The organism is Rhodovulum viride, assembly GCF_003265965.1.
Lineage (GTDB): Bacteria > Pseudomonadota > Alphaproteobacteria > Rhodobacterales > Rhodobacteraceae > Rhodovulum > Rhodovulum kholense.
Window position 1 is genome coordinate 1 of record NZ_MUAV01000014.1, and the last position, 112,087, is coordinate 112,087.

Genomic DNA, 112,087 nt, shown 5'->3' on the forward strand with positions numbered 1-112,087 from the left:
AGTGTGTCCGGGGAAAGGGGAACTGCGGTCGTCAGCTGATTTGCGCAACAGCGCCCGAACAGACAGGCCGGGACTGGAAGTCCCTTTCCGCAATTTATCGCAGCGCGATGAAGCGCGAATTCGATGCGATGTCGGAAGCCTATGGAACAGCGCAAATCAGGGCGATCAGACCGAAACACATCGAAGCCGATCTGGCCAAACTGTAAGACGGAAAAGCAAACACGCGATTGAAGGCATGGCGGCGCGTGATGGCCGGGGCCAAGAGGCGCGGCGAAATCGAAGCCGACCCATCCATTCAGGTCAAGCGCCGCACTGTGAAATCCGAGGGCTTTCCCGCCTGGAGCGCAGCCGAAATTGCTGTCTACCGGGAGCGCTGACCAATTGGGACGACCGCCCGCGCAGCCTTTGAGTTGGTGTTCTGGACAGCCGCCAGGACGATTGACGCAGCAGCGCTTGGGCCTCGCAACATCGACCATGATGGCGTTCTGATTTACCGGCAAAGCAAGGTGGGCAAGCCCGCACACGTTCCATGGAATAGCGCCCTTCCGGCGGTCGCACGTGGATGGGCTTTGGAACTGCGGCAAGTGAAAGACGCCCTGCAGGTCACATCTGGCGGGTTCACCTTTCTTGAGGCAAACGGCAAGGTCCGGTCCGTGAAGGGGCTTGGCAACCTTATTGCGGAATCAGCTCGGACCGCCGGCATCGGCAAGTCTGCACATGGTCTTCGAAAATCACGACTGACAGCCATCGCTGAAGCGGGCGGCTCCGCGCATGCGATTATGGCATGGGGTGGTCACCAGACCCTTCAGGAAGCCGACGGTACACGCGTGCAGCGCAGCTGAAAAAACTGGTTATGGGCAATGAACATACCGGGAACAGTGTATCACCTACGATTCCTGATACAAAAACCGCGAAAACGTGAGTGATTTCAACGCTGCTTTTATGGAATGGCAGCCCGTAGGGGAATCGAACCCCTCTTTCCAGGTTGAAAACCTGGCGTCCTAACCGATAGACGAACGGGCCAGCGTTGTGCGTGGCGCGGTAAGTAGGCAAATCCTCGGGGGGGCGCAAGAGGTTTTTTCGACCCGTGACACAGATTTTTCATGTGCCGCGGCGCGGGGCTCAACCCGCCCGCGCGGCGTCCTCCAGCCGAAGCTGAACCGACTGCCGGCCGTTCCAGACATTGACCTCGAGCCGCCCCGCCAGATGCACGCGGGCGCCGCCATGGCCTTCGAGAAACGGACCGAGCGGGCCGTCGAAGGCTCCGAAGGCAATGGCATCGATGCGGGCGCCCAGCCCGTCGCCGAAGCTGATCTTCAGATGCGACTCGCCCACGCGGCGGACATGCTGGATGGCGCAGTCGGCAAAGGCGAAGCGGGGGGCAGGGGCCCCGGCTCCGAAGGGGCCCGCGCGCTCGATCTCGTCGATCAGCTCGACCGTGGCGGCGCCCGGCATCAGCAAGGCGTCAAGCCGCAGGTCGGCCGGCCCCATCGTTCCCGCGCCCTGCCGGGCCAAAAGCTCGCCAAGCCGCGCCATGGCGGGCTCCAGCCGGTCGCGTGTGACCGTCAGCCCCGCCGCCATCCGGTGGCCGCCGCCCTTGACGAGCAGCCCCTCGGCCGCAAGCCGGTGGATCGCGGCGCCCAGATCGACGCCGGAAACCGACCGGCCCGACCCCTTGCCCTCGTCGCCATCGAAGCCGATCACCACGGCGGGGCGGTTGGTGGCCTCTTTCAGGCGGCTCGCGACGATGCCGACGACACCCGGATGCCAGCCCTCGCCCGCGGCCCAGACCAGAGGGCCCTCGGTGCCGCGCGCCTCGGCCTGGTCGAGGGCCGCGGCCCGCACCGCGGCCTCGATCTCGCGCCGCTCGGTGTTGAGCTGGTCGAGCCGTTCGGCCAGCGCCGCGGCCTCGTCGGGGTCGGCGGTCGCCAGCAGTCGCGCGCCCAGATCGGCCTGACCGATCCGGCCGCCGGCATTGACCCGGGGGCCGAGCAGGAAGCCCAGATGATAGGGCGTGGGGGCGCTGTTCATGCGCGCCACGTCGGACAGCGCCACCAGACCGGGGCGCTGGCGCCGTGCCATGATCTTCAACCCCTGGCGCACCAGCGCGCGGTTGACCCCGGTCAGCGGCGCGACGTCGGCCACGGTCGCCAGCGCCACCAGATCCAGCGATTGCAGCAGGTCGGGGCCGCGCAGCCCGCGCTCGCGCATCTGCCGGTTCACCTCGACCAGCAGCAGGAACACGACGCCCGCGGCGCAAAGATGGCCAAGGCTGCCATCCTCGTCCTGCCGGTTGGGGTTCACCACGGCCAGCGCGGGGGGCAGCGTCTCGGCGCCGAGGTGGTGATCCAGCACCACGACATCGGTGCCGCTGGCTGCGGCGATGGGCTCGTGGCTGAGCGTGCCGCAATCGACGCAGACGATCAGATCGTGATCGCGCGCCAGCGCCTGCATCGCGGGCACGTTGGGGCCATAGCCCTCGTCGATCCGGTCGGGGATATACAGCGTGGCGCCGTGGCCCATGGCGCGCAGCCAGGTCAGCAGCAGCGCGGCCGAGGCGCCGCCATCCACGTCGTAATCGGCAAAGACCGCGATCCGCTGGCGTCCGGTCAGCGCCTCCAGCAGCCGCGCGGCGGCCCGGCCCATGTCGCGCAGCGACAGAGGGTCGGGCAGCAGGTCCTTGAGGGTCGGGTCGAGGAAGGCGGGCACCGCCTCGGCCGCCACCCCGCGCCGGGCCAGCACGGCCGCGACGGCAGGGGGCAGCAGGGCGGTCTGCGCCAGAGCCTCGGCCTGGCGCGCCTCTTCCTCCGACGGGCCGACCCAGCGCCGCCCGGTGGCCGATGACTCGACCCCCAGATACGCGCGCGTCATGCCTTACTTGGTGGGGTTGCGGTAGAACATCCGCCGCACCGACCCGGTCTTCGACCGCATCAGCAGGGTTTCGGAGGTCAGATACCCCACCTCGCGCTTGATCCCCGGCAGAAGCGAGCCGTCGGTGACGCCGGTGGCGGCGAAGATCACATCGGCCTGCACCAGGTCGTCGCGGGCATAGATCCGGTCCAGATCGGAGATCCCGGCCTTGGCCGCGCGGCCACGTTCGTCGTCGTTGCGGAACAGGAGCTTGCCCCACATCTGCCCGCCCATGCATTTCAGCGCGGCGGCGGCCAGCACGCCCTCGGGGGCGCCGCCCGAACCCATGTACATGTCGATGCCGGTGCGGCCGCGATCGGCGCAATGCATGATGCCCGCGACGTCGCCGTCGGTGATCAGCCGGATCGCCGCGCCGGTCGAGCGGACCTCGGCGATCAGGTCCTCATGCCGGGGGCGTTCGAGGATGCAGACGGTGATGTCTTCGGTACGCCCGCCCTTGGCCTTGGCCAGCACCTTGACCCGTTCCGAGGGCGACATGTCGAGCGTGACCAGGTCCGTGGGATAGCCCGGCCCGATGGCCAGCTTTTCCATGTAGACGTCGGGGGCATGCAGCATGGTGCCGCGCGGGCCCATGGCGATCACCGCCAGCGCGTTCGGCATGTCCTTGGCGGTCAGCGTGGTGCCTTCCAGCGGATCGAGCGCGATGTCGACCGCCGGGCCTTCGCCGGTGCCGACCTCTTCGCCGATGAAGAGCATGGGGGCCTCGTCGCGCTCTCCCTCGCCGATGACCACGACGCCCTTGATGTCGAGTTCGTTCAGACGCCGGCGCATCGCGTCCACCGCCGCCTGGTCGGCCGCCTTCTCGTCGCCGTGGCCGATCAGCTTGGCCGAGGCCATGGCCGCCGCTTCGGAGACCCGAGCCAGCCCGAGGGACAGCATCCGGTCGTTGAAATCGACAGGGGGGTTCTTGGTCATGGGAATGCCTTTTGGGACAGGAAATTTCTGTTGCGCCCATCTAGCCCCCCGCTCCCTGCAAGGGCAAGGGGGCGCGCCGACGCGGTCGGCTGGGTTGCGCCGGGCGCGCGGCCGTTGACAGCCAGCCCGCGTCGCGCCTTCCATGGCGCATGTGCGGACGCTTCGCGATCACGATGCCGACAGAGGCGATGGCCGAGCTCTTCGGGGCGGTGCCCGGCAACGATCTGCCCGGCGGACCCGACTACAACATCTGCCCCACCGACACGGTGACAGCCGTGACCTCGGCCGAGGGGCTTCGGCGGCTGCGCCCGATGCGCTGGGGGTTCCTGCCGCACTGGTACAAGACCCCGGCCGACGGGCCGCTTCTGATCAACGCCCGCGCCGATACCGTGGCGCAGAAGCCCGCCTTTGCCGCCGCCGCGCGCCAGCGGCGCTGCCTGATCCCGGCTTCGGGCTTCTACGAATGGCAGAAAGGCCCGCAGGACGCGCGGCTGCCCTGGTACATCGCCCGCAGCGACGGCGCACCCCTGGCCTTCGCCGCGATCTGGCAGGATTGGGAGCGTGACGGCCACAGCCTGACGACCTGCGCCATCGTCACCACCGAGGCCAACCGGGCGATGCAGCCGGTCCATCACCGGATGCCTGTGATCCTCGACCCCGACGACTGGCCGCTCTGGCTGGGCGAGGCGGGGCATGGCGCGGCGGCGCTGATGCGCCCGGCCAGGGACGGGGTGTTATCGCTGCACCGGGTCGGGACGGCGGTGAACTCGAACCGCGCCGAAGGCCCCGAACTGATCGAACCGCTCGAGACGTGATGCCTCAGCCGGTCTCGCCGGGCCAGGTCCAGCGGCGGTCCATCTCGTCGAAAAGCGCCTTGAGGGCCTTCAGCTGGGGCGCCGGTCCGCGCGCGGCCATCTCGGCGACCAACTTCGGCAGCAGCCCGCAAAGGTCGGTATAGCGGATCAGCTCAAGCGCGCGGTCGTGCCGGTCGAATTCGCTGGTGCGGGGCGCGACCAGTTCCTCCAGAGACCGCGCGGCCCGCTTGGGCCAGACCGGGACGGCCACGGCCACCGGCTCGAAACAGGCGGCGGCACGGGTGCGGGGCAGCCGGTTCAGAAGCGCGGCGGCCAGGGCGCGGTGCAGTTCGGGCGTCTGGCCGCGTGCGATCAGACGCAGCACGGGGGCGGGGACAGGCCCGTCCAGCCGGACCAGCGCCCGGATCTCGGTATCGCCCGGCGCGAAGGCGGCGCCCGCGAAGATGCGCTCGGCCTCGGTCTCGACCCGGCCGGGATCGGCGGCCAGCGCCTCGGCCAGGGCTGCGAAATCGGGCTTGCCGGGATGGCCCTCGACCAGCCCGCTGACAAGCCGCGGGACGTCGCTGGGCCGGGCGAGCCAGTCCAGCAGATCGCGTGCCAGAAGCGGCAGATGCGCAGGCACCGCGAAAAAGCTCTTGTCGGTCCGCGTCGCGGCCCGCAGCACGGCGCGCCCCAGCGTCGAGCCGGTCAGCCGCCGCACCAGCCGCAGCCCGGAGGGCGATTGCAGCATCGGAGATGTCTCGACTTCGGGCAGGCCAGGCGGCCGGTCCTGGCAAAGCGCGTCGAAATCGTAGAACGCTGCGCCAAGATCCACGCCCTCGGCGGCGATAAGCTTGGCATCCACCTCGCCCGAGGCGATCAGGCCGAACGGCCCGATCTCGCGCCAGCCGGAGGGCGGCGGCATGATCATGCCGACAAGGGTCAGCCGCCAGAGCCAGTGATCCTGCCAGGGCGTCTCGACCGGCAGCGGCCGGGTCAGGTCGGGCCATTGCCCGATCCGGGACAGCGCGTCCCAGCCCATCGCCGAGACCTGTTCGAAATCGGCCTCGTCGAAGGCCAGTTCCATCGCATCCTGCAGGCGGCGGTCGTTCAGCACCGCGCCGCCGTCGCTGCCGGGCTCGATCCAGTCGGCGAGGCGGGGCAGGGGATCGGATGCGGCCACCTCGTCTTCGGGCGGGAAAAGGTTCTGCATCGGCGGGTGCCGAATGTCGCGGGGGCGGAAGACCACCTGGAATGCGGAGGCTTCGGGCGTCTCCGGCGGCCCGGCCGCACGGGGCGGGGGCGCGGCGCGGGCGCCGGTCTGGCGCATGCTGCGTAGGTCCTCGGCCTCGCGGGCCTCGCGGGCCAGGTCGGGCGGCAGCGCGTCGATCTCGGTACGCGACAGGGCCCCGGCCTGGGGGGCGAAATGCTTCAGGATCGCGCGGACGGGCAGGCGCATCACCTCGAGATCCTCGCCCGCCAGCGACAGCACCGCGCCCGCGCGCTCGGGATGGGCGCGCAGCCAGTCGGTCTCGCCCTTCAACGCCTGCAGATAGGCGGCCTCGTCGGGCAGGCCGTCGGCCTCATGGCGGGCGATGGCCGCGTCCAGCACCCGCAGATGGGCGGGCTCGGGCCGGGTCAGCATCATCGGCAGCATCACCCGGCGCACGTCGCGGCGGTGGCGAATGCGGGTACCGCCCGGTTCGGTGCTGACCAGCCAGACCTGTTCGCCCAGCGCCTTGAAGGCGGCGGCTGCGTGGCCCGGCGGGCTCAGGTCGACCCCGACCGCGGGCGCGATCACCTCGGCCAGCAGCGGCTCGGTCACCTCGCGCAGCAAAAGCCCCGGATGGGCCAGCGCCTTGATCGCGTCGCGGTCAAGCCCCTCGGGCAGGCCGCGCACCCTGAGCCGGTCGAGAAACCGGCTGTAAAGCGTCCGCAGGACGGTTTCGGCCGGCATCCCGGCCAGACCCTCGCGCCCGAGATCGTCGATCACCCGGGCGCGGTCCTTCGCAGCCAGCCCGTCCAGATGGCGCCCGGTCAGCAACAGGTGCAGCGGATGCCCGCCCACCGCCGCGACCAGCGCCGCCCGGGCCGGTTCGGGCAGCTCGGGGCAGCGGAGTGCCAGAAGCTCGCGCGCGTCTTCGGCCGCAAGCGCGGCCAGATCCAGCCAGGCATCGAACCAGAGCGCGCGCAGGCGATCGTCGACCGGTGGTGCGGTGCGCCCCGAGGCGATGGCCGTGATCGCGCCCGGGCCTTCGGGGGCCAGCATCGCCAGCCGGTCGAGCCAGGCCAGCAGCCGGTAGAACAGCGTGAAGGTCGGGCTTTCGGCAAAGGCGTCGCGCATGTCCTGCGCGGTGATTTCCTCGATGGTGTCCAGCACCACGGCGAAGGGCCGGGGCCCGGCCTCGGTCAGGATCGCGCGGGCATCTTCCAGCAGCAGGTCGGCTGCGCTGATAGTAGCCTCGCCGGTCATCGACTGGCGTTCCAGCGCGCGGGCGCTGCGGGCGGCCGAAAGCGGCCCGTCCAGCTCGGGCGCCTGCATGCCGATCTGGCGAGTGACCTCCTCGGTCCAGGCGACCGGGCCGCCATGGGCCAGCGTCGTCTGGTCGAAATCGAAGCTTATGACCCAGCGCGGCGGCACCAGCCCGCCAAGCCGGGGCGTCAGATCGGCCAGAAAGGCCGATTTTCCCATCCCGGGCGAGCCGGTGATCAGCATCACCCGCGCGAGCCGTCCCGGATCGCCCGCCAGCGTTTCGGCCGGGGCCGGGGCCGTGCCGCCGGTCATGAAGGCCAGCGCCGCCGTCCGTTCCGCGCCGCGCCCGGACAGCGCGCGCGGCAGCACCAGCTTGCGTCGCGCCGCCTCGGCCAACTCGACCGAGCGTCTATAAAGCTCCATTTCGAAGGCGCGCACGGCCGCGCGGCGGTCGGCCGGGACCAGCGCCTGGGCCAGGATCGCTGCGCTGATCGCGGCGCGCAGCCGGGGCTGGCGGTCGTCGCCCTCGGGGCAAAGCGCGTCGGCATCGAGCGGCCCGGTGCCGGTCAGGCAGGCTTTCAGCGCGCGGCCGAAGGCGTCGTCCTTCAGGGGCGGGCGCTTGCGCCAGAGCCGGGCCAGCAGGTCGGGCTGGCGGACCAGCGCCTTCAGGGTCTGGGTCCGTTCGGCGGTGTGCATGGTCCAGAGGATGTCCCCGCCGCGCACCACCTCGTGGCACAGGGCCGCCAGCTGGCCCAGCGCCTCGGCCCGGCTGGCAGCGTCGGTCGCGGCATAAAGAAACCGCGCCGGGGCGAAGGGCCCGGACAGCGCCGCATGGGCGATGGCACGGCGGGTGGTGGGATCCGTCATGGCGCGCCGCCCGCGCCCAGAAACGCCTTTTGCGCATGGCGGGTCAGCAACCTTGCCAGCGCCTCGGTCGGGCAGCCGGGCGGCGCCGTGTCATCCTCGGTTGCTAGGCCGGACCGGGCCAGGTCGCGCAAGAGCGCCGCGAGGCGCGGCGGGAATTCGTCGGGCGGCATGTCGCGGGTCAGAAAGCCCTCGATCCAGGCCTTCAGCTCGGCCGGGCCGGGCGGCGCAGCCAGATATTCGACCAGCGTCGCGTCCTGCAGATCGCCGAGTCCCTCCAGCCGCTTGGGCAGCCCGGCCAGCACGATCCGCAGCCGCGGCTCGCTGGCCACGCGGCGGTAAAGCGCGACCAGATAGCTTGATGCGCCCCATTGGGTGCCGATCGGGTCGGCGTCGATATCGTCGATCATCAGCCAGACCGTCTTGCCCGGTGCGGCCGCCAGCAAAGCCTGCACCGTGCGGTCGACCAGCACCCCGGTCGCGTCGGCGTCGAGCGTGGTCTCGCCCGTGGCGCCGGGCAGGTCGACCCGGGCCTCTGGCCCCATCAGCCCGACGATCCGGCGCGCGGTGACGAAGGGGTCCGGGTCGATCTGCGAGGTTTCGATCAGCAGGACATGGTGGCGGTCCGGCGGCAGGCAGGCGGACAGCACCCGGTGGGTGAAGCTGCGCCCGATCCGGGGCCGCCGCGCGCCGGTCTCGTCGGGGGCGGTCAGCACCGCGATGATGCGCGCCCGCCCGTCGATCGCGCGGTGAATGTGCTCCTGCAGCTGGGTCCGCCCCAGGATCGGAAGCGCGCGGCCCGGGCTCCAGTACAGCCGGGGCGGAACCCGGGCCAGTTCCGACGCCAGCGCCGCCCCGGCATCGCGTGCGATCAGCGCCAGCGGGATCGCCCGGTTCACCCGGTCGCCGCCCTGCGCGCCCGCCTCGAACCCGGCATCGTGCATCGCCACCGGCCGCTTGTCGCCGTCCAGCACCAGCCCGCCCGACGATCCGTGCAGCGCGTTCATCAGGTAATGGATGCGGGGCGGCAGCGGGTCGGCGTCGATCGCCAGTCCATGCGGTGCGGGCGCGCGGACATTGCCCACCACCTTCATCGGCTGGCCGCGCGGAAACTGCCACAGCTCGAGGCCGACGCCCACCGCAGGCGGCGCGGGTGCGGCGGCGATGTCGTAATGGCCTCGGGCATGGCCCGGCCGCCCGTCGAGCCTGAGGATCGCATAGTCGAGATGGTCCGCCAGCGCGGCGGCGGTTTCGGCCCTGGCGCCCGGCACGCTGGGGCTGGCGGCGAAAAGCCAGTCGGGACTGCCCCGGATCTCGACCGGCGGCACCAGTTCGCGCTGACCCATGTGATAGTCGAACCGGACCAGCGGGGCCGCGTCCGGCTTCGGCGTCCCGGTGGCCGGGTCGAGCAGCCCGGCCACGACATGGTGGTTGGTCAGCACCAGATGCGGCCCGATCAGAAAGCCCGATCCCAGCTCTTCGGCAATGGTTTTGCCGGGCGCGTTCGGGTCGGGCTTTTCGCAGAGGATCAGGCAGCAGCGCCGCAGCGCGTTCATGGTGCCGGTCGTGACATCCAGCGCGGCCGCGAAATGCTGGCTGGCATTGGCGATGCTCTGCAGCTCGGGCCGGGCGTCCTCGTTGACCCCGGCCGAAAGGTCGGCGAATTTCTGGAACACGAATTCGACCAGCCAGCCATCGGCATTGGCCCGCTCCATCGCCGCGGCGAAATCCATCCGGTCGCGTTCGGCCCCGGCGGGCAGCGGGTCGATCTGGTTGCGGGTCTCGGCCAGTTCCATGAAACTCGGGGCCTGGTGCCTGACACCGATCTCGTCGAAGGCGGTCTCGAACACGCTGCGCGAGACCCGCAGGCCCCGCGCAAGGCGCATGATTGCCGCCGTCGGAATGGCCTCAGGCATTGCGGTCAGATCCAGGCGGCGCCGGGGATCGGCCCAAGATGGCTCTGGTCCACCCGCCCCAGCGCATGGGCCTTGTTGGCGGTCAGCGGCGCGCCGCTGAAATGCAGCCCCGCGACCGAGGGCGTCGCGGTGAACTGCACCAGCACCGAGCCCGAATTGCCGCCGAGCGTGGTGCAGTCATGGCTGGCGGCCCAGCCCTCGCTGTCGCCCGGCAGCATGCCCGGCCCCTGGATGATCCGGCCCGGAGCCACGTATTTGCGGCCGTAATCGGTGCCGAAGATCTCGCGCAGCCGATTGCCGATCTCGCGGCTGACCGCGCCGGTCGCAGGGTCCACAAAGGCCGACCGGCCCGGCCGGGCGGGATAGCCGATCACCACCATGTCGGCCGCCTCGTCCATCTGCCGCGCCAGCGGCAGCGCGCGCGGCAGGCCCGGGGCGGTCGCGTCGAGGCTCAGCAGCGCCATGTCCAGATGGCTCAGCCGCTCGACCCCGTTGATCGGGTCGGGCCCGGCCATGACGACGCCCGTCAGGGCATGGCGCTGGCTGCCATCTGCGGTTTCTGAAAAGTCGATGGTGACCGCCCCGCGGCCCATCCGCCAGAGGCTGCCGCCGGGACCTGCCAGTTCGTCGGCGCAGGCTTCCAGCACATGGCGGTTGGTCATCACCCGGCCGCCGCCGATCAGGAAGCCGGTGCCGATATGGGTGCCGTCGAGGTCGATCCGCCCGACCGACCGGGTCCAGTCCGGCAGGTTGACCACCAGCCCCAGGAAGGGCGCCCAGTCGCCCGCCAGCGGATCGTCGGTATCGACGCTGCCGTCGATCACCCGGAAGGCGGGGCGGTCCTGGATCCGCACAAGCGCCTCGAGCGTGATGCGGCCGGGCAGGTCCAGCTCGTCCAGCCGGTCCTCGGCGGCCATGCGGATCACCTCTTCGGCGCCTTCCAGCATCCGGGCCTGCGCGTCGCGGTCGCCAAGCCCGGTGGCCTGCAGCCGGTCGAGGCTGGCGCGGGTGCGCGCCATCAGCCGCCCCGCGCCCTCGCCCGCAAGGCGCGCCCGGGCCTCGGGTTCGGTCAGGTTCGCGCTCGATTCCGCGGTGCCGGGCTGGCCTGCCGCCAGCAGCTTCGCGTATTGCGCCGAGGGGCCGGTGGCCGCGATCAGCGGCGGGGTGAAGGCGCCCGCATCGGACCGCGCGGCCAGCCCGCGCATCACCGGCTCGGGCATGTGGCGCACAAGCCCGGCGCTGGGGCGCGGGCTCGCCGTGGTCTCGACCGCGACGCCCGCCGCCCGGTTCTCGCGCAGCCAGGCATCGTTCAGCAGATAGACCGCCTCGGTGCCGACCCGGGGCCAGTCGCCGTCGCCCATCTCGATGGCGTCAAAGCTGTCCTCCAGCGCGGCGAGGATAGCATCGTCGTCGGGCGGGGGCGCGGATTCGGGCGCCGCGAGCGGGCTGATGCGCGACAGGTCGAGCCGCAGAAGCGCGTCGGCATCGACGATCCCCGCCCCCATGCCTTGCGGCCAGTTCGCGGGCCGCCGCGCCGTTGCCTTCAGCGCGGTGCGGAAGAGGTCGGTGACGGTGATGCCCACCCGCGCGGCCTCGTCCCTGACCTTCTGGCGCCCCAGATGCTGGACCCAGAGCGCGGCCACGCCCGCCGTCAGCGCGGTCGCAAACGAGGTGCCCTGACTGGGCTCGGTCGTGCCCTGGCCGTTGTCGCCGGGCTTGCGGCGCGCGACGCGGACATTCTCGGCCGGGGCGGCGGCGGCCACCTGGCGGCCGCGGCTGGTGCCCTTCCAGGGCCTGTCCAGATGGTTGGTCCCGGCCATGCCCACCACGTTCGGGTCGCGCGCGGGATAGACCACGATCGGCTGCACGCAATTGCCTGCCGCCGAGACGATCACGATCCCGGCCTGCGCGGCCGTCCGCAGAGCCGCCGCCATCGCCGGGGAATAAAGCGCGCCGCCCAGCGACATCGAGATCACGTCGGCGCCCGCATGCACCGCATGCAGGATCGCCTTCGCGACCGGCGTCGGGTCGAGCCCCAGAACCACCGCGTCGAGACAGCGGATCGGCGCCACCTTCGCCCCCGGCGCGGCGCCGAAGACCCGGCCCGGCGCGCGGCTGGCCACGGTCGAGGAGGTCGCGGTGCCATGGCCCGGATTGCCCATGCTGGTCGACAGCGGATCGGTCGGATCGGCGGTGCCGGTCAGCGTGTTCCAGGCGCGGCTTAGATCCAGCGCCCCCGCCAGTTCGGGATGGTCGGCGACCCCGGTATCGGGCTGGGCCACCAGCATGCCCTGCCCGGTGATGCCACGCGCCCAGACCGGCTTGACGTTGATCGCGCTTACCGCCCAGTCGTCGGGCAGCGCCTCGTCCTTCGCCACCCAGCAGGTGAGGGTGAGAAAGGCATCGGCCACGCTTTCGACCCGCTCGGGGTCCTCGGGCGCCCCGACGAAGCTGGCGCGGATGTCGGGCACCGCCGAAACCAGCTGCATCTCTTCGACCAGCGTGTCGGCCGCGTCGAACAGCGCCTCGGGCGAGACCCGCCGCCGGACACCGGGAAACTGCAGCACCAGAAACTGCGGCAGCAGCGGGTCGAGCGGCTCCAGGCTGAAGCGATCGCCGCCAAGCATCCCCGCGAGGCGCGCGCGCTGGGCCTCGCAATCGGGCGCCGCGGCGTATTCCAGGGTGAACCTTAGCCGGTCCGGCGGCAGGCCGGGCTCGGCCTCGGGTGCCGCGACCGATTGTGCGGCAACAAGCAATTCAAGCGTCATCAAAAAATCCCCCCTAAAATCCCCTTCGGAAAGTATGCGCGCGAACGCCTCAAAAACCAAGACTGGCCTCGGGCGGCGGGTGCCGCCCCTTGCGCCGCCGCGCGGTTTCCGCTAGCTCGGCAGGCTTCTTGCGTCAGGGAGTCCCGCCATGTCCGCCCCGCTTGCCCCCGCCCCGCTTGCCATCGACTTCGGAACCTCGAACTCGGCCGCGGCGATGCTGGCCGGGGGCAAGGTGCAGAGGCTGGCCATCGAGCCCGGTGCCGAGACCCTGCCCACCGCCGTCTTCTTCCCCGAGGACCGGTCGTCGATGCGGATCGGTTCGGCCGCCGCCGAGGCGCTGATCGCGGGCGACGAAGGCCGCTATATGCGCGCGCTGAAAAGCGTTCTGGGCACGCCGCTTTTCCACGAGGCGCGCCCGATCGGCGGCAAGCGGCGGACGCTGGCCGAGATCGTCACCGCCTTTCTGGCCGAACTGAAGACCCGCGCCGAGGCCGATGCGGGCACCCGCTTCGACCGGGTCCTGTCGGGCCGCCCGGTGCATTTCCACAGCGCCGATCCGGTCCGCGACGCCGCCGCCGAGGCAGATCTGCGCGGTTGTTACGAGGCGGCGGGCTTTCGCGAGGTGGGCTTCCGCTTCGAGCCCGAGGCTGCCGCGCTGGCCGCCAGCGCCGATGCCCGGGCTGACGCGCTGGGGCTGATCGTCGATATCGGCGGCGGCACCTCGGATTTCTCAGTCTTCCGCGCCGCCCCGGGCGGCATCGAGATCCTGGCCAGCCACGGTATCCGGCTGGGCGGCACCGATTTCGACCATGCCGTGTCGATGGCCCATGCGATGCCGCTGCTGGGGCTTGGCGGCGAGCTGCGCCGCAGTCTCGGCGAGGGGCTGTTGCCGGTGCCGAAGGCGATCTATGTCGAACTGTCGACCTGGGCGATGATCCCCTTCCTGTACACGCGCGAGACCGAACGGGCGGTGGCCGACATGGAACGCCACGCGGTCGACGCGCCAGCGATGGGGCGGCTTGGCCATGTGATCGGCGCGCGGCTGGGTCACGAACTGGCCTTCGCGGTCGAGGCGGGCAAGATCGCGGCCAATGGCGGCGGCGCGGCGGCGCGGATCGAGATGGACCGGATCGAACGCGGCCTTGGCGCCCCGATCACGGCGGGCTCGCTGAACGCGGCGCTCGCGCCGTACCGCGAGCCGCTCAGGATGGCGATCTATGAAACCCTGATGCTGGCCCAGGCCCGCCCGGACCAGATCGGCGCGGTGGTGCTGGTCGGGGGCTCGAGCCTGATGGGCCTGATCGAGGCCGAGGCCCGCGCGGTCTGTCCCGGCGCCGCGCTGCGCCGGTCCGAGGCCTTTACCGCTGTCGTCGACGGGCTGGCCCTGGCCACCGCCGATATCTGACGCGGCGGCGTTTTCGCCGGGCGTTAACCTTCTCATTCCCGTCATGTGGCGCTGCTAGGGCTGGCCACGGCTCCGCAAAGGGGGCGCGCAGGGGGCCGCGGGGGGCGGTCCTCGCAACGGGGAGAATTCACCATGCCTGAACTCGCATCGACCGGGTCCGGTCTTGTGCTGACCGCCATCGTCGACGGCCCGCTGAGCGGCGGGCTTCCCAAGGCCATCGAGCTTTATGCCCTTGAAGACATTGCCGACCTGTCGGTCTACGGGCTTGGCTCGGCCAATAATGGCGGCGGTACGGACGGGCAGGAATTCGGGTTTCCCCCCGTTTCGGTGCAGGCGGGCAGCTATCTTTACCTGGCCACCGAATCGACCGGCTTCGCGGCCTTCTTCGGCTTTGCCCCGGACTTCGTCTCGGCCACCGCGGCCTCGATCAACGGCGACGATGCGATCGAGCTGTTCCTGAACGGCACCGTGGTCGATACCTTCGGCACGCCCGACGCCTCGGGCTCCGGCACCGTCTGGGACTATCGCGACGGCTGGGCCGCGCGCAATCCGGGCACCGGCCCGAGCCCGGTCTTCGACCCCGCCGACTGGACCTATTCGGGCGCCGACGCGCTGGACGACGCGACCGCCAATGCCTCCGCCGCCGCGCCGGTGCCGCTGGCCGGTTACGGCGCCGGCGCGCAGGCGCTGGTGATCAACGAGGTGCTGGGCAGCACCACCGGCACCGATGTCGAATATGTCGAGCTTTACGGTACGCCCGGCCAGTCGCTGGCGGGGCTGAGCCTGATCGTGGTCGAAAGCGACGCTCAGTCTGATAACGGCCATATCGACGCCCGGATCGACTTTGACGCGGGGGACACGCTGGGCACCAACGGGTTCTTCCTGGTCGGCACCGCGTCGGTCGCGCAGGTCTATGGCGTGACGCCCGATCTGGTGATCGCGACCAACACCATCGAAAACTCCAGCTACACTCTGGCCCTGGTCGAGACCGCCTCGCTGTCGGGCACCAGCGTCACCGGCACGGAAACCGTGATCGACAGCCTCGGCGTGACCGATGGCGAGGGCGCGGGGTCCTTTGCCTTCGGCGCGCCGGTCGTCGGACCCGATGGCAGCTTCCTGCCCGCGGGCGCGCGCCGCGCCGAGGATGGCGTCGATACCGACAGCGCGGCCGATTTCGTGCTGGCCGATTTCAACCTTGGCCCGGCCAACACCCCCACCGCCGCCACGCGCGAGGTCGGCGGGGACTATGACGATGTCTTCATCCACGACATTCAGGGCGAAACCGACCTGGCCGACGGCACGCTGGTGGGCGTCGCCGGAGCCGCCGACGAAAGCCCGATGTTGGGCGCGGCGGTCCGGGTGCAGGCGGTCGTGACCCAGGTCGTGCCGGGGCTCGGCGGCTTCTATATCCAGGAAGAGGACAGCGATGCCGATGGCAATGCGAAGACCTCGGAAGGGATCTTCGTCGCCTCGACGCTGGCGGTTGCGCCGGGCGATCTGGTGACGGTCGAGGGCATCGTCGCCGAAACCGGCGGCGAGACCCGGATCAATGCCGACACTGTAGCGGTCGACGGCACGGCCGCGCTGCCCGAGGCCACGGTCATCGCGTTCCCCACCGCGACGGTGCTGGTCGATGCCGATGGCGACTATGTCGCCAATCTCGAGGCCTACGAGGGCATGCTGGTCACCATTCCCGAAGAGATGAGCGTGACCGAGATGTTCCAGCTGGACCGGTTCGGCACGATCCGGATCAGCTCGGACGGCCAGTTGGTCACCTATACCGAGATCTTCGAGCCCGGCGTCGAGGGTTATGCCGCCTATCTGAAGGAGGTGGCGGCGCGGTCGCTGGTGCTGGATGACGGGTCCGACGCGCAGAACCCGGCCGAGATCCTGGTGCCCTTCCTCGGCGAGGATGGCACGCTGGATGGCGGCGACGTGATCCGGATGGGCGATGTCTATACCGGGCTGACCGGGGTTCTCAGCTATTCCGAGGACAGCGCCTCGAGTTCGGAAGAGCCCGAATACCGCATCCACCTGCCGCAGGCGGGCGAATTGACCGCCACCAATCCGCGGAGCGATGCCCCCGAGGATGTGGGCGGCAGCCTGACCGTCGCGTCCTTCAACGTGCTGAACTATTTCACCACCATCGACACCAATCCCGGCAGCTACAACGGCCCTTACAATACCGGGCCTGGGGGGGATGAAGAGCCGCGCGGCGCGAATGCGTTCTCCTATGACGGGCTGACCGAGTTCGACCGCCAGGAGGCCAAGCTGGTGGCCGCGATCAAGGCGGTGGCGGCCGATGTGGTGGGCCTGATCGAGATCGAGAACGACCCGCTGGGCTCGACCTCGCTGGCCGCGCTGGTGGCGGCGCTGAATGCCGAGGGCTGCAGCTATGCCTATGTCGATACCGGCCCGATCGAGGGCGCGATGGGCGGCCCGGTCGAGGGCGACGCGATCAAGGTGGGCTTCCTCTACAACACCGAGACCGTGTCGCTGACCGGCGATTTCGCGATCCTCGACGAAACCGTCGACAGCCGCTTTGCGACCGAGGGCGTACAGCGCCCGGCGCTGGCCCAGACCTTCACCGAAACCGCCAGCGGCGAAAGCTTCACCGCCGTCGTGACCCATCTGAAATCCAAGGGCTCGGTTCTGCCGGGCGACGAGGATATTGGCGATGGGCAGGGTGCCAATAACGCAACCCGGACCGAGGCCGCCAAGGCGCTGGCCGACTGGCTGGCCTCTGATCCGACCGGCTCGGGCGACCCGGATGTCCTGATCATCGGCGATCTGAACGCCTACACGAAAGAAGACCCGGTCAAGGCCATCGAGGCGGGCGCCGATGACATCGCGGGCACCGCGGACGACTTTGTCAACGTCGTCACGCAATACGATCCCGACGGCTATTCCTATGTCTTCGACGGCATGACCGGCTCGCTCGATCATGCGCTGGCCAGCGGCAGCCTTGCGGACCAGGTGACCGGCGCCACGATCTGGAACATCAATGCCGACGAGGCCGACGCGCTCGACTACAACCTCGATTACGGCCGCGACGGGTCGCTTTACACCGCCGATCCCTACCGCGCCTCGGATCACGATCCGGTGGTGGTCGGGCTCGATCTGCAAAGCGCGCCCCGCATCTTCACGCTGGAAATCCTGCATGTCTCGGACCAGGAGGGCAGCGCCTCGTCCGTGAAGGCGGCGCCGAACCTCTCGGCGGTGATGAACGCGCTTGAGGCGCAGGATCTGGGCAATGACGGGCTTGCCGACAACACCATCCGGCTGAGCTCCGGCGACGCCTTCATCCCGGGCGTCTTCTTCGAAGCCTCGGCCTCGGTCTTCGGGTCGGGCGGGATCGCCGATATCCAGATCCAGAACGAGCTGGGCTTCGACGCCATCGCGTTGGGCAACCACGAATTCGACAAGGGCACGGCGGTGCTGGCCGGTCTGATCTCGGGCGATGCGGCGGGCGATTTCTCGGCGCTGACGGGGTCCGCGCTGGCCGGGCAGGACTTCACCGGCACCCTCTTCCCCTATCTCTCGGCCAATCTCGACGTCTCGACCGATGCGAACCTCGCCCCGCTTGCGGCGGCGGGCGGGCAGGCGCCGCAGGGCAATTCGATCACCTCGTCGACCGTTCTCGACGTCAATGGCGACCTGATCGGGATCGTGGGCGCGACCACGCCGACGCTGGGCCGGATCTCGAGCCCGGGCGGCGTGACGATCTCGCCCGACTGGGAGGGCACGCAACCGACCGAGGCCGAGCTTGACGCGCTGGCCGCGGTCATTCAGGCCGAGGTCGATGCGGTGCTGGCCGCCCATCCGGGGATGAACAAGGTCATCCTGATGGCGCATATGCAGATCCTCGGGATCGAGCTGGCGCTGGCCTCGCGGCTGTCGGATGTCGATGTGATCCTGGCGGGCGGGTCGAACACGCTGCTGGCGGACGAGACCGACCGGCTGCGCGATGACGACGCGGCGCAGGGCACCTATCCGCAATTCGTCACCGACGCCGATGGCAACACCGTCGCGGTGGTCAACACGGACGGGTCCTACAAATATGTCGGCCGGCTGGTGATCGACTTCGACGAGGACGGGCACATCCTGGCCGACAGCTACGATGCCGAGGTCTCGGGTGCCTATGCGACCGACGATCAGGGCGTGGCGGATCTGGGCGCCGAAGACCTCGTCGATCCCGAGATCCAGGCGATTGCCGATGCCATCGGCGCGCAGATCGTGGCGACCGAGGGCAATGTCTTCGGCATCTCCGAGGTGTTCCTGAACGGCAACCGGTCGGGCACCGGCGCGGTGGGCGACACTGACGGGGTCCGCATCCAGGAAACCAATCTGGGCGACCTGACCGCCGATGCCAACCTGGCGGCGGCCCGGGCGGTGGACGACACGGTGCTGGTCTCGATCAAGAACGGCGGCGGCATCCGCGCCTCGATCGGCGAGACCGTGGTGCCCGCGGGCGGCACAGACTACGTGCGTCAGGCCAATGGCGAGATCGTCGATGCCGACGGCGAAATCGTCAAACCCGAGGGCGGCATCAGCGAGACCGACATCAAGGCGACGCTGGCCTTCAACAACGCGCTGTCGCTGGTCACGGTCACCCGGGCCGATCTGGTCGCGATCCTCGAACACGGGGTCGCGGCGGCGCCCTCGGCGGCGGGCCAGTTCCCGCAGGTCTCGGGCGTGCAGTTCAGCTTCGACCCCGACCTGCCCGCGGGGGCGCGGATCGTCTCGGCCGCGATCACCGATGCCGATGGCAACGACCTCGACGTGCTGGTGCGCGACGGCCAACTGGTGGGCGATGCCGACGGGCTGGTCCGGGTTGTCACGCTGAACTTCATGGCCGATGGCGGCGACGGCTATCCCTTCCCGCAAGGCGCGGCTTATACCGACCGGGTCGATCTGGCCGATCTCGACGGCGACGGCAGCGCGGACGGCACCCTGTCGGGCGTGGCGACCTTCGCCGCCGACGGCACCGAACAGGATGCGCTGGCCGAATATCTGGCCGCGCATTTCGGCGATGCCGACAGCGCCTTCGATCTGGCCGATACCGGGGCCGAGGGCGACGAGCGGATCCAGAACCTCAACTACCGCGACGACACGGTAATCGACGCCCCGGCGCTGACGCTGGTGATGGGCACGGCTGGGAACGACCGCCTGACGGGCACCGATGGCGACGATCTGGTGGTCTCGGGCGCGGGTTTCTACGAAACCATGCTGGGCGGGGCCGGGGCCGATCTGTTCTACTTCGGCGACGAGGCGCTGAACGGCAGCCGCGAGCGCGACTTCGTGCTGGACTACGAGGTCGGGGTCGACCGGATCGCGCTGGGCCAGGGGGTCGAGATCGGCGGGATCGTCCAGTCCGGAACCAGCGTGGTGGTCTATCTCGACGACCCGCTGGGGCAGGACGACGCCATCTATGTCCGGGGCAGCGGCGTGACGGCGGCGAATATCGACTTCGTGCACGACTACACGTTCATGGGCGCCTGAACCTTGCCCGGGCCGGGGGAAACTCCTCCGGCCCGGGTCTTTTCGGCAGGCCGCGCCGCGCGGCCCGGGGGTGGGCCGCAGGACCGGCGGACGCTGCCGAAGTGCGCGGCTCAGGCCGCGGCGGCCTGAACGATCTCGGCCAGGGCGGCGGTCAGGCGATCGACCTCGGCCAGCGTGTTGTAATGCACCATCGAGACCCGCAGCACGCCGCCTTCGCCGGATTCGCCCAGATCCTCGACCAGCCGCCGGGCATGGAAGTCGCCATGCCGGATGGCGATGCCGTAGCCGTCCATCGCCCGCGTCACCGCCGCTGAATCGAGCCCGTCGAAGCGGAAGGCCACGGTCGGAACCCGGGCCTCGTCGCCCGTCCGGGCGGGGCCGATCACGCGGCAGTCGTTGCGTGCGTTCAGCCAAGACAGCAGCCGGTCGGTCAGCAGCGCCTCGTGCCGCTCGATTGCCGCGAACCCGGCGGCCACCCGGTCGCGCAGGCCGGCATCGGCGGCCGCCCCGGCGCGCGTGCCCAGCGCCGCCAGATATTCGACCACCCCTTCGGTGCTGTAGGCGAGTTCGTAATTCGGGTTGCCGGGTTCGAGTTTGCCCGGGACTTTGTCCTTGCCGTAGAAGTAGTGGTAAAGCCCGTCGAGCCGCAGCAGCAGGTCGTACTTGCCATACATGATCGCGGTATGCGGCCCGTAGGTCTTGTACAGGCTGAAGACGTAGTAATCGACATCCCAGCCCTGCACGTCGATCAGCCGGTGCGGCGCGTAGGCGACGGCATCGACCACGATCTGCGCGCCATGGTCGTGGACGAACCGGGCGATGCTGGCCACCGGGTTGATATGGCCGAGAATGTTCGAGACATGGGTGACGCAGACCAGCCGCGTCCGGTCGGACATCAGTGGCGCGAGATCCTCGAGGTTCAACTCGTAGGTCTCGGGGGCGAGCGGCCAGACCCTGACCTCGACCCCGAATTCGCGCAGCCGCATCCAGGGGCCAATATTGCTTTCGTGGTCGGCCATGGTCACCACGATCTCGTCGCCGGGCCGGAACTGGCTGCGCATCGCGGCGGCGAGGGTCTGCATCAGCACCGTGGTCGAGGGGCCGAAGACGATCTCTTCGGGGCGCGCGGCATTGACCAGCGTCGCCGCCGCCCGGCGCCCGCGCATCAGCGCCTCGGCCGCGTCGAGCGAGACCTGATAGCTGCCGCCGATCTGCACGTTGCGATGGGTCAGGAACTCGGTCACCCGGTCGATGGCCCCGCGCACGGTCTGCGCGCCCCCGGCATTGTCGAAGAACACCCAGTCGTCGCGCAGGCCGGGAAACTGGCTTTGCACGAACGCCATGTCGAGCGGGTCGGTCGGTTCGGTCATCGTCTGTCCTTGTCGGTAGAAGATCGCGTCAGTGGTTCAGCACCGCGCTGAGGAAATTCCGGGTCCGGGGCTCTTGCGGCGCGCCCAGCACCTGATCGGGCGGCCCGACCTCAAGCACGCGGCCGCCATCCATGAAGATCACCCGGTCGGCGACTTGCGAGGCAAAGCCCATCTCGTGGGTCACGATCACCATGGTCACGCCGGTCCCGGCCAGCGCGCGCATCACGTCCAGCACCTCGCCCACCATCTCGGGGTCGAGCGCCGAGGTGGGTTCGTCGAACAACAGCACCTGCGGCTCCATCGCCAGCGCGCGGGCGATGGCCACGCGCTGCTGCTGGCCGCCCGACAGAAGCTCGGGATATTTGTCGGCCTGCTCGGCGATGCCGACCCGGGCCAGCAGGCGGTCGGCCTGCGCCCGGGCGGCGGCGCGGGGGGTGCGGCGCACCCGGCGGGGCGCCAGCATGACGTTCTCGCGCACGGTCAGATGCGGAAAGAGGTTGAAGGACTGGAACACCATCCCGACCTCGGCCCGGACCCGGGCGAGCGACCGGCCGGGCGTCACATGGATCCCGTCCACAAGGATCGCGCTGTCCTCGGAAAAGTCCTCCAGCCGGTTGATGCAGCGGATCAGGGTCGACTTGCCGGACCCCGAGGGGCCGATCACGCAGACGACCTCGCCCTTCTCGATTTCCAGATCGATGCCCTTCAGCACCTCGAAATCGCCGTAGAACTTGCGCAGGTTGCGGATGCTCACAAAGCCGGACATCTCAGCGCCTCCTCGCGCCGAAGCGGCGCTCCATCCGGGTGACCAGCGCGACCAGCGGCCAGAGGAAGGCCAGATAGATCAGCGCGGCGCCGATCAGCGGGGTCGGGTTCGCGGCCAGCGCCTGGGCCTGGGTCGCCTGTTTCAGCAGGTCGGGCATCGCCACCACCGAGGCCAGGGCGGTGTCCTTGACGACGTTGATCGAGTTGTTGGTCAGGGGCGGGATCACCACCCGGATCGCCTGTGGCAGGATCACGTCGATCATGGTCTGGCGCGCGGTCAGACCCAGCGCGGCCGAGGCCTCGAACTGGCCGCGCGGGATCGCCTCGATCCCGGCCCGAAAGATCTCGGCGGTATAGGCACCCGAGACCAGCGACAGTGCGGTCATGGCCGACACGAAGGGCGACAGCCGGATGCCGACGAAGGGCAGCGCGTAATAGACGACGATCAACAGCACCAGCACCGGGATCGAGCGGAAGACGTCGATATAGATCCGGGCCAGAAACCGCAGCGGCCACGGCGCGTAAAGCCGGACCATCGACAGGCCGAGGCCCAGAACCAGCCCGGCAAGGATGCTCGACGCGCCGAGCTGTAGCGTCACCCAGAGTCCCTTGACCAGCAGCGGCCAGGTCCGGACGAACACCTCGGCGTTCAGGAAGGTCTCGACGATTCCCATGGGGGCCTTTCCCTGGAAGGGGGCCGCGCGGCGGTGGCGCGGCCCCGGTCTCCGGTCAGTCGAGCGACGGCATCGGCAGGACGCGCACGGTCGAGGTGGTGTCCTCCGGCGCCTTGCCGAACCATTTCTCGTGCAGCGCGGCGATGGCGCCCTCGTCCTTCAGCGCGGTGATCGCATCGTTCACGGTCTGCGCCAGCGGCGCGTCCTTGGCGAACATCATCGAGTATTTCTCGCCGGTCTCGATGCGCTGGACGACCTCGAGGTTGGGCTTGTCCTTGACGTAGTAAAGCAGCGCCGGAATGTCCGAGATATAGCCGTCGATCCGGCCCGCGGTCAGGTCCAGCATGGCGGGCGCAAGGCCTTCATAGCGGCGGATGTCGCCAAATCCGTATTCGGCGCTGTGTTCGGTCGCCCACATGTCGCCGGTCGAGCCGGTATCGACGCCGACGGTCTTGCCCGACATCTCGTCCAGCGAGGCCGGGCCGCCCGCGACGACGGTCAGCGACTGGTCGCTGTCGTAATAGGGCTGGGCGAAGGTGACCGATTCCAGCCGCTCGTCGGTGATGGTGATCGAGGACATGGCAATGTCGATCCGGCCCGACTGCACCGCCGAGAAGAGCCCGTTGAACGGGATGTTCACGATCTCGACCTCGTCGCCCAGCTTTTCGGCGACGGCATTCACCAGGTCGACCTCGAAGCCCACGAAGGCGCCGGTCTCGTCCTGAAACTCCCACGGCACGTTGCCGATATTGGCGCCGACGGTCAGCGTGTCCTGCGCCGCCGCGGGCACAGCCCCGCCCGCCAGCACCGCCAGCCCGAGCGCGGCGGCGGTCATCCCTGTCTTGGTCATTGTCGATCCCCGTTGGTTATGATTCTGGATTGACCGGACAAACCGGTCTGACCAGTATGGGACCATGAGGCCGGTCCGAATGCAAGAGCCCAAGTTGCGGACCTTGCGGCGCGGGCGATAGGATGGCCGGACGGGAGGATGCGATGATTTCCCATGACGACAAGGTGCCGGTCGCGCAGGCCACGGCGCGGCATCTGCAAGAGATGATCCGGTCGGGCGAGTTGAAGCACGGCGAGAAGATGCCCTCGCAGCGGGTGTTGTCCGAGCGGCTGAGGGTGTCGCGCCCGACGCTGCGCGAGGCGCTTCTGACGCTCGAGACGCTGGGTCTGGTGCGTACGCTGCCCGCGCGCGGCACCTTCGTGGTCGATCCCGAGGACGACGAGCGCCTGCCCGCGCCCTGGCGCTATGACGGCGCGTTCAGCATCGGCGACGTGTTCCAGTCGCGCCTGCTGATCGAGACCGAGCTGTGTCGGCTGGCGGCCGGGCATTTGGGCGCGGCCGATCTCGACGCGCTGGAGCATGCCAACGCGACCTTCGAACGCGCCTGGAGCCAGGGCGATCTGGTGGCCCATGTCGAAGCCGACCTGCGGCTGCACGAAACCATCGCCCGGGCCTGCCCGAACCGGATGCTGTGGCGGCTGTACCAGTCGGTGCAGAGCCTCCTGACCGAAAGCCAGCGCCAGCCGATTCCCAACACCGCCCGCGACCGCATGGCGCAGTCGATCGCCGAACACCGCCAGATCATCGCCGCGCTGCGGGCGGGCGACGGGGCGGGCAGCGCGGCGGCGATGGGCGCCCATATCCGCAACACCGCCAGCAGCGCCGGGATCGTTCTGGCCTGAGGTCTGGCCTGAGCCTGCGCGCGCCGCTCAGAACCGGGCGGGCAGGGTGAACCGCGCCTCGAACCCGTCGCTTTTGCCGGGGCGGGGCGATATGAGTTCGATCCGCCCCGCGGCGCGGTCGGCGATGGTGCGCACGATGGCAAGCCCCAGCCCCGCGCCCTCGGCCCCGCCATTCGAGCGGGCAAAGCGCGCGGTCAGCCGCGCCAGATCCTCGGGCGGGACCGGCGCGCCGCCATTGGCGACCGACAGCACGCCGCCCGGGCTCAGCGCGACCTCGACCGGCTCGTCCGCGGCGCCGTGTTTCAGCGCGTTCTCGATCAGGTTGCGGCAGAGGATGCCGAAGGCGTCGGGGTCGAGGTCGGACAGCACCGGCGTCTCGGGCATCGTCAGGGCGATGCGCCCGGCCGAGCCCAGCCGTTCGAGATCGCCCGCCACGATCCTAAGCACCGCGCGCAGGTCCGAGGGTTCGGCCACCCGCAGCCGCGCGCCCTCGGCGCGGGCCAGCTGCATCAGCTTTTCCGACAGGCTGTTCAGCCGCTTCAGGGTGGTCTCGATCTCGGCCGCGCGGGCCGCGGCGCTTCGGTCGGCGGTCTCGGCGCGCAGCCGCTGGGCCTGGGCTATGGCCCCCGCGACCGGCGTGCGCAGCTCGTGCGCGGCATTGGCGGCAAAGCTGCGTTCGGCCTCGAAGGCGGCGCGCAGGCGGGACAGCAGGTCGTTGATGCTGCCGACAATGGGGCGCAGCTCGGTCGGCAGGCCGCCATCGCCCAGCGCCGAGAGATTGCGCGAGCCGCGTTCCGCCAGCTGCTGGCGAAGGCTGCGCACCGGGCGCAGGCTGGTGCCCACCGCAATCACGATGGCCAGCAGGCTGAGCGGGATCACCACCGCCAGCGGCATGGCGAGGTTCGTTGCCATCTCGCGCGCCATGTGCCTGCGGCGCGACAGGGGTTCCGCCACGGCGATGGTCACGTCCTCGTCGCGCGCGGATTCGTAGAACAGACGATGGGTCGCGGTGCGGCTGAAGCCCTCGCGCCGGAACGGCGGAAAGTCCTCCGGTTCGGCATCCTCGGAGATCAGCAGGATCGAGCCGTCGCCGTCGCGCACGACATAACTCAGATCCTCGACATCGCCGTTGAACTGCCGGATGCGTTCGGACCATTCCTCGGCATGCCGGTTGCGGCGGCCCTCGTGCCGGTCGTCGTCATCGTCATCCTTGCGGCGATGTCCGTCCCGCTCGCCCCGGACCAGCGGCCCCAGCGCCAGCCCCCGGTCGCGCCCCTCATGGGCGCGCACCGCCAGCGGCAGCAGCCGGTGCGCCGCATCGCGCAGGGCGCCGTCGAAGACCTCGTCCATCTCGTGGCTCAGCTCGCGCAGCGTGGCGCCCGCCGCGGCGATCCACAGCACGGTCACCGCCAGCCCCACCGCCAGCGCCAGCCGTCCCTGCAGCGAACGCGGTCCCCTCACGGGCTGCCCAGCCGGTAGCCGAGCCCGCGTTCGGTGTCGATCACGGCCCGGCCGAGCTTCTTGCGCAGGCGGCTGACATGCACCTCGATGGTGTTGCTCTCGATGCTGTCATCGAAGGAATAGAGCCGCTCCTCGAGCTGCGCCTTGGACAGCAGCCGCCCCGGCGCCTGCACGAAGGCCTCGAACAGCGCCCATTCGCGATGGGTCAGCGTCACCGGGCGGCCGTCGCGGCGCACCGCCTTGGCGGCCAGGTCGATTTCCAGCGGCCCCAGATGGATCAGCGGATTGGGGTTGCCCGCATAGCGCCGGGCGACCGACCCGATCCGGGCCGAAAGCTCGTCCAGATCGAAGGGTTTCACCATGTAGTCGTCGGCGCCCGCGTTCAGCCCCTCGATCCGGTCCGACACCTGGTCGAGCGCGGTCAGGATGATGACCGGCGTCGCGTCGCCGCGCGCACGCATCCGGCGCAGGAAGGGAATGCCGCGCCCGTCGGGCAGCATCAGGTCCAGCAGCACCAGATCGAACGCGCCGACCGCCAGCGTGTCGTCGGCTGCATCGAGCCGCTTGGCCCAGTCGGCGGAATGGCCGTCGGCCCGCAGCTGGTCGGCCACCGCGGCCCCCAGCACCGTATCGTCCTCGATCAGCAGGATGCGCATCGGTTCGTCCTTCGTGCTGGGGCCAGTCTATAGCCCCCCCTCCCTGACGGGAAGCTGAAGAGGAAACTGCACGGGCGTCAGGCACGGATCAGGCGCCGGGCGGAAAACGGTCCCATCGAAGGGTTCACCTGAAAGGGACAAAGCCATGACACCGACCCTCAAATCCGCCCCGCTGCTGGCCGCGATTCTCGCCCTCGGGATGACCGGGACCGCACTCGCCCAGGCCGATGGCGGCACCCAGATCCGTCCGCGCCCGGCCGCGCCGATGGCGCAGCAGGACGGTAGCGGTCAGGCCTACTGGGGTACCGGCCGCAGCGACCGGCACCAGGGCCGCTGGGCCGATGACGACGATGACGACGACGACGATCGGGGCTGGTTCGGTTTCGGCCGCGACGATGACGACCGCGGCCGCCGCGACCGGTCGCACGCGACGCGCCGCTCGGGCGATTGCGACTCGCGCGGGGGCCGATCCCGCGCCCAGGCTCAGCCCGCGCCGGGGTCCGTCGCACCGCCCGCCAACGGCTTGTTCAACAACGGCGCCGCGCCGCGCGCGCAGTCCAACTGATCCCGGCACGCCCGGCCAAAGGAGATCCGACCATGAAGACCCTGCTTTCCGTCCTCGCCCTGACCACGGCGCTGACCGCGCCCGGTCTGGCCTTTGCCAAGGAGGTGACCTTCACCACCCAGATGGCCAATTACGGCGGCGACGGTGCCTATCTGGCCTATTACGTCACCGATGCCTCCGGCGCCTATGTGGGCTCGCTCTGGATGGCGGGGGCCAAGGCCAAATACTACAAGAGCCTCTCGGACTGGTACCGCGCCACCGGCGGCAATGCCGCCGAGGTGGCGGGGATCACCGGCGCCAGCGTCGGCGCCGGACGGACGCTGACCGTCAGTTTCGATCTGGCCGACGCACTTTTCGACGCGGGCTATCAGCTGCATGTGGACGCGGCGGTCGAGGACATGCGCGACAGCCCCTCCGAGATCGTGGTGCCCCTGACCACCGAGGGCGCGGGCCAGCCGGTCGCGGGCCGCGGCTATATCGCCAGCTTCGCCTACGAGATGTGAGGAGACCCCGATGATCCGTCCGCTGCATCGCTGGGCCGGGCTTGGCGCGGCCCTCATCCTGTCCGTGACCGCGCTCAGCGGGGCGGCATTGTCGCTTTATCCCGCGGCGGGGGCGCTGAGTGCCGTGCCCCTGCCCGACATATCCGCCGGTCAGCTGGCCGCGACCCTGCAGGACAGCGTGCCGGGGCTTGAAGAGATCCGGGTCTCGGCCGCGGGTGGAATCACCGCCTATGCCTTTCAGGATGGCGCGGCCCTGCGCTGGACGGTCGATGGCGCGACCGGCGAGATCCTCGCGCCCGCCGAGCGGTCGGCCCTGCAGCTCTGGCTGACCAACCTGCACCGGTCGCTGTTTCTGGGCGATGCCGGGCGGCTGGTGGTGGTGGCGGCAAGCCTTGCCATGCTGGCGCTGACGCTGTCGGGGCTGGCGCTGACCGCGCGGCGTCTGGGCGGCTGGTCGCGGCTGCTGGCGCCCGCGCGCGGGCCCCTGTCGCGGCGGCTGCATCTCGATCTGGCGCGGCTGGGGGGCGCGGCGCTGGCGCTGTCCGCGCTGACCGGGATCTGGTTGGCGGCAGGCACCTTCGGGCTTTTGCCGGAAACCGGGATGCCCGGCTTTGTTGCGGGCGGAGCCCCGGCGATGTCGCCGGCCGCGATGACGGCGCTGGGCGATCTGCCCCTGGCCGATCTGCGGCAACTGACCTTTCCGCGCCCGGGAAGTGCGGGCGACGTCTTCACGCTGAGGACCGTGGCCGGGACCGGCTATGTCGATCCGGCCAGCGGCCAGATGCTGGCCTGGACCGCGCGCGGCTGGGCCGACCGGCTGGGCGATCTGGCGATGATGCTCCATACCGGGCGGGGCGCCGCGGTACTGGGGCTTCTGCTGGGGCTGGCCGCGCTGACCGTGCCGGCGCTGGGGCTGACCGGGCTTGCGCAGCAGGCGGGTCGTCGCCCTGCCGGGGCCGCCGGGCGGCGGGTTCGCGCGGTGGCGCCCGAGGCGGCCGACACGATCCTTCTGGTCGGCTCCGAGGGTGGCACCACCTGGGGCTTTGCCGAGCGTCTGCGCGCCGCGTTGACCCGCGCCGGAAGCAGCGTCCATGTCGGGCCGATGTCCGGCTTCGCGCCCGGGCGCTATGTGCGCGCGCAGCGGGTCCTCATCCTCGCCGCGACCTCGGGCGACGGCGACGCGCCGGGATCGGCGCAGGGCTTCCTTGACCGGGTTTGCGCGCTGGGCAAGGCGCCCGCGGCCCCCTTTGCTGTGCTGGGCTTCGGCGACAGCGCCTTTCCCGCGTTCTGCGGCTATGCCGAAAAGGTGCGCGCGGCCGCCCGCGCGGCGGGCTGGGCCGAACTGATGGCGCCTGCCCGCGTCGACCGCCAGTCGCCGCAGGATTTCGCCCGCTGGGTGCGGGCGCTGGCCGACCGGCTGGGCATCGCGCTGGATCTTCTGCCCGCCAGCGCCGGTCCCGAACCGGTGCGGCTCCGGCTGGTCTCGCGCCGCGATTACGGCGCCGAGGTGCAGGCGCCGACTGCGATCCTGCGCTTTGCCCTGCCGCGCCGGAGCCTCTGGCAGCGTCTGGCTGGCGGCGGCTTTGGCCCGTTCCTCGCGGGCGATCTGCTGGCCGTGCTGCCCGAGGGCGACAGCCGTCCGCGGTACTATTCGCTGGCGTCGGGGTCGTCCGACGGGTTCGCCGAGATCTGTGTGCGCAAGCATCCGGGCGGGCTGTGCTCGGGGCAGCTGATGGATCTGGAGCTCGGCGACAGCGTGGCGGCGGTGCTGCGGCCGAACCCGGCCTTCCATGCCGGGAAGGACGAGGCGCCGCTGATCCTGATCGGGGCCGGAACCGGCATCGGACCGCTTGCGGGCTTTGCCCGGGGCAACCGGGCGCGGCGGCCGCTGCACCTCTATTTCGGGGCACGTGCGCCGGAAAGCGATCTTCTGTTCGGCGAGGATCTGGTGCAGTGGCAGAAGGACGGGCGTCTTGCCACGGTCGCGACGGCGTTCTCGCGCACCGCCGACCGGGCCTATGTGCAGGATCTGCTGCGCCGCGATGCCGACCGGGTGGCCGCGCTGGTGTCCCAGGGCGCGCGGATCATGGTCTGCGGCGGCCGAGACATGGCAAGGGGCGTGGCCGAGGCGCTGGAGGATATCCTCGATCCGGTCGGGGCGACGTTGGTGCGGCTGAAGGCGGAGGGGCGCTATGTCGAAGACGTCTACTGATCCCGATGGCCTGTCCCGGCTGGCCCTGAACGGGCCGGCCATGGGCGCGCGCTGGTCGGCCGTGCTGCATGTCGGGACGGGGGTCGATCCCGCCCCCCTGCTTGCGGCCCTTGCCGCGGCGGTGGCCGAGGTCGAGGCGCAGATGACCACCCGCCGCGCCGACAGCGACCTGATGCGGCTGAACCGCGCCGAGCCGGATCGCTGGATCGACCTGCCCGCGGGTTTGGTCGAGGTGCTGGCGGCGGGGCTGGCCATCGGCCGGGCCTCGGGCGGCGCCTTCGAGATCGGGTTGGGAGATGCGGTCGCGGCCTGGGGCTTTTCCGGCGACGCGGCCGATCCGGGACGCATTCGTGCGGCCCTCAAGGAGCCGCGTCGGCCTGCCTGCGAGGTACTGGAACTCGATTGCGCCAACCGGCGGGCGCGCAAGCACGGGGCCCTGGCGCTCGATCTTTGCGGCATCGCCAAGGGTTACGGGGTGGACCGGCTGGCCGAGACCGCGCGGGACTTCGGCATCGAAAGCGCGCTGCTGTCGATCGATGGCGAACTGCGCGCGCTGGGGCCGCAGCCCGGCGGTCAGCCCTGGGCGGTCGCTGTCGAACGCCCCGATCCCGGAAAGCGGGCGGCGCATGCGGTTCTGGCACTCGAGTCCGGGGCGGTGGCCACCTCGGGCGATTACCGGCACTGGGTGGATCTGGGCGGGCGGCGGCTGTCGCATACCATGGACCCGCGGCGGGGCGCGCCGCTCGCGGCCTCTCCGGCCTCGGTCACGGTGCTGGGGGCGCGCTGCATGGAGGCCGATGCCTGGGCGACCGCGCTGATGGTGCTGGGCCGCGAAGAGGGCGCGGCGCTGGCGCGGCGGCTTGGGCTTTCCGCACTTTTTCTGGAACGCGATGGCGCCGGTCTGGTCGAGACAGCCATCGGGCCGGGCTTTGCCGCCTGATCCCCGGACCCCTCGAAACGAAAACGCCTGCCCAGGACGGGCAGGCGTTTCGCTGTCGGCATCGGTCTGGGCGGGATCAGCGGGCGCCGCCGATCAGCGCGCCGGCAAGATCCATCGTCGAGCGGCCCGAGGCGTTGGCGATGTCGGCCAGCGGCTGGTCGGGGCCGCCGACGGTATAGCCCGCGGCCGTCAGCCGCGCGATCAGCGCATCGGGCGTGGTGCCCAGCGCCGGGGCGACCTCGGTCGCCGAATGCGCCATCACCTGCATCGCCAGTCCGAAGACCGGGGGCCGGCCACCCTCGCCGCTGCCCGGCAGGAAGAAGACCGCCGAAAGCAGCACGGACACCAGCAGCGACACCGCCAGCGGCTTGCCCTTCATATAGGACAGCATCGGGCGCCAGTTGCGCCAGACATGCAGCGCGAAGCCGAGGATCAGCACCATGCTGAGCCATTCGTGGATGCCATGAAAGGCCGACGGGCCGACATGGAAGAAAAGTGCGATCCCGGTGACCAGCGACACCAGAAAGAGGCCGATGATCGAGGGGGTGGCGTAGCGCATGAGAAGGCTGCGCATGGTCGTTCTCCTTTGTAGTCCTGCTGCGGCTCCGACCGCCGGTTGTGGGGCCGGGCCGCTGGGTGCATCTGCCGCCATGCGCCTGACGGCAGGCTGAAGCGGTCATTGAAAACCGACGGGAAAGACGCATCTTTTCATGGACGGCGCCCGGGCGGCGCGGGGAATCGCTATCCGCCGCCGGTTTGTCGCCCTGCGACCGATTCGGTGTCGAAATGCCGCGTTTCGCCCGGCAGGATCCGGCGCGAACCTGATCGGACCGGGCCGAAACCCGGCGCCGGGTCGTCCTCTCCGGGCTGACAAGGGGGTTCGCCCGCGTATCAGAGTCGCAGGCGACGACAAAAGGCTGCCATCCCGTGCGCTGTTGGGTATGGTCCTGCGTGGCGGCCAAGGGACGCCGGTATGCCTTTTGCGGGCGGTCCGGCGGGTCTTCTGGCCGATGCGGGAGGCATCAGGGGCTCCCGTCGGAACCCGCAGGAGGACGTCCTGCCGCGGAGGGGGTGGTCCCAGCCGTGAGCAGCGGAACGAAAAAAGGATGAACCATGTCCAATAATTCGCAGAACCTGATCCGGCTGATTGTCGCCGCGCCGGCGCTTGGCATCGCGATCGCCGCCGTCAGCTTCAGCGGCGGCAAGGAACCCAAGACCGAGCCCGCGATCGAGACGCCGGTCGCCGAAGCTCCCGCCGCCGAAGCCACCGAAGCGGCAGCGCCCGAAGCCACCGCAGAAGAGGCGGTGACCGAGGAAGCCACCGCAGAAGCGACTGAAGAAGCTGCGGCCGAAGCGCCCGCCGCTGACGTTGCCGACGCCACCGAAGCTGCCGCCGAACCGGCTGCCGAGGAAGCTGCTGCCACGGAAGAACCGGCCGCCGAGGAACCCGCCGCCGAGGCCGAAGCCGCTGCCGAAGAGCCGGCCGCCGAAGCGCCCGCCGCCGAGGAACCCGCCGCCGCTGCCGAGGAACCGGCCGCCGAAGCCCCGGCCGAGGAAGCCGCCGCCGCGGAAGAACCCGCCGCCGAGGCCGAAGCCGTCGAAGCGCCTGCGGTCGATACCCCCGAGGCCGTCGCCTCAGCACTGACCCTGGCTGACCAGGCGGCTGCTCTTGCTGCCGAATATGCCGATCTCGCCGAGCGTGCCGCTGCATTGGCTGGCAAGTCCGCGGCCCTGACCGCTGCCGCCGAAGAGCCTGCCGAAGCTGCGGCCGAAGCGCCCTCGACCGTTGAGGAAGCCTTCGACGCCATCGCCGCCGCCGGGGAAGAAGCCGCTGCCGAACCGGCTGCCGAAGAACCCGCCGCCGAAGAACCCGCCGCCGAAGAACCCGCTGCGGCTGAAGAGCCCGCGGCCGAGGAAGCTGCCGCTTCGGAAGAACCGGCCGCTGCCGAAGAACCCGCTGCCGAAGAACCCAGCGTCGTCGATCAGGCGACCGAAGCCGCGTCCGACGTGGCCGATAACGCCGAAGCCGCTGCCGAGACCGTCGGCGATGCCGTGGCCGATGCGGTCGATACCGCCGAAGCCGCTGCCGACAGCGCGGGCGAAGCCGTGACCGGAGCCGTGCAGGACACCCGTGAAGCCCTGACCGGCAGCGAAGAGCCCCTGATCGGCGGCGACGCGACCGAAGACGCCGCTGCCGAACCGGCCGCCGAAGCGCCCGCTGCGGAAGAACCGGCTGCGGAAGAACCCGCTGCCGAGGAAGCCGCCGCGACCGAAGAACCCGCCGCTGCGGAAGAGCCCGCGACTGACGAAGCCGCTGCCGGAGCTGTTGTTGCTGCCGCCCCGGCGATCACCGGCGATCCCGCCAAGGGCGAAAAGGCCTTCATCCAGTGCGCCACCTGCCACAGCGTCGTCAGCCCCTCGGGCGAGATGCTGGCCGGTCGCGGCCTGAAGGTCGGTCCGAACCTCTATGGCATGCCGGGCCGCCATGCGGGCATCGTCGAGGGCTTCCGCTACTCGAAATCCATGACCGCCGCCGGTGAAGCCGGGCTGGTCTGGGACGAGGACAAGGTGTCGGTCTACGCTCAGGACCCGACCGCCTTCCTGCGCGAGTACCTCGGCGATCCCAAGGCGCGCGGTCTGATGACCTACAACGCCAAGGACCCGCAAGAGGTCAAGGACGTCTACGCCTATATCGCGAAGCTGTCCGAAGAATGAAGCCGCACCGGGCCTGACGCCCGGCGCCGACCGAAAAAGCCCCGTCCCGGCCGCGCTGCCGGGGCGGGGTTTTCTTTTTTCAGTCAGAAGGCTAGCGGGTCAGGCCCGCGTAAAGCTGGGGCAGGCGTTCGGGCAGGCGTTCGACATTTTCCAGCACCAGGAAGTTCCGCTGTCCGAAGATCTGCGCGACATACTGATCGGCGCGCGGGTCGAGCGTCAGGCAGAAGGGAATGACGCCGGTCCTGGCGACCTCCTGCACGGCGGCGCGGGCATCCTGGCGCAGGTATTGCGGGTCGCGTTCGTCGATATCGGACGGCGCGCCGTCGGTGATGACCAGCATCAGCTTCTTGGCGGCGGCGACCTGGCCCAGATGCGCGCCCGCGTGGCGGATCGCGGCCCCCATGCGGGTGGACAGATGCCCCTCCATCCCCGCCAGCCGCGCCTTCGGGATCTCGCCCCAGGGCTGGTCGAAATCCTTGTAGCGCGCATAGAAGACGTTGTGCCGCCCGTCCGAACAGAAGCCGTGCAGCGCGAAGGCATCGCCCACCTTGGCGATGGCCTCGGCCAACAGCACGGTCGCCGTCCGGGTCAGGTCCAGCACCGTCTGATCCTGCCCCGTTACCGGGTCGTTCGTCGATTCCGACAGGTCCAGAAGCGCCATCACGGCAATGTCTCGGGTCTTGCGGACCGAGCGCATCATCACCCGCGGGTCGGGTTGCAACCCCATGCGGATGTCGATCAAGGCCTGGGTCGCGGCGTTCAGGTCGATCTCGTCTCCGTCCTCGAGCTTGCGGATGCGCTGGACCCCCTGCGGCTGCATCGCGTCCAGAAGATGGCGCATGCGCTGGGTCAGCTTGCGGTTCCGGGTCAGGATCGCGTCGATCTCGGCCGGATCGCCCAGGCGCGGGCGCTTTTCCTGCACCGTGGCCCAGGCCGGGCGGTGCATCTGGATCTTGTAATCGAACTCGTCATAGGGGACCGGGGGCGCGGTGGGCTCCTTGCCCTCCTTCTCGTTGAACGAGACGCCATCGTCGTCGAACAGCTCGGTCTCGGCGACCCAGATCTCCTGCGCGTCCTCGCCGGCGGTTTCGACCTCGACCTCGTTCACCATTTCCGAGACCGAGACATATTTGCGAACCTGCTGGTCGGGGGCCATGCCCTTCTCCCAGTCGACCGACTCCTCGAATTCCCAGATATAGCGGTTGTCGTCGCGATAGGGCGCGGCCTGCCCGTCGCGCCAGGCGGAATAGGGCTCGTTGCGCAGACGATGCGCCAGTTGCAGGCCCAGATCGAAGGCGCTTTGCGCTGTGCCCAGATCGGCCCCGGCAAAGGCCGCCCGCACCCAGTCCGCGGTCTCGTCGCCGGTGGGGGCATCGGGGTCCAGCAGCGCCAGCGCGATCCGGCCGAAGCGGGCGGTCATCGAGCCGTCTTGCGCGGGCAGGTGGAATTGCCGCCACAAATCGCGCAGGCGCGGGAAGCGGGCGATGGCCAGCGCCTCGACGCGGGCATCCTCGATCAGGCCGATGCAGGCGCGTTGCAGCGCATTCAGCTCGTCGCCCTTCAGTGGTGCGGTCGTGGCCACCACATGGGCGGCGGCATGGGCGGCGGCGGCGCGGTAAAGGTCGAGCCCCGGCACCCCCTCCCAGTCGTCATAGGCATCGGGCAGGTGCAGGAAAAAATCCGCGATATGGGGGCGGATGCCCTCGCGGGCCTCGAAATCGCCGGCCGTCGGGCGCATCAGGAAATCGCGGCCCCAGAGCGCGCGCAGATACATCCCGATCCGGCGGTGGATGTCGACGAACAGCGTGCCCTTGCGTTCGCGTTGCAGGATCGCCTGCGATTCCGCGCTTTCAAGGCCGAAATAGCGGGACAGTTCCTCGTAATCGGTGCGATGCGCCTCGGCTCCCCAACTGGCCCAGCGGCGCAGGCCGCCGAGCGTCAGCACGCCCAGCAGGTCCTCCAGATGCTCCAGCATCGGGCGCAGCCCGCGCGGCGCCTGGGCCAGAAGCTGGTTCAGAAGCTGCAGATAGGCGCGGAACAGGTCCGGGTCCGAGAGGCGGCGCGAGGCGATGGGGGCGGTCGCCAGAACCCGCTCGATCACTGCGCCCGAGGTGCGCGAGGCGAAGCCCAGACAGGCCTGCGCGAGGTCGGGGATGATGTCCTCGCCCAGATCGCGTGCGACGGTCGGCACGGTCTCGATCCAGGTTCGGACGATATGGTCGCCGCGCCCCATATGCGACAGCGCCGCGGTGCCCTTCAGCCAGTTGTCGAGCCCGCGCGGGCTGAGCTGGCGCACCGCCTCGGGCCAGACGGACTCGAGCTTTTCGCGCTGGGGCGCGTCGAGATCGGCCAGAAGCTCTGCATAGTCCTCGAGCGTCGCCATGGCGGTCAGAAATAGGTGGCGACGGCGGCGTCGAGCGCGTCGCGCATGTCGGGATCGTCGGTGATCGGGCGCACCAGCGCCATGCGGCAGGCGGCGGGGGCCTCGATCCCGCGGGCCATCAGGCTTCCTGCATGGATCAGCATCCGGGTGGAAATCCCTTCGTCCAGCCCGTGGCCCTTGAGGTTGCGGGCGCGTTCGGCGATCGAGACCAGCTTGCCCGCCTCCGTCGCATCGATGCCCGCCTCATGGGTGACGATCTCGACCTCGGTCGCATGCTCGGGATAGCTGAAATCGAGCGCGCCGAAGCGCTGCTTGGTGGACTGTTTCAGGTCCTTCATCAGGCTCTGATAGCCGGGGTTATACGAGATCACGAGGTGGAAATCCTCATGCGCGCGCAAGATTTCCCCTTTCTTTTCAAGGGGCAGGACGCGACGGTTGTCGGTCAGCGGGTGGATGACGACGGTCGTGTCCTGACGCGCCTCGACGATCTCGTCGAGATAGCAGATCGCGCCATGCCGCGCGGCGAAGGCCAGCGGGCCGTCCTGCCAGCGCGTGCCCTCGGCATCCAGCAGGAACCGGCCGACGATGTCCGACGCGGTCATGTCCTCGTTGCAGGCGACCGTGACCAGCGGCTTGCCCAGCCGCCAGGCCATGTGCTCGACAAAGCGGGTCTTGCCGCAGCCGGTCGGGCCTTTCAGCATCACCGGCATCTTGGCGGCATAGGCGGCCTCGTAAAGCGCCAGCTCGTCGGCGACGGGCCGGTAATAGGGTTCCTCCGCGACGCGGTACTGGTCGAGTGTGTCCTTCATGGTCCGTCCTCCCCGGGCGTGCGTTCGCAGGTTCGGACCGCGCCCCTCGGGGCACGGCCTTTCGGTCTTGGGTCAGGCGTCCGGTCAGACCGGGGTGCCGCGATAGACCACCATGTTGGCGCCCTGGCTCTGGGTGTAGTTGTTGTAGCCGATCAGGCGGACATGGTTGTCGGGGTTCGCCTCGTGGCAAGCCTTCAGCTCGGCCAGGATCGCGTCGACATCGGTTTCCCCGAACATCGGCAGCTTCCACATGTACCAGTAGTTCGACTTGGCGAATTGCGGCTCGGTATGTTCGATGGCCGGGTTCCAGCCATGCTTCACGATCCATTCCACCTGCTTGCGGATCTGCGCGTCATCCATCTCGGGCAGATACGAAAAGGTGCCCATCCGGCGGCTCGCGGGGTCCGACAGCCGCGAGGTGTAGTCCTGAACCTTGCTCATTCTCTCTCTCTCCCTCCGGGCGCTCAGCGGTGCTGGGTGTCGAGCTTGTCGACGGTGTCGAATTCGAACTTGATCTCTTTCCAGGTCTCCATCGCGACCTTCAGCTCGGGGCTGTGTTTCGCGGCATTCTGAAGGATCTCCTTGCCCTCCTTCTCCAGCTCGCGGCCCTCGTTGCGGGCCTGAACGCAGGCCTCGAGCGCCACCCGGTTCGCCGCAGCACCGGCCGCGTTGCCCCAGGGGTGGCCGAGCGTCCCGCCGCCGAACTGCAGCACCGAGTCATTGCCGAAGATCGAGACCAGCGCCGGCATGTGCCAGACATGGATGCCGCCCGAGGCGACCGGGAAGACCCCCGGCATCGCGCCCCAGTCTTGATCGAAGAAGATCCCGCGCGAGCGGTCCTCCTTGATATGGCGGTCGCGCAGAAGGTCGATCCAGCCCAGCGTCGCCTCGCGGTCGCCTTCCAGCTTGCCCACGACAGTGCCCGAATGCAGGTGGTCGCCGCCGAGCAACCTCAAGAGCTTGGCCAGGACCCGGAAGTTGATGCCGTGATTGGGGTTGCGGTCCAGCACCGCGTGCATGGCGCGGTGGACGTGCAGCAGAAGCCCGTTGTCCCGGCACCATTTCGACAGCGAGTTATGCGCGGCCCAGCCCAGCGTCAGGTAGTCCGACATGATGATCGGGGTCTTCAGCTCCTTGGCGAATTCGGCGCGCTTGTAGACCTCTTCCATGGTGGGCGCGGTCACGTTCATGTAGTGACCCTTGCGCTCGCCCGTCTCGGCCTCGGCCTTGTCGATGGCCTCCTGGCAGAACAGGAACCGGTCGCGCCAGCGCATGAAGGGCTGGCTGTTGACGTTCTCGTCGTCCTTGGTGAAGTCCAAGCCGCCCCGCAGGCATTCATAGACCGCGCGGCCGTAATTCTTGGCCGAGAGCCCCAGCTTGGGCTTGATGGTGCAGCCCAGAAGGGGGCGGCCATATTTGTCCATCTTGTCGCGTTCGACCTGGATGCCGTGGGGCGGGCCAAAGCAGGTGGCGACGAACCACAGCGGAAAGCGCACGTCCTCCAGCCGCAGCGAGCGCACCGCCTTGAAGCCGAAGACGTTGCCCACGATCGAGGTGAAGACGTTGACGACCGAGCCTTCCTCGAACAGGTCCATCGGGTAGGCGATGAAGGCATAGAAGGCCTCGTCGCTGCCCGGCACGTCCTCGATCGCGTAGGCGCGGCCCTTGTAATAGTCGAGATCGGTCAGAAGATCGGTCCAGACCGTGGTCCAGGTCCCGGTCGAGCTTTCGGCGGCGACGGCGGCCGCGGCCTCTTCGCGCGACACGCCGGGCTGCGGGATCACCTTGAAGACAGCGAGGATGTCGCTGTCCTTCAGCGTGTAGTCGGGTTCCCAATAGGTCGACCGGTATTCCTTGACACCGGCGTCATAGGTCTTGGCCATCTGTCCTCCTCCGCGGTTCATGGCGGGCCGTTTTCGGCTCGGGGGGACTATGAGCGCTTGAATGCCTCTATAAAACTGAATAGTTTTTAGGTTGATAATAGGGAATTGCCTAGTATGCGGATCAGCCTGCGGCAATTGTCGGTGTTCCTGTCGGTGGCCCGGCACCAAAGCTATACCCGCGCGGCCGAAGAGCTGAACCTGACCCAGCCCGCGGTCTTTACCCAGGTCAAGCAGCTGGAAGACAGCCTGGGCGTCACGCTTCTGGACCGAATCGGCAAGCGGATGCAGCCGACAGATGCGGGGCGCGTGGTGGTCGAGGGCGCGCGCGAGACGCTGGATGCGGTCGGGCGGATGGAGATGCGGCTGGCCGACATGCGCGGCCTGCGCGAGGGGCGGCTGACGCTGGCCATCGTCTCGACCGCGCAATATTTCCTGCCGCGCCTGCTGGGCCAGTTCTGCGATGCCAATCCCGGCATCGAGGTGGCGCTGACGGTCACCAACCGGCAGGCGGTGCTGGCCCGGCTCGCCGCCAGCGAGGACGATCTGTGCATTCTCGGCACGCCGCCCGAGGGGCTCGACGTGGTGGCCCGGGCCATTGCCGACAACCCGCTGGTGCTGATCGCGCGACCCGATCATCCCTTGGTCGCCGAGGTCAACATCCCGCCCGAACGGGTCGCGCGCGAGCCGTTCCTGTTGCGCGAACGCGGGTCGGGCACGCGGCTGACGGTCGAGCGCTTCTTCCGGGCGCGGGGGCTGACGCTGCCGATGCGGATGGAACTGGGGTCCAACGAGGCGATCAAGCAGGCGGTGATCGGCGGCTTGGGCCTCGGCGCCCTGTCGCGCGACACGCTGGCGCTGGAAGGCACGACCGGGGCGCTGAAGGTGCTGGATGTCGCGGGCTTTCCGCTTTTGCGGCAATGGCAGGTCGCCTATCCGCGCGGCAAGCATCTGTCGGTGGTGGCGCAGGCGTTTCTCGACCATCTGGTCGCCCATGCCCGGCAGGCGGTCGAGGCGGGGCCGACCATAGCGCGCATTGCGAAAGAGGCCGCACAGGAGTAACCCTTCGCAAAAGGCCGGGGCGGGGGGCCGGCCGCAAGGGAAAGGATGTCAGGGATGATGCAGGTCTTCGCCTTGTATCTTGGCTTTTCGCTGGTGGTGCTGCTGGGCGCCGCAGAGCTTGAACGCCGCGCCATCGTCGCCCGGAGGCTGGGTCCGAACGGCCGGGCGATGCTGATCGCGCTGGTGGTCTCGGCCGTGTCGGCGCTGTTCGTCGTGGTCGCCGCCGTGTTTTCGGGTGGCTGGATCTTCATGCTGCACGTGCTGGGCGGCGCGATCCTTTATCACGCGCTGATGGGCATTTTCCTCGTTCACGGGCTGCAGGAGGTCTCGGCCCGGGTCGCGGGCCACAGCATGTCCTGAGCCGGGCCGGGCGGTCGTCAGGCGACCGGCTCGACCTCGGGCAGTTTCAGGGCGGCCATCAGGTCGCGCAGCTCCTGCCGGGCGGCCACGTTCGAGATGTTCAGCGTGGTGACCCCGGTATCCTTGAGATCGAGCAGCGTCAGCCCGTTCGGGAAAAGCTCGCGGAAGATCACCCGTTCGGAAAAGCCCGGCGCCACGCGGAACCCGATCCGGCGCGAAAGATTGTCGAGCGCCTTGCCCATCTTGCGCTTGTTGTGCATCTGCTGGGCGCCCAGCCGGTTGCGCAGCACCACCCAGTCGATGGGTTTCAGCCCGGCCTGCGCGCGCATCTGCCGCGCATTCCACACCATTTCCGAATAGATCGACGGGCCGAGGATCTTGCCGGTCGCGCCGTCGTGGCGCGCCAGCAGGTCGAAGTCGATGAAGCTGTCATTGAGCGGCGTGATCAGCGTGTCGGCCAGCGTATGCGCGACCTGACTCAGCCGGGTATGCGAGCCGGGACAGTCGATCAGGATGAAGTCCTTTTCGCGTTCCAGCTCGGCGATGGCGGTCGAAAGCCGCCGGTCGTGGACGTTTTCGCTTTCGTCCAGGGTCGCCGCGTCGATCTCGGGCAGCTCGCGGAAATCGGGCGAGGGCAGATCGACGCCGTTCTGGGCCAGATAGGCGCTGCGGTTGTCGAAGAAGCGGCCCAGCGAGCGCTGCCGCACGTCGAGATCGAGCGCGCCGACCCGGAAGCCCTGGCGCGCCAGGGCCGTCGCCACATGCATCGACACGGTGGATTTTCCCGCGCCGCCCTTTTCGTTGCCGACGACGATGATATGCGCCACTGCCAACCTCGCTTCCTGACCGGTCCCTCCCCGGAAAGACCTTTGCTCACTTTAGGGTGAGGGGGGAGGGATTGGAAGCGGCTGCGGGTCCGTTCCGGGCCGTCGTCAGGCGGCGTTGCGGCGAAACGACTCGGTCAGGATCTCGTCCTGCCAGGCCGCGATCTCGGCGTTCATCCGGTCGGAAATGTCGCGCAGCTCGACGCCCAGAACCCGCTCGGCCGATCCGATCCGGCGTTCGTTCACCAGCTGCAGGATGCGGGCGGCGCAGGCGTGGAACGCGGAATGGGTCCGGGTGATCTCTTGCACGCGCGGCGTGGCGCGCATGGCCGGGTCGAGCCCGGGGCCTGCCAGCAGCCGGGCCAGGTCGCAGCCGGTATCGCAGGCGATCTCCTGCGGCGTGGTCCAGGCATGGCCGGTCAGAACCGCGTGGCGCAGGCGCCCCTTGAGCAAAAGATGGGATTGAATGGCGTTGTCGAGGAAACCGACCATCGAGCGCGAAATGGGCATGACGGGAACCTTATCAATGTGAATAAACTTTTACGGGTACAATCAGCACCGCAAAAATGGCGCAAATGCGGCGGTTCTGGGGCAAAAGACGGGAATCTGGCCTTGCTGTGGCGCTGGCAAGGCAGAGCTATAATTAATCAAAAGCGAAGAGTGGCTTGTTGGTCGCCAAACGAAAACGCCGCCCCGAAGGGCGGCGCTTGGCATCGTGCGAAGGGGCAGGGCTCAGAAGCCGAGGCCTTCGTATTTCTTCTTGAACTTCGACACGCGGCCGCCGGTATCCATCAGACGCGAGCTGCCGCCGGTCCAGGCCGGGTGCACGCTGGGGTCGATGTCGAGCGACAGGGTGTCGCCTTCCTTGCCGTAGGTCGATTTCATCTGGACCACGGTGCCGTCGGTCAGCTTGACGTCGATGGCATGGTAATCGGGGTGGATGTCCTTGCGCATGGGCCTGTTCCTTATTCCGCGGACTTGGGCTTGTAGTTCGAGACCTCGGCGATCCGGGCCGATTTGCCCCGACGCGAGCGCAGGTAGTAAAGCTTGGCCCGGCGGACGCGGCCGCGGCGAACGACCTCGATCGAGTCGATATTGGTCGAGAAGAGGGGGAACACCCGTTCCACGCCCTCGCCGAAGGAGATCTTGCGCACGGTGAACGATCCGGCAATGCCCTTGCCGTTCTTGCGCGAGATGCAGACGCCTTCGTAGTTCTGCACACGGGTGCGGGTGCCCTCGGTCACCTTGTAGCCCACCCGGATGGTGTCGCCCGGCTTGAAGTCGGGAATGGTCTTGCCGAGCGCGGCGATCTGCTCGGCCTCCAGTTGCGCGATCAGGTCCATCGCATGTCTCCGGTTTCGCTCGCGGTTTTGGTCCGCGAAGTTTTCTTGCCGCCTCAGAGCTCTGTGCCTTCGTCCGGGTCCGCCTTCGTCCCATTCGGGGGCGCCCGCCAGAGTTTCAGGTTGCGTTTCCTGTTCGATGATCCTTTCCCCGGCCCGGGCCGTGCCGAAGAAGCACGAGGCCAAAAAGAAAGGGTCCGGCCGACTCGCGAAAGCCCCGGACGGGCGGTGTATAGACAAGGCGGGGGCTGCAATCAAGCCGTTTGGCGCCTTGTTCTCAAGGCGCGCGCGGTCTAGTCGGGCTTGCGGCGATAGGCCGCCCAAAGGTCGGGGCGCCGGGCTTCGGTCAGCCGCTCGGCCATGTCGCGGCGCCAGCGCTCGACCGCGCCGTGATTGCCCGACAGCAGCACCTCGGGAATGGGCCGGCCGCGCCACTCGGCGGGGCGGGTATAGTGCGGATGTTCCAGAAGCCCGGCCGAATGGCTTTCCTCCTCGGTCGAGGCGGCATTGCCCAGCACGCCCGGCAAAAGGCGCACGGTCGCGTCGATCAGCGCCTCGGCCGCGATCTCGCCCCCCGTGAGGACGAAATCGCCCAGCGAGACCTCTTCGACCGCGTATTCCTCCAGCACCCGCTCGTCGACGCCCTCGAACCGGCCGCAAAGAAGGGTCAGGCCCTCGGCCGCGGCGAAACGGCGGGCGGTGGCCTGCGTGAAGGGCGCGCCCCGGGGCGACAGATAGACGACCGGCCAGCGGGCGCGGTCGGGAGGCGTGCCGATGGCCGCCTGATCGAGCGCCTTCGCCACCACGTCGGCGCGCAGCACCATCCCGGCGCCGCCGCCCGCGGGCGTGTCGTCGACATTGCGGTGCCTGCCCTCGCCGAAGGGGCGCAGGTCGATGGGCTCGAGCGCCCAGAGCCCCTGATCGAGCGCCTTGCCGGTCAGCGAAAGGCCGAGAATGCCGGGAAAGGCCTCGGGGAAAAGCGTGATGACCCGCGCGGTCCAGGCGCCCCTGAGCCGCGGGCGTTCGGCCATCAGGTCGCGGGGCTTGAGGCTGGCCGACACCGACAGCCGCCCATGGGATCTGGCATTCTCCGTCATGGGCGGGTCTCTAGCGGGTTTTCCGGGGCGGCGGAAGGCTCAGCCTTTGGCGCCGGGTTTCATGCCCACGGCCAGCGCACCGGCGCAGCCGATGCCCGAGACGATCACGGGCACCAGAAGGGGCAGGGCAAGGATGCTGCCGCCGAAGGGCCAGGCCAGGCCGAGGCCGATCAGGAAGGCGAGGTTCGCCCAGATCACCTGGTTGACGACGATCATCGGCAGCGCCTTGGTCAGGGTCTTGCCCTCGGCGGCGCGTTTGGCCTTGGCGGCCGGGTCGAAGACGGTCGCGACGACCGCGAAGGCGGCGATCACGAGGATGACCCAGGCATCGATCCCGGCAGTGCCGCCGAGAAAGGCGCCGAACAGGATCACGGCGTAGAAGATCTGGGGCAGGTTCATGGGCTTGACGCTCCTTGTGGTCGGATATGGGTCGCGGGCAGGGGAACACCCGATCGGGCGGATCCGCAATGAGGCGCCCCGCCGCAATTCGCGCGGCGTGCGCCGGTCACCGCCTCAGACCTCGAAGAGCCCGTCGGGCGGGTCGACCACCATGCGCCCGGCCTCGAGATCGACGGTCGGGACGATAGCGTAGGTGAAGGGCACCAGAACCGTCGCCTTGAGGCCCGGGCCGCGCACCTCGATCAGGTCGCCCGCGCCATGGTCGAAGACCGCATGGACAGTGCCCAGCACCTTGCCGCCGGGATCGACCACGGTCAGCCCGATCAGGTCGGCATGATAGAATTCGTCGTCGGGCAGCGAGGGCAGCCGGTCGCGGTCGGCGTAAAGCCGCAGGCCCTTCAGCGCATCGGCCTCTTCCTTGGTGGCGACACCCGTCAGGCGGGCGGCGAAGCCCTCCTTCACCGCGCGGGTGATTTCCAGATCGAAGCTTTTCGCGCCGTCCTCGGAATAGAGCGGCGCGTAATCGGCAATGGCGGCGGGATCGGCGCAGAAGCTTTTCAGCCGCACCTCGCCCCGGACCCCGAAGGACCCGGAAATCGCCCCGACGCAGACCCTGTCGGTCATGTCCTAACGCTCCTCGACGATCAGGCCGGCGGCACGGCTTTCCCAGCCGACCTCTTCCAGCTCGGGGCTGTCGCGTTCGACCTCGGGCCAGCCGAGGCAAAGGTAGGCCACGAGGCTCCAGCCCTCGGGCGCGCCCAGATCGCGGGCCAGCCGGTCGGGGTCAAGCACCGACACCCAGCCAAGCCCCAGCCCCTCGGCCCGGACGGCAAGCCAGAACATGGAAATCGCGGCGACCACCGAATAGCGCCGCATTTCGGGCATGGTGGCCGCGCCAAGGCCTGCGCCCTGCGCGGTTTCCTCGTCGCAGAAGACCGCAAGCTGCACCGGCGCGCGGTCCATGCCCGACAGTTTCAGCCGCGGGTAAAGCGCGGCCTTCTCGCCCTCATAGCCCTTGAGGGCCGCGGCATTGGCGTCCTCGAAATTGGCCCGCGCGGCGGCGCGGGCGGCCGGGCTTTCGACCCGGATCAGCCGCCAGGGCTCCGACAGGCCCACAGAGGGGGCCAGCCGGAACGCCGAAAGGCAGCGGTCGAGCAGCTCGGGCGCGACCGGATCGGTGCGGAAATGGCGCACGTCGCGCCGCCACCGCATCAGCTCGAAAAGCTCGTCGCGGAAGGCAGGCGCGAACCGGTCGGCCCGGGCTGTCCCGGAGGCCATGACTTATTCGGCCTCGGCGGCGGCAGCGGCCTTGGCGGCCTTCTCTTCGGCGCGTTTCTTCGCCTTGTCGCCGGGCTCGCCCTTCTTGGGGTTGCTGCGTTCGGTCTTGGCCAGAACGCCCGCGGCTTCCAGCATCCGGGCGACACGGTCGGTCGGCTGGGCGCCCTGGCCGAGCCAGTACTGGGCGCGCTCGGTGTCCATCTTCACGCGCTCTTCGCTGTCCTTGGCCAGCAGCGGGTTGTAGATGCCCAGCTTCTCGATGAAGCGGCCGTCGCGGGGCATGCGGCTGTCGGTGACGACGATACGGTAGAAGGGACGCTTTTTCGAGCCGCCGCGGGCGAGACGAAGTTTCAGAGCCATGTCAGTTTCTCCTGTTCGTTGGCTTGGGGGCAGGGGTCTGCCTATTTCTGGTGTTCGAAGTGGTGACGGATCACTTCCTGAATGATGAAGTTCAGGAATTTCTTGGCGAATTCCGGATCGAGATCGGCCTGGTGGGCCAGATCCTCGAGCCGCGCGATTTGCTGGTCCTCGCGCGCCGGGTCCGAGGGCGGCAACCCGTGCGCGGCCTTCAGCCGGCCGACCGCCTGGGTGTGCTTGAACCGCTCGCCCAGCGTGTAGACGAGGATGGCGTCGAGCCGGTCGATGCTGGCGCGGTGCTCCTTCAGAAGCTCGGCGGCGCGGCGGACGTCGTCAGTCAAGGGGCACTCCTTTCGGCTTGCACGAGGGGTCGATATGGTCGGCCAGTTCGGCCGCGATCCGGGCCGCGAGCGGCGTCGCCGCCAGCGCGGCGGGCGCGGGATGGCGATAGACGATGTCATGGCTGTCGACGGTGCGGGCATCCTCGTCGAGCGTCGCGCCCAGCCGTTCGCAGAGCCGCACCGAACTGGCATTCTTCGGATCGACATAGGTGACGGCGGTGGTCCAGCCGAGCCGGTCATAGCACCAGCCGCGCGCGGCATGGACCGCTTCCAGCGCGATGCCCCGGCCCTCGACCCGCGGCCAGATCACCCAGGCGATCTCGCGCTCGGGCCAGCCCTTGGGATACCAGCCGCCCGCCATGCCCAGCGTGGCGTCGGTCTCGCGGTCATGGATCATCCACATGCCGAAGCCGTGGATTTGCCAATGCCCGATCTCGGCGGCATACAGCATCCAGGATTCGTATTCGCTGAGCGGCCCGCCCATGAAGCGGGCGCGGTAGCTGGTGAAGGTCGCCTCGAAATTCGGATAGTCCTCGGGCGCCGGGCCCTTCAGCACCAGCCGCTCGGTTTCCAGCACGGGGATCGCGGAACGGGCCATCAGCGGCAGGCCTCCGGGGCCGGATGGCGGTAGACGCCGATGCTGCCATAGGTCTCGTGGGTGACCTCGCCCTCGTAGACCGCGCCCAGCCGTTCGGCGACCCGGGCCGAGGCGGTGTTGGCGCGGTTGACGAGGCTGATCGCCGTGGGCCAGCCCAGCGCACCATAGGCGTGGTCGCGGGCGGCGCGGGCGGCCTCGGTGGCATAGCCCTTGCCTTCGAACCCCTCGAACAGGTCCCAGGCGACCTCGGGTTCGGGCCAGCCCTCGGGGTTCCAGAGCCCGACCATGCCGACAGTGTGGCCGGTTTCGCGCTCGGTCACGATCCAGCGCCCGTAGCCGCGCAGCGCCCAGTGGCCGATTTCGGTCGCAAGCTGGCGCCAGGCACCCTCGGGGCTTTTCGGGCCGCCGACAAAGCTCGACCGGTCCGAGGCGTAGAAGGCGCGCAGCACCGGAAAGTCGCGCGGTTCGGGGCCGCGCAACGTCAGCCGGGCTGTGGTCAGCACGGGAAGGACGGGCAGAAAGGTCATGCGGCGGCCTCCGGTCCGGGATGGCGGTAGACCACGCAATCCTCGTCGAAGGGATAGGGCACCGACGGATCGAGGCGGCAGCCCAGCCGTTCGGCCAGCACCCGCGAGCGGTCGTTCCGGACATCGACATAGCTGATGGCGGTGGTCCAGCCGAGCGTGTCGTAGGCAAAGTGGCGGCAGGCGAGCGCAGCCTCGCGCGCCAGGCCCTGCCCCTCGGCCTCGGGATAGAGGATCCAGCCCAGTTCCGGTTCCGCCCAGCCTTCCGGGAAATGCGGGCCGATCACGCCGATGGCCTCGTCCGAGCCCTTCCGGGTGACGGTGAACATGCCGTAGCCATTGAGCGCCCAATGGCCCCAGCGCGAGGCAAAGCCGCGCCAGGCATCGCGCCGCGAGAACGGTCCGCCGACATAGCGGGCGCGTTCGGACCCGGCGAAGGCGGCATGCGCCTCCCAGTCGCCCGCCTTGGGGCCGCGCAGGATCAGCCGGTCGGTCTCGATCTCGGGGCAGTCGATCTCGATCCTCATGGCCGCGTCTCCACGCCCGCGCAGACGCCATCAACCCGGTGCGGGCGCGGCCATGGCCACGCGGTCGTTATGACGGTCGCGCGTGCCATTACTTCTTCTTGCCGAATCCGCCCAGACCGCCGAGCCCCGGCGGCAGGCCCATGCCGCCGCCCAACCCACCGGGGCCGCCGATGCCCGGCGGCAGGCCGCCCGGCATGCCTGCCCCCATCTTGCGCGCGGCCTCTTCCAGCTGGGCCTGATCCATGTTGGCCATGTCGGGCATGCCGCCCTTGCCGAACATGCCGCCCAGCGCCTTCTTCAGCATGGCGCGGCCGCCCTTCTGGCCCAGCTTCTTCATCATGTCCGACATCTGCCGGTGCATCTTGAGAAGCTTGTTGAGTTCCGGCACTTCAAGGCCCGCGCCCGCCGCGATCCGCTTCTTGCGGCTGGCCTGCAAGAGCTGCGGGTTGGCGCGTTCCTTCTTGGTCATCGAGTTGATCAGCGCGATCTGGCGGCGCAGGATCGAGTCGTCAAAGCCAGCATCGGCCATCTGCTTGGACATCTTGCCCATGCCGGGCATCATCCCCATGATGCCTTCCATCCCGCCCATCTTCAGCATCTGTTCCAGCTGCATCTTCAGGTCGTTCATGTTGAACTGACCCTTCTGCATGCGCTTCATCATCCGCTCGGCCTGTTCGGCCTCGATGGTCGCCTGCGCCTTTTCCACCAGCGAAACGATGTCGCCCATGCCGAGGATACGGCCCGCGATCCGTTCGGGGTGGAATTCCTCGATCGCGTCGAGCTTTTCGCCCAGACCCACATACTTGATCGGCTTGCCGGTGACCGCGCGCATCGACAGCGCCGCGCCGCCGCGGCCGTCGCCGTCCATCCGGGTCAGGATCACGCCGGTGATGCCGATCCGTTCGTCGAAATTCTCGGCGGTGTGGACGGCATCCTGACCGGTCAGGCCGTCGACCACCAGCAGCGTCTCGCGGGGCGTGGCGACGTCGCGGACGGCCTCGACCTCGGCCATCAGCTCTTCGTCGATGGACAGGCGCCCGGCGGTGTCCAGCATGTAGACGTCATAGCCGCCCATCGCCGCCTGCTGCTTGGCGCGCTTGGCGATGTCGACGGGTTTCTGCCCCTTGACGATGGGCAGGGTGTCGACGCCGATCTGCACGCCCAGGATCGCCAGCTGTTCCATCGCCGCCGGGCGGTTCACGTCGAGCGAGGCCATCAGCACGCGCTTGCCGTTGATCTCTTTCAGGCGCCGCGCCAGCTTGGCGGTCGTCGTGGTCTTGCCGCCGCCCTGCAGGCCGACCATCAGGATCGGCGCGGGCGGGTTGTCGATCTTGAGATAGCCGGGTTCGCCCTCGCCGGTCAGCACATCGACCAGCGCGTCATGGACGATCTTGACGACCTGCTGGCCCGGGGTGACCGACTTGGTCACCTCCTGGCCGGTGGCCTTGTCCTGCACCGACTTGACGAAATCGCGGGCGACCGGCAGCGACACGTCGGCTTCCAGAAGCGCGACGCGAACCTCGCGCAGCGCGGTCGCGACATCCTCCTCGGTCAGCGCCCCTTGCCGGGTCAGCCGGTCGAATACGCCGGAAAGGCGGTCGGAAAGACTTTCGAACATGGCCCTGGCCCTCCTTCGACCGTTGCACCTGTCCCCGCAATGTGGGCGGGAACGACCGGTTTGTCAGCGCGTCGCGATGCGCAAAACGCGATTTGCCCCCGTGGGCGAAACCTCGCTGACGGGGGGCGATCCCGGACAGGGGCCGGGACCGGAAGGGTTCGCACCATTCCGGAATGGCTGGGCTTAAGCCACGAAATGCCGCCCGAGTCAAGCTGGCCCGGGTTGGCGGCCCTGCCCGGCGGGGCCAACAGCGCCGCCGACGGAGGGAACGCGAAACAACATCGCCCTTGCCTTGGCGAACGCAATTGACCAGCATCGCCGCGAATTGTGACTTTTTGCACAGGTGGCGCCGAATGGATATCGACAACTGGGATGAGATCCGCACCGCCTATCATGTCGCGCGGCTGGGCACGGTCAGCGGCGCCGCCGATGCGCTGGGGGTGCACCATGCCACGGTGATCCGCCATGTCGACGCGCTCGAGGACCGGCTGGGCGTCAAGCTTTTCCAGCGCCATGCCCGCGGCTACACCCCGACCGAGGCGGGCGAGGAGCTTTTGCGCGTGGCGCAGGTCACCGCCGACCAGTTCAGCCAGCTCGCCGGGCGCCTGCGCGGGCGCGGCGCGGCGATGACCGGCGACCTGACGGTGACCACGGTCGACAGCCTGACGCCGCTGCTGGTGCCGGTGCTGTCCGGGTTCCAGGCCGAACATCCCGAACTGACCCTGCGGCTGATGGCCGATTCCCGGCTGTACCGGCTGGAATATGGCGAGGCCCATGTCGCGGTGCGCGCCGGATCGCAGCCCGACGAGCCCGACAACATTGTGCAACGGCTCTACACGCTGCGCTATGCGCTTTATGCCAGCAGCGGCTATGTCGCCGCGCATGGCCGGCTGGGCGAGGACATGTCCGCGCATTTCTACGTGGGGCCCTCGGACGAGGAGCACCGGGCGCCGTTCAACCGCTGGCTCAAGGCCAGGGCCCCCTCGGACCGGGTGGGCTTTCGCGCCTCGGACGCGCGGGCGCAGGTCGAGGCGGTGGTCGCGGGCGCGGGCATCGGCTTCGTGCCGGTCTGGTGGGCCGAGCGGCTGCCCGGGCTTGAACAGATGCGTCCGCCGCAGGCCGAATGGGATGTGCCGCTCTGGCTGGTGACTCATGTCGACCTGCACCGCACCGCCAAGGTGCAGGCCCTGACCACGCGGCTGAAGGATGCGGCGAAGGAATGGCCCTGAGCCCGGCGGCCGTCCCGCGCCGCGAGGGGCTGCGCGGCCATCTCGCGATGCTGAGCTTCTCCGCGCTGGTGGCGGGGTCGTTCAGCTTTGGCAGCCTGATCGCCAACGACATCGACCCGGTCGCGCTGAACGCCCTGCGCTTCCTGCTTGCCGGGGTGCTGATCGGGGCGGCCGCGGCGCTGGGGCCGGGGCTGAGGCGCCGGCAGTTCCGCGCGCCCTGGCGCTTTCTGCTGCTGGGCACGGTCTTTGCGCTGTATTTCGTCTTGATGTTCGAGGGGTTGAAGACGGCCGCGCCGGTGCCGACGGCGGCGGTCTTCACCCTGACGCCGGTCATGTCGGCGGGCTTCGGCTGGCTGTTCCTGCGCCAGAGGGCGACGCCCCGGGTTGCGGCGGCGCTGGCGATCGGCGGGGCGGGGGCGCTTTGGGTGATCTTCCGGGCCGATCTCGGGGCGCTTCTGCGGTTCGACCTGGGGCGGGGCGAGGCGGTCTTCTTCATCGGCTGCGTCGCCCATGCGGCCTACACGCCGCTGGTGCGCAAGCTGAACCGGGGCGAGCCCGCGCTGGTCTTCACCTTCGGGATGATGCTGGCGGCGCTTCTGGTGCTAACGCTTTACGGCGCGCCCGCGCTGGTCGCGACCGACTGGGCCGCGCTGCCGCCGCTGGTCTGGGCGGTGCTGGCCTATCTGGCGGTCTGCGCCAGCGCGATGACCTTCGTGCTGCTGCAATACGCGGCGCTGAGGCTGCCCGCGGCCAAGGTGATGGCCTATACCTACCTGACGCCGTCCTGGGTGATCCTGTGGGAAATCGCGCTGGGCCACGGGGCGCCGCGCGCGTTGGTTCTGGGCGGGGTCGCGCTGACCGTGCTGGCGCTGGCCCTGTTGTTGAAGGACGACTAGGCTGCCCGACCTCAGCCGTTCAGTTCCGCCGCGAGGAAGCGCTCGAAGGCGTCGAGGTTCACCGCCTCGAACTGGCCGAAGCTCTGCATCCAGATCGAGGCGTCCTTCAGCGCGTCGGGTTCGAGCTTGCACCATTTCACCCGCCCGCGCTTTTCCTGGCTGATCAGACCCGCCCGGGTCAGGATCGCCAGATGTTTGGAAACGGCAGCCAGAGACATCTGAAACGGTTCGGCCACATCGGTCACCGCCATGTCGTCTTCCAGCAGCATGGCGAGGATCGCCCGGCGGGTGGGGTCGGCGAGCGCCGCAAAGACGATGTCGAGCCGGTCTTCCATCGCCGCAGGATGCGCCTGTCCCTGAGCGATCGTCAACCGTCCGGTTGAATATGGCAAAGCTGTGCTGGGTGCGGGTTCCGGGCGGCAGCATCCGCCAAAAACGTGTCTTTTCAATGACTTGAAGAGGGCGCAATCCGCTTGACTCATTTCCCCCCGCTGACTAGCTTCGCCGCGACTGTCCGAGGGGGACGTTCGCATGATGGACCCGGCCGAAAAGGAACGGCTCGCCCGGCTCGATGCCCGGCTGGCCGAGCTAAAGAAGGCCAAGGCCGAACCTGCGCCCTCTCACATGGACTCGCATTACACCCAGGCGCAGTTGGCCTGGCGAATGGTGATAGAGCTGGTCTCCGGTCTGGGGATCGGCTTCGGCATCGGGTTCGGCATCGACTCCTGGCTGGGGACAAAGCCGATCTTTCTGGTGCTGTTCATATTGTTGGGCCTTGCGGCGGGCATCCGGGTGATGCTGCGCACCGCGCAGGAGGTCCAGGGCCAACAGGCGGCGGCCGCCGCTGAGGACGAGAAGAGGGATTGAACGTGGCGAGCGAAGACGCGACCGGCGGAGTGAACATCGATACCATGCACCAGTTCATGGTGCGCCCGCTCTTCGGCGAGGGGGCGGTTCACTGGTACACCCCCACCAACGTGACCCTCTGGATGGGCATCGCGGTGGTTTGCACGGTGCTGCTTCTGGTGATGGGCACCCGGGGCCGCGCGATCGTGCCCTCGCGGATCCAGTCGGTGGCCGAACTGGCCTACGGCTTCGTCTACAAGATGGTCGAGGACGTGTCGGGCCGCGACGGCCTGAAATACTTCCCCTACATCATGTCGCTCTTCATCTTCATCGTCTTCGCGAACTTCCTCGGCCTGATCCCCGGCGCCTTCACCACCACCTCGCATCTCGCGGTCACTGCGACCATGGCGCTGGCGGTGTTCATCGGCGTCACGGTTCTGGGCTTCGTCAAGCATGGCGCGAGCTTCCTCAGCCTGTTCTGGATCACCGCCGCTCCGCTGGCGCTGCGCCCGATCCTGGCGGTCATCGAGGTGATTTCCTACTTCGTCCGCCCCGTCAGCCACTCGATCCGGCTTATGGGCAACATGATGGCCGGCCACGCGGTGATGAAGGTGTTCGCGGGCTTCGCGGGCGTTCTGGGCGTGGGCGCGGTGTTCCCGGTCGTGGCGATCGGGGCGATCTACGCGCTCGAATTCCTGGTGGCTTTCATCCAGGCCTATGTCTTCGCGATCCTCACCTGCGTCTACCTGCGCGATGCGCTGCATCCGCACCACTGACGCCGGTCTGAGTATCACACACTGAATCTGCCAATTCCAACGTAAGGAGAAATCGACATGGAAGGCGATATCGTTCAAATGGGTGCCTACATCGGTGCTGGTCTGGCCTGTACCGGTATGGGCGGCGCCTCCGTCGGCATCGGCCACGTCGTCGGCAACTACATCTCCGGCGCGCTGCGCAACCCCTCGGCGGCTGCGTCGCAAACCGCCACCATGTTCATCGGTATCGCGTTCGCCGAAGCGCTGGGGATCTTCTCGTTCCTCGTCGCGCTTCTGCTGATGTTCGCCGTCTGATCTCCGACTGAACCGATCCTTACGGCCGGGTGGGGCGTGACAAGACGCACCCACCCGGTGTGATCCGGGGTTCCAGGGGGACGACATGGCAACAGAACTAGAGACCGCCGAAGCTGCCGGTCACGCCGCCGAAGCCGTCGGCATGCCGCAGCTCGACTTCTCGACCTATCCCAACCAGATCTTCTGGCTGGTCGTCACGCTGTTCGCGATCTACTTCGTGCTGTCGCGCATCGCGCTGCCGCGGATCGGAGCGGTTCTGGCCGAGCGCCAGGGCACGATCTCGAACGACATCGCCGCCGCCGAAGAATTGAAGCTGCGGGCCCAGGAGGCCGAGCGCGCCTATGAGAAGGCGCTGGCCGATGCGCGCGCCGAGGCGCAGCGGATCGTCGCCGAGACCAAGGCCGAGATCAAGGCCGACCTCGACGCCGCCACCGCCAAGGCCGATGCGGAAATCGCGGCGCGGTCCGCCGAGGCCGAAAAGCAGATCGCCGAGATCCGCGCGGGCGCGCTGGAAAGCGTCAGCGAGGTCGCCCGGGCGACCGCGGCCGACGTGATCGCCGCGATGGGCTTCCGGGCCGAGTCGGGGGCTGTCGAGGCCGCCGTCGACGGCAAGCTGAAAGGGTGATCCGATGAAGAAACTCGCAGTCGCTCTGATGCTGTCGGCGACGCCGGCGCTGGCGGCGGAAGGCCCGTTCTTCTCGCTGAACAACGCCGAATTCGTCGTCACCATCAGCTTCGTCGCCTTCCTCGCCCTGCTGGTCTATCTTCGGGTTCCGGGCAAGCTGATGGCGATGCTCGACAAGCGCGCGGCCGAGATCAAGTCCGATCTCGACGAGGCGCGGGCCCTGCGCGAAGAGGCGCAGACCGTGCTGGCGTCCTACGAGCGCAAGCAGAAGGAAGTGCAGGCCCAGGCCGAGCGGATCGTCGAGACCGCGCGGACTGAAGCCGAAGCCGCCGCCGCCAAGGCCAAGGACGACCTGAAGGTCGCCATTGCCCGCCGTCTGGCCGCCGCCGACGAGCAGATCGAGTCGGCCAAGGCCGGCGCGGTCAAGGAAGTGCGCGACCGGGCCATCGCCGTGGCCGTTTCCGCCGCGCGCGAGGTGATCGTGCGCCAGATGACCGAACAGACCAGCGACAAGCTGGTTCAGGAGGCCATCGGCGAGGTTCGCGGCAAGCTGCACCTGCACTGACCCGAACCGGCCGGGTCCGCGTGCCCGGCCACAGGTCCTGACAGAACCCCGGCCCTTGGGCCGGGGTTCTGCCGTTTCAGGAGGTGTGCCGAAGCCCGCGCACACGCCGGGCGGGCAATCGGTGCAAATGTTCGCTTTCTTCGCGATTTGTCCGGCCCGGGGCATGACCCTGCCACATTCGCGGTTTCTACTGGATTCTGCGCGGGGACTCGCCCCGGCGCAGTTTCGCAGGGAGTCCCGTGATGACCGCCGTCCTCATCCTCGCCCCAACACCCCTCGCGCTGTTCGTCGGGTTGCTCGCCCTGACGCCCTTCCTGTCCCTCGGAGGGGGCTCGCGCCGGTCGCTGCGGGTTCCGGTGCGGGCGGCGGTCCGCGGGCGCCGATCGGGGTAGCGCCCGCTTTTTCCATTTTACCGGTTCCGGAGCCTCCCATGTCCAGCCTGACCCAAACCCCGCCCCGCCCCGCCGCCCTCTCGGCGCGGCGTCCGCGTGTGGGCTTTGGCGCGACAGCCGTCCCGCCGTCCAAGGCGGCTTCTGGGCGCAACCTGTTCCGGCCCGGCACCTTCTCGGCGATCCTGCTGGGGCTGGGCCTTTGCGCCCTGCTGGCGCTTTACGGCGTCGGCCCAGCGCAGCGCTTTCTGGAAGATCGCAGCAGCGGCGCCCGTGCCGCCCAGCATGCGGTGGCGATCGAGGCGGTGATGGCCACCGACCCGATCCATCAGCGCCGCCAGGACATGACCGAACGCGCGCGCCGCTTTGCCGGGGCCAAGGTCGATGCGGGGTTCTTCATCCGTACGCCCACGCCCGAAAAGCTGGCCTGCATCACCTTCCGGGGTGGCGACATGCATGCGCCCGAACCCTATCTGGTGCGGATGAACCTCGATTCGCTGCGGCGGATGCTGGCGGTTCAGGACGAGATGGACTTCGCGACCTACTGGGCGCTGTACAAACGCTGTCGGATTCACGCGAACATGGCGACCAGCGTCAACTGACGGCGCCCGCGGCTCGCGGTCAGCCCTTGCCCAGCGCCTGTTCCAGCCGCTGCCGGGCGACTTCCTCGTTGCGGGCGACGGCCTGATCGGCACGCAGCGCCTCGGCCACAAAGTCCAGATGCCGTTCGACCGCGGCGCGCGCGGCGACGCCGTCGCGGGCCTGTAGTGCTGTGTTGATTGCCCGGTGCTGGTCCAGCAGGCTCGTCCGCGTGGTCCGCTGGCGAAACATGATCTGACGGTTGTAAAAGACCCCTTCGCGCAGAAGGTCGAACATCGCCCGCATCATGTGGGTCATCACCACATTATGGCTGGCCTCGATGATCGACAGGTGGAATTCGGCATCGAGCCGCGCCTCGTCGGCCGGGTTGCGCTTGGCATGGGCGGCTTCCATCCGCGCGAACAGCGTGTCGACGACCTTGAGGTCGGTGTCTGATGCGGTGCGGGCGGCGCGGTCGGCAGCCAGCCCTTCGAGGTCGCGGCGGAAGGCGATATAGTCGAACAGCGCCTCGTCATGGCTGGCGAACAGGCGCACCAGCGCATCGGAAAAGGCCGCGCCCAGCACCTCGGCCACAAAGATCCCGGCGCCGGCCTTGCGCACCAGAAGCCCGCGCGCCTCGAGCGCCTCGATGGCCTCGCGCAGCGAGGGGCGCGACACGCCAAGCCGGTCCGAAAGGTCGCGTTCGGCCGGAAGCCGTTCGCCGGGCCGCAATACGCCGCGCAGGATCAAAAGCTCGATCTGGCGCACCACCGCCTCCGACAGCTTTTCGGGCAGGACTTTCTGAAAGGGCATGGGGCCGCGCGGTCTCCGTTGAACCGGTCAGAAGATATGACCGCGGAGGCCCGCCGGCAATGGCCGCGACCCCGGGCCGGACCCGGGGTCGCGTATCGCATCAGGACATCGGGCGAATGACGATTTCGACCCGGCGGTTCTGTGCGCGGCCTTCGGGCGACAGGTTCGAGGCAATGGGCTGTTCCTCGCCCCGGCCATAGGCGCGGAGGCGGCCGGAATTCACGCCCGCGCCGGTCAGGATCGACGCCACCGCGGTGGCGCGGCGGGTCGACAGTTGCTGGTTGTAGCTGGCCGAGCCGGTATTGTCGGTATGCCCGATGATATCGACGGTGGTGTTGGGATAGTCGTTCAGGCTGTAGGCCAGCGTCTGCAGGTCGGCGCGCAGGCCGGACCGGACCGCGGCGCTGTCGGTGTCGAAGAGGATATCCTGCGGCATGGTCACGATCAGCGCGTTGCCGGTATTGACGACACCGATCTGGTTGTTGTCGAAGCTCTGGCGCAGCTCGGCAGCCTGCTTGTCGAGGTTGTTGCCGATGGCCGCGCCCGCCGCGGCGCCGACAGCCGCACCGATCAGCGCGCTCTTGGCGTCGTTGCCGCCTCGGTTCGAGGCAATGAGCCCGGTCACGGCGCCGAGGCCCGCGCCGATGGCCGCCCCTTCCTTGGTGCGCTGCCGGGCGTCGCCGGTCTGGACCGAGGGATCGGTGCAGGCGCCGAGCGCAAGCGCCCCGGCAATGGTCAGAAGGATAGGTTTGCTGGCACGGATCATGACTGCCTCTCTGCTTGAGTCCCGTTCGGGGACCGTTGCCCGCGAATATAGTCGGCCAGGCGCGGTCTTCGAGGGGGATCGTAAGGCCGGGGGGCGGATCTGGCGGCAAACGGCCGATGGGCGAGGGCGGTCAGGGGCCGTTCGCCCCGGCCTCGGCCCCGGCCTCGGCCCGGGCCGATTCCCAGGCCAGAAGGGCGCGCTTGACGGGCAGGCCCCAGTGATAGCCGCCCAGCGCCCCGGTCTTGCGCAAGGCCCGGTGGCAGGGGATCAGATAGCTGATCGGGTTGCGCCCGACCGCCGTGCCGACCGCGCGCACCGCGCCCGGATGGCCGATGGCGCGGGCGATTTCCGAGTAGGTCGTGACCTGGCCCGAGGGCACGGCCAGCAAGGCCTCCCAGACCTTGATCTGGAACGGCGCCCCGATCAGGTGAAGCCGCGCCTCGCCTCCCGTCTGCCCGAAGGCGGCCTCGGCCCAGGGGGCCAGCGCCATCGGGTCCTCGACGAAACTGGCGTGCGGCCAGCGCGATTTCAGGTCGGCCATCGCGGGCTCGGGCCCGGTCTCGGCGGCAAAGCCGATGCCGCAGATCCCGCGGTCGGTCGCCATCACCAGCGCCGGGCCGAAGGGGCTGTCGACCCAGCCCCAGCGGATCTCGAGCCCGGCGCCGCCCGTGGCATAATCGCCCGGGCTCATCGCTTCCCAGCGCAGGAAAAGATCGTGCAGCCGCCCGGCACCCGAAAGCCCCAGCGCATCGGCGGTCTCGAGCGTGGTGAACCGCTCGCGCATCAGCGCGCGGGCATGGCCGAGGGTCAGGTATTGCTGATAGCGCTTGGGCGAGACGCCGACCCAGCGCGAGAAGACGCGCTGGAAATGCGCGGGGCTCATGTTCATCTCGGCCGCCAGGGCCTCAAGCGGCAGGCTCTCGCCGCCGGCCGCGTCGATCCGGTCGATGGCCCGCCGGATTACCGAGAAATGATAGGCTTGGCTGTCGTCCCGGTCCGTGTCCTTGGGCATGGTCCTTCCTTTCGGGTGCTCGTCCTCAGGATAGGCCGGGTCGTTCTCCCGCGCGACCCGGAAGCTGCGCCAAAAGGCGGCCCCGCTGCGGCCTTGCCTCTGCCCTGTGGTGCGGGCATAGGAAGGCCGATGGCCCAGGCGCTGCCCTATCATACGATCCGCGAGATCTTCGCCCGCTTTCAGGCGGCCGAGCCCGAACCCAGGGGCGAGCTCGAGCATGTCAACGCCTATACCCTGCTGGTCGCGGTGGCGCTGTCGGCGCAGGCGACCGATGCCGGGGTGAACCGGGCGACGCGGGCGCTGTTCGCCCGGGTCGACACGCCCGAAAAGATGCTGGCTTTGGGCGAGGAGGGGCTGGTCGAGCATATCCGCACGATCGGGCTTTACCGCAACAAGGCGAAGAACGTCATCAAGCTGAGCCGGATCCTCGTCGAAGACTATGGCGGCGAGGTGCCCTCCTCGCGCGCGGCGCTGCAGGCGCTGCCCGGGGTCGGGCGCAAGACCGCGAATGTGGTTCTGAACATGTGGTGGGGGCTGCCCGCCCAGGCGGTCGACACCCATATCTTTCGGGTCGGCAACCGCACCCTGATCGCGCCGGGCAAGACCGTCGAGGCGGTTGAGCGCGCCATCGAGGACAATGTGCCGGCCGAATTTCAACGCCATGCGCATCACTGGCTGATCCTGCACGGCCGTTACCTGTGCAAGGCACGCAAGCCGATGTGCGGGACCTGCCCGATCCGGGATCTCTGCCCATACGAGGACAAGACCTTATGACCAAGACCTATCACGTCGTCGGCATCGGCAATGCGCTGGTCGACGTTCTGGCCCATGCCGGAGACGATTTCCTGACCACGCATGGCGTCGAGAAGGGCATCATGCAGCTCATCGACACCGACCGTGCCGTCGAGCTTTACGGCCGGATCGGCCCGGCGCAGGAGATCTCGGGCGGGTCGGCCGCGAACACCATCGCGGGCATCGCGCATCTGGGCGGGCGCACCGCCTATGTCGGCAAGGTCAAGGACGACCAGCTGGGTGCGATCTTCGCCCATGACCTGCGCGCGCAGGGTGCCGATTTCGCGACGCCCATGGCGCCGGAAGCAGAGCCGGGCGAGACCGGGCGCTGCATCATTCTGGTCACGCCCGATGGCGAACGGTCGATGAACACCTATCTGGGGCTGTCCGAGCGGTTGTCGGCGGCCGATATCGACGAGGCGCAGATCGCCGATGCCGAGTGGATCTATCTGGAAGGCTACCGCTTTGACGGGGCCGAGAGCCACGCGGCCTTCGCCAAGGCCATCTCGGCCGCGAAGGCTGCGGGCGGCAAGGTGGCGCTGACCCTGTCCGACCCGTTCTGCGTGGATCGCCACCGTGACGCCTTCCGCCGGATGATCCGCGACGATGTGGACCTGCTGTTCGCGAACCGGGCCGAGATCCTGTCGATGTACCAGACCGAGGTCTTCGACGACGCGCTGGCCCAGGCCGCGGCCGAGATCGGGCTGGTGGCCTGCACCGACAGCGCCGATGGTGCGCATATCCTGTCGGGGACCGGGCGCTGGCATGCACCGGCGCTGAACACCCGGGTGGTCGACGCGACCGGCGCGGGCGATCTGTTCGCCGGGGCGTTTCTGTGGGGGCTGACGCAGGGCCACGATCTGGAAAGCTGCGGCCGCATGGGCTGCGTGGCGGCCAGCGAGATCATCAGCCATATCGGCGCCCGCGCCGAGGCCGATCTGACTCAGCTGTTCCGCACCCACGGGCTGATCTGAAGGCGGCGGGGGCGCTCCCGCCCCCGGCCCGCTCGGGGCGCGCGCGTTACGCGCGCCCCGCTTGTCCGGCCTTGGGCCGGGCCGCGCGCAGGCGCGCGGCGCCTCCGGCGGGGGTATTTCGGCCAAGAAGAAGACCGCGCCGGGATGAGCCCGGGGGTCAGTCGCCGAGATGGGCGTGGACCTCGTCGAGGTCGATCTCGCCCAGCGGACGCTGATTGGCGGGGTCTTCCGCGTCATAACGAAAGAGCCGGAAGTCGCGGTGATAGATCTCGTAGACGAGATGGCGCGACAGATCGTCGAAATAGGCCTCGACCGGGTGGGCGCGCCGCGGCCCGTGACCTTCGGATTCGTTGAAGCGGGGGATGCGGGCGAGGTCGACCGGGTGGCGGACCGGGGCGGCGTCAAGCACCGCCTGCATGCCTGTATCGAAGCATTCGGTGGCGAAGATCCGGTCGTAGCGGCCGCCATTGGCGATGAAGGTCGCCACATGGCCCGACATGTCGGACCAGTGGATGTCGGGCTCCATCGGGCGGCGCCAGCGGATCGTGTCGCGGGCAAACAGCAGAAAGCGGCGGAAGCTGGAGATCTGGTCGAATTCCTGCTGCCCGTCGGGGCCGCCGACCTCGATGCCGTAGGTTTCGATCAGCGTCGGCACCAGCTTGCCGCGGTAGCGGGTGCCGCTGCGCTGGATGCCGCAGATCTTGTCGAAGAAGGAGGACAGCACCCGGGCATAGGGGTTGCGCACGCAGGTGAAGGCCAGCGTGTCCCGCGCGCGGGCGCGGCGGTCGATCGCGGGCTGGCTGTCCTCGAACGCCCATTTGTGCAGACCCTTGGCGGCATCGTGGATATCGCCGTCATAGAACCGGCCGTGATCCGAGAAAAACATGATCTGGCCGATGGTCGAGCAGGCGCATTTCGGCACCACGCGGTAGAGCATGCTTTCGCTCAAGGTCATCCAGGTGCCGGGAAAGCCCATGTTCCGCCTCGTCGGTGCGGGCGGAACCGAACCGCCTGCGGTGACTTCTGTCCTCAGAGCCCGTAATAATCGGTAAATGCGGCCTCGGCGACACTGCGGCCGCCCGTTCGGGGGATCTGGATGGCGATCGTCGCCTATTTGCTGCTCTGTCACAGGGACCCGGAGACGATCGTCGCTCTGGCCGGGCGGCTGACGGCGGCGGGGGATCTGGTCGCCGTCCATCTGGACCGCCGCGCGCCGGATGCCGATTTCGCCGCGATTCGCGCTGGCCTGGCGGGCAATGCCTCGGTCGTCTTCGCCCGGCGGGTGCGCTGTGGCTGGGGGGACTGGTCACTGGTGCAGGCGACGCTGAACGCGGCCCGTGCCGCGCTGGCGGCGTTTCCCCAGGCCACGCATCTTTACCTGCTCTCGGGCGATTGCCTGCCGATCAAGTCGGCGGTGCGGCTGCGTGCGGATCTGGACGACAGCGGGTCGGATCACATCGAAAGCGTCGATTTCTTCCGGTCGGGCTGGATCCGGACCGGGCTGAAGGACGAACGGCTGATCTACCGGCATCTCTTCAACGAGCGCCGCCAGAGGCGGCTGTTCTATGCCTCGATGGCGGTGCAGAAGGCGCTGGGCCTCAGGCGGGCGCCGCCGGCCGATCTGCAGGTGATGATCGGCAGCCAGTGGTGGTGCCTGCGCCGGTCTACGGTCGAGGCGATCCTGACTTTCCTGGCGCGGCGGTCCGATGTGGTCCGGTTCTTCCGCACCAGCTGGATCCCCGACGAGACCTTTTTCCAGACGCTCGTGCGTCATCTGGTGCCGACCACCGAGATCCGGTCGCGCGCGCCGACCTTCCTCATGTTCACCGATTACGGGATGCCGGTGACCTTCTACAACGACCACTACGACCTGCTGGTGGCGCAGGAGGGCTATTTCGCCCGCAAGATCTCGGTCGAGGCCGTGCAGTTGCGGGCGCGGCTGGCGGCGGTCTATGCCTCGGCCGATCCGGGGCCTGCGGCCTCGGGCGGCGGCCCCGAGATCCACCGGTTCCTGACCGGGCGCGGCCGGATCGGACAGCGCTTTGGCGGCCGCGCCTGGGAACGTGGCGCGGGTCTGGGGCAGGGGCGCCAGCTGATGCTGGTGACCTGCAAGAAATGGCATGTCGCACGCCGTCTGGTCGAACGGGTGCGCCAGGCCACGGGGCTGGCTTCCGCCGATTTCGCCTTCGATGACGAGACGGTCGACCTGCCCGATCTGGGCGGGATAGAACGCAGTCGGGCCAAGCGCAGCCGCCACCGCCGCGCCTTTCTGCGGCTGGTCTATGAAAGCCTTGGCACCGACCGGCTGATCCTCTGCCTCGACCCGGCCGATCTGGAGATCATGGCGGATTTTCAGGCCGACGGGGCGACCGTGCGGATCCTCGAGATCGTCTGTCCATTCAGCCAGGCCGACCTTCTGGGCCATGCCCGGCGGGTGGGGCTTCTGTCCGACGCAAGCCCCCCGGGGGTGGCCGCGCGGGTGCTGCCGGCGCTGGCCCAGGACCTGGAGCGCGAGACCGCGCGGCTGAGGGCGGCCGGGTTTCCGGCGCTGTTCCGGCTGACCCCGGGCCAGAAGCTCAGCGAGGCGGCGCTGGTGCTGGCGCAATTCCTTGCAATCCCCTATGACACGGCCCGCGGGATCGCCGATACGGCGACCCTGTTCGACGATTGAGCCCTTCCGACAGTGCGTGAGTGAGGACCGACATGACCTATGCCTATGACGACCAGAATGTCTTTGCCCGGATCCTGCGGGGCGAGATCCCGAACGACACCGTGCTGGAAACCGGGATGAGCCTTGCGTTCAACGACATCGCGCCGCAGGCGCCGGTGCATGTTCTGGTGATCCCGAAGGGGCCCTATGTCTGCTACGATCATTTCGCGGCCGAGGCGAGCGATGCCGAGATCGTCGATTTCACCCGTACCATCGCCAGGGTCTGCGAGATGAAGGGGCTTGAGGACGGTTTCCGGATGATCTCGAACGCGGGCGAGCATGGCGTTCAGGAAGTGCCGCACCTGCATGTGCACATCCTCGGCGGGCGCGTTCTGGGTCGGATGCTGGCCAAGGGCTGAGGCGAGGCCCCCGGCTCAGACGATCCGCGGCGCCAGCTCCGACGGGTCGTCGACCTCGACATGCCAGAAGGCGCGGGCCTCGGGCGGCAGGCGGGACAGCACGTCTTCCAGCTCCCGGGCATCGGTTGCCCGCCGCAAGGCCCAGGCGGTGGCCTCGATGGCGTTGTCGGGCGTCAGGTTGTGATGGGGGCGCAGGGCCTTCGCCTCGGCGGTCAGGGCGGCGCGGTCGGCGAAGGGCAGGGGCGGGGTGGTCACGTCCCAGCCCGCCACGAAGATCGCGCGCGGAACGGACGGCAGGACGCTGGCGAAATCGAGCCCCGCTTGCGCCGTCAACCGCCGCCGGAACACCTGGAAGACGCCGTCCACCGCCGTGTAGGCCATGTTGTCGGAGGTCAGGTTCATCCGGTCCCGGGCATCGTCGAGAAATGCGCGGAATTCGCGCGAGGCATGGCGGTAGGTCCAGGGCATCGGCATTGGGGCCTCTCCGTCGCGGGGGATCAGGCGGCGCGCCAGGTCCCGGTTTCGATCCCGTCGAGGGTCCAGTCGCCCACCCGGTAGCGGATCAGTCGCAGCGTCGGGTGGCCCACCGCGGCGGTCATGCGGCGGACCTGACGGTTCCGGCCCTCGGAAATGGTCAGCTCGATCCAGCAATCGGGCACCGACTTGCGGACCCTTACCGGCGGGTCGCGCGGCCAGAGCCCGGCCGGTGCGTCGATCCGCCGGACCCGCGCCGGACGGGTCGGCCCGTCCTTCAGGGTCACGCCGCGCCCCAGCGCCTCGAGCGCCTCGTCCGGGGGAAGGCCCTCGATCTGGGCCCAATAGGTCTTTTCGGTCTTTGCCTTCGGGTTCGCGATCCGGGCCTGCAGCCGCCCGTCATCGGTCAGCACCAGAAGCCCCTCGCTGTCGCGGTCGAGCCGCCCGGCCGGATAGACCCCGGGCAGGTCGATGAAGGCGGCCAGCGTCCGGCGGTCGGGCCGGGGCGGGCCGTCATCGGTGAATTGCGACAGCACCCCCCAGGGCTTGTTGAAAAGGATCACCCGGCTCACGTCGCGCCCTTGTGCGAGGTCAGGGCGACGAAGACGTCTTCGAGGTTGGGTTCTTCGGTCGCGATGTCGCGGATCGAGATGCCCGCGTTCCGGACCGCCTCGATCACCGCGCCGGTGCCGATTTCGCTCCGGCGATAGGTGAAGCAGAGCGCGCCGTCGGGGCGGAGGCAGGTTTCGACCGGGGCGGGCATCTCGGGCGGGGCCGCGACCTCGCCCTCGGGCTGGATCACCAGCGTCTTGGCATCCATCCGCCCGATCAGGGCCGAGGTCGAATCGCGCGCGATCAGTTCGCCATGGTTGATGATGGCGATCTCGCCGCACATCTCCTGCGCCTCTTCCAGGTAATGCGTGGTCAGGATGATGGTGGTGCCCTGTTCCTCGTTCAGCCGCCGGATATTGGCCCAGAGCATCTGGCGCAGCTCGATATCGACGCCCGCCGTGGGCTCGTCCAGCACCAGCACCTGCGGCCGGTGGACCAGCGCCTTGCCCAGCAACAGCCGCCGCCGCATACCTCCCGAGAGGTTCCGGGCATAGGCGTCGGCCTTGTCCTCGAGCCCGATCGCCTTCAGCACCCGATCGGTGACACGCTGGGATTTCGGTACGCCGTAAAGCCCCGCCTGCACCTCGAGGGCTGCGCGCGGGGTGAAGAACGGGTCGATGTTCAGCTCCTGCGGCATCACCCCGATCGAGGCGCGGGACTGGCGCGGGTTCACGTCCTGATCGAAGCCCCAGATGCTGACCTTGCCGCTGGTTTTCAGCACCAGACCGGCCAGAATGTTGATCAGCGTCGACTTGCCCGCGCCGTTCGGCCCCAGCAACCCGAAGATCGACCCGGCGGGGATGTCGAGGTCTATGCCCTTCAATGCCTGTTTCGGCGGCTGACTGCCGCTGGCGGCATAGGTCTTGGTCAATCCTTCGATCTCGATCGCGTTCCCAGTCATTTCCCTGCCCCTGACGCTTGCCCGTGCCGCTTCATTCGCTATCATGGCCCCGGACATAAGGCGATCCGGTCGCCTCGGCAACGCGCGGAGCTTAATCGCATGGCCCCAGAAGCCCCCGGACAGGACAAGGACACCACTCCTCCCGAAACGACGGTCACCACCGAATGGCGGGTCTCTTGCGATGGCAGCGGGCCGGGTCTGGGCCATCCGCGGGTCTGGCTGTCGATCCCGCCCGAGACGGGCTTCGTCGAATGCGGCTATTGCGACCGCAAGTTCGTGCATCAGAGCTTCGCCGACAAGGTCAGGACCTGACCGACGGCGCACGCGTCAGATGACCGTCACCCGCCGTGGACTGGTCTGGCTGATCGGCGCGGCAGGCGTGACGATGGCGGTTTCGGCCGCGCCGGGGCTCTGGCGCCGGGCCTTTCCTCCCGAGACCGAGACCGAACCGGTGCCGGGCCTGCCCGGCTTTCGCCGCGTGCCGAGGCCCGGCCCCGCGCTTTCGCCTCTGATCGGCTTGACGGCCGAGCCCTCGCCACCGCTGCCCGAAGACCCCTGCGCCGCGCTTTTCGGTCCCGCGCCCGACCGTCCCGGGGCGGTGCCAGTTGCCTGTTTCACCGACATCCGCTGCCCCTGGTGCCGGCGGCTGACACCCCTGCTGATCGCCCGCGCGGCGCGCCGACCGGCCGCGATCCGCATCGCCTGGCAGCCGCTGCCCTTGTTGGGCGACGGCTCGGTCCTGGCCGCGCGGGCGGCGCTGGCGGCCGAGGCGCAGGGAGCGGCTCTTGACTGGCAGGACCGTACCATGGGCGGGGCGCTGGTGCCGACCCCCAGAGGCATGCGCGAGATTGCCGCCGGGATGGGGCTAGATATTGCCGCCTTCGAGCGGGACATGGCCCACCCGCGCACCGAGGCGCGGCTGGCCGAGGCCCGGGCGCTGGCCGCGGCTTTCGGCTTTGTCGGCACGCCCGGCCTCGTGGTCGGTCGCGTGGCGATCCTTGGCGGGGTCGACGGGCCGATGCTGGACCGGCTGATCGCCGACGAACGCGCGGCGCCCGGCTCCGCCTGCGGCTGAGCGCGTCCGGCACTGGCGAAGCCGTGCGCTTCATGGCAAGACCGCAGGCAGGTCCGGCAGGCGGGCCAGTGACACGGGCCAGTGACACGGGCCAGCGACGGGGAGAACGACATGACCGAGGGTTTCGGCACCGGCTGCCATCTGCATCTGATCGACGGCTCGGCCTTCATCTTCCGCGCCTTCCACGCGCTGCCGCCGCTGACGCGGAAATCCGACGGGCTGCCCATCGGGGCCGTCGCGGGGTTCTGCAACATGATCCACAAATATGTGCAGGACAATCGCGGCCCGGATGCGCCGACCCATGTGGCGGTGATCTTCGACAAGGGCAGCCACACCTTCCGCACCGATCTTTACCCCGACTACAAGGCCAATCGCGACGAGATGCCCGCCGATCTGCGGCCGCAGATCCCGCTGACCCGCGAGGCCACGCGCGCCTTCAACATCGCCTGCATCGAAAAGGAAAACTACGAGGCCGACGACATCATCGCCACCTATGCGCGGCTGGCGGTCGAGAAGGGCGGGCGGGTCACCATCGTCAGCTCCGACAAGGACCTGATGCAGCTGGTCGGCAACGGGGTCGAGATGCTGGACGCGATGAAGAACAAGCGGATCGGCGTCGAGGAGGTTGAAGCGAAGTTCGGCGTCGGCCCCGACCGGGTGGTCGATGTGCAGGCGCTGGCGGGCGATTCCGTCGACAACGTGCCCGGTGCGCCGGGGATCGGGATCAAGACCGCGGCCCAGCTGATTCAGGACTATGGCGATCTGGAAACGCTGCTGGACCGGGCGGAGGAGATCAAGCAGCCCAAGCGCCGCCAGACCCTGATCGAGCACCGCGCCCAGATCGAGCTGTCGAAAAAGCTGGTAACGCTCGATGCCGAGACGCCGCTTGACGAGACCCTGGACGATCTTGAGGTGAAGGACCCCGATGCCGAGACCCTGCTGGGGTTTCTGGCGCAGATGGAGTTCCGCACCCTGCTGAAGCGGGTCGCCGATGCGCTGGGCGCCGAGCCGCCCGCCTTGTCCGAGACCAGCCCCGCCGCCGCCGACCCCGCCGCGCCCGAGGCGCCGGCCGCGCTGCCTTTCGACCCCGAGGGGTATGAGTGTGTGCGTGACGCGGCCGCGCTTGAGGCCTGGATCGCGCGCGCCCAGGCCCGGGGCCGGGTCGCGGTCGATACCGAGACCACCGGGCTTGACGAGATGCGGGTGGATCTGGTGGGCATCTCGCTGTCGGTCGAGCCGGGGCAGGCCTGCTACATTCCGCTGGGCCATCGCGAGGGCGAGGGCGATCTTTTCGGCTCGGCGGCGCTGGCCGGGGGACAGATGCCGATGGACGAGGCGCTGGCGCTGCTCAAGCCGCTGCTGGAAGACCCGGCGGTGATGAAGATCGGGCAGAACATGAAATACGATGCCAAGATCCTCGCCCGCCACGGCATCGCGGTGGCGCCGATCGACGACACGATGCTGATGTCCTACGCCATGCATGCCGGGCTGCACGGCCATTCGATGGATGCGCTATCGGAACGCTATCTCGGGCACGCGCCGATCCCGATCAAGTCGCTGCTGGGCTCGGGCAAGTCACAGATCACCTTCGACAAGGTGCCGGTCGCCGAGGCGGTGAAATATGCGGCCGAAGATGCCGACGTGACGCTGAGGCTCGCCGAGCTTTTCAAGCCGCAGCTGCACCGGGCCAAGGTTGCGACCGTCTACGAGACGCTGGAACGTCCGCTGGTGCCGGTGCTGGCCGAGATGGAGATGCGTGGCATCAAGGTCGATCGCGATACGCTGTCGAGGATGTCGAACGCCTTTGCCCAGAAGATGGCCGCGCTTGAGGCCGAGATCCACGAGTTGGCGGGCGAGAGCTTCAATGTGGGCAGCCCCAAGCAGCTCGGCGAGATCCTGTTCGACAAGATGAGCCTCGCGGGCGGCAAGAAGGGCAAGACCGGCGCCTATGCCACCGGCGCCGATGTGCTTGAGGATCTGGCGGCCGAGGGTCACGACCTGCCGGCGCGGGTGCTGGACTGGCGCCAGCTGTCGAAGCTGAAATCGACCTATACGGACGCGCTTCAGGACCATATCAACCCCGAGACGGGGCGCGTGCATACCTCTTACGTGATCACCGGGGCGGTGACCGGGCGGCTCGCCTCGACCGACCCGAACCTGCAGAACATCCCCGTGCGTAGCGAAGAGGGGCGCCGCATCCGCGAGGCGTTCGTGGCCGAGGAGGGCAAGGTGCTGCTGAGCCTCGACTATTCGCAGATCGAGCTGCGCATCCTGGCCCATGTGGCCGGGATCGACGCCCTGAAAGAGGCGTTCCGCGAGGGGCAGGACATCCATGCGATGACGGCGTCCGAGATGTTCGACGTGCCGATGGCCGAGATGACGCCCGAGATCCGCCGCCGCGCCAAGGCGATCAATTTCGGGGTGATCTACGGGATTTCGGGCTTTGGCCTTGCCCGGAACCTGCGGATTCCGCGCAGCGAGGCGCAGGGCTTCATCGACCGCTATTTCGAGCGCTTCCCGGGCATCCGCGACTACATGGACGCGACGGTCGCCTTCGCCAAAGAGCATGGCTATGTGCAGACTTTGTTCGGGCGACGGATCCATACGCCCGAGATCGGCGCCAAGGGGCCGCAGGCGGGCTTTGCGAAGCGTGCGGCGATCAACGCGCCGATCCAGGGGACGGCGGCCGACATCATCCGCCGCGCGATGATCCGGATGCCTGCGGCGATCGAGGGGCTGCCCGCGAAGATGCTGCTGCAGGTCCATGACGAACTGATCTTCGAGGTCGAGGCGGGGGCGGCGGAAGACATCGCCGAGCGCGCGCGCGCGGTCATGGAACGCGCCGGGCTTCCTGCCGTTGCGCTGGACGTGCCGCTGGTCGTCGATGCGGGGCAGGGTCCGAACTGGGCCGCGGCGCATTAGGCGCAATTCTTCTGCGAAGAATTGGGGCCTCGCCCATAGGTTCTGCCGGGGCGGGGAGCTTCGGCAAAGACCCGTTCGCGGTTTCTTCTTGGCTTAAATACCCATGTCCGGCGCGTGCAGCATGACCTGCGCTCAGGTCAGTTCCTCGGCGGGAATCGCCGGAAAGAAGAGGCCCTTCGAGCGGAACCCGAACCAATCCCGGCCCTCGTGCCGGACGGTGTCTCCGATCTCGGCCATCCGGTAGAAGCTCTTGCGGTCGATCAGCGCCTGAAGACCCGCGCGGACATGGAGATAGGGCGCGGGCTCGCCGGTTCTTGGGTCGCGCGTCACCCGGATCTCGTGCCCCGGGCCGGCCTCCACGCGGTCGCCGACATTGGTGGTGAAGCTCAGCACCGGCTCGCCGTCCGCGACCGACTGTTCGACATCGACCGCCACGAAGGGCGCGTCGTCGACGGTGATGCCGACCTTCTCGACCGGGGTGACCAGGAAATGGCGGTCGCCCTCGCGTTTCAGGATGGTCGAGAACAGCCGCACCAGCGGGGCCCGGCCGATCGGCGTGCCGAGGTAGAACCATGTCCCGTCGCGGGCGATCCGCATGTCGATATCGCCGCAGAAGGGCGGGTTCCACAGATGGACCGGCGGCAGACCCTTGCCCGAGGCCGCGCGGGCCGCTTCGGCGAGGCTTTCGGTAACAGGTTTCACGATCATTTGTCCCTGTCGGTTTTTTGCCATTTGAGGTGAACAGGATATCTGCCGATAATGGTCCATGTAAGCCGGACAGGAGAGAAGTCATGCCCGACGAGACCGAACTGGTGGCCGCGATCGAGGCGCTGGGCGAGAAGCTGGCCGAAGCGAAGGCCTCGATCACCAAGCGGTTCATCGGGCAGGAGCGGGTGGTCGACCTGACCCTGTCGGCCCTGCTTTGCGGCGGGCACGGGCTGCTGATCGGCCTGCCGGGACTGGGCAAGACCCGGCTGGTCGCCACGCTGTCGACGGTGATGGGGCTGAATGGCGGGCGCATCCAGTTCACGCCCGATCTGATGCCCGCAGATATTCTGGGCTCGGAGGTGCTGGAGACGACGCCAGACGGGTCCCGTGCCTTCCGCTTCATCGAGGGACCGATCTTTTGCCAGATGCTGATGGCCGACGAGATCAACCGGGCCAGCCCCCGGACGCAATCGGCGCTTTTGCAGGCGATGCAGGAGAAATCCGTCACCATCGCGGGCGAGTCGCATGCGCTGACCCCGCCCTTCCACGTGCTGGCCACCCAGAACCCCATCGAGCAGGAGGGCACCTATCCGCTGCCCGAAGCCCAGCTCGACCGGTTTCTGGTGCGCATCGACGTGCCCTATCCTGACCGCCGCACCGAACATGACATCCTGATGGCCACCACCGGGGTCGCCGAGGAAGAGGCCCATCCCGTCTTCACCGCCGCCGAGCTGATCGCCGCGCAGAAGATCGTGCGGCAGATGCCGGTGGGCGAGGGCGTGGTCGAGCTGATCCTCGATCTGGTCCGCGCCTGCCGCCCGAACGAGCCCGAGGCGCCGCAGGCCGTTCGCGAGAACGTGGCCTGGGGGCCGGGCCCGCGCGCCGCCCAGGCGCTGATGCTGACCGTGCGGGCACAAGCGCTGCTGGACGGACGTCTGGCGCCTTCGGCCGACGATGTGCTGAAGATGGCAGGGCCGGTGCTGATCCACCGCATGGCGCTGAGCTTCGCCGCCCGCGCCCGGGGCGAGGATCTGCCCCGGATCATCGAAAAGGTCGCGCGCGACACCGTGCGGGTCGAGGCCGCCGCGTGATCTCTGCCGCCGCCCTCCGCGCCCGCGCCGAGGGGCTGGCCGAGGCCCTGCCGCCGCTTCTGGCCGAGGCCGAGCATCTGGCCCAGGCCGTTCTGCTGGGCGAGCACGGCCGCCGCCGGGCAGGCATGGGCGACGAATTCTGGCAATACCGCCCGGTCCATGCCGGCGACGAGGCGCGGATGATCGACTGGCGCCGCTCGGCCCGGTCGGATGCGCATTTCGTGCGCGAGAAGGAATGGCAGGCGGCGCAAAGCGTGCTGCTCTGGGTGGACGACGCGGCCTCGATGGGGTTCTCGGGCGGCAACCATCCGCCCAAGGCGATGCGCGCGCGGGTGCTGGCGCTGGCGCTGGCGGTGCTGCTGACCCGCGGCGGCGAACGGGTGGGGCTTCTGGGCTCCGACCTGTCGCCCCGTCGCGGTCCGCATCAGATCCTCCGGCTGACCGAGGTGCTGGGCCGCGACCTGTCGCAAAGCGATTACGGCGTGCCCGCGACCCGGGGCATGCCGCCCCATTCCCGCGCGGTCTTCCTGTCCGATTTCCTTGGCGATCTGGGCCCGGTCGAGACCGCGCTGACCGAGGCCGCCGACCAGGGCGTCAAGGGCGCGCTCTTGCAGGTGCTGGACCCCGCCGAAGAGGCCTTTCCCTTCGACGGGCGGACCATCTTCGAAAGCATGGGCGGTACGTTGCGCCATGAAACGCTGAAAGCGGGTGATCTGCGCGGCCGCTATCTGGCGCGGCTGGCCGAGCGCAAGGAACGGTTGGCCGATCTGGCGCGGGTGACCGGCTGGCATTATTCGGCCCATCACACCGGCGAAGGCGCGCAGGGCGCGCTGTTGTGGCTGTTCCGCGCACTGGAGCGCGGGCGCTGATGTGGACCGTCGGAGCCATCGGTTTCACCACGCCTCTGCTGCTTTGGGGGCTTGTTCTGCTGCCCGCGCTGTGGCTGTTGCTGCGGGCGGTGCCGCCGGCGCCGATCCGGCGACGGTTTCCGGGGGTGGCGCTGCTGCTGGGGCTGGCCGATGACGAAACCCAGACCGACCGCACGCCCTGGTGGCTTTTGCTTCTGCGGATGCTGGCGGTGGCCGCGCTGATTGTCGGCTTTGCCGGGCCGGTCTTGAACCCGCAGGACCGCATGCCCGGTCGCGGGCCGCTTCTGGTGATGATCGACGGCGGCTGGGCCGATGCCCGCGACTGGCCCCGTCGGATCGACCGGATCGAGGCGATGCTGGACGAGGCTGCCCGCGACGGACGGCCGGTCGCGGTGGTGCAGGCGACCGACCTGCCGGGCGACGGGCTGCCTTTCCAGGCGGCCGAGGCCTGGTCGGCGCGGCTCGCGGGCTTCCGCCCGGCGGCCTGGTTGCCCGATGCGGATGCGCTGGCCAACTGGACCCGGACGCTTGAGGGGCGCTTCGATACGTTCTGGCTGTCGGGCGGGCTCGACTGGCCGGGGCGTACGGCGCTCTTGTCGGCGCTTGAACGGCACGGTCAGGTCAGCGTCTTCGAAAGCCCGCGCCCGCTTCTGGCGCTGCGCCCGGCCGCGTTCCGCGACGGGGCCATCGGGCTGACCGCGCTGCGCGCCCGGCCCGGACCCGCGACCGAGGCCACGCTGGCCGCCACGGGCCGTGACCCCGCCGGAGTCGAGCGGGTGCTGGCCCGCGTGCCGGTCGCCTTCGCCCCCGGCGAGACCGAGGCCGCGACCGATCTGGTCCTTCCGCCCGAACTTCGCAACCGGATCAGCCGCTTTGCCATCGAGGGCGTGCGCTCGGCCGGAGCGGTCAGCCTGACCGATGACAGCCTCAAGCGGCGCGAGGTGGCGCTGATCGCGGGCAACGAGAACCGCGAGGGGCTGCAACTGCTGTCTCCGCTGCATTACCTGCACAAGGCGCTGGAACCGACCGCCGATCTGATCGAGGGCACCCTTTCGGACGTGGTGCTGGCCAATCCCGACGTGATCGTGCTGGCCGATGTCGCCACCCTGTCGCCCGCCGAATCCGAGGCGCTGCAGGGCTGGGTCGAAAAGGGCGGGCTTTTGCTGCGCTTTGCCGGACCGCGGCTGGCGGCTTCGGATGTCAGCCGCGCCGAGGAAGACCCGCTGATGCCGGTGCGGTTGCGCGCGGGCGGGCGCACGGTCGGCGGCGCGATGAGCTGGGGCGAGCCCAAGACGCTGCGCCCCTTCGGCGAGGGTTCGCCCTTCTTCGGGCTCGCGGTGCCCGACGATGTGCGGGTCAATGCCCAGGTGATGGCCCAGCCCGACCCGGCGCTGGCCGACCGGTCCATCGCGGCGCTCAGCGACGGTACGCCTCTGGTAACCCGCAAGAAGATGGGGCAGGGGCAGGTGGTGCTGTTCCATGTCACCGCCAATGCCGAATGGTCCACCCTGCCGCTGTCGGGGCTGTTCGTGCAGATGCTGGAACGGCTGGCGGTCTCGACCCGGCCGGCGCGACCCGATGCGGCCGAACTGGCGGGCACGACCTGGGTGCCGCAGGCGGTGATCGACGCCTTTGGCGAACTGGCCGAGGCCGGAACGCTGCCCGGCGTGCCGGGCGAAAAGCTGGCCGGGGCGGTGCCGGGGCCGGATCTGCCGCCCGGGCTTTATGCGGGCGAGGACCGGCGGCTGGCGCTGAACGTGATCGGCGCCGACACGGTGCTGAGCCCCGCCGCCTGGCCCGCGCGGATCGCGGTCGAGGGGCTGGCGGTCGCGCGAGAAACCGTGCTGAAGGGCTGGGTTCTGGCCGCGGCGCTGGCGATCTTCGCGGCCGACATCCTGGCCTCGCTCTGGCTTTCGGGGAGGCTTCGGGGCGGACGCGTCGCGGGCGGGGCGGCGGTGCTGGCGCTGGGCCTGATGATGCTGGTGCCGCAGGGCGCGCGGGCCCAGGAGGACGCGGCGGCGCCCGATGACCGCCTGGCGCTGCGGGCCACCAGCGAGGTGGTCCTTGCACATGTCCTGACCGGCGATACCCGGGTGGACCAGATCGCCGATGCGGGGCTTCGGGGGCTGTCGGAAAAGCTGACCCAGCGCACCTCGATCGAGCCCGCCGAGCCCATCGCCGTCAATCTCGAGACCGACGAGCTGTCGTTCTTTCCCTTCCTCTACTGGCCGGTGACCGCCGGGCAGCCGATGCCCTCGCCCGAGGCCTATGCCCGGCTCAACCGCTATCTGCGGACCGGAGGCATGATCCTCTTCGACACGCGCGATGCCGATGTCGCGGCCTATGGCGGCGGCTCGCCCGAGGGGCGGCGGCTGCAACAATTGGCGCGACCGCTGGACATTCCGCCGCTGGAACCGATCCCCTCCGATCACGTGCTGACCCGCACCTTCTACCTGTTGCAGGACTTTCCCGGCCGCAATGCCGGGCGCGACGTGTGGGTCGAGGCAGCCCCCCCCGATGCCGAACAGGCCGAGGGCATGCCGTTCCGCGATCTCAATGACGGGGTGACGCCGGTGGTGATCGGCGGCAATGACTGGGCTTCGGCCTGGGCCATCGACGGGCAGGGCGCCGCGATGTTCCCTGTCGGGCGCGGCTATGCGGGCGAACGCCAGCGCGAGATCGCCTTCCGCTTCGGGGTCAACCTCATCATGCATGTGCTGACCGGCAACTACAAATCCGACCAGGTCCATGTGCCTGCGCTGCTCGACAGGCTCGGCCAATGACCGGCGAGGTGATCTTCGACCCGCTGCTGCCGCTTCCCTTGCTGTGGGCCGCGGTGGCGCTGGCCGTGCTGATGGTGGGCTTCGCGCTCTGGCGCGGGCTTGGCGGCTGGTGGCTGCGCGGGCTTGCCGCCGTCGCGATCCTGGCCGCGCTGGCCAACCCGTCCCTGCAGACCGAAGAGCGGACGCCGCTGTCGGATATCGTGGTGCTGGTGGTTGACGAAAGCGCCTCGCAGCGGCTTTCGGACCGGCCCGACCAGACCGCCCGTGCGGTCGAGAGGGTCCGCGCCGAGGTGGCCGCGCTGGACAATACCGAGCTGCGGGTCGTGCGTTTCGGGGATGGCGCGGGCGACGAGGGCACGATGCTGATGACGGCCCTGTCCGAGGCTCTGGCCGAGGTGCCGCGGGCGCGGTTGGCGGGCGCGATCCTGTTGACCGACGGGCAGCTGCACGATCTGGACCGCGCGCCGTCGCTGCCCGCGCCGCTGCATGCGCTTTTGACCGGGCGGGAGGACGACTGGGACCGGCGGCTGGTGGTCGAGAACGCACCCGCTTTCGCGATCCTCGGCGAGGAGGTCACGCTGACCCTGAAGATCGAGGATCAGGGCGCGGTGCCCGAGACCATGGGCGACACGACCTCGGTGACGGTCTCGGTCGATGGCGGCGAGCCGCAAAGCTATCGCGTGCCCATCGGTGAGGATCTCGATGTGCCGGTGGTGCTGGACCATGCCGGGCGCAACGTGATTCAGTTCTCGGTCGCCGAGCAGCCGGGCGAGCTGACCGACCGCAACAACGCGGCGGTGGTCCAGATCAACGGCGTGCGCGACCGGCTGCGGGTTCTGCTGGTGTCGGGCGAGCCGCATCCGGGCGAACGGACCTGGCGCAACCTGCTGAAATCCGACAGTTCCGTCGATCTGGTGCATTTCACCATCCTGCGGCCGCCGGACAAGCATGACGGCGTGCCGGTGTCGGAGCTGTCGCTGATCGCCTTCCCGACGCGCGAGCTGTTCCTCGACAAGATCGACGAATTCGACCTGATCATCTTCGACCGCTACAAGCGGCGCGGCATCCTTCCGGCGGTCTATTTCGACAATGTGCGGAATTATGTCGAGAAAGGCGGCGCGCTGCTGATCGCGGCCGGGCCCGATTTCGCCGGGGCCGAGTCGATCTACCGCTCGCCGCTGGCCGACATCCTGCCCGCCGAACCCAGCGCCCGGGTGATCGAGCAGGGCTACCGCCCCGAGATCACCGATCTTGGCCAGCGCCATCCGGTGACCGAGGGGCTCAAGGCCGAGGCGGGCGGCGCCTGGGGCCGCTGGTTCCGGCTGGTCGACCTGGTGCCGAAGCGCGGCGAGGTGGTGATGAGCGGGATCGACAACCGCCCGCTGCTGGTGCTGGATCGTGTCGGCGAGGGGCGGGTGGCGCTGCTGGCGTCGGACCATGCCTGGCTCTGGACCCGGGGCTTCGAGGGCGGCGGCCCGCAGCTTGAACTGCTGCGGCGGCTCGCGCACTGGATGATGAAGGAGCCCGAACTGGAGGAAGAGGCACTGAGCGCCACGGCCGAGGGGCAGGTGATGACCATCACCCGCCGGTCGCTGTCGGAGGACCCGCGAAGCGTCGAGATCGCGCGCCCCGATGGCGGCACGGATCGGCTCGATCTGACCGAGACCGCGCCGGGCCGCTTTACCGCGACCTATGAGGGACCCGAGATGGGGCTTTACCGGCTGACCGACGGCACGCTTGAGACGGTGATCGCGCTCGGGCCCGCCGCGCCCCGCGAGTTCGAAGAGACCATCGCCAGCGGCGCCCGACTGGATACACCCGTCGCGGCCACGCGCGGCGGGATCCTGCCGCTTCATGCGGGCATGCCCGATCTGCGCACGGTGCGCGAGGGCCGCCGCGCCCATGGGCGGGGCTGGTTGGGGATCACCCCGCGCGGGGCCTATCTGACCAGCGATGTCACCATCACGCCGCTGGCGCCCGCCTGGGTCTTCCTGCTTCTGGCTGCCTTGCTGAGCGTCGGGGCGTGGCTGCGCGAGGGGCGGCGCTAGGCGTCAGCCGGGGGAAAGGTTCTTGCCAAGCCGCGAAACCGGTCATATTTTTTGACCGGTTCGAGGGAGGAGAGCCCGACATGCAGATGCCCGCCCCCGATGCCCGGGTGATGGCGAAGAAGGATCATGTGCTGCGCCGCCTGATGGCGGTGCTGCCCGAAGACGCCGTGATCCACGACCCGACCGCGACCCGCGCCTATGAATGCGACGCGCTGACGGCCTATCGCTGCCCGCCGCTGGCCGCCGTGCTGCCCGCCTCGACGGCCGAGGTCGCGGCGGTCCTGAAGATCTGCCACGAAGAGCGCGTGCCGGTGGTGCCGCGCGGGTCGGGCACGTCGCTGGCGGGCGGGGCGCTGCCCACGGCCGACAGCGTGATCCTCGGTGTGGCGCGGCTGAACGAGGTGCTGGAGGTCGATTATCCGAACCGGTTCATCCGGGTGCAGGCGGGGCGCACGAACCTGTCGGTTACCGGCGCGGTCGAGGGCGACGGCTGGTTCTATGCGCCCGATCCGTCCTCGCAGCTGGCCTGTGCCATCGCGGGCAATATCGGCATGAATTCGGGCGGCGCGCATTGCCTGAAATACGGGGTGACGACCAACAACCTGCTGGGCGTGACCCTGGTCCTGATGGACGGCACCGTGGTCGAGATCGGCGGCGCGCATCTCGATGCCGCAGGCTATGACTGGCTGGGTGTGATCTGCGGGTCCGAGGGCCAGCTTGGCGTGGTGACCGAGGCCACCTTGCGCATCCTGCCCAAGCCCGAAGGGGCGCGCCCGGTGCTGATGGGGTTTGATTCGTCGGAGGTGGCGGGGGCCTGTGTCGCCGACATCATCCGCGCGGGCGTGCTGCCGGTCGCGATCGAGTTCATGGACCGGCCCTGCATCGCGGCGACCGAGGCCTTCGCGGGCGCGGGCTATCCCGATTGCGAGGCGCTTCTGATCGTCGAGGTCGAGGGCTGCCCGGCCGAGATCGACGACCAACTGGGCCTGATCAAGCGGATCGCCGAAGGCCATCGCCCGGTGGCGCTGCGCGAAAGCGGCTCGGCCGAGGAAAGCGCGCGGATCTGGCTGGGACGGAAATCGGCCTTCGGGGCGATGGGGCAGCTGGGCGATTACATGTGTCTCGACGGAACGATCCCGGTTTCGGCTCTGCCCGAGGTGCTGCGCCGGATCGGCGAGCTGTCGGCCGAGATGGGGCTGAGGGTCGCGAACGTCTTTCATGCGGGCGACGGCAACATGCATCCGCTGATCCTGTTCGATGCCAATGCGCCGGGCGATCTGGAGCGCTGCGAGGCGCTGGGGGCCGAGATCCTGAAGCTGTGCGTCGAGGCGGGCGGCTGTCTGACCGGTGAACATGGCGTCGGCGTCGAGAAACGCGATCTGATGGGGGTGCAGTACCGGCCCGAGGATCTGGACGCGCAGATGCGGGTGAAGGACGTGTTCGATCCGGACTGGCTGCTGAACCCCGCGAAGGTGTTCCCGCTGGAGGTTAGCGCGGGGCGGCGCGCGGGGTGAAGGGGGGCTGTCTGCCCCCCTCTTGTCCTGCCGGACAATTCACCCCCCGAGGGTATTTGGACCAAGAAGAATGATGAGACCTGAGACAGAGGCCGAACTGGCCGGGATCGTGGCCGGGGCGGAAGGGCCGCTGCGGATCGAGGGCGGGGGCACGCGCGGTATGGTCGGTGCCGAGGGCGACGCGTTGAGTGTCGCGGGGCTTTCGGGCGTGGTGCTGTACGAGCCCGGGGCCCTGACCCTGGTCGTCAGGGCGGGGATGCCGCTGGCCGAGGTTGAGGCGGTGCTGGCGGGCGAGGGGCAGCGGCTGGCTTTCGAGCCGATGGATCACCGGCGGCTTCTGGGCTGCGACGGCGTGCCGACGATTGGCGGGGTGGCGGCGGCGAATGTGTCGGGGCCGCGCCGGGTGCAGGCGGGGGCCTGCCGGGATGCGATGCTGGGGGTCCGTTTCGTCGACGGGCGCGGTCGGGTCATCCGCAATGGCGGGCGGGTGATGAAGAACGTCACCGGCTACGATCTGGTCAAGCTGATGGCGGGCAGCCGGGGCACGCTGGGCGTGCTGACCGAACTGGCGGTGAAGGTGCTGCCGGTGCCCGAGGCGGCGGCGGTGCTGGTTCTGGAGGGGCTGGATCCGCAGGCGGCGGTCGCGGCGATGTCGGCGGCGCTGGGCTCGCCCTTCGAGGTGTCGGCGGCGGCGCATCTGCCCGAGGCGGGCGAGACCTGGCTGCGGCTTGAGGGGTTCGCGGCGTCGGTTGCCTATCGCGCCGGGCGGCTTGGGGCGCTGCTGGACCGGTTCGGTCCGGCGCGGGTCGTCGAGGCGCCGGAGGAGGTGGCGGCGATGATGCGGCGGCTGCGCGACGTGGAGGATTTCGCCGAGCGGCCGGGCGATGTCTGGCGGATCTCGGTCCGGCCCTCGGACGGGCCGCGCGCGGCCGAGGCGGTCACGGCCGAGGCGGCGATTTACGACTGGGGCGGCGGGCTTGTCTGGGTTCTGGTGCCGGAAGGCCGGGATATTCGCCCGGGCCTGGCGGGGCTTGCCGGGCATGCGGTTCGGGTGCGCGGGGCGGGACCTCTGGCAAGCCCGGAACCGGCGCCGCTGGCCGCTCTGGCCGCGCGGCTTCGGGCCGAGTTCGACCCCAGGGGTCTTTTCAATCCCGGGGCGATGGGCTGAGCCGATGCAGACGAATTTCACCGAAGAGCAATTGCAGGACCCCGGGATCGCGCGGGCCAACGAGATCCTTCGGGCCTGTGTACATTGCGGGTTCTGCACCGCCACCTGCCCGACCTATCAGGTGCTTGGCGACGAGCTCGACAGCCCGCGCGGGCGGATCTACCTGATCAAGGACATGCTGGAAAGCGGCCGGCCCGCCGATGCGCGCACCGTGCGCCATGTCGACCGCTGCCTGTCCTGCCTGGCCTGCATGACGACCTGCCCCTCGGGCGTGCATTACATGCATCTCGTGGATCATGCCCGCGCCCATATCGAGGCGACCTACCGGCGCCCCTGGCGCGACCGGGCGCTGCGCTGGCTGGTGGCGAAGACACTGCCCTTTCCCGGGCGGTTCCGCGCGGCGCTGCGGCTGGCGCGGCTGGGCCGGCCGTTTGCGCGGCTGATGCCCGATCCGCGGCTGAGGGCCATGCTGGCGATGGCGCCCGCCCGTCTGCCCGCACCGGGAGAGAGCGACCGGCCGCAGGTCTTTGCCGCCAAGGGCGCGCGGCGGATGCGGGTCGCGCTGTTGACCGGCTGCGCGCAGAAGGCGCTCGACCCCGATATCAACGACGCGACGATCCGGGTGCTGACCCGGCACGGGGTCGAGGTGGTTGTCGCGAAGGGCATGGGCTGTTGCGGGGCGCTGACCCATCACATGGGCCGGGCCGCCGAGGCGCATGCCCAGGCCGCGCAGGCGATCCGGGTCTGGTCGGCCGAGATCGCGGGCGAGGGGCTCGATGCCATCGTCGTCAACACCAGCGGTTGCGGCACCACGGTGAAGGATTACGGCCACATGTTCCGGGGCGATCCGCTGGCCGAGGCGGCGGCGGAAGTGGCGGCGCGGGCCGTCGATATCACGGAACTGCTGGAACGGCTGGATCTGCCGCCGGGCCGGGGCGGGCTGCGGGTGGCCTATCACGCGGCCTGTTCGTTGCAGCACGGGCAGAAGGTGAAGGAGGCGCCCAAGGCGGTGCTGCGCCGCGCCGGGTTCGAGGTGGTCGAGCCGGTCGACGCGCATCTGTGCTGCGGCTCGGCCGGGACCTATAACCTGCTGCAGCCCGAGATTGCCGGGCAGCTGAAGGCCCGGAAGGTGCGGACGCTGGAGGCCAAAGCGCCCGACGTCATCGCTGCGGGCAATATCGGCTGTATCGCGCAGATCGGGTCGGGCACCGGGGTGCCGGTCCTGCATACGGTCGAGCTGGTCGACTGGGCGACGGGTGGGCCGCGGCCACGGGCGCTGTCGGGCCGGGACTGACCGGGAGACGCGCCCGCGTCCCTGTGGCCCGCGCATGATGCCGCAATATTGCCGCGAGCGAGTGCTAGCGCGGGCCCATGTGCCTGCGCCGTTTCCTTCGCTTGCGTCATGCGGATCGGCCCCGCCGTAGGGCCGGAGTCCGCGCGCCCTGGGGGCGGGCGGGGGTTCTGGCGATGGGGCTGGGGGCGCTGGCCTTGCCCTTGCCGGGATGGGGCGCCGCGGCCGACCGGCCGCTGCATGCACTGGTCACCGGCGACGAGTCGCGAGGCTGGGAAGGGGTCGGACGGCTGGAACTGGGCGGCGGGGGCTTCTGCACCGGCGCGCTGATCGCCGCCGATCTGGTGCTGACCGCCGCGCATTGCCTGTTCGACAAGGAGACCGGCGGGCGGCTGCCGCTGGAGCGGATGGAGTTTCGCGCGGGCTGGCGCAACGGGCGGGCCGAGGCCTATCGCGGCATCCGGCGCGGCGCGGTGCATCCCGACTATGCCCCTGGCGCCGAGGCCTCGGTCGGCCGGGTGCGGCACGATCTGGCGCTGCTGCAGCTTGACCGGGCGATCCGGCTGCCGGGGCTCGTGCCCTTCGGGGTGGCGCCACGGCCCGGGCAGGGCGATGCGGTGGGTGTGGTGTCCTATGCGCTCGACCGGTCCGAGGTGCCCTCGCTGCAGGAGGTCTGCCATGTCCTGGCCGGGATCGACGGGGTGGTGATGCTGTCCTGCGAGGTCGATTTCGGGGCTTCGGGCGCGCCGGTCTTCCGGGTCGAGAACGGGGTGCCCCGGATCGTGTCGGTGGTTTCGGCCAAGGCCGAGATGGATGCCCGGAAGGTGGCGCTGGGCAGCACGGTCGAGGACGGGCTCGAGATCTTGCGCGCGCGGCTGGCGGCGGGCGGGACAGAGACCGTGGCGCCCCTCGTGCCCGAGGTCCCGCTTTCGCCGATGCGCCGTTTCGGCGCGGGAACGGCGCGCAGCGCGGGGGCCAAGTTCCTGCAGCCCTGAGCCCGGAGAGACGGCGGCCGGGCCGGCGCCGAAGATCTGCCGGTAGAGCGGCGCGTGGGGTCTTGAAACCGGTTTTCTCCATTCCCAGCTTATTGCTTGCGGGCGCCTTCGGGGTCCGCAAGACCGGCCCGTCCCGCGTCGGGAGGGTCCCCACAGAGACGACATCGCTCAATGGAGGATGATACCATGCGTCACTACGATTTTGCCCCGCTTTACCGTGCCACCGTCGGCTTCGACCGGGTGGCGGATCTGATGGACCGGGTGATGGCCAGCGACATGGCCCAACCGACCTACCCGCCCTATAACATCGAGAAGACCTCGGATCAGGGCTACCGGATTTCGGTCGCCGTGGCGGGCTTTGCCGCCGATGAGTTGTCGGTCGAGGTCAAGGACGGCGCGCTGGTGATCGCGGCCCGCAAGGCGCCCGAGGATACTGAACGCAGCTTCCTGCATCGCGGCATCGCGACCCGCGCCTTCGAACGCCGCTTTGCGCTGGCCGATCATGTGCGCGTCACCGGCGCCACCCATGCCGACGGCATGCTGCATGTGGATCTGGTGCGCGAAGTGCCGGAATCGCTGAAGCCGCGCCGGATCGAGATTGCGAGCGGCGGCGCGCGACGCATCGAGGCGCGGGCGGAAGCCGAGCAGCCCGAGGGCGCGGCGGTCTGATCGACACTGCCAGTTTGTCAGCCGATGCGGCGCGCGGGACCTCCCGCGCGCCATTTGCATTGGGCGGTCATTGTGGGGACGCCGGAGGAAGTGGTGTTTCGCCTTGCTGCGCAAGGCGACCGGGGGCCCGGGAGGCTAAGGCCTCCCGGGCCCCCGGGGCCGGTTGCTGACGGGATCGCGTCAGGCCAGTTCGGCGGCCCGGGCCTCGCGGATGCGGTCGGCATCCTTGCCGTGCAGTTCCTCGTAATGGTCGAAATGGCTTTCGAACCAGGCGGTGCCGTGGCTGAGCCCGCCCAGCGCCTGGAAGAGTTCCTCCTTGGCGGCGGCCGGGATCAGCGCCTGGAACACGTCCCAGCCGCGCGCCCGGCGATGCGCCTCGAAGCCCAGCACCTGGCCCTTGAGGCTGCTGACAAGCGCCACCAGCGAGCCCGAATGGATCGTCGGAACATGGATCTCGACCCGCTCGATCGGTTGCAGCACCACCGAACCCGCCTGGTCGAGCGCCTCGCGCACCCCTGCCTTGGCCGCTGTGCGGAAGGCATAGTCCGAGCTGTCGACCGCATGGGTCTTGCCGTCGAGCAGCGTCACCGCGACATCGACAACCGGAAAGCCGAGCGGCCCGCGTTCCATCGCCTCGCGCGCCCCGGCCTCGACTGCGGGAATGTAGTTGCGGGGCACGGTGCCGCCCTTGATCGTCTCGTCGAAGGCAAAGCCCGCGCCCCGGCCCTGCGGCCGGACGGTCAGCACCACGTCGGCGAACTGCCCGGCACCGCCCGACTGCTTGCGGTGGCGGTAGTGGGTCTCGATGGGGCGGGTGATGGTTTCGCGGTAGATCCCCGAAACCGGCTGGTCGACCGCGTCGATGCCGAACTCCTCGGCCAGTTTGGCCAGCACGCGGCGCAGGTGGATCGGGCCTTGCAGATGCACCACCGCATGGCCGGTCTCGCCGTCCTGGGTGGTCTGCATCCCGGGATCCGAAGCCGCCATTCGCCCGAGTGCCGCGGAAAGCCGGGCATCGTCGCGTTCGTTCGCGGGCAAGAGCAGGCGCGGATAGGTCGGCGGCCGCCCCCGCGTCCAGCGTGGCAGCGGCTGGCTGGCTTCGGCGGTATAAGCCATGCCCGGATCGAGATGGTCGGACTTGACCGCAACGGCCAGCGTACCGGGGTCGAGCGGTTCGGCCACCGGCTTGCCGTCGATGCCGGTCAGGTTGCCGATCGATCCGCCGGCCAGCGGCTCGCCATGCCGGATCGGGGTGCCGAGCGCCCGGATCAGGGTCGACTTGCCCACATGCTTGCGCGTGTCAGAGGCGACGCCCACGGCCAGCGGCGCCTCGACCCCGAGCCGGAGCCCGATGGTCTCGCGCCCCGGCGCTTCGTGGCGCAGCGCCTTCATCAGCCGGGTCAGCCCGTTGCCATGGCTGGCGGCGCCCAGATAGGCGGCGATGATCGCACCGTCGCGATGCGCGTCGGCGAGGATGGTGTAGACCTCGCCCGAGGCGGGCTCGCGGTCGTCGATCAGCTGTTCCATCAGGCTGTCGTCGAAATCTGCTAGATGTTCCAGCAGTTCGGCCCGGGCCTCCTGTTCGCGGTCCTGGATGTCGGACGGGATCTCGATCAGCTTCGAGGGTTGACCCTCGCGGTACTGGAAGGCGCGTTCCGAGACCAGATCGACCGAGCCCACCACATGGCCCTCGGCGTCACGCATCGGCACCTGGCGCAGGACGATGTGGTGGTTGGCATAGGCCTGCAGCGCACCGACGATGTCGCGGATGCGGGCCTCGTCCTGGTCCATCTTGTTGATGAAGACAAAGCAGGGCACGTCCGACTGTTCGACCAGCCGCAGATAGGGCGCGGCCAGCACCGCCGCCTCGGGGTCGGGTGGCACGCACAGGATGGCGGCATCCGAAGCGGCCAGCGCCTCGCCCGCATGACCGAGGAAGTCGGGCCCGCCCGCGATGTCGAACCCGGCCCAGGATTCGCCCAGATAGGAGAACTGGCTGACGGTCAGGGCGTCGGTGAAGGCGGCCGTGACCGGACGGCCCTCAAGCTCGCCCAGGGCCTTCAGCAGCGTCGACTTGCCCGACTGCGAGGGGCCCAGGATGGTGAAGCAGCGCATGTGATGAAATCCTCCCATCGGTGGCTTCGGACGGGTCGCGCCGCCGCGTCACGGAAGTCCTGCGCCCGGGTCCGGGATAGGCGCGAAGGGCCTGTCCCGGAGGTCGGGTGCGGCCGCCAATGGCGTCGGGCCGCTGCCCCGTATGGGGGCGATGTTCGGCCCTTTAACCCTTCGGGGTCAAGGCGGAAATGACCGCAAGCGGGCCGGTCGGACCCGCCCGCTTGCGGCGCTCTGTCGCCCTGTCGGCGCCGGTCTCAGACCGACATGCAGATGTATTTCATCTCGAGGTAATCCTCGATCCCGTGGCGGCTGCCCTCACGGCCCAGCCCCGACTGCTTGACGCCCCCGAAGGGCGCGACCTCGGTCGAGATCAGCCCGGTATTGACGCCAACGATGCCGTATTCCAGCGCCTCGGCCACCTTGTAGACCCGGCTCAGGTCGCGCGCGAAGAAATACGAGGCCAGACCGAAGATCGTGTCGTTCGCCATGGCGATGACGTCGTCCTCGGTCTCGAACCGGAACAGCGGCGCCAGCGGGCCGAAGGTCTCGTCTGTGGCGAACTGCATCTCCTGCGTGGCGCCGGTGACGATGGTGGGCTCGAAGAAGGTGCCGCCGCGCTGATGCGGCTTGCCGCCCAGGATCACCTTGGCGCCCTTGGCGGTGGCATCGGCCAGATGGGTCTCGACCTTCTCGCGCGCGGCGTCCGAGATCAGCGGGCCGAGATCGGTGCCGTCATCCATGCCGTCGCCGACCTTGAGCTTGCCGACCGCCTCGGCCAGCTTGGCGGCGAAGGCATCGTAGACGCCCGACTGCACATAGATCCGGTTGGCGCAGACGCAGGTCTGGCCGTTGTTGCGGAACTTGCAGGCGATGGCGCCCTTCACGGCCGCATCCAGATCGGCGTCGTCGAAGACGATGAAGGGCGCGTTGCCGCCCAGTTCCATCGAGCATTTCTTGACCTGGTCGGCGGCCTGGCGCAGCAGGATGCGCCCGACCTCGGTCGACCCGGTGAAGGTGATCTTGCGCACCACCGGGTTCTCGCTGAACTCCTTGCCGATATCCGAGGATTTCGACGAGGTGATCACCGACATGAGCCCCTTGGGCAGGCCCGCCCGTTCGGCCAGCACCGCCATGGCCAGCGCCGAAAGCGGGGTTTCGGCGGCGGGCTTGATCAGGATCGCGCAGCCCGCGGCCAGCGCGGGCGCGGCCTTCCGGGTGATCATCGCATTGGGGAAGTTCCAGGGCGTGATGGCGGCGACCACCCCCACCGGCTGGCGGATCACGGTCAGGCGCTTGTCGGGCTGGTGGCCGGGAATAGTTTCGCCATAGATCCGCTTGGCCTCCTCGGCGAACCATTCGACGAAGCCCGCGCCATAGGCGATCTCGCCCCGGGACTCGGCCAGCGGCTTGCCCATTTCGGCGGTCAGGATCAGCGCCAGATCTTCCTGCGCGGCCATCATCAGATCGTACCACTTGCGCAGCACGCCGGCGCGCTCTTTCGCGGTTTTCGCGGCCCAGTCCTTCTGGGCCGCGGCGGCGGCCTCGATGGCGCGGGCGGCTTCGGCCCGGCCCATGTCGGGCACCTGGCAGATGGTCTCGCCATTGGCGGGGTTGGTCACGGCGAAGGTCGCGCCGTCATCGGCTCCGACCCAGTCCCCGGCCAGAAAGGCATCGGTCGCCAGCAGACCCGGGTCCTTGAGAAGGCTCTTGAGGTCGCGTGCAAGCATCGGTCATTCTCCCTTGGATATCGTCTGTGCAGCATGGGGGCAGGGGGAACGGGGATGCAACACGAAGCCATCGACTGGGACGATGCCTATGCCAACGCCCCTCATATCCCCTCTGCCGAAGCCTATCCGCCGCGCTGGGCCGCCGAGGCTGCGGCATTCCGGGCCACGGCACGGGGCCAGACGGGGCAAAGTTACGGACCCCATCCGCGGCAGGGCTTCGATCTGTTCCTGCCCGAGGCAGAATCTAGCGGGCTCGTGGTGTTTGTCCATGGCGGCTACTGGATGAAGTTCGACCGCTCGATCTGGTCGCATCTGGCGGCAGGCGCGGTGGCGCGGGGCTGGGCGGTGGCGATGCCCTCCTACCGGCTGGCTCCCGAGGCCGCGATCCCCGACATCACCGCCGATATCCGCGCGGCGGTCGAGACCATCTCGGCCGCGCTTCCCCGTGGTCCGCTGGTGCTGGCCGGGCATTCGGCGGGCGGGCATCTGGTGGCGCGGATGCTTTGCGGCGATGCCGCACCGGGGGCGGCCGCGGACCGGATCGCCCGGGTCGTGCCGATCTCGCCGGTCTCGGACCTGCGGCCGCTTCTGAAGACGCAGATGGCCGGCCCGCTTTACCTCGATGCCGGGTCCGCTGCCGCCGAAAGCCCGGTGCTGATGACACCCCGACCGGGCGTGCCGGTCCATGTCTGGGTCGGCGGCGACGAACGCCCGGTCTTTCTCGATCAGGCGCGCTGGCTGGCCGAGGCCTGGACGGGGGCGGCGCTGACCGTCGACGAGGGGCGCCACCATTTCGACGTGATCGAGGGGCTGACCCGGCCCGACAGCCCGCTGACCGGGGCGCTGCTCGACGGGCTCTAGAACCGGTCAGGCCTGGCCGAACCGCTCCTGCCAGCAAGGCCTTGTGTCGCCCGGGGCGGGGCGCGCCAGATAGACCCCGCGCGCAATGGCCCGCGCCAGGCAGACGGCGGCGGCATGGCCCAGCCGCAGCGCCTCGTACCCGCCTTCGGGCAGCGGCTTCGCCCCGGTGGCTGCGGCAAAGACCAGATCGCCGTCGAAGGGCGTATGGCTTGGCACCAGCGCGCGGGCCATGCCGTCATGGGCGGCGACCGCCATGCGCGTCGCCTGCGCCTGGGTCAGTGCCGCATCGGTCGCGACGATGGCGATGGTCGTCGACTGGCCAAGCCTGGCCTCGGGGCGCGGCTCGGCCAAAGGATCGTGTCGCCCCATGCCGCGCCCGCCGAACTCGTCCCCGATCTCGAAGGGGGCGGCCCAGAATTCCGGCCCGCCGCCCATGACCGCCGATCCCAGCGCATTGACCGCGACCAGCGCGCCGACGGTGATGCCGCTCTCCAGCACCAGCGAGGCCGAGCCCAGCCCGCCCTTCAGATCGGCCGTGGTGGCGCCAAGCCCCGCACCCGCGCTGCCCAGCTCGATCTCGTCCGAGACGGCCGCCAGCGCCGCCCGGCCAAGCGCGCGATAGGGCGCCTCGTCCCAGCCCTTGTCGCCGCCATTCGCCAGATCGAACAGGATCGCGCCCGGCACGATGGGCACCCGCTGACCCGCGACCTCGAAGCCGCGCCCCATGGCGCGCAGCCCCTCGACCACGCCCGCCGCGGCATCGAGCCCGAAGGCCGACCCGCCCGACAGCACCAGCGCATCGACCTCCTGCACCAGCCGGTCGGGCGCCAGCAGATCGGTCTCGCGGGTGCCGGGCGCGCCGCCCATCACATGCACCCCGGCCACGAAGGGCGCCTCGCCCAGCAGAACCGTCACGCCGGTCTTCACCCGCGCATCCCCGGCCTGGCCGACCCTCAGCCCCGCCACATCGGTCACAAGGTTCCGCTGCCCCGGCCGCATCGCGCCCCCTCCCGTCTTCTTCTTGGCAAAAATACCCATGGCACAGCGCCGGACGGAAGGCTGACCTGCGGTCGGCTCAGCCGTGGCGTGCCGCGACCGTCTTCAGCACCGAAAAGCCGTAAAGCGCCTCGAACCCCTTCTCGCGGCCATGGCCCGAAAGGCCCACGCCGCCGAAGGGCAGCTCGACCCCGCCGCCCGCGCCGTAATTGTTCAGATAGACCTGGCCCGCGCGCAGCTTCCTGGCCATCCGCATCTGCCGGGCGCCGTCGCGGGTCCAGACCGCGGCCACCAGCCCGTAGCCGGTGCCATTGGCGATCGACACTGCCTCCTCCTCGTCGGCGAAGGGGATCACCACCTGCACCGGGCCAAAGATTTCCTCCTGTGCCAGCCGGTGCCCGGGCGGCACCCGCGTCAGCAGCCGCGGCGCCACGTAATATCCGCCCGCGGGCGCATTGCCGATGATCCGGCCCTCGGCCGCGGTTTCCAGATCCTGTCCCTTGCCGAGATAATCCAGGACGATCTCTTTCTGCCGGCTCGAGATCAGCGGCCCGAGATTGAGATCCTCCAGCGCAGGCCCCACCCAGAGCGCGCGATAGGCGCCCGCCATGCGCTCGACCAGCTCGTCATAAAGCCGCCGCTCGACCAGGATGCGCGACGAGGCCGAACAGGTCTGCCCCGCGTTCTGCAGCCCGCCATTGACCAGGAACGGCAGCGCCGCGTCGAGATCGGCATCGGCAAAGACGATCTGGGGCGACTTGCCGCCCAGTTCCAGCGTCACCGGCGCCACATGCCGCGCCGCCTCGGCCTGCACCTTGCGTCCGACCGACAGCGAGCCGGTGAACGAGATATGATCGACCCCGGGATGCGAGGCGAGCGCCGCGCCGGCCTCGTCGCCAAGCCCCGGCACCACGTTCAGCGCGCCATCGGGCAGGCCCGCCTCTTCGGCCAGCTTGGCAAAGGCCAGCGCGGTCAGGCAGGCTTCCTCGGCGGGCTTCAGCACGCAGGCATTGCCCATCGCCAGCGCCGCCCCGACCGAGCGTCCGATGATCTGCATCGGGTAGTTCCAGGGAATGATATGGCCCGTCACCCCATGCGGCTCGCGCAGGGTGTAGACGGTATAGCCGTCCATGTAGGGCAGGCTGTGGCCCATCACCTTGTCGGCGGCACCGCCGTAGAATTCCAGATAGCGCGCCAGCGTCATCGCATCCGACCGCGCCTGGGTCAGCGGCTTGCCGACATCGGTGGCCTCGATCCGCGCCAGCGTTTCGGCGCGGCCGCGCACGAACTGGCCGATTCGGGTCAGAACCCGGCCGCGCTCGGTCGCGGTCATCCGGCCCCAGGACCCCTGCCGGGCCTCGTCCGCGGCGGTGACGGCCGCGTCGATATCGGCAACCTTGCCGCGCGCGATCGACCCGATCGGCGCGCCGGTCGAGGGATTCTCGACCGCAAGAAAATCGCGGCTGGCAGGCGGCTGCCAGACCCCGCCGATAAAGCAGCGGTCGGTTTCGAACCAAAGCTCGCGCATACGTCCTATTCCGGTTCCTTCAGCTTCGGGGCGGCCGACAACAACGCCTTGGTATAAGCATGCGCAGGGTTGTGCAGCACCTTTTCTGTCGCCCCTTCCTCTACGATCCGGCCCGCCTGCATCACAAGCACTCGTTCGGTGCTCGACCTGACCACGGACAGGTCGTGACTGATGAAAAGATAGGACAGACCGAACCTTGCGCGCAGATCGGCCAGCAGATCGAGAATCTGCGCCCTGACGCGAACGTCAAGCGCCGAAACCGCCTCGTCAAGCACGATCAGGTCGGGCCGCGCGATCAGCGCGCGCGCGATGGCGATGCGCTGGCGCTGGCCGCCCGAGAATTCGTGGATGAAGCGGTCGCGGTGCTTCGGATCAAGCCCCACAGCCTCGAGCGCCGCGTCGATGCGCTCGTCGGCATCGCTCGGGCGCCCGCCCAGATGAAACGGCTCGGCGATCAGCCGGGCCACGCGGTGGCGCGGATTGAAGCTGCCATAGGGGTCCTGAAAGACCGCGTTCATCTTGCGGCGCAGCCGGGCGGGCATCGCCGCACCGGCCCGCACGACCTCTCCGTCCAGCCGGATCTCGCCGCCCTGCAGCGGATCGAGCCCCAGCACGGCACGCGCCAAGGTCGATTTGCCGCACCCGGATTCGCCCACAAGGCCCAAGCTTTCACCGCGCGCGATCCCGAAGCTGACCCCGTCGACCGCGCGCTGGGGCGGCAGCCGCCGGAACAGGCCGGAATGGACCGCCGGATAGCTGCGCCGCGCCTCGCGCACTTCCAGCAGCGGCGGGCCGGGCGGGGGCGGGGGCGTCGTCGGCCGGTGCGCCGAGGCGGCCACCAGCGCGCGGGTATAGGGGTGCTTTCGATCCGCCAGCACGGATGCGGCCGGGCCTTCCTCGACGATCTCGCCGCGCCGCATCACCGCCAGCCGGTCGGCAACCCCCGAGATCACCGCCAGATCGTGGGTGATCAGCAAGAGCCCCATGCCCGTCTCGGCCACCAGCCCCTTCAGCAGATCGAGGATCCGCGCCTGCGTGGTGACGTCGAGCGCGGTGGTCGGCTCGTCCGCGATCAGCAGCTGCGGGCGCAGCGCGATGGCCATGGCGATGCAGACCCTCTGGCGCTGCCCGCCAGACAGCTCGTGCGGATAGCGCGTGGGAGGAAACCGGTCGGGGGGCAGGCCGACCCGGTTCAGCAGCCGCGCGGTGGCGCGGCGCGCCTCGGCCCGGGTCGCCTCGCCATGCACGATCAGTGTCTCGGCCACCTGATCGCCGATCCTCTGCACCGGGTTCAGCGCGGTCATTGGCTCCTGGAAGATCATGCCCAGATCGCGGCCGCGGACCCGGCACATCTGCCGGTCCGACAGCGACAGAAGATCCAGCCCGTTCAGCCGCAGATGGCCGCGAAGTTCGGCGCCCTCGGGCAGAAGTCCCATGATCGCCAGCGCGGTCATCGACTTGCCCGACCCGCTTTCGCCCGCAAGCCCCAGGATCTCGCCCCGCCCGATTTCGAAGGAGACGCCGTTCAGCACCGGACGGCCGTTCAGGCTCAGTCCCAGATCGCGCAGCAGGATCACCGGGCGGCTCTCCTGAGGCGCGGGTCGAGCGCGTCGCGCAGCCCGTCGCCCAGAAGGTTCAGCCCCAGCACGGTCAGCACGATGGCGAGCCCCGGCAGGACCGCCAGCCGGGGCGCGGTGTAGATCATGGTCTGCGCCTCGGCCAGCATCCGGCCCCAGCTGGGCGTCGGCGGCTGCGCCCCGAGCCCGACATAGGACAGCCCCGCCTCGGCGAGGATGCCGAGGCTGAACTGGATCGTCGCCTGCACGATCAGCAGGTTGGCGATATTGGGCAAGATATGCTCGGCGCTGATCCGGGCCCGGCCCTTGCCCGCCAGCTCGGCCGCGCGGACATAGTCGAGCGTCCAGAGGCTGAGCGCCGCGCCGCGCGTCACCCGGGCGAAGACCGGGATGTTGAAGATGCCGATGGCCAGGATCGCGTTCAGCGCCGAGGGGCCGAGGATGGCGGTGATCAGGATCGCGATCACCAGCGCCGGAAAAGCGAAGATCAGGTCGTTCAGCCGCATGACGATCTCGTCGAGCCAGCCGCCCCGCCCGGCGGCCGCCATCAGCCCCAGCGGCACGCCCGCCCCCATGCCGATGCCGACCGCGACCAGCGCCACCGCGATCGAGCTGCGCGCGCCCACCATCAGCATCGCCAGCATGTCGCGCCCCAGCTGGTCGGTGCCCAGCAGATAGGGGCCGCCCGGCGGGCGCAGCCGCTCGGCGATGTTCAGCGCGGTCACGTCATGGGGCACCCAGACCAGCGACAGCGCCGCCAGCGTCAGCACGGCGCCGCTGATCACGCCGCCCGCGATCAGGTTCGGCCGCGCGCTCATCGGCGCCTCAGCCGGGGATCGACCGCGGCATAGGCCAGATCGACAAGGAAGGTGACGAGGATCACCGCGAAGACCAGCAGCATCACCACGCTTTCGACCACGATCAGGTCGCGCTGGGTGATGGCCTGGAAGATCAGCCGCCCGAGACCGGGCAGGAAGAACACGTTCTCGATGATGATGGCTCCCGCCAGCAGAAAGGAGAATTGCAGCCCGAGGATGGTCAGGACCGGGATCAGCGCGTTGCGGAAGGCATGGCGGCGGAGCGCCTGGGCCCGGCTCAGCCCCTTGGCCCGGGCGCTGCGGATATAGTCCTGCCCCAAGGTCTCGATCAGCGCCGAGCGCATCACCCGCGCGAGGATCGCGGCCTGCGGCAACGCCAGCGCCACGGCCGGAAGGGTCAGCGCCTTCAGCCCGGGGCCAAGCCCCGCCTCCCAGCCCGGAAAGCCCCCCGCCGAGACCCAGCGCAGCTTGACCGCGAAGACCAGCACCAGCAGCATCGCGAACCAGAAATTCGGCACGGCGATGCCCAGCTGCGTTGCCGCCATGATGCCAAGATCGGCCCCCCGCCCGCGCCGCGCCGCGGCCCAGAGCCCCACCGGCAGCGCGATGGCCGTCGACAGCGCCAGCGCATAGGCGGCAAGCGGCAGCGAGACGGCCAGGCGCTGCGCCACCAGTTCGGCCACCGGCACGCGATAGGTGTAGGAGGTGCCGAAATCGCCGGTCGCGAGCCCCGAGATCCAGTCGAGGTAGCGCGCCCAGACCGAGCCCGACAGCCCCAGCTCGTCGCGCAGCGCCGCCACCGTCTCGGGCGCCGCGTTCAGCCCCAGCATATAGGCGGCGGGGTCGCCCGGGATCACCTCGATCGCCGCAAATATCGCAACGCTGGCTGCGATCAGGCTCAGCGACAGCGACAGGAGGCGGGTCAGGGCGTAACGCAGCATGCGCCCGAATCTAGGCCAAGGGGCAGGCCTGGCGCCAGTGCAATCGCCGCCGCGTCCGGACGCGATCTGATGCTTGCCAGACGGCGCGGACTGGCTATGCTCGGCCCCGGGCACCGTGCCGATGGCGTCGTGCGCGGGGGGCTGATGCCCCCGATGCCCGGCGGTTTCCGCCTGTCCTCCTGTACGCCGGGAACATCCGATGTCCCGGCCCGCGCGCCGGGATGGCCTGTCAGGGAGCTCCCATGACCCGACCCGAATCCCGACCCGACTTCTACCGGTTCGCGAATTGCGAGAAGGCCGCGCTGCCCTTCGCGCCCGACGAATACGACACCCGCCTGATGGGGCTTCGCAGCGCGATGGACGCCACCGGCGCCGACGTGGCGGTGCTGACCTCGATGCAGAACGTGGCCTATTATTCGGGCTTTCTCTATTGCAGCTTCGGCCGACCTTATGCGCTGGTGGTGACCGCCTCGCAATCGGTCGTGATCGGTGCGGGCATCGACGCGGGCCAGCCCTGGCGGCGCTGTCATGGCGAGGCGCTGACCTATACCGACTGGGCGCGCGACAATTTCTGGCGCGCGGTTGCCCATGTCGCGGGGCAGGGCCGCCGCGTCGGGATCGAGGCCGACCATCTGACCCTGGCCCGGAGGGACGAGCTTGACACCTTCCTTTCGCCCGCGGGCACGGTCGATCTGGCACCCGCCACCATGCAGCAGCGGATGCGCAAGAGCCCGGCCGAGCTTGACCTGATCCGGGCGGGCGCGGCGGTGGCCGATATCGGCGGCCACGCGATCCGCGCGGCGGTGCGCGAGGGCGCGCGCGAGATCGACGTGGCGATGGCCGGGCGCGACGCGATGGAGCTGGAAATCGCCCGCCGCTTTCCCGAGGCCGAATACCGCGACACCTGGGTCTGGTTCCAGTCCGGGCCCAATACCGACGGTGCCCATAACCCGGTCACGGGCCGTGTCCTGCAGCGCGGCGATTTGCTGTCGCTGAACGCCTTCCCGATGATCTCGGGTTACTACACCGCGCTTGAGCGGACGATGGTTCTGGGCGAGCCCGATCCCGTGACGCTGGCGATCTGGGAGGCCAACGTGGCGGCCCATGACTACGGCATGTCGCTGCTGAGACCGGGCGCCAGCTGCGCCGACATCACGCAGCGGATCAACGCCTTCCTGGCCGAGCGCGACCTGCTGCAATATCGCAGCTTCGGTTATGGCCACAGCTTCGGGGTGCTGTCGCATTACTATGGCCGCGAGGCCGGGCTGGAGCTGCGCGAGGATATCGGGACCGTGCTGGAACCCGGCATGGTGATCTCGATGGAACCGATGCTGACCATCCCCGAAGGCCGCCCGGGTGCGGGCGGCTACCGCGAACACGACATCCTGATCGTCACCGGGGACGGGGCGGAAGACATCACCCGCTATCCCTACGGGCCGGGGTTCAACGTGATCGCCTGACCGGGGGCGTGGCGCCCGGCCCTGCCGTTGCGAGATGGGTATTTGGACCAAGAAGAAGACATGTTCGGTTTCTTCTTGGATCAAATACCCGAAAGACCGCCTGCCCCGTCAGGGGCAGGCCAGAGGGCGTGCGCCGCAGGCGCTCCGCCGGGTCAGTCGATCCAGCGCACGGCGGTCAGGTCGTTGGCCTGGGTCGGGGCGTTTTCCCAAAGCCCGTCGATCTTCGCGTTGGCAACGCCGGTCTTGGCAAGCTGGAAGAGATAGACGTTGACGTAGTCCTCGGCGATCATCCGCTGCGCCGCCGTCAGGATGTCCGAGCGCTGGTCCGGGGCGGTCGCGCCGGCAAGCCGGTCCATAAGCGCCACGAAATCCGGTTTGCCATAGCCGAAATAGTAGTCGGGCCGGGCATAGATGCCGATATCCATCGGCTCGGTATGGCTGACGATGGTCAGGTCGAAATCGTGCCGCTTGAACACCTGGTCGAGCCATTGCGCCCATTCCAGGTTGGTGATCTCGGTCTCGATCCCCGCGGCGCGGAGTTCGGCCGCCACGATCTCGCCGCCGCGCCGCGCATAGCTTGGCGGCGGCAGCGCCAGCCGCAGTTTCAGGTCGGTCTGTCCCGCCTCGGCCAGAAGCGCGCGGGCCTTCTTCAGATCGTGCCGCGACAGGTCGGTCAGATCGACATAGTCGGGATGGTGCGGCGCGAAATGCGTGCCGATCGGCGTGCCATAGCCGAACATCGCCCCGTCGATGACGTCCTGGCGGTCGATGGCATGGGCGATGGCCTCGCGCACCCGGATGTCGTCAAGCGGCGGGCGGCGGTTGTTGAGCGCGAGGATGGTTTCGCCCTCGGTGGTGCCGACGATCACCTTGAACCGCGGGTCGGCCTCGAATTGCGGCAGCGTTTCGGGGGCGGGGAAGTTCGGGAAGGCATCGACATCGCCCGCCATCATCGCCGCGAAGGCCGCGTTCGGGTCGGGGATGAACTTGAAGGTCGCGCGGGCCAGCGCCGGGGCCGGGCCCCAGTAATCGGGGTTGCGCACCAGCTCGACCCGGTCGCCATGGACCCAGCGGTCGAACCGGAAGGGGCCGGTGCCGACCGGGGCGGTGGCCTCGGTCCCGGCCGTCTCGGGGGCGACGATCACCGCATCGCCCCAGGCCATCTTGAAGGGAAAGGCGCCGTCGGGCTGGGTCAGCGTCACCGTCACGGTCAGCGGATCGGTTGCCGCGACGCTGTCGATCCCCTCGAACAGCGCCTTCTGGGCGTTGCTGCTGTCGGGGCCCCGGGCGCGGTCGAGGCTGAAGACCACGTCATCGGCCTCCATCGTCGTTCCGTCGTGAAACCGCACCCCCTCCCGCAGATGGAAGGTGTAGACCGTGGCGGTCTCGTTCGTCTCCCAGCTGGCGGCGAGGCCCGGCCCCACGGTACCGTCGGCGGCGAACCGGGTCAGCCCCTCGAAGACATTGGCATAGACCACCTCGTCGGTCGCGGCGGCGGCGCCGGAGGTCGGGTCGAGGTTCGGCGGCTCGAGCACCATGCCGATGACAATCGCATCCGGCGGCGCGGCGCTGGCGGGTCCGGCCGCGAGGGCTGGTCCGAAAGGCAGGGCCAGGACCAGGGTCCGGGCGATGATCCGAATGGGGCGCATCCTGCGGTCTCCTTTCCGTTCCGTCCCCATCTGAGGCCGGGCGGGTGGCCATGGCAAGGCCCCGGGCATGGCAGCGGGCTGGATTCTGCGCTGCAGCACGCTATAAGGCGCGCCAATTGCAGCGCCGGGGAGGAGAGGATGAGTGCAAGCGCCGAAAGCCGCCAGATGACGGTGGCAGAGGTCCGGGCGAGGAAGGGGGCCGCGCCGCTGGTCTGCCTGACCGCCTATACGACGCCGATGGCCGAGGCGGTCGATGCCGCCTGCGATGTCGTTCTGGTGGGCGACAGCGTGGGCATGGTGCTGCACGGGCTTCCCTCGACGCTGGGCGTCACCATGGAGATGATGCTGATGCATGGCCGGGCCGTGGCGCGCGGGCTGAGCCATGCGCTGATGGTCGTCGACATGCCCTTCGGGAGCTATGAGGAGAGCCCCGAACAGGCGTTCCGCAATGCCGCGCGGCTGATGGCCGAGACCGGCTGCGGCGCGGTCAAGCTGGAAGGCGGGGCGGCGATGGCCGGGACGATCCGGTTTCTGACCGCGCGCGGCATTCCGGTGATGGCCCATGTCGGGCTGACGCCGCAGGGCGTGATGGGCTTCGGCGGCTACAAGGTGCAGGGCCGCGGCGCCGACGGGGCCCGGGTGCTGGCCGATGCCGAGGCCGTGGCCGAGGCGGGCGCTTTCGCGGTGGTGCTGGAGAAGGTGCCCGCGGCGCTGGCCGATCGGATCACCGACGCGGTTCCGATCCCGACCATCGGCATCGGCGCCTCGGCCGGCTGCGACGGGCAGATCCTTGTCGTCGATGACATGCTGGGCGTCTTCACCGGCTTCCGGCCGAAATTCGTCAAGCGCTATGCCGAACTGGGCGATGCCGCGCGCGCGGCGGTCGAAACCTATGCCGAGGAGGTCCGTTCGCGGCGTTTCCCGGGGCCGGAGCATGTCTTTGCCGATGAAACCGGAGGTGGAGCATGAGCGCGCCGATCCTGCGAAGCCTGGCCGAGCTGCGAGCGCTTCGGGCCGCGTGGCGGGCCGAGGGCGCGCGCGTGGCGGTGGTGCCGACCATGGGCGCGCTGCATGACGGGCATCTCAGTCTCGCCGCCGCCGCGAAGGCCGCGGCCGACCGGGTGATCGTGACGATCTTCGTCAACCCCAGGCAATTCAACGATCCGGGCGATCTGGCGCGCTATCCGCGCACCGAGGCGCGCGATGCGGAAAAGCTGGCGCCGCTCGGGGTCGATGCGATCTATGTGCCCGCGCCCGATCAGGTCTATCCGCCGGGGTTTGCGACCTCGGTGTCGGTTTCGGGCGTCAGCGAGGGGCTCTGCGGCGCGCACCGGCCGGGCCATTTCGACGGGGTGGCGACGGTCGTGACCAAGCTTCTGCTGCAGACCGGCGCCGATTGCGCCTTCTTCGGCGAGAAGGACTTTCAGCAGCTGATGGTGGTGCGGCGGCTGGTGCGCGATCTGGACATTCCCGTCGAGATCGTTGGCTGCCCCACGGTGCGCGAGCCCGACGGGCTGGCGCTGTCTTCGCGCAACGCGCTTCTGCCCGGGGATGTACGGACCACGGCGCCGGCGCTTTATCAAGCGCTTGTCGAGGCGCGGCGGGCGCTCGAGGCCGGGACCGGGGCAGGGGCGGCGCTGGCAACGGCGAGAGCCGCAATTCTGGCGGCAGGCTTTGCCGAGGTCGAATATCTCGAACTGCGCGCGGCTGCCGATCTGGCGCCGCTCGAGGCCCCCGACGTGCCCGCCCGGCTGCTGGTTGCCGCACATCTGGGCGGGGTGCGGCTGATCGACAATATCGAGGTGGCGGCGCGCTGAGGCGCCGTCAGCCGCCCAGCAGGTCCTGAAGCGTCAGCGCCATGACCTGCGCGGCCTCGACCATGTCGTCGATGCCGACCCATTCGTCGGGCTGATGCGCCAGATCGAGGATGCCCGGCCCATAGGCGATGCAGTTCCTGAGCCGCCCGATCCGGTCGATATGCTTCTGGTCATAGGTGCCGGGCGAGACCACGAAATCGGGTGCTGTGCCCAGCACCCGGCTTATCGCGCGCTCGACCGACCGCACCACCGGCGCGTCTCGCTCGGTCATGCTGGGGCGAACCTCGAACAGCTCGCGGATTTCATACTCGAAGCCGGGGCGGCGGGCGCGGACCCGCTCCATCAATGCGCGGATCTCGCGCTTGACCTCTTCGGGGTCCTCCTCGATCAGCACCCGCCGGTCGATGGTGATGCGGCAGCGGTCGGGCACGCAGGGCGCGGGCAGGCCGTCATAGCCCGCCTCCTGTTCCGGCTCGCCGCCATGGACCGCGTTGATGTTGAGCGTCGCGGCGCGGGCGCCCTCGGGCACCACCGGCATCGCGGTGTGCCGCCCCGCCAGTAGCGGAAACAGCGTGGCCTCCATCTCGGCCAGCACCGCGCCCATGTGGCGGACCGCGCAATCGCCCAGGAAGGGCATCGAGCCATGGGCGATCCGGCCCTTCGTCTCGATCTCGGCCCACCAGACGCCGCGATGGCCCAGACAGATCCGGTTCTTGTTCAGCGGCTCGGGGATGATGACATGCTGGACCCGCTCGGGCGCGAACCAGCCGCGCTCGGCCAGCCAGGCGACCCCGCCGAAACCGCCCGATTCCTCGTCGGCGGTGGCGCTGATCTCGACCGCGCCGCGATAGGCGGGGCAGGTGGCGACGAAGGTCTCGGCCGCCAGCACCGCCGCGGCGATGCCGCCCTTCATGTCGCAGGCGCCCCGGCCCCAGACCCGGCCGTCGCGGATCTCGCCGCCGAAGGGATCGACGCTCCAGCCATGGCCGACCTCGACCACGTCGTGATGGCCGTTGAAATGGACGCAGTCGCCGCCCTCGGTGCCCTCATGCCGCGCGATCATGTTCCAGCGCGGATGGGCGTCGCTGTCGGCGGGCGCACCGCGGGCCCGGACATAGCTGACCTTAAAGCCCTTCGCGGCCAGCCGCTCGCCCAGATATTCACAGATTTCCAGATAGTTGCGCCCCGGCGGGTTCAGCGTGGGAATGCGGATCAGATCGCGCGCCAGCGCTGCCACCTCGTCGCGCCTTGTCGCGATCGCCCGTTCCAGCCCATGCCCCGGAGATGTGTCCATGCCCGACCCTAGCGCCTTGCGGTGGCTGCGGCAATCGCGCCTAGGCTGCGTCCGGCCGCTGGCCTGTCGTGCAAATCGCACGGGGCTTGCCTATATTCGGCGACGAGGGCGGGATCGCCCGGGAGGAAGGAACCATGTTTGCATTCCTGCGTTTTGCTCTTGCGGGGTTCGTGATCCTCACGGTGATCTATATTGCCGTGTCGCTCTATTCCCGTGCGGTCAGACGCGGCAAGCTCGGACGGGAATGGGACGAGGACATCCGTATCGGCGACCGCCATGCTTACGTCGAGGAGGGGCTCCGGCAATATGACCGCTCGCTCCGGCGCAAGCTGATCCTCGGGGTCTATGTCGTGCCGGCCATCGTCGTCGGCACGATCATCTATATCACGAATTACATGTGAGGCTCGAATGGCTTACGTCAAATGGACCATCGTCACCATCGTCGTGTTGGTGATCGCGGGCTTCCTGCACTACACGCTGCCCCAGCATGACGTGGTGCGGATCACCGCGACCAAGGAACGGCAGATCACCTTCGGCGAGAACCGGATCTTCTTCGCCAGCAACGGCGCCGGGAACAGCGAAGGCGACAATACCCGCTTCGTCAATTTCATCGAGACGTTCAACCGCGACGGCAAGCCGGTCGTCTTCCGCAACGAGGATACCGGCTGGGGCTGGCCGCCCTATTTCAAGTTCGACACCTCGAACCTTCAGGCCAAAGCCAGCGACATGATTTCGACCAAGGAAAACCCGGAATGGGTGGTCGTGACCCATTACGGCTGGCGCAACGAATATCTCTCGATCTATCCGAACGCGGTCGAACTGCGTCCGGTGGGCAGCCCGGATGACAGCCCCATCCCGTGGTTCAACATCCTCTTCCTCGGCGCCCTGGCCGCGCTGGTGATCTGGATCTGGCAACTGCTGGCCCGGTTCAAGGAAGACCGGATCGAGCCGATGCTGGACGAGATGGGCGAATCGCTAGAATCGGCGGGCGACCGTGCCGAGGGCTTCTGGCGCCGCGTGTTCTCGCGCTGAGCTGACATCGCGACAGGCCGGGGACGCGCTCTCAGGCGCCCCAGCTTGTCCGGATCGTCTGTGCACGGCTGGCCGCCCGCAGCAAAGCCTCGCTTGGGTCCCTCGGCTGCGACCAGGCCCCGGGGGCGGCTTGCGCCAGCCATAGCGCCGGGCCGCCGGATGCCCCCCGGTCGGGCAGGTCGCCCGGCAGATCGTCTCCCTCGAAACACCAGAGCGCGTCGAGATCGACCCGCGCGGCGAGGCGGAGCGCCACGGCCGCTGGCGCGCCCGACAGGATTTGGACCAGCCCGGCGGGCAGTCCGGCCGCTTCCAACTCCTTCACCAACAGACGCAGCTGGGTTTCGCAGCCTGGTTGCGCCAGCAGCAATGCGGCGTTTCCCGTGGCCAGCACCGGCCCGAGGATCGTGGCGGCCGCGAGGGCCGGGGTTTCGGCCGGACAGAGGGCGGCGATCACGCCAAGGGGCCTTTGACGTGTCAACGTGGCGCTGTCCCGCTTCTCGGACCAGGTGGCGCAGGCGGTCGCGGCCCGCGCGGCGCAGGCGGCCAGCGGCGCGGCCGCCTCTTCGGGCATCCGGGCGGCAGTGCGGGCCAGCACGGCGGCGCGGCCGGTGGCGTCCCGCCGGGCCCAGCCGGTCTGCGCGCGGCGCGCGGCGGTCAACGCGGCTGTTGGGTCGGGGCCGCGGTCGGCCGGGGCGGGGGCCATGGGCCGGGCCGGGGCAAGGCCCTCGGGCCGTTGCCAGAGTTCCAGAGGGTCCGGGGCGAGGCCAAGATCGGTGCCGTTCACGCAGACCGTCCCGGCCTCAAGCGCGGTGGCAAGATCGAGCGCGACGGCCAGCGTCTCGCTCCAGAGGCTTGCGGCTGGAGCGGGCGGTCCGGCATTGGCCAACAGGATGGCCTCGGCCGGGCTGCGGAAGGTGATCGACAGCAGGATGGGCCCGGGCAGGGGAAGCTCCATCTCGGGCGAGGCCGGGGCGAGGCCCGAAATCAGGGCAGGTGCGAAATAGAGGCCAGTGTCGGGCAGGCGGGGCAGCGGCTGGATCGGGGTGCCTGTGCTGTCGGCCAGCGCGGCGGTCAGCCGGTCGCGCAGCGCGGCCTCGGGCAGCGGCCCCAGATCGGTGGCCGGGTCCAGCGGGTCGCCGACGATCAGCCGCGCCATGCGCCCGGCCAGCCGGGCATGGACCCGCTCGGCGACCGATTCCTGAACCAGCAGGCGCTGCCCGGTCGTGCCAGGCGGCGGATTGCCCAGCGCCTCGGCGATGGCGTCGGCGGCGGCATCGAGATCGGCATCCTCCAGCACCAGATGCAGGCAGGGGCCAGAAAGCTCCGGTAAGGGTGGCCGCGCGAGACCGAGCAATGGCTTGGCGGGGCCGGTCAGCACTGTCAGCAGACCCGCGGGCAGTCCGGCCTCTGCCGCGGCCTCGGCCAGGCACAGGGCGGCCAGCATGCCGCCGCCCGGGCCGGGCGCAAGCATCGCGGCATTGCCTGCCGCCAGCGCCGGACCGATCCGGCCAAGCGACAGGCCGGGCGCGACGATCCCCATGGGCACGAGGCCCGGTCGGTCCGCCTCGCCCAGCAGGGCCTGATCCGCCGCTTGTCGCAGCGCCGTCGCCCCCTCGGCCAGCCAGGCGCGGCCGTGCCGCACCGGTCGCCCGGTTTCCAGCGCCAGCAGCTGGGTCAGGCAGGCGGCCCGGGCGTCGATTGCCTCGGCCCAGGCCCGCAACCGGTCGGCCCGCGCGGGGCCCGACAGCGCAGCCCAGTCGGCCTGGGCGCTCCCGGCGGCGGCACGGGCGTCGGCGATCTGGGGCGGCGTCGCCTCGGCCAGCTCGGCAAGGTCGGTCCCGGTCGCGGGCGCGGTCAGGGTCCGGATCGGCCCGTCCGGCGCCACCGGTCCGCCGACCCAGGGACCGAAGCGGCCCTGCTTTCGGGCGATCCAGGCGCGGGCCTCGGCGTCGGAGGCACGGCCGGGGCCGCGGTCGAGTGTGGGGGACGGCATCGTTCTAGCCCGGCGCGTGGCGGCGGGGGGTGTTGCCCGCACCGAAGGCGATCTCGTCCAGTCGCCGCTCGATCGCGCCCAGAAGCGACGAGGCACCGAAGCGGAAAAGCGCCGGCTCTTGCCAGCGCGGCCCGAGTTCCTCGCCCACCAGCCCCAGCCAGTCGAGCGCATCCGTCGCCGTCGAGATCCCGCCCGCGGGTTTGAAGCCCACGTCAATGCCGGTCGCCTCGCGATAGGCGCGGATCATCCGGCACATGGTCAGCCCGACCGGCAGGGTCGCGTTCACGGGTTCCTTGCCGGTCGAGGTCTTGATGAAATCGGCGCCCGCCATCATCGCGACCAGACTGGCCCGGGCGACATTGGTCAGCGTGCCCAACTCGCCCGTGGCAAGGATTGCCTTTATATGTGCGGGTCCGCAGGCGGCGCGGAACGCCGCGACCTCATCGTAAAGCGCCTGCCAATCGCCCAGCAGCACGTGGCGGCGCGAAATCACGATGTCGATTTCCGCAGCCCCTGCGGCGACGCTGGCCTCGATCTCGGCCAGCCGGGTGGAAAAGGGCGACAGCCCGGCCGGAAAGCCGGTCGAAACCGCCGCGACCGGCAGGCCCGAGCCCTCGAGCGCCGCGCGCGCAGGCGCGATCATCTCGTGATAGACGCAGACCGCGGCCGTGGTCACCCGACCGGCGCCAAGCGCCGCCCTGAGATCGGCGCGCAGCGGGTTCCGGGCCTTGGCGCACAACCTGCGGACGCGGCCGGGGGTGTCGTCGCCCGACAGCGTCGTGAGGTCGATCAGCCCGACCGCGCGCAGAAGCCAGACCGCTTCGGTCGCCGGATCGGCCGGGCGCCGCGCGGCAAGACCCGCCACATGGCGTTCGGCCGCCGGACGGTTCACCCGGGTCGCAGCGACCCAGCCGGTATCGAGCGGCAGGCCTGCATTGCGGTCCTGCGCAGGTTGTGGCCCGGCGGTCCGGGCGGGCGATGGGGTTTCCTCGCTTGGCACGGTGCGCCCCCTTTCAGCTTTGCCGTTCCCCTAGCTCGCATGCGGGCACGGGGCTTGGCAAGGCGGCGTCCGGGCGGCTCAGAGGTTCAGGAAATAGGGGTCGGAGCTGTGCCAGTAGGCCGCGAAGTCGGCGGCGCGGGCATGCGGCAGGCCGAGGCTCTGCATCGCGTAAAGGTCGGCCGACAGAAGCCCCGCCAGTCGGAACCCGTTCTGCGCCGCGGTGCGGGCCGGGCTGCCTTCCGAGAAGATCGCCTCGATCTGGGCAGAGGCGTTGACCAGCGCGAAGATCACCGCCAGAGGCCGGGAATTGGGCCAGACCGCCACGCTTTCGCGCGCAAAAGACCGCCATCCCTCGGGCGAGGCCAGAAGGGATTCAAGCGCGAATTCCGTGAGCCCTTCGGTGGGATCAACCCCGGGCTCGGGACAGCTTGAGTCTGGCATGGCACGTAACGTCAACATCATCCGCGAAACTGGGCTGGGCTGCACGCCGGGTGCCCGCCTCCCCGGCTAACAAATAACTTTATAAATGCGGTCGTGTCGGTGCCGCCTCCTCCGGCTTGCCGAGACGGAAGGAAAGATAGACGTCAGACCCCTTCCGAACAAGCGTATCAGTCGCCTTTTAGGCGGATCGCTGCGCGGCCGATGGCGCATTTCCGGCGGGATTCCGACGCACCGGGCGGTGCGCGGAATGTCGCAGTGCGAGTCGCGGCGCCCCCTCCGGCCCCGGCAGATCCAGGGTCATCTTTCTGTAAGAATTCGGTTTTTGCGCCGAGCCGCCGGGCGCCGGACAAGATCTGGGCCGGGAAGCCGGTCCTGAGCTCTTGCAAATGCGGCGGAACAGGCCCATACATTCAATAAATTGCATTTGTTGGTCCGGGGGCGAACCGGTTCGCCCGGGCAGCTGCGACTCGGCGAAAGGTGGGACGATGGGCGGGCGACTCGCGATGATTCTGGTGCTGCTGGCGGCCTTGCCCGCCGCGGCGGCCGAGACGGTTCTGGCGCCGGTCGAAATCACCGAATGGAAGCCGGTCTATGGCGAGGTCGAGGCCCGTGACCGGGTGCCCGCGCGCAGCCGGATCGGCGGCACGGTGGCCGAGCTGAAGGTGACCGAGGGCGATCCGGTCGAGGCCGGGCAGGAAATCGCGCGGATCGAGGACGACAAGCTGACCTTTCAGATGCGTGCGCTCGACGCGACGCTGAAGGCGCTGACCGCGCAGCTCGAGACCGCGCGGCGCGATCTCGACCGGGGCACGGCGCTGCGGGAACGGGGCGTCGTCACCCAGCAGCGGCTCGACCAGCTTGCGACCCAGGTGGCCGAGCTTGAGGGCCAGATCGACAGCACCGCCGCCCAGCGCCGCGTGATCGAGCAGCAGGTTGCCGAAGGCGCGGTTCTGTCGCCCGGCAGCGGGCTGGTGCTGTCGGTGCCGATCTCGCCCGGCTCGGTTCTGGTCGCGGGCGACACGGTGGCCGAGATCGGCGGCGGCGGGCTGTTCCTGCGGCTCGCGATCCCCGAACGCCATGCGCTGGCGCTGCGGCAGGGCGACCGGATCGACGTTGGCACGGGCCACGGCCAAAGCGGGCGGCTGGTCAAGATCTATCCGCAGATCGAGGGCGGCCGGGTGCTGGCCGATGTCGAGGTCGAGGGGCTCGACGGCCGGTTCGTCGGGCGCCGGGTGCCGGTCCGGCTGCCGGTCGGCACGCGGCGGGCGCTGCTGGTGCCGCCGGGGGCGGTGACGCATCGCGGCGGGCTCGATTTCGTCGCGGTGGCGGGGCCCGATGGCCCGGTCGAGCGCGCGGTGGTGCCGGGCGAGCGCCTCACCCATGACCGCCGCGACTGGGTCGAGATCCTGACCGGGCTGGAACCCGGCGACCGCGTGGTGAGCCCCGATGAGTGACGAACCCCGCCCCGCCGCCCGCCGCCTCGGCCTGGCCGGAACGCTGACCAGGGGGTTCATCCGCTCGCCGCTGACGCCGCTTTTGCTGCTGGCGGCGCTGGCGCTGGGCCTGATCGCGCTGATCGCCCTGCCGCGCGAGGAAGAACCGCAGATCTCGGTGCCGCTGGTCGATATTCATGTCCAGGCCGACGGGTTGAAGGCCGTCGACGCGGTCAAGCTGGTGACCGAGCCGCTCGAGACCATCGTCAAGGGCATCGACGAGGTCGAGCATGTCTATTCGCAGACCTATGACGACCGGGCGATGGTGACCGCGCGGTTCAAGGTGGGGCTGAGCCAGGACACCGCGATTTTGCGCGTGCGCGACAAGATCCTGGCCAACATGGACCGCATCCCGGTCGGCATTCCCGAGCCGCTGGTCGTGGGGCGCGGCATCAACGACGTGGCCATCGTCACACTGACCTTCACGCCCACTTTCGGCCAGACCGCCGTGACCGCGGCCGATCTGACCCGGATCGCCCGCGAGGCCGAGACCGAGCTGGTCCGGATCGACGATGTCGGGCTGACCTATCTGGTCGGCGCGACCGAAGAGGCGCTGCGCATCGCCCCCGACCCGCAGAAGCTGGCGCTTTACGGGATCACGCTGCAGCAGTTGTCGCAGAAGGTCGCGGGCGCCAATGCCGCCGCCCCGGCGGGGCTGGTGCGCGACGGCGGCCAGCAAGTCGGGCTGGCGCTGGGCCGGACGCTGGCAACCCCGGCCGAGATCGGCAATCTGGAACTGACCGCGCGCGACGGCCGCACCGTCTATCTGCGCGACCTGGCCGAGATCGGTTTCGTCTCGGATCTGGACGAACACCATGTGGCAAGCCTCGCCCGCGGCCGGGATGGCGAGATCGTCCGTCGCCCCGCGGTCACGCTTGCGCTGGCCAAGCGCGCGGGCGCCAATGCGGTGGTGGTGGGCGAACAGGTGCTGGCCCGGCTTGAAGAGATGAAGGGCGGGCTGATCCCCGATACGGTCGCGGTCGAGGTCACGCGCGATTACGGGCACACGGCGTCCGAGAAGGCCAACGAGCTTCTGTTCCATCTGGGGCTGGCGACGGTCTCGATCGTGGCCCTGGTGTTGTTTGCCATCGGCTGGCGCGAGGCGCTGGTGGTGGCCATCGTCATTCCGGTGACGATCCTGCTGACGCTCTTTGCCGCCCATGCCATGGGCTACACGCTGAACCGGGTGTCGCTGTTCGCGCTGATCTTCTCCATCGGCATTCTGGTCGATGACGCCATCGTGGTGATCGAGAACATCGCCCGGCACTGGGGCATGATGAAACCGGGCGACAGCCGGGTGCGGGCGGCGGTCGAGGCCGTGGCCGAGGTCGGCAACCCGACCATCGTCGCGACCCTGACGGTGGTCGTGGCGCTTTTGCCGATGCTGTTCGTCTCGGGGATGATGGGGCCTTACATGAGCCCGATCCCCGCCAATGCCTCGGCCGCGATGATCTTTTCCTTCTTCGTCGCGGTGACGATCACGCCCTGGCTGATGCTGAAGATCGCGGGCCGGGCGCCCGTCCCCGCCGAGGGCGCAGGCCACGGCCATCCGGGCGGTCGGCTGGGGCGGCTTTACGCCCATGTCGTGCGGCCCATCCTGTCGCGCAAATGGATCAGCGTAGTTTTCCTGCTGGGGGTGGCGACAGTCTCCTTCGGCTCGATGGCCGCGCTTTACACCAAGGACGTGACCGTCAAGCTGCTGCCCTTCGACAACAAGTCGGAACTGGCCATCGTCATCGACCTGCCCGAGGGCGCCTCGGTCGAGGCGACCGACGCGGTGGCGCAGGCCGCCGCGCGGGTGGCGCTGGCGATGCCCGAGGCGGTCTCGGCCCAGACCCATGCGGGCACCGCCGCGCCCTTCAACTTCAACGGGCTCGTGCGCCACTACTTCCTGCGCGAAAGCCCCGAACAGGGCGATGTGCAGGTGAACCTTTCGCCCAAGGATGCCCGCGACCGGACAAGCCATGCCATCGCGCTTGATTTGCGCCAGCGGCTTGCGGCGCTCGATCTGCCCGAGGGGACCGTGCTGAAGGTGGTCGAGCCGCCGCCCGGGCCGCCCGTCATTGCCACCCTGCTGGCCGAGATCTACGGCCCCGATGGCGACACCCGCCGCGCGGTCGCGGCCAAGGTCCGGCAGGCCTTCGAGGACACGCCCTTCATCGTCGATGTCGACGACAGCTTCGGCACCCGCGCCCGCCGCATCCGGGCCGAGGCCGATCCGTCCGATCTGGCCTTCTTCGATGTCGCCGAGGCCGACGCTCTGGACACGCTCCGGATGCTGAACGGGTCCACCACGGTCGGCTATTCCCATCGCGGCGAGGGGCGGGCGCCGATCCCCATCGTGGTGGCGCGCGACAAGGCCGACCGGGTGCTGGACGAACGGGCGCTGGCGACGCCGGTTCCGGCCAATGCGCTGCCCGGCGGGCGCGGCGTGGTCGAGCTGGGCGATGTGGTGCGGCTGTCCGAAGAACAGGCCTCGTTCCCGGTCTTCCGCCATAACGGCCGATATGCCGAGATGGTCCAGGCCGATCTGGCGGGCGCGTTCGAGGCGCCGCTTTACGGCATGCTGGCGGTCGAGGACCGGCTTGCCCGGGTCGACTGGGCGGCGCTGGGCCTGACCGCGCCCGAGATCCGTCTGCATGGCCAGCCGCTTTCCGAGGACCGGCCGGTCCTCCTGTGGGACGGCGAATGGGAAGTGACCTGGGTCACCTTCCGCGACATGGGCGCGGCCTTCGGGGTGGCGCTGGTCGGGATCTACATCCTCGTCGTGGCGCAGTTCGGCTCGTTCCGGCTGCCCCTGGTGGTGCTGACGCCGGTGCCGCTGACCTTTCTGGGCATCATGCTGGGGCACGGGCTGTTCCATGCCCCCTTCACCGCGACCTCGATGATCGGCTTCATCGCGCTGGCGGGGATCATCGTGCGGAACTCGATCCTGCTGGTCGATTTCATCCGCCATGCCGATCCCGGGGGCCGGATCACGGTCGAGACGCTGGTCGAGGCCGGGGCCACACGGGTCAAGCCGATCCTGCTGACCGCGCTTGCGGCGATGATCGGGGCGGCGGTGATCCTCGCGGACCCGATCTTTCAGGGGCTGGCGCTGTCGCTTCTGTTCGGGCTGGCCTCCTCGACCATGCTGACGGTGCTGGTGATCCCGGCGATCTACCGGATCTTCAAGACCTGAGCGGGGGCGCGGGGCACGGCCCGGCCCGCGCGGGCCAGCCGGGCCTCGCCGCTTTCCTCGCCGAAGCACATGTCGAAATCGGCGCAGTCGGTGCAGACCGGCACCGCGCAGAGCACGAAGCCCTCGTCCTCGCAGATCAGCCGGTAGAAGAACCGCTTCCACTTCATGTTGGCGGTGTTTTTGGCGGCGAGCGGGCCGAAATGCCGGGTCAGCATCGCCGAAAGCTCGCCCCGGTTGCGCAGGCCCAGATCCTGCCAAAGGTGGTCGGGCTCCATCGCGCGGCGCGCGATCATCGAGGCCAGCGGCGGGGCCAGCGCCGTGTCGCCCGCATGGGCCAGCAGCAGCGAGCGCAGCGAGTCTTCCTCGATGCCGCGGGGGACGTCGCCGATGCCGCGCAGGAACTCGCGCGGCGCCGCCGGGAACAGCGCGCCCACCAGCCCCGCCAGTTCGGCCGCGTCCAGGCCGCAATGCGCTGGCAGGTCCTCGGGAACCGGGGCTTCGGACAGGGCCAGCGCCAGGATCGAGGCGGCGACATGCAGGTCTGCCGCGTCCCAGCGGCCGCGGGCGGCTCCGGCCATCAAGCGGTCATAGGCGGTGTCAGCTGTCATCGTCACGCTCCTGCCCCCAGCCTCTGCCGCGGGGGCAGCGGCGTCAAGCGAACGGCGGCCGGGCTGGGCCGAGGGCCATGCCCTGCCGCATTGCTGGGCAGCGATGGCGCCAACACGGGCGCCGCGCGAACGCGGAGCCATTGCCGCAAGGCCCGGGACTGGTCAGGCCGACCGGATCAGGTCGCGGATCACGGGCACCTTCTGCGGCTTGCCCGACAGCGACCGCAGCAGCGTTGCCAGCTCGGGCTCGTCGACCCGCCGGGCGGCATCCTTGGGGCTGAACCAGCGGCGGGTGCGTTCGCGCCGTTCCTTCCAGTCGCGCTTGAGCTTTGTCACGATCATCGGAAAGACCTCGACCCGGCAGCGCAGCACCGACCCGTCGTCGAGGCGCTTGTCATAGTCGTAGGTGCCGATGCTCTGGCTGGCGACGTAGCCCTCGGCCCCGGCCTCTTCCAGCGCCTCAATCTCGGCCGCGACCCAGGGCTTGCGCCCGTCCATGGTCCAGCCCTTGGGCATGACCCAGCGGCCGGTCCCGCGCGAGGTGACCATCAGCACGCTCAGCCGGCCGTTCTTGTCACGCCGGAAGGGCAATGCCGCAATCTGGCTGCCAACCGGTGCCTTTGGCTCGATCGCCAAACTTCCATCCATTCTTTTCCGCTCGTATCCTGCGCGGCCGCCAGAGCATCCGCGCGACTCCTCCCCCGGGCCTCTCCGGGTGCCGCGCTTTGCGCGACCAACTTTGGCGAATCATAAACCCAATACTCTGTCGGGTGTGCGAAAATATCACGTCATCTACCGCAAATCCGACATCTCCGGGAACATCTTCGGCCCGATTGGGATGCCAAACACCGTCGCGGCGGCGGCGGCAAGGCTTGCGGATATGACGTTTCGGTGACATTCGTCCTGCCGGGACGGCCGGACCGCGTGCGCGGGCCTGCGCTGCGCCCCAGCCGCGGGAGGCTGTGCCCTGCCGCGACCGACGGTAAACGAGGAAAGGCTTCCCGTGTCAGACACTTTCAAGGACCGCCAGTGGAAGACACTGGACAAGGACCTCAAGCGCCTGTCGCAGGTCGGAACCGCCGCACAATCCGTGTCGCGTCCGCTGGTGGGTGTCGGAATCTCGCTCGCTTTCATCGTGGCGGCGGCGCTGGCCGCGGCCCTGGTGACGGGCAACACGCCGGGTCTGCTGTTCGTCATGGCGGCCGCGGCCTTCGGCGCCTACATGGCGCTGAACATCGGGGCCAATGACGTCGCCAACAACATGGGTCCTGCGGTCGGCGCCAACGCGCTGTCGATGGCGGGGGCCATCGCCATCGCCGCGATCTGCGAAAGCGCGGGCGCGCTGATCGCGGGCGGCGACGTGGTCTCGACCATTTCCAAGGGCATCATCGCGCCCGAAAGCGTCGCGGATTCGGCCACCTTCACCTGGGCGATGATGGCCGCGCTGCTGGGGGCCGCCGTCTGGGTCAACATCGCCACCTGGATCGGCGCGCCGGTTTCGACCACCCATTCGGTGGTGGGAGGCGTGCTGGGCGCGGGCGTTGCCGCGGCGGGCATCGCGGCAGTCAACTGGCCGACCATGGGCGGCATCGCCGCCAGCTGGGTGATCTCGCCCTTTCTGGGCGGGGTGATCGCGGCCGGGATGCTGGCCTTCATCAAGTGGAAGGTCGTCTACCGGGACGACAAGATCGCGGCGGCCCGGGTCTGGGTGCCGGTGCTGATCGGCGTGATGTCGGCTGCCTTTGCGACCTATCTGGCGATGAAGGGGCTGAAACACCTCTTCGATATCGGGCTCGGGCATGCGGCGTTGATCGGGGTGCTGGTCGGGGTCCTGGCCGGGCTGGTTTCGGTGCCGCTGATCCGGCGCCAGTCGGTGGGGCTCGAGAACCGGAACCGGTCGCTGAAGGTCATGTTCACCGGGCCTCTGGTGATTTCCGCGGGGCTTCTGTCCTTTGCCCATGGTGCCAACGACGTGGCCAATGCGGTCGGGCCGCTGGCGGCCATAGTCCATGCCCAGCAGGACGGCGAGGTTCTGGGGCAGGTTGCGATTCCGGTCTGGGTGATGGTGATCGGCGCCTTCGGGATCTCGTTCGGGCTGATGCTGTTCGGGCCCAAGCTGATCCGCATGGTCGGCAGCCAGATCACCAAGCTGAACCCGGTCCGGGCCTATTGCGTGGCGCTGTCGGCGGCGCTGACGGTGATCGTGGCCTCGTGGCTGGGGCTGCCGGTCAGCTCGACCCATATCGCCGTGGGCGGGGTCTTCGGCGTCGGGTTCTTCCGCGAATGGGATGCCGAGCGGCGCTGGCGCCGGATGGATCAGACGCTGCCGCAGGCCAAGCGGCTGGCCCCGGAAGAACGCCGCCGCCGCAAGCTGGTGCGCCGGTCGCATTTCATGACCATCGTCGCGGCCTGGGGCATCACCGTCCCGGCGACAGCCCTGCTGTCGGGCGGGCTTTTCGCCGCGATCATGGCCCTGCAATAGCGACCCGGACGCGACGCGTGCTCAGGCGAAGCTGTCGCGATACTCGGCGCGAAGCGCCGCCTTCTGCACCTTGCCCATGGCGTTGCGCGGCAGCGCCGGGGTCAGCACCACCCGGCGCGGCTGCTTGAAGGCGGCCAGCCGGGTCCTGAGGTCGGCGGCGATGGCGTCCAGATCGGGCCCGGTACCCGGCGCAGGCACCAGCACCGCCACCACGGCCTCGCCGAAATCGGGATGGGGCACGCCGATCACCGCGCTTTCCAGCACGCCGGGCTGGGCGTCGAGCGCCTCTTCGATTTCCTTGGGATAGATGTTGAGCCCGCCCGAGATGATCAGGTCCTTGGCGCGGCCGACGATCTGCACATAGCCGTTCTCGTCGATCCGCCCCAGATCGCCGGTCAGGAAAAAGCCGTCCTCGCACAGCTCTTCGCGGGTCTTCTCGGGCATCTGCCAGTAGCCCTTGAAAACATTGGGGCCCCGGACCTCGATCTGGCCGATCTCGCCCTGCGGCAGCTCGGCCCGGGTCTCGGGATCGGCGATCCTCAGATCGACCCCGGGCAGCGGCAGGCCCACCGTGCCCGCGATGCGCTCGCCCTCATAGGGGTTCGAGGTCGACATGTTGGTTTCGGTCATGCCGTAGCGTTCGAGGATGCGGTGGCCGGTGCGGGCCTCGAAGGCGCGGTGGGTTTCGGCCAGAAGCGGCGCGCTGCCCGACACGAAGAGCCTGAGAGGCGCGGCCAGTGCGCGGTCGAAGCGGGGATCGTCCAGAAGCCGCGTGTAGAAGGTGGGCACGCCCATCATCGCGGTCGCGCGGGGCAGCGCGGCAATCACCGCGTCGGTGTCGAATTTCGGCAGAAAGATCATCGACCCGCCGGCCAGCAGCAGGGTGTTGGTGGCGACGAAAAGCCCGTGGGTGTGAAAGATCGGCAGGGCGTGCAGCAGCACGTCCCGGGCGGTGAACCGCCAGACATCGGTCAGCACCTCGGCATTGGAGATCAGGTTGGCCTGGGTCAGCATCGCCCCCTTGGACCGCCCCGTCGTGCCCGAGGTGTAGAGGAAGGCGGCCAGATCCTCCGCGTCGCGCGGCACCGTCGGATAGGTGCCGGTCCTGGCGCGGGCGATCACCGTGAAGCTGCCCGAGCCATCGGCATTCAGCGTGGCGATCCGGGCGCCCGCAGCCTCGGCGACCGGCGTCAGCCCGCCCATCCGGCGGCCGTCGCAGATGAACAGCCGCGCCCCGCTGTCGGACAGGAAATAGGCCAGCTCGTCCGGAGTATAGGCGGTGTTGAGCGGCAGGAAGATCACCCCGGCCTGGGCGCAGGCCGCATAAAGCGCCAGCGCCTCGGGCGATTTCTCGACCTGCACCGCCAGCCGGTCGCCGGGGCCGAGCCCGAAGGCGTTCAGCGCATGGGCAAAGCGGGCGGCGGTGGTCAGGAAGGCCGCATGGGTCAGGGTGCGGCCGTCGGCCAGATGCAGGAAGGGCGTCTCGCGCCCTGCATGGCGGCCGAAAAGCTGGTCGTAAAGCGGGTTGGCCATGGGCGGGCTCCGGTCTGGTCGGGACCGGCATCGGCGCCGGCCCACCCAGTCTGCGGGACGGCGCCCGCGACGGTAAAGCGCGCCAAGCACCGCACCCCGGACGGGCGATCAGCGCGGCTCGGGCAGGGTGTCGGATTCGGCCAGCACGTCGGTCGGCGTCGTGGTCTCGCTTTCGCTTCGCAGCGCGGCGGCCTCGTGCAGCAGGCTTTCGGCGAAGGCGCGTTCCAGATCGGACTGAAGCTTGCTGTTCAGCTCCATATATTCGGCATTGTCCTCGA

Annotated in this window: 102 protein-coding genes, 1 tRNA gene and 1 pseudogene (1 of these 104 cut by a window edge); 48 read left to right on the plus strand and 56 right to left on the minus strand. The window is 69.3% G+C overall.

The annotated features are described in order from the left end of the window. The 3 genes and pseudogenes from BYZ73_RS23575 to BYZ73_RS12680 form a co-directional block, all read left to right on the plus strand. Window positions 1–206: pseudogene (locus BYZ73_RS23575) on the plus strand (hypothetical protein); the annotation flags it as partial. 21 nt (window positions 207–227) lie between these two features. Further along, on the plus strand, window positions 228–377 hold the full coding sequence (locus BYZ73_RS22765; protein ID WP_181498047.1) for a hypothetical protein: 150 nt from the start codon (window positions 228–230) through the stop codon (window positions 375–377). Between the two features lie 36 nt (window positions 378–413). Continuing rightward, window positions 414–842 (plus strand): site-specific integrase, encoded by a 429-nt coding sequence (locus BYZ73_RS12680; protein ID WP_245943143.1) that lies wholly within the window; start codon window positions 414–416, stop codon window positions 840–842. Window positions 843–948: 106 nt separating this feature from the next. On the opposite strand, the gene BYZ73_RS12685 is transcribed toward BYZ73_RS12680, so the two are convergent. From BYZ73_RS12685 to glpX, 3 genes are all read right to left on the minus strand, one after another. Continuing rightward, window positions 949–1,023, minus strand: a tRNA-Glu gene (locus BYZ73_RS12685). 99 nt (window positions 1,024–1,122) lie between these two features. Beyond that, entirely contained in the window at window positions 1,123–2,871 is a 1,749-nt protein-coding gene (recJ, locus tag BYZ73_RS12690) for a single-stranded-DNA-specific exonuclease RecJ (protein WP_112316233.1), read from the minus strand. A 3-nt stretch (window positions 2,872–2,874) separates the two neighbouring features. Next, window positions 2,875–3,846: a class II fructose-bisphosphatase gene (glpX, locus tag BYZ73_RS12695; RefSeq protein WP_112316234.1), complete on the minus strand. Its 972-nt coding sequence runs from the start codon at window positions 3,844–3,846 to the stop codon at window positions 2,875–2,877. Between the two features lie 149 nt (window positions 3,847–3,995). On the opposite strand from glpX, the gene BYZ73_RS12700 reads away from it, so the two are divergent. Next, window positions 3,996–4,661, plus strand: coding sequence for an SOS response-associated peptidase (locus BYZ73_RS12700; RefSeq protein WP_112316235.1), 666 nt, complete (start codon window positions 3,996–3,998; stop codon window positions 4,659–4,661). A gap of 4 nt (window positions 4,662–4,665) precedes the next feature. Here BYZ73_RS12700 and BYZ73_RS12705 read toward each other — a convergent pair whose 3' ends face one another. The 3 genes from BYZ73_RS12705 to BYZ73_RS12715 are packed head-to-tail and all read right to left on the minus strand — an operon-like array spanning window position 4,666 to window position 12,661. Then, complete coding sequence (locus BYZ73_RS12705; protein WP_112316236.1) at window positions 4,666–7,980, minus strand: hypothetical protein; 3,315 nt, start codon at window positions 7,978–7,980, stop codon at window positions 4,666–4,668. Beyond that, window positions 7,977–9,893 carry a trypsin-like serine peptidase gene (locus BYZ73_RS12710; RefSeq protein ID WP_112316237.1) on the minus strand — a complete coding sequence of 639 codons (1,917 nt, stop codon included), beginning with the start codon at window positions 9,891–9,893 and terminating at the stop codon, window positions 7,977–7,979. Before BYZ73_RS12710 ends, BYZ73_RS12705 begins: the two co-directional genes overlap by 4 nt. Window positions 9,894–9,898: 5 nt before the next feature. After that, a complete protein-coding gene (locus BYZ73_RS12715) occupies window positions 9,899–12,661 on the minus strand; it encodes a S8 family serine peptidase (protein WP_112316238.1) in 2,763 nt (920 codons plus the stop codon). Window positions 12,662–12,809: 148 nt separating this feature from the next. Here BYZ73_RS12715 and BYZ73_RS12720 point away from each other — a divergent pair, with 148 nt between their 5' ends. Continuing rightward, entirely contained in the window at window positions 12,810–14,066 is a 1,257-nt protein-coding gene (locus BYZ73_RS12720; protein ID WP_112316239.1) for an Hsp70 family protein, read from the plus strand. A 132-nt stretch (window positions 14,067–14,198) separates the two neighbouring features. Continuing rightward, window positions 14,199–19,568 (plus strand): ExeM/NucH family extracellular endonuclease, encoded by a 5,370-nt coding sequence (locus tag BYZ73_RS12725; RefSeq protein WP_146746297.1) that lies wholly within the window; start codon window positions 14,199–14,201, stop codon window positions 19,566–19,568. Window positions 19,569–19,678: 110 nt separating this feature from the next. Here BYZ73_RS12725 and BYZ73_RS12730 read toward each other — a convergent pair whose 3' ends face one another. From BYZ73_RS12730 to BYZ73_RS12745, 4 genes are read right to left on the minus strand one after another with little or no spacing between them, the layout of a single operon-like run. Then, the gene (locus BYZ73_RS12730) at window positions 19,679–20,938 is read right to left on the minus strand and encodes a cysteine desulfurase-like protein (protein ID WP_245943138.1); all 1,260 of its coding nucleotides are present in this window, start codon (window positions 20,936–20,938) and stop codon (window positions 19,679–19,681) included. A gap of 28 nt (window positions 20,939–20,966) precedes the next feature. Beyond that, window positions 20,967–21,704, minus strand: coding sequence for an amino acid ABC transporter ATP-binding protein (locus BYZ73_RS12735; RefSeq protein WP_108027968.1), 738 nt, complete (start codon window positions 21,702–21,704; stop codon window positions 20,967–20,969). 1 nt (window position 21,705) lies between these two features. Continuing rightward, window positions 21,706–22,377, minus strand: a complete 672-nt coding sequence (locus BYZ73_RS12740; RefSeq protein ID WP_112316240.1) for an amino acid ABC transporter permease — start codon at window positions 22,375–22,377, stop codon at window positions 21,706–21,708. 55 nt (window positions 22,378–22,432) lie between these two features. Beyond that, window positions 22,433–23,227: a transporter substrate-binding domain-containing protein gene (locus BYZ73_RS12745; protein ID WP_112316241.1), complete on the minus strand. Its 795-nt coding sequence runs from the start codon at window positions 23,225–23,227 to the stop codon at window positions 22,433–22,435. A gap of 122 nt (window positions 23,228–23,349) precedes the next feature. Here BYZ73_RS12745 and BYZ73_RS12750 point away from each other — a divergent pair, with 122 nt between their 5' ends. After that, a complete protein-coding gene (locus tag BYZ73_RS12750) occupies window positions 23,350–24,069 on the plus strand; it encodes a FadR/GntR family transcriptional regulator (protein WP_245943139.1) in 720 nt (239 codons plus the stop codon). A 27-nt stretch (window positions 24,070–24,096) separates the two neighbouring features. Here BYZ73_RS12750 and BYZ73_RS12755 read toward each other — a convergent pair whose 3' ends face one another. Together BYZ73_RS12755 and BYZ73_RS12760 are read right to left on the minus strand one after the other, a co-directional pair. Further along, window positions 24,097–25,530 carry an ATP-binding protein gene (locus BYZ73_RS12755; protein ID WP_112316242.1) on the minus strand — a complete coding sequence of 478 codons (1,434 nt, stop codon included), beginning with the start codon at window positions 25,528–25,530 and terminating at the stop codon, window positions 24,097–24,099. After that, a complete protein-coding gene (locus tag BYZ73_RS12760; RefSeq protein WP_112316243.1) occupies window positions 25,527–26,186 on the minus strand; it encodes a response regulator transcription factor in 660 nt (219 codons plus the stop codon). Before BYZ73_RS12760 ends, BYZ73_RS12755 begins: the two co-directional genes overlap by 4 nt. A gap of 145 nt (window positions 26,187–26,331) precedes the next feature. On the opposite strand from BYZ73_RS12760, the gene BYZ73_RS12765 reads away from it, so the two are divergent. Genes BYZ73_RS12765 through BYZ73_RS12780 form a run of 4 tightly spaced genes read left to right on the plus strand, consistent with a single transcriptional unit; the run spans window position 26,332 to window position 30,406 of the window. Continuing rightward, on the plus strand, window positions 26,332–26,751 hold the full coding sequence (locus BYZ73_RS12765; RefSeq protein ID WP_112316244.1) for a hypothetical protein: 420 nt from the start codon (window positions 26,332–26,334) through the stop codon (window positions 26,749–26,751). A gap of 32 nt (window positions 26,752–26,783) precedes the next feature. Beyond that, window positions 26,784–27,254 (plus strand): DUF2271 domain-containing protein, encoded by a 471-nt coding sequence (locus tag BYZ73_RS12770; RefSeq protein ID WP_112316245.1) that lies wholly within the window; start codon window positions 26,784–26,786, stop codon window positions 27,252–27,254. A 10-nt stretch (window positions 27,255–27,264) separates the two neighbouring features. Continuing rightward, on the plus strand, window positions 27,265–29,466 hold the full coding sequence (locus BYZ73_RS12775; protein ID WP_112316246.1) for a PepSY domain-containing protein: 2,202 nt from the start codon (window positions 27,265–27,267) through the stop codon (window positions 29,464–29,466). Then, window positions 29,447–30,406 (plus strand): FAD:protein FMN transferase, encoded by a 960-nt coding sequence (locus BYZ73_RS12780; RefSeq protein WP_112316247.1) that lies wholly within the window; start codon window positions 29,447–29,449, stop codon window positions 30,404–30,406. Before BYZ73_RS12775 ends, BYZ73_RS12780 begins: the two co-directional genes overlap by 20 nt. A 76-nt stretch (window positions 30,407–30,482) precedes the next feature. On the opposite strand, the gene BYZ73_RS12785 is transcribed toward BYZ73_RS12780, so the two are convergent. Further along, complete coding sequence (locus tag BYZ73_RS12785; RefSeq protein ID WP_112316248.1) at window positions 30,483–30,980, minus strand: DUF4405 domain-containing protein; 498 nt, start codon at window positions 30,978–30,980, stop codon at window positions 30,483–30,485. Window positions 30,981–31,519: 539 nt separating this feature from the next. On the opposite strand from BYZ73_RS12785, the gene BYZ73_RS23810 reads away from it, so the two are divergent. Beyond that, complete coding sequence (locus tag BYZ73_RS23810; RefSeq protein WP_245943140.1) at window positions 31,520–33,121, plus strand: c-type cytochrome; 1,602 nt, start codon at window positions 31,520–31,522, stop codon at window positions 33,119–33,121. A 91-nt stretch (window positions 33,122–33,212) separates the two neighbouring features. Here BYZ73_RS23810 and BYZ73_RS12795 read toward each other — a convergent pair whose 3' ends face one another. The 4 genes from BYZ73_RS12795 to BYZ73_RS12810 all read right to left on the minus strand — a co-directional run bounded on the left by BYZ73_RS12795 (window position 33,213) and on the right by BYZ73_RS12810 (window position 38,196). Further along, window positions 33,213–35,504, minus strand: coding sequence for a nitric oxide reductase activation protein NorD (locus BYZ73_RS12795; protein WP_112316249.1), 2,292 nt, complete (start codon window positions 35,502–35,504; stop codon window positions 33,213–33,215). Window positions 35,505–35,509: 5 nt separating this feature from the next. Next, the gene (locus BYZ73_RS12800) at window positions 35,510–36,313 is read right to left on the minus strand and encodes a CbbQ/NirQ/NorQ/GpvN family protein (protein ID WP_112316250.1); all 804 of its coding nucleotides are present in this window, start codon (window positions 36,311–36,313) and stop codon (window positions 35,510–35,512) included. A gap of 84 nt (window positions 36,314–36,397) precedes the next feature. Beyond that, complete coding sequence (locus BYZ73_RS12805) at window positions 36,398–36,754, minus strand: ribulose bisphosphate carboxylase small subunit (protein ID WP_112316251.1); 357 nt, start codon at window positions 36,752–36,754, stop codon at window positions 36,398–36,400. 23 nt (window positions 36,755–36,777) lie between these two features. Then, window positions 36,778–38,196, minus strand: coding sequence for a form I ribulose bisphosphate carboxylase large subunit (locus tag BYZ73_RS12810; protein WP_112316252.1), 1,419 nt, complete (start codon window positions 38,194–38,196; stop codon window positions 36,778–36,780). A 114-nt stretch (window positions 38,197–38,310) separates the two neighbouring features. Between BYZ73_RS12810 and BYZ73_RS12815 the strand changes: the two genes are divergently transcribed. Together BYZ73_RS12815 and BYZ73_RS12820 are read left to right on the plus strand one after the other, a co-directional pair. Then, the gene (locus BYZ73_RS12815; RefSeq protein WP_112316253.1) at window positions 38,311–39,255 is read left to right on the plus strand and encodes a LysR family transcriptional regulator; all 945 of its coding nucleotides are present in this window, start codon (window positions 38,311–38,313) and stop codon (window positions 39,253–39,255) included. Window positions 39,256–39,309: 54 nt separating this feature from the next. After that, window positions 39,310–39,615 carry a hypothetical protein gene (locus BYZ73_RS12820; RefSeq protein ID WP_245895767.1) on the plus strand — a complete coding sequence of 102 codons (306 nt, stop codon included), beginning with the start codon at window positions 39,310–39,312 and terminating at the stop codon, window positions 39,613–39,615. A gap of 17 nt (window positions 39,616–39,632) precedes the next feature. Here BYZ73_RS12820 and BYZ73_RS12825 read toward each other — a convergent pair whose 3' ends face one another. The 14 genes from BYZ73_RS12825 to ffh all read right to left on the minus strand — a co-directional run bounded on the left by BYZ73_RS12825 (window position 39,633) and on the right by ffh (window position 48,518). Next, window positions 39,633–40,442: a division plane positioning ATPase MipZ gene (locus BYZ73_RS12825; protein ID WP_108027984.1), complete on the minus strand. Its 810-nt coding sequence runs from the start codon at window positions 40,440–40,442 to the stop codon at window positions 39,633–39,635. A 105-nt stretch (window positions 40,443–40,547) separates the two neighbouring features. After that, complete coding sequence (locus BYZ73_RS12830; protein ID WP_112316254.1) at window positions 40,548–40,949, minus strand: CZB domain-containing protein; 402 nt, start codon at window positions 40,947–40,949, stop codon at window positions 40,548–40,550. A gap of 222 nt (window positions 40,950–41,171) precedes the next feature. Beyond that, a complete protein-coding gene (gene rpmE / locus BYZ73_RS12835) occupies window positions 41,172–41,393 on the minus strand; it encodes a 50S ribosomal protein L31 (protein ID WP_075784769.1) in 222 nt (73 codons plus the stop codon). 11 nt (window positions 41,394–41,404) lie between these two features. Next, the gene (gene rplS / locus BYZ73_RS12840) at window positions 41,405–41,782 is read right to left on the minus strand and encodes a 50S ribosomal protein L19 (protein ID WP_075784770.1); all 378 of its coding nucleotides are present in this window, start codon (window positions 41,780–41,782) and stop codon (window positions 41,405–41,407) included. A 290-nt stretch (window positions 41,783–42,072) separates the two neighbouring features. Then, window positions 42,073–42,876: a tRNA (guanosine(37)-N1)-methyltransferase TrmD gene (gene trmD, locus BYZ73_RS12845; RefSeq protein ID WP_112316255.1), complete on the minus strand. Its 804-nt coding sequence runs from the start codon at window positions 42,874–42,876 to the stop codon at window positions 42,073–42,075. Window positions 42,877–42,915: 39 nt separating this feature from the next. Next, complete coding sequence (locus BYZ73_RS12850; protein WP_108027987.1) at window positions 42,916–43,275, minus strand: hypothetical protein; 360 nt, start codon at window positions 43,273–43,275, stop codon at window positions 42,916–42,918. Between the two features lie 114 nt (window positions 43,276–43,389). Beyond that, entirely contained in the window at window positions 43,390–43,899 is a 510-nt protein-coding gene (gene rimM, locus BYZ73_RS12855) for a ribosome maturation factor RimM (protein ID WP_112316256.1), read from the minus strand. 3 nt (window positions 43,900–43,902) lie between these two features. Next, window positions 43,903–44,553: a 5,6-dimethylbenzimidazole synthase gene (gene bluB, locus BYZ73_RS12860; RefSeq protein ID WP_112316257.1), complete on the minus strand. Its 651-nt coding sequence runs from the start codon at window positions 44,551–44,553 to the stop codon at window positions 43,903–43,905. Window positions 44,554–44,556: 3 nt separating this feature from the next. Beyond that, complete coding sequence (gene rpsP, locus BYZ73_RS12865) at window positions 44,557–44,913, minus strand: 30S ribosomal protein S16 (RefSeq protein WP_112316258.1); 357 nt, start codon at window positions 44,911–44,913, stop codon at window positions 44,557–44,559. 41 nt (window positions 44,914–44,954) lie between these two features. Continuing rightward, window positions 44,955–45,251: a chorismate mutase gene (locus tag BYZ73_RS12870; protein WP_075784776.1), complete on the minus strand. Its 297-nt coding sequence runs from the start codon at window positions 45,249–45,251 to the stop codon at window positions 44,955–44,957. Next, the gene (locus BYZ73_RS12875) at window positions 45,244–45,849 is read right to left on the minus strand and encodes a GNAT family N-acetyltransferase (RefSeq protein ID WP_112316259.1); all 606 of its coding nucleotides are present in this window, start codon (window positions 45,847–45,849) and stop codon (window positions 45,244–45,246) included. The genes BYZ73_RS12870 and BYZ73_RS12875 overlap by 8 nt, the downstream gene beginning before the upstream one ends. Then, window positions 45,849–46,376, minus strand: a complete 528-nt coding sequence (locus BYZ73_RS12880) for a GNAT family N-acetyltransferase (RefSeq protein ID WP_112316260.1) — start codon at window positions 46,374–46,376, stop codon at window positions 45,849–45,851. Before BYZ73_RS12880 ends, BYZ73_RS12875 begins: the two co-directional genes overlap by 1 nt. Beyond that, window positions 46,373–46,900 (minus strand): GNAT family N-acetyltransferase, encoded by a 528-nt coding sequence (locus BYZ73_RS12885; protein ID WP_112316261.1) that lies wholly within the window; start codon window positions 46,898–46,900, stop codon window positions 46,373–46,375. Before BYZ73_RS12885 ends, BYZ73_RS12880 begins: the two co-directional genes overlap by 4 nt. A gap of 88 nt (window positions 46,901–46,988) precedes the next feature. Beyond that, window positions 46,989–48,518: a signal recognition particle protein gene (ffh, locus tag BYZ73_RS12890; RefSeq protein ID WP_112316262.1), complete on the minus strand. Its 1,530-nt coding sequence runs from the start codon at window positions 48,516–48,518 to the stop codon at window positions 46,989–46,991. A gap of 359 nt (window positions 48,519–48,877) precedes the next feature. On the opposite strand from ffh, the gene BYZ73_RS12895 reads away from it, so the two are divergent. Together BYZ73_RS12895 and BYZ73_RS12900 are read left to right on the plus strand one after the other, a co-directional pair. Then, window positions 48,878–49,747 (plus strand): LysR family transcriptional regulator, encoded by an 870-nt coding sequence (locus BYZ73_RS12895; protein WP_112316310.1) that lies wholly within the window; start codon window positions 48,878–48,880, stop codon window positions 49,745–49,747. Continuing rightward, window positions 49,738–50,643, plus strand: coding sequence for a DMT family transporter (locus tag BYZ73_RS12900; RefSeq protein ID WP_112316263.1), 906 nt, complete (start codon window positions 49,738–49,740; stop codon window positions 50,641–50,643). The genes BYZ73_RS12895 and BYZ73_RS12900 overlap by 10 nt, the downstream gene beginning before the upstream one ends. A gap of 11 nt (window positions 50,644–50,654) precedes the next feature. Here BYZ73_RS12900 and BYZ73_RS12905 read toward each other — a convergent pair whose 3' ends face one another. Then, a complete protein-coding gene (locus tag BYZ73_RS12905) occupies window positions 50,655–50,978 on the minus strand; it encodes an ArsR/SmtB family transcription factor (protein WP_075787490.1) in 324 nt (107 codons plus the stop codon). Window positions 50,979–51,174: 196 nt separating this feature from the next. Here BYZ73_RS12905 and BYZ73_RS12910 point away from each other — a divergent pair, with 196 nt between their 5' ends. From BYZ73_RS12910 to BYZ73_RS12935, 6 genes are all read left to right on the plus strand, one after another. Further along, the gene (locus tag BYZ73_RS12910; RefSeq protein ID WP_108027996.1) at window positions 51,175–51,510 is read left to right on the plus strand and encodes an AtpZ/AtpI family protein; all 336 of its coding nucleotides are present in this window, start codon (window positions 51,175–51,177) and stop codon (window positions 51,508–51,510) included. Between the two features lie 2 nt (window positions 51,511–51,512). Then, on the plus strand, window positions 51,513–52,265 hold the full coding sequence (locus BYZ73_RS12915) for a F0F1 ATP synthase subunit A (RefSeq protein ID WP_108027997.1): 753 nt from the start codon (window positions 51,513–51,515) through the stop codon (window positions 52,263–52,265). Window positions 52,266–52,322: 57 nt separating this feature from the next. After that, window positions 52,323–52,559, plus strand: a complete 237-nt coding sequence (locus BYZ73_RS12920; RefSeq protein WP_042456520.1) for a F0F1 ATP synthase subunit C — start codon at window positions 52,323–52,325, stop codon at window positions 52,557–52,559. A gap of 85 nt (window positions 52,560–52,644) precedes the next feature. Next, the gene (locus tag BYZ73_RS12925; protein WP_108027998.1) at window positions 52,645–53,184 is read left to right on the plus strand and encodes a F0F1 ATP synthase subunit B'; all 540 of its coding nucleotides are present in this window, start codon (window positions 52,645–52,647) and stop codon (window positions 53,182–53,184) included. Window positions 53,185–53,188: 4 nt separating this feature from the next. After that, window positions 53,189–53,749: a F0F1 ATP synthase subunit B gene (locus BYZ73_RS12930; RefSeq protein WP_108027999.1), complete on the plus strand. Its 561-nt coding sequence runs from the start codon at window positions 53,189–53,191 to the stop codon at window positions 53,747–53,749. Window positions 53,750–54,179: 430 nt separating this feature from the next. Further along, on the plus strand, window positions 54,180–54,740 hold the full coding sequence (locus BYZ73_RS12935) for a hypothetical protein (RefSeq protein WP_108028000.1): 561 nt from the start codon (window positions 54,180–54,182) through the stop codon (window positions 54,738–54,740). Window positions 54,741–54,759: 19 nt separating this feature from the next. Here BYZ73_RS12935 and BYZ73_RS12940 read toward each other — a convergent pair whose 3' ends face one another. The 3 genes from BYZ73_RS12940 to BYZ73_RS12950 form a co-directional block, all read right to left on the minus strand. Next, window positions 54,760–55,530: an FCD domain-containing protein gene (locus BYZ73_RS12940; RefSeq protein WP_112316264.1), complete on the minus strand. Its 771-nt coding sequence runs from the start codon at window positions 55,528–55,530 to the stop codon at window positions 54,760–54,762. A 100-nt stretch (window positions 55,531–55,630) separates the two neighbouring features. Continuing rightward, window positions 55,631–56,296: a YiaD family glycine zipper/OmpA-like lipoprotein gene (locus BYZ73_RS12945; protein WP_112316265.1), complete on the minus strand. Its 666-nt coding sequence runs from the start codon at window positions 56,294–56,296 to the stop codon at window positions 55,631–55,633. Window positions 56,297–56,426: 130 nt separating this feature from the next. Next, the gene (locus tag BYZ73_RS12950) at window positions 56,427–57,308 is read right to left on the minus strand and encodes a methylated-DNA--[protein]-cysteine S-methyltransferase (RefSeq protein ID WP_112316266.1); all 882 of its coding nucleotides are present in this window, start codon (window positions 57,306–57,308) and stop codon (window positions 56,427–56,429) included. Between the two features lie 129 nt (window positions 57,309–57,437). On the opposite strand from BYZ73_RS12950, the gene nth reads away from it, so the two are divergent. Beyond that, window positions 57,438–58,082 (plus strand): endonuclease III, encoded by a 645-nt coding sequence (nth, locus tag BYZ73_RS12955; RefSeq protein ID WP_112316267.1) that lies wholly within the window; start codon window positions 57,438–57,440, stop codon window positions 58,080–58,082. Next, a complete protein-coding gene (locus tag BYZ73_RS12960) occupies window positions 58,079–59,074 on the plus strand; it encodes an adenosine kinase (protein ID WP_112316268.1) in 996 nt (331 codons plus the stop codon). Before nth ends, BYZ73_RS12960 begins: the two co-directional genes overlap by 4 nt. Before the next feature lie 157 nt (window positions 59,075–59,231). Here the strand turns inward: BYZ73_RS12960 and BYZ73_RS12965 are convergent, their stop codons facing one another. Beyond that, a complete protein-coding gene (locus BYZ73_RS12965) occupies window positions 59,232–60,050 on the minus strand; it encodes a sulfotransferase family protein (RefSeq protein WP_108028006.1) in 819 nt (272 codons plus the stop codon). Window positions 60,051–60,170: 120 nt separating this feature from the next. On the opposite strand from BYZ73_RS12965, the gene BYZ73_RS12970 reads away from it, so the two are divergent. Then, window positions 60,171–61,745, plus strand: a complete 1,575-nt coding sequence (locus BYZ73_RS12970; protein ID WP_112316269.1) for a DUF5928 domain-containing protein — start codon at window positions 60,171–60,173, stop codon at window positions 61,743–61,745. Between the two features lie 32 nt (window positions 61,746–61,777). After that, window positions 61,778–62,143 (plus strand): HIT domain-containing protein, encoded by a 366-nt coding sequence (locus BYZ73_RS12975; protein WP_108028008.1) that lies wholly within the window; start codon window positions 61,778–61,780, stop codon window positions 62,141–62,143. 15 nt (window positions 62,144–62,158) lie between these two features. Here BYZ73_RS12975 and BYZ73_RS12980 read toward each other — a convergent pair whose 3' ends face one another. Genes BYZ73_RS12980 through BYZ73_RS12990 form a run of 3 tightly spaced genes read right to left on the minus strand, consistent with a single transcriptional unit; the run spans window position 62,159 to window position 64,130 of the window. Beyond that, window positions 62,159–62,617, minus strand: a complete 459-nt coding sequence (locus tag BYZ73_RS12980) for a DUF2267 domain-containing protein (RefSeq protein ID WP_112316270.1) — start codon at window positions 62,615–62,617, stop codon at window positions 62,159–62,161. 23 nt (window positions 62,618–62,640) lie between these two features. Next, window positions 62,641–63,189: a pseudouridine synthase gene (locus tag BYZ73_RS12985; RefSeq protein WP_112316271.1), complete on the minus strand. Its 549-nt coding sequence runs from the start codon at window positions 63,187–63,189 to the stop codon at window positions 62,641–62,643. Beyond that, complete coding sequence (locus tag BYZ73_RS12990) at window positions 63,186–64,130, minus strand: ABC transporter ATP-binding protein (protein ID WP_112316272.1); 945 nt, start codon at window positions 64,128–64,130, stop codon at window positions 63,186–63,188. Before BYZ73_RS12990 ends, BYZ73_RS12985 begins: the two co-directional genes overlap by 4 nt. Window positions 64,131–64,229: 99 nt before the next feature. On the opposite strand from BYZ73_RS12990, the gene BYZ73_RS12995 reads away from it, so the two are divergent. The 3 genes from BYZ73_RS12995 (at window position 64,230) to polA (ending at window position 68,127) form a co-directional block, all read left to right on the plus strand. After that, the gene (locus BYZ73_RS12995; RefSeq protein WP_112316273.1) at window positions 64,230–64,442 is read left to right on the plus strand and encodes a zinc-finger domain-containing protein; all 213 of its coding nucleotides are present in this window, start codon (window positions 64,230–64,232) and stop codon (window positions 64,440–64,442) included. Window positions 64,443–64,461: 19 nt separating this feature from the next. Next, entirely contained in the window at window positions 64,462–65,205 is a 744-nt protein-coding gene (locus BYZ73_RS13000) for a DsbA family protein (protein WP_112316274.1), read from the plus strand. A gap of 111 nt (window positions 65,206–65,316) precedes the next feature. Then, on the plus strand, window positions 65,317–68,127 hold the full coding sequence (polA, locus tag BYZ73_RS13005) for a DNA polymerase I (RefSeq protein WP_112316275.1): 2,811 nt from the start codon (window positions 65,317–65,319) through the stop codon (window positions 68,125–68,127). Window positions 68,128–68,259: 132 nt separating this feature from the next. Here the strand turns inward: polA and BYZ73_RS13010 are convergent, their stop codons facing one another. After that, a complete protein-coding gene (locus BYZ73_RS13010) occupies window positions 68,260–68,835 on the minus strand; it encodes a DUF1285 domain-containing protein (protein ID WP_245943141.1) in 576 nt (191 codons plus the stop codon). 83 nt (window positions 68,836–68,918) lie between these two features. On the opposite strand from BYZ73_RS13010, the gene BYZ73_RS13015 reads away from it, so the two are divergent. From BYZ73_RS13015 to BYZ73_RS13055, 9 genes are all read left to right on the plus strand, one after another. After that, window positions 68,919–69,926, plus strand: a complete 1,008-nt coding sequence (locus tag BYZ73_RS13015) for an AAA family ATPase (RefSeq protein ID WP_108028015.1) — start codon at window positions 68,919–68,921, stop codon at window positions 69,924–69,926. After that, the gene (locus BYZ73_RS13020) at window positions 69,923–70,795 is read left to right on the plus strand and encodes a DUF58 domain-containing protein (protein ID WP_112316277.1); all 873 of its coding nucleotides are present in this window, start codon (window positions 69,923–69,925) and stop codon (window positions 70,793–70,795) included. Before BYZ73_RS13015 ends, BYZ73_RS13020 begins: the two co-directional genes overlap by 4 nt. Next, window positions 70,795–73,578, plus strand: coding sequence for a DUF4159 domain-containing protein (locus BYZ73_RS13025; protein WP_112316278.1), 2,784 nt, complete (start codon window positions 70,795–70,797; stop codon window positions 73,576–73,578). Before BYZ73_RS13020 ends, BYZ73_RS13025 begins: the two co-directional genes overlap by 1 nt. After that, complete coding sequence (locus BYZ73_RS13030; protein ID WP_112316279.1) at window positions 73,575–75,626, plus strand: glutamine amidotransferase; 2,052 nt, start codon at window positions 73,575–73,577, stop codon at window positions 75,624–75,626. Before BYZ73_RS13025 ends, BYZ73_RS13030 begins: the two co-directional genes overlap by 4 nt. 80 nt (window positions 75,627–75,706) lie before the next feature. Further along, the gene (locus tag BYZ73_RS13035; RefSeq protein ID WP_112316280.1) at window positions 75,707–77,140 is read left to right on the plus strand and encodes an FAD-linked oxidase C-terminal domain-containing protein; all 1,434 of its coding nucleotides are present in this window, start codon (window positions 75,707–75,709) and stop codon (window positions 77,138–77,140) included. A 73-nt stretch (window positions 77,141–77,213) separates the two neighbouring features. Next, on the plus strand, window positions 77,214–78,308 hold the full coding sequence (locus BYZ73_RS13040; protein ID WP_112316281.1) for an FAD-binding protein: 1,095 nt from the start codon (window positions 77,214–77,216) through the stop codon (window positions 78,306–78,308). Window positions 78,309–78,312: 4 nt separating this feature from the next. After that, entirely contained in the window at window positions 78,313–79,602 is a 1,290-nt protein-coding gene (gene glcF, locus BYZ73_RS13045) for a glycolate oxidase subunit GlcF (protein ID WP_112316282.1), read from the plus strand. Window positions 79,603–79,775: 173 nt separating this feature from the next. Continuing rightward, window positions 79,776–80,594, plus strand: a complete 819-nt coding sequence (locus tag BYZ73_RS13050) for a trypsin-like serine peptidase (RefSeq protein WP_112316283.1) — start codon at window positions 79,776–79,778, stop codon at window positions 80,592–80,594. A 186-nt stretch (window positions 80,595–80,780) separates the two neighbouring features. Then, a complete protein-coding gene (locus BYZ73_RS13055) occupies window positions 80,781–81,263 on the plus strand; it encodes an Hsp20 family protein (RefSeq protein WP_112316284.1) in 483 nt (160 codons plus the stop codon). Between the two features lie 180 nt (window positions 81,264–81,443). Here BYZ73_RS13055 and BYZ73_RS13060 read toward each other — a convergent pair whose 3' ends face one another. Both BYZ73_RS13060 and BYZ73_RS13065 read right to left on the minus strand, forming a co-directional pair. Further along, window positions 81,444–83,378 (minus strand): elongation factor G, encoded by a 1,935-nt coding sequence (locus BYZ73_RS13060; RefSeq protein WP_112316285.1) that lies wholly within the window; start codon window positions 83,376–83,378, stop codon window positions 81,444–81,446. A gap of 254 nt (window positions 83,379–83,632) precedes the next feature. Next, entirely contained in the window at window positions 83,633–85,105 is a 1,473-nt protein-coding gene (locus tag BYZ73_RS13065) for an NAD-dependent succinate-semialdehyde dehydrogenase (protein ID WP_112316286.1), read from the minus strand. Between the two features lie 69 nt (window positions 85,106–85,174). Here BYZ73_RS13065 and BYZ73_RS13070 point away from each other — a divergent pair, with 69 nt between their 5' ends. Next, window positions 85,175–85,966, plus strand: a complete 792-nt coding sequence (locus BYZ73_RS13070; RefSeq protein WP_112316311.1) for an alpha/beta hydrolase — start codon at window positions 85,175–85,177, stop codon at window positions 85,964–85,966. Between the two features lie 6 nt (window positions 85,967–85,972). On the opposite strand, the gene BYZ73_RS13075 is transcribed toward BYZ73_RS13070, so the two are convergent. The 5 genes from BYZ73_RS13075 to BYZ73_RS13095 form a co-directional block, all read right to left on the minus strand. Beyond that, window positions 85,973–86,965 carry a P1 family peptidase gene (locus BYZ73_RS13075; RefSeq protein ID WP_112316287.1) on the minus strand — a complete coding sequence of 331 codons (993 nt, stop codon included), beginning with the start codon at window positions 86,963–86,965 and terminating at the stop codon, window positions 85,973–85,975. Window positions 86,966–87,041: 76 nt separating this feature from the next. Continuing rightward, window positions 87,042–88,490 carry an aldehyde dehydrogenase family protein gene (locus BYZ73_RS13080; protein ID WP_108028025.1) on the minus strand — a complete coding sequence of 483 codons (1,449 nt, stop codon included), beginning with the start codon at window positions 88,488–88,490 and terminating at the stop codon, window positions 87,042–87,044. Window positions 88,491–88,495: 5 nt separating this feature from the next. Then, complete coding sequence (locus tag BYZ73_RS13085; protein WP_112316288.1) at window positions 88,496–90,067, minus strand: ABC transporter ATP-binding protein; 1,572 nt, start codon at window positions 90,065–90,067, stop codon at window positions 88,496–88,498. After that, window positions 90,064–90,885, minus strand: coding sequence for an ABC transporter permease (locus BYZ73_RS13090; RefSeq protein ID WP_112316289.1), 822 nt, complete (start codon window positions 90,883–90,885; stop codon window positions 90,064–90,066). The genes BYZ73_RS13085 and BYZ73_RS13090 overlap by 4 nt, the downstream gene beginning before the upstream one ends. Then, window positions 90,882–91,826, minus strand: coding sequence for an ABC transporter permease (locus BYZ73_RS13095; protein ID WP_112316290.1), 945 nt, complete (start codon window positions 91,824–91,826; stop codon window positions 90,882–90,884). Before BYZ73_RS13095 ends, BYZ73_RS13090 begins: the two co-directional genes overlap by 4 nt. A gap of 242 nt (window positions 91,827–92,068) precedes the next feature. Between BYZ73_RS13095 and BYZ73_RS13100 the strand changes: the two genes are divergently transcribed. Beyond that, a complete protein-coding gene (locus BYZ73_RS13100) occupies window positions 92,069–93,286 on the plus strand; it encodes an aminopeptidase P family protein (RefSeq protein ID WP_112316291.1) in 1,218 nt (405 codons plus the stop codon). Window positions 93,287–93,438: 152 nt separating this feature from the next. Here the strand turns inward: BYZ73_RS13100 and BYZ73_RS13105 are convergent, their stop codons facing one another. Continuing rightward, window positions 93,439–94,935 carry an ABC transporter substrate-binding protein gene (locus tag BYZ73_RS13105; protein WP_112316292.1) on the minus strand — a complete coding sequence of 499 codons (1,497 nt, stop codon included), beginning with the start codon at window positions 94,933–94,935 and terminating at the stop codon, window positions 93,439–93,441. A gap of 138 nt (window positions 94,936–95,073) precedes the next feature. Between BYZ73_RS13105 and panB the strand changes: the two genes are divergently transcribed. Both panB and panC read left to right on the plus strand, forming a co-directional pair. After that, entirely contained in the window at window positions 95,074–95,904 is an 831-nt protein-coding gene (panB, locus tag BYZ73_RS13110; protein ID WP_108028031.1) for a 3-methyl-2-oxobutanoate hydroxymethyltransferase, read from the plus strand. Next, the gene (panC, locus tag BYZ73_RS13115; protein ID WP_108028032.1) at window positions 95,901–96,752 is read left to right on the plus strand and encodes a pantoate--beta-alanine ligase; all 852 of its coding nucleotides are present in this window, start codon (window positions 95,901–95,903) and stop codon (window positions 96,750–96,752) included. The genes panB and panC overlap by 4 nt, the downstream gene beginning before the upstream one ends. 7 nt (window positions 96,753–96,759) lie before the next feature. On the opposite strand, the gene BYZ73_RS13120 is transcribed toward panC, so the two are convergent. Beyond that, window positions 96,760–98,046, minus strand: coding sequence for an acetylornithine deacetylase/succinyl-diaminopimelate desuccinylase family protein (locus tag BYZ73_RS13120; protein WP_112316293.1), 1,287 nt, complete (start codon window positions 98,044–98,046; stop codon window positions 96,760–96,762). Window positions 98,047–98,180: 134 nt separating this feature from the next. On the opposite strand from BYZ73_RS13120, the gene BYZ73_RS13125 reads away from it, so the two are divergent. Then, window positions 98,181–98,447, plus strand: a complete 267-nt coding sequence (locus BYZ73_RS13125) for a hypothetical protein (RefSeq protein WP_108028034.1) — start codon at window positions 98,181–98,183, stop codon at window positions 98,445–98,447. A gap of 7 nt (window positions 98,448–98,454) precedes the next feature. Beyond that, a complete protein-coding gene (locus BYZ73_RS13130) occupies window positions 98,455–99,078 on the plus strand; it encodes a DUF1523 family protein (RefSeq protein WP_112316294.1) in 624 nt (207 codons plus the stop codon). 31 nt (window positions 99,079–99,109) lie between these two features. Here the strand turns inward: BYZ73_RS13130 and BYZ73_RS13135 are convergent, their stop codons facing one another. The 3 genes from BYZ73_RS13135 to BYZ73_RS13145 form a co-directional block, all read right to left on the minus strand. Beyond that, window positions 99,110–101,071 carry an aldehyde dehydrogenase family protein gene (locus BYZ73_RS13135; protein WP_112316295.1) on the minus strand — a complete coding sequence of 654 codons (1,962 nt, stop codon included), beginning with the start codon at window positions 101,069–101,071 and terminating at the stop codon, window positions 99,110–99,112. A gap of 4 nt (window positions 101,072–101,075) precedes the next feature. Beyond that, window positions 101,076–102,071 carry a deoxyribose-phosphate aldolase gene (gene deoC / locus BYZ73_RS13140; RefSeq protein ID WP_112316296.1) on the minus strand — a complete coding sequence of 332 codons (996 nt, stop codon included), beginning with the start codon at window positions 102,069–102,071 and terminating at the stop codon, window positions 101,076–101,078. 78 nt (window positions 102,072–102,149) lie between these two features. Beyond that, window positions 102,150–102,512, minus strand: a complete 363-nt coding sequence (locus BYZ73_RS13145) for a hypothetical protein (protein WP_075784825.1) — start codon at window positions 102,510–102,512, stop codon at window positions 102,150–102,152. Between the two features lie 485 nt (window positions 102,513–102,997). On the opposite strand from BYZ73_RS13145, the gene BYZ73_RS13150 reads away from it, so the two are divergent. After that, entirely contained in the window at window positions 102,998–103,966 is a 969-nt protein-coding gene (locus tag BYZ73_RS13150; RefSeq protein WP_245943142.1) for an efflux RND transporter periplasmic adaptor subunit, read from the plus strand. Beyond that, a complete protein-coding gene (locus BYZ73_RS13155; protein WP_112316297.1) occupies window positions 103,959–107,186 on the plus strand; it encodes an efflux RND transporter permease subunit in 3,228 nt (1,075 codons plus the stop codon). Before BYZ73_RS13150 ends, BYZ73_RS13155 begins: the two co-directional genes overlap by 8 nt. Here the strand turns inward: BYZ73_RS13155 and BYZ73_RS13160 are convergent. Both BYZ73_RS13160 and BYZ73_RS13165 read right to left on the minus strand, forming a co-directional pair. Next, complete coding sequence (locus BYZ73_RS13160) at window positions 107,165–107,794, minus strand: nitrogen fixation protein NifQ (protein ID WP_112316298.1); 630 nt, start codon at window positions 107,792–107,794, stop codon at window positions 107,165–107,167. The two genes, BYZ73_RS13155 and BYZ73_RS13160, sit on opposite strands and share 22 nt — an antisense overlap. 162 nt (window positions 107,795–107,956) lie before the next feature. After that, a complete protein-coding gene (locus BYZ73_RS13165; protein WP_245943145.1) occupies window positions 107,957–108,343 on the minus strand; it encodes an NUDIX hydrolase in 387 nt (128 codons plus the stop codon). On the opposite strand from BYZ73_RS13165, the gene BYZ73_RS22770 reads away from it, so the two are divergent. Both BYZ73_RS22770 and BYZ73_RS13170 read left to right on the plus strand, forming a co-directional pair. After that, window positions 108,336–108,689, plus strand: coding sequence for a hypothetical protein (locus tag BYZ73_RS22770; RefSeq protein WP_181498051.1), 354 nt, complete (start codon window positions 108,336–108,338; stop codon window positions 108,687–108,689). The two genes, BYZ73_RS13165 and BYZ73_RS22770, sit on opposite strands and share 8 nt — an antisense overlap. 108 nt (window positions 108,690–108,797) lie before the next feature. Then, window positions 108,798–110,276, plus strand: coding sequence for an inorganic phosphate transporter (locus tag BYZ73_RS13170; RefSeq protein ID WP_112316299.1), 1,479 nt, complete (start codon window positions 108,798–108,800; stop codon window positions 110,274–110,276). A 21-nt stretch (window positions 110,277–110,297) separates the two neighbouring features. Here BYZ73_RS13170 and BYZ73_RS13175 read toward each other — a convergent pair whose 3' ends face one another. Both BYZ73_RS13175 and BYZ73_RS13180 read right to left on the minus strand, forming a co-directional pair. Continuing rightward, window positions 110,298–111,809 (minus strand): malonate--CoA ligase, encoded by a 1,512-nt coding sequence (locus BYZ73_RS13175; protein WP_112316300.1) that lies wholly within the window; start codon window positions 111,807–111,809, stop codon window positions 110,298–110,300. 108 nt (window positions 111,810–111,917) lie between these two features. Next, window positions 111,918–112,087, minus strand: the final stretch of a protein-coding gene (locus BYZ73_RS13180; RefSeq protein ID WP_112316301.1) for a monovalent cation:proton antiporter-2 (CPA2) family protein. The gene runs 1,744 nt beyond the window's last position; the window shows 170 of its 1,914 coding nt (coding positions 1,745–1,914); its start codon lies beyond the right edge, outside the window; its stop codon occupies window positions 111,918–111,920.

Excerpts from the sequence above, each read along its gene's own strand:
- BYZ73_RS12765 (WP_112316244.1), top strand. The coding sequence starts at position 26,332 with ATGACACCGACCCTCAAATCCGCCCCGCTGCTGGCCGCGATTCTCGCC.
- BYZ73_RS13160 (WP_112316298.1), bottom strand. The coding sequence starts at position 107,794 with ATGACAGCTGACACCGCCTATGACCGCTTGATGGCCGGAGCCGCCCGC.
- BYZ73_RS13030 (WP_112316279.1), top strand. The coding sequence starts at position 73,575 with ATGACCGGCGAGGTGATCTTCGACCCGCTGCTGCCGCTTCCCTTGCTG.
- panC (WP_108028032.1), top strand. The coding sequence starts at position 95,901 with ATGAGCGCGCCGATCCTGCGAAGCCTGGCCGAGCTGCGAGCGCTTCGG.
- BYZ73_RS12935 (WP_108028000.1), top strand. The coding sequence starts at position 54,180 with ATGTCCAGCCTGACCCAAACCCCGCCCCGCCCCGCCGCCCTCTCGGCG.
- polA (WP_112316275.1), top strand. The coding sequence starts at position 65,317 with ATGACCGAGGGTTTCGGCACCGGCTGCCATCTGCATCTGATCGACGGC.
- BYZ73_RS12730 (WP_245943138.1), bottom strand. The coding sequence starts at position 20,938 with ATGACCGAACCGACCGACCCGCTCGACATGGCGTTCGTGCAAAGCCAG.
- BYZ73_RS12910 (WP_108027996.1), top strand. The coding sequence starts at position 51,175 with ATGATGGACCCGGCCGAAAAGGAACGGCTCGCCCGGCTCGATGCCCGG.
- BYZ73_RS12905 (WP_075787490.1), bottom strand. The coding sequence starts at position 50,978 with ATGGAAGACCGGCTCGACATCGTCTTTGCGGCGCTCGCCGACCCCACC.
- rpsP (WP_112316258.1), bottom strand. The coding sequence starts at position 44,913 with ATGGCTCTGAAACTTCGTCTCGCCCGCGGCGGCTCGAAAAAGCGTCCC.
- BYZ73_RS13075 (WP_112316287.1), bottom strand. The coding sequence starts at position 86,965 with ATGCGGCCGGGGCAGCGGAACCTTGTGACCGATGTGGCGGGGCTGAGG.
- nth (WP_112316267.1), top strand. The coding sequence starts at position 57,438 with ATGGCCCAGGCGCTGCCCTATCATACGATCCGCGAGATCTTCGCCCGC.
- BYZ73_RS12965 (WP_108028006.1), bottom strand. The coding sequence starts at position 60,050 with ATGGGCTTTCCCGGCACCTGGATGACCTTGAGCGAAAGCATGCTCTAC.
- BYZ73_RS12750 (WP_245943139.1), top strand. The coding sequence starts at position 23,350 with ATGGCCGGACGGGAGGATGCGATGATTTCCCATGACGACAAGGTGCCG.
- BYZ73_RS13135 (WP_112316295.1), bottom strand. The coding sequence starts at position 101,071 with ATGCCGTCCCCCACACTCGACCGCGGCCCCGGCCGTGCCTCCGACGCC.
- BYZ73_RS12760 (WP_112316243.1), bottom strand. The coding sequence starts at position 26,186 with ATGCGCATCCTGCTGATCGAGGACGATACGGTGCTGGGGGCCGCGGTG.
- BYZ73_RS12920 (WP_042456520.1), top strand. The coding sequence starts at position 52,323 with ATGGAAGGCGATATCGTTCAAATGGGTGCCTACATCGGTGCTGGTCTG.
- BYZ73_RS12925 (WP_108027998.1), top strand. The coding sequence starts at position 52,645 with ATGGCAACAGAACTAGAGACCGCCGAAGCTGCCGGTCACGCCGCCGAA.
- BYZ73_RS12900 (WP_112316263.1), top strand. The coding sequence starts at position 49,738 with ATGGCCCTGAGCCCGGCGGCCGTCCCGCGCCGCGAGGGGCTGCGCGGC.
- BYZ73_RS12780 (WP_112316247.1), top strand. The coding sequence starts at position 29,447 with ATGTCGAAGACGTCTACTGATCCCGATGGCCTGTCCCGGCTGGCCCTG.
- BYZ73_RS13100 (WP_112316291.1), top strand. The coding sequence starts at position 92,069 with ATGACCCGACCCGAATCCCGACCCGACTTCTACCGGTTCGCGAATTGC.
- BYZ73_RS13010 (WP_245943141.1), bottom strand. The coding sequence starts at position 68,835 with ATGATCGTGAAACCTGTTACCGAAAGCCTCGCCGAAGCGGCCCGCGCG.
- BYZ73_RS12945 (WP_112316265.1), bottom strand. The coding sequence starts at position 56,296 with ATGATCCGTGCCAGCAAACCTATCCTTCTGACCATTGCCGGGGCGCTT.
- BYZ73_RS13040 (WP_112316281.1), top strand. The coding sequence starts at position 77,214 with ATGAGACCTGAGACAGAGGCCGAACTGGCCGGGATCGTGGCCGGGGCG.
- BYZ73_RS12745 (WP_112316241.1), bottom strand. The coding sequence starts at position 23,227 with ATGACCAAGACAGGGATGACCGCCGCCGCGCTCGGGCTGGCGGTGCTG.
- BYZ73_RS13065 (WP_112316286.1), bottom strand. The coding sequence starts at position 85,105 with ATGCTTGCACGCGACCTCAAGAGCCTTCTCAAGGACCCGGGTCTGCTG.
- panB (WP_108028031.1), top strand. The coding sequence starts at position 95,074 with ATGAGTGCAAGCGCCGAAAGCCGCCAGATGACGGTGGCAGAGGTCCGG.
- BYZ73_RS13130 (WP_112316294.1), top strand. The coding sequence starts at position 98,455 with ATGGCTTACGTCAAATGGACCATCGTCACCATCGTCGTGTTGGTGATC.
- BYZ73_RS13080 (WP_108028025.1), bottom strand. The coding sequence starts at position 88,490 with ATGCGCGAGCTTTGGTTCGAAACCGACCGCTGCTTTATCGGCGGGGTC.
- BYZ73_RS12970 (WP_112316269.1), top strand. The coding sequence starts at position 60,171 with ATGGCGATCGTCGCCTATTTGCTGCTCTGTCACAGGGACCCGGAGACG.
- BYZ73_RS23810 (WP_245943140.1), top strand. The coding sequence starts at position 31,520 with ATGTCCAATAATTCGCAGAACCTGATCCGGCTGATTGTCGCCGCGCCG.
- BYZ73_RS12980 (WP_112316270.1), bottom strand. The coding sequence starts at position 62,617 with ATGCCGATGCCCTGGACCTACCGCCATGCCTCGCGCGAATTCCGCGCA.
- BYZ73_RS12720 (WP_112316239.1), top strand. The coding sequence starts at position 12,810 with ATGTCCGCCCCGCTTGCCCCCGCCCCGCTTGCCATCGACTTCGGAACC.
- BYZ73_RS12820 (WP_245895767.1), top strand. The coding sequence starts at position 39,310 with ATGATGCAGGTCTTCGCCTTGTATCTTGGCTTTTCGCTGGTGGTGCTG.
- BYZ73_RS12810 (WP_112316252.1), bottom strand. The coding sequence starts at position 38,196 with ATGGCCAAGACCTATGACGCCGGTGTCAAGGAATACCGGTCGACCTAT.
- BYZ73_RS12830 (WP_112316254.1), bottom strand. The coding sequence starts at position 40,949 with ATGCCCATTTCGCGCTCGATGGTCGGTTTCCTCGACAACGCCATTCAA.
- BYZ73_RS12950 (WP_112316266.1), bottom strand. The coding sequence starts at position 57,308 with ATGCCCAAGGACACGGACCGGGACGACAGCCAAGCCTATCATTTCTCG.
- BYZ73_RS12775 (WP_112316246.1), top strand. The coding sequence starts at position 27,265 with ATGATCCGTCCGCTGCATCGCTGGGCCGGGCTTGGCGCGGCCCTCATC.
- BYZ73_RS13090 (WP_112316289.1), bottom strand. The coding sequence starts at position 90,885 with ATGAGCGCGCGGCCGAACCTGATCGCGGGCGGCGTGATCAGCGGCGCC.
- BYZ73_RS13120 (WP_112316293.1), bottom strand. The coding sequence starts at position 98,046 with ATGGACACATCTCCGGGGCATGGGCTGGAACGGGCGATCGCGACAAGG.
- rplS (WP_075784770.1), bottom strand. The coding sequence starts at position 41,782 with ATGGACCTGATCGCGCAACTGGAGGCCGAGCAGATCGCCGCGCTCGGC.
- BYZ73_RS13095 (WP_112316290.1), bottom strand. The coding sequence starts at position 91,826 with ATGCTGCGTTACGCCCTGACCCGCCTCCTGTCGCTGTCGCTGAGCCTG.
- rpmE (WP_075784769.1), bottom strand. The coding sequence starts at position 41,393 with ATGCGCAAGGACATCCACCCCGATTACCATGCCATCGACGTCAAGCTG.
- BYZ73_RS12770 (WP_112316245.1), top strand. The coding sequence starts at position 26,784 with ATGAAGACCCTGCTTTCCGTCCTCGCCCTGACCACGGCGCTGACCGCG.
- BYZ73_RS12990 (WP_112316272.1), bottom strand. The coding sequence starts at position 64,130 with ATGACTGGGAACGCGATCGAGATCGAAGGATTGACCAAGACCTATGCC.
- BYZ73_RS13155 (WP_112316297.1), top strand. The coding sequence starts at position 103,959 with ATGAGTGACGAACCCCGCCCCGCCGCCCGCCGCCTCGGCCTGGCCGGA.
- BYZ73_RS13125 (WP_108028034.1), top strand. The coding sequence starts at position 98,181 with ATGTTTGCATTCCTGCGTTTTGCTCTTGCGGGGTTCGTGATCCTCACG.
- BYZ73_RS13165 (WP_245943145.1), bottom strand. The coding sequence starts at position 108,343 with ATGGTCACCTCGCGCGGGACCGGCCGCTGGGTCATGCCCAAGGGCTGG.
- BYZ73_RS12940 (WP_112316264.1), bottom strand. The coding sequence starts at position 55,530 with ATGCCCTTTCAGAAAGTCCTGCCCGAAAAGCTGTCGGAGGCGGTGGTG.
- BYZ73_RS13105 (WP_112316292.1), bottom strand. The coding sequence starts at position 94,935 with ATGCGCCCCATTCGGATCATCGCCCGGACCCTGGTCCTGGCCCTGCCT.
- BYZ73_RS12930 (WP_108027999.1), top strand. The coding sequence starts at position 53,189 with ATGAAGAAACTCGCAGTCGCTCTGATGCTGTCGGCGACGCCGGCGCTG.
- rimM (WP_112316256.1), bottom strand. The coding sequence starts at position 43,899 with ATGACCGACAGGGTCTGCGTCGGGGCGATTTCCGGGTCCTTCGGGGTC.
- BYZ73_RS13025 (WP_112316278.1), top strand. The coding sequence starts at position 70,795 with ATGTGGACCGTCGGAGCCATCGGTTTCACCACGCCTCTGCTGCTTTGG.
- bluB (WP_112316257.1), bottom strand. The coding sequence starts at position 44,553 with ATGGCCTCCGGGACAGCCCGGGCCGACCGGTTCGCGCCTGCCTTCCGC.
- BYZ73_RS13150 (WP_245943142.1), top strand. The coding sequence starts at position 102,998 with ATGGGCGGGCGACTCGCGATGATTCTGGTGCTGCTGGCGGCCTTGCCC.
- BYZ73_RS12805 (WP_112316251.1), bottom strand. The coding sequence starts at position 36,754 with ATGAGCAAGGTTCAGGACTACACCTCGCGGCTGTCGGACCCCGCGAGC.
- BYZ73_RS12795 (WP_112316249.1), bottom strand. The coding sequence starts at position 35,504 with ATGGCGACGCTCGAGGACTATGCAGAGCTTCTGGCCGATCTCGACGCG.
- BYZ73_RS12800 (WP_112316250.1), bottom strand. The coding sequence starts at position 36,313 with ATGAAGGACACACTCGACCAGTACCGCGTCGCGGAGGAACCCTATTAC.
- BYZ73_RS13035 (WP_112316280.1), top strand. The coding sequence starts at position 75,707 with ATGCAGATGCCCGCCCCCGATGCCCGGGTGATGGCGAAGAAGGATCAT.
- recJ (WP_112316233.1), bottom strand. The coding sequence starts at position 2,871 with ATGACGCGCGCGTATCTGGGGGTCGAGTCATCGGCCACCGGGCGGCGC.
- BYZ73_RS13175 (WP_112316300.1), bottom strand. The coding sequence starts at position 111,809 with ATGGCCAACCCGCTTTACGACCAGCTTTTCGGCCGCCATGCAGGGCGC.
- BYZ73_RS12880 (WP_112316260.1), bottom strand. The coding sequence starts at position 46,376 with ATGACCTTTCTGCCCGTCCTTCCCGTGCTGACCACAGCCCGGCTGACG.
- BYZ73_RS13000 (WP_112316274.1), top strand. The coding sequence starts at position 64,462 with ATGACCGTCACCCGCCGTGGACTGGTCTGGCTGATCGGCGCGGCAGGC.
- BYZ73_RS12785 (WP_112316248.1), bottom strand. The coding sequence starts at position 30,980 with ATGCGCAGCCTTCTCATGCGCTACGCCACCCCCTCGATCATCGGCCTC.
- BYZ73_RS12710 (WP_112316237.1), bottom strand. The coding sequence starts at position 9,893 with ATGCCTGAGGCCATTCCGACGGCGGCAATCATGCGCCTTGCGCGGGGC.
- BYZ73_RS12725 (WP_146746297.1), top strand. The coding sequence starts at position 14,199 with ATGCCTGAACTCGCATCGACCGGGTCCGGTCTTGTGCTGACCGCCATC.
- trmD (WP_112316255.1), bottom strand. The coding sequence starts at position 42,876 with ATGACGGAGAATGCCAGATCCCATGGGCGGCTGTCGGTGTCGGCCAGC.
- glcF (WP_112316282.1), top strand. The coding sequence starts at position 78,313 with ATGCAGACGAATTTCACCGAAGAGCAATTGCAGGACCCCGGGATCGCG.
- BYZ73_RS12975 (WP_108028008.1), top strand. The coding sequence starts at position 61,778 with ATGACCTATGCCTATGACGACCAGAATGTCTTTGCCCGGATCCTGCGG.
- BYZ73_RS12715 (WP_112316238.1), bottom strand. The coding sequence starts at position 12,661 with ATGACGCTTGAATTGCTTGTTGCCGCACAATCGGTCGCGGCACCCGAG.
- BYZ73_RS13060 (WP_112316285.1), bottom strand. The coding sequence starts at position 83,378 with ATGCGCTGCTTCACCATCCTGGGCCCCTCGCAGTCGGGCAAGTCGACG.
- BYZ73_RS12960 (WP_112316268.1), top strand. The coding sequence starts at position 58,079 with ATGACCAAGACCTATCACGTCGTCGGCATCGGCAATGCGCTGGTCGAC.
- BYZ73_RS13055 (WP_112316284.1), top strand. The coding sequence starts at position 80,781 with ATGCGTCACTACGATTTTGCCCCGCTTTACCGTGCCACCGTCGGCTTC.
- BYZ73_RS12815 (WP_112316253.1), top strand. The coding sequence starts at position 38,311 with ATGCGGATCAGCCTGCGGCAATTGTCGGTGTTCCTGTCGGTGGCCCGG.
- ffh (WP_112316262.1), bottom strand. The coding sequence starts at position 48,518 with ATGTTCGAAAGTCTTTCCGACCGCCTTTCCGGCGTATTCGACCGGCTG.
- BYZ73_RS13145 (WP_075784825.1), bottom strand. The coding sequence starts at position 102,512 with ATGCCAGACTCAAGCTGTCCCGAGCCCGGGGTTGATCCCACCGAAGGG.
- BYZ73_RS13015 (WP_108028015.1), top strand. The coding sequence starts at position 68,919 with ATGCCCGACGAGACCGAACTGGTGGCCGCGATCGAGGCGCTGGGCGAG.
- BYZ73_RS12995 (WP_112316273.1), top strand. The coding sequence starts at position 64,230 with ATGGCCCCAGAAGCCCCCGGACAGGACAAGGACACCACTCCTCCCGAA.
- glpX (WP_112316234.1), bottom strand. The coding sequence starts at position 3,846 with ATGACCAAGAACCCCCCTGTCGATTTCAACGACCGGATGCTGTCCCTC.
- BYZ73_RS12705 (WP_112316236.1), bottom strand. The coding sequence starts at position 7,980 with ATGACGGATCCCACCACCCGCCGTGCCATCGCCCATGCGGCGCTGTCC.
- BYZ73_RS12700 (WP_112316235.1), top strand. The coding sequence starts at position 3,996 with ATGTGCGGACGCTTCGCGATCACGATGCCGACAGAGGCGATGGCCGAG.
- BYZ73_RS12885 (WP_112316261.1), bottom strand. The coding sequence starts at position 46,900 with ATGAGGATCGAGATCGACTGCCCCGAGATCGAGACCGACCGGCTGATC.
- BYZ73_RS12850 (WP_108027987.1), bottom strand. The coding sequence starts at position 43,275 with ATGAACCTGCCCCAGATCTTCTACGCCGTGATCCTGTTCGGCGCCTTT.
- BYZ73_RS12875 (WP_112316259.1), bottom strand. The coding sequence starts at position 45,849 with ATGGCCCGTTCCGCGATCCCCGTGCTGGAAACCGAGCGGCTGGTGCTG.
- BYZ73_RS12740 (WP_112316240.1), bottom strand. The coding sequence starts at position 22,377 with ATGGGAATCGTCGAGACCTTCCTGAACGCCGAGGTGTTCGTCCGGACC.
- BYZ73_RS12735 (WP_108027968.1), bottom strand. The coding sequence starts at position 21,704 with ATGTCCGGCTTTGTGAGCATCCGCAACCTGCGCAAGTTCTACGGCGAT.
- BYZ73_RS13050 (WP_112316283.1), top strand. The coding sequence starts at position 79,776 with ATGGGGCTGGGGGCGCTGGCCTTGCCCTTGCCGGGATGGGGCGCCGCG.